The organism is Sphingomonas sp. Ag1 (genome assembly GCF_000980895.1).
Taxonomy (GTDB): Bacteria; Pseudomonadota; Alphaproteobacteria; order Sphingomonadales; family Sphingomonadaceae; genus Sphingomonas; species Sphingomonas panaciterrae.
On sequence record NZ_LAZX01000083.1, the window covers coordinates 1 to 87508 of the forward strand.

77 protein-coding genes, 1 tRNA gene and 2 pseudogenes are annotated in these 87508 nt (G+C 66.1%); 51 read left to right on the forward strand and 29 right to left on the reverse strand.

The features are described from left to right. A partial coding sequence (locus XM50_RS20410) for a hypothetical protein (RefSeq protein WP_046407906.1) occupies positions 1-219 on the forward strand: 219 nt, incomplete at its 5' end. Between the two features lie 537 nt (positions 220-756). On the opposite strand, the gene XM50_RS05040 is transcribed toward XM50_RS20410, so the two are convergent. Then, positions 757-2328 carry a hypothetical protein gene (locus XM50_RS05040; RefSeq protein WP_046407909.1) on the reverse strand — a complete coding sequence of 524 codons (1572 nt, stop codon included), beginning with the start codon at positions 2326-2328 and terminating at the stop codon, positions 757-759. Positions 2329-3191: 863 nt separating this feature from the next. Between XM50_RS05040 and XM50_RS05045 the strand changes: the two genes are divergently transcribed. Then, complete coding sequence (locus XM50_RS05045; protein ID WP_046407912.1) at positions 3192-3902, forward strand: hypothetical protein; 711 nt, start codon at positions 3192-3194, stop codon at positions 3900-3902. Positions 3903-4004: 102 nt separating this feature from the next. On the opposite strand, the gene XM50_RS05050 is transcribed toward XM50_RS05045, so the two are convergent. After that, positions 4005-4421, reverse strand: coding sequence for a D-Ala-D-Ala carboxypeptidase family metallohydrolase (locus tag XM50_RS05050; protein WP_046407913.1), 417 nt, complete (start codon positions 4419-4421; stop codon positions 4005-4007). 129 nt (positions 4422-4550) lie between these two features. Here XM50_RS05050 and XM50_RS05055 point away from each other — a divergent pair, with 129 nt between their 5' ends. The 7 genes from XM50_RS05055 (at position 4551) to XM50_RS05085 (ending at position 10271) form a co-directional block, all read left to right on the forward strand. After that, the gene (locus XM50_RS05055) at positions 4551-5297 is read left to right on the forward strand and encodes a hypothetical protein (protein WP_046407915.1); all 747 of its coding nucleotides are present in this window, start codon (positions 4551-4553) and stop codon (positions 5295-5297) included. A 75-nt stretch (positions 5298-5372) separates the two neighbouring features. Continuing rightward, complete coding sequence (locus XM50_RS20955; RefSeq protein WP_269430560.1) at positions 5373-5504, forward strand: hypothetical protein; 132 nt, start codon at positions 5373-5375, stop codon at positions 5502-5504. Positions 5505-6025: 521 nt separating this feature from the next. After that, positions 6026-6487 carry a GNAT family N-acetyltransferase gene (locus tag XM50_RS05065; protein WP_046408009.1) on the forward strand — a complete coding sequence of 154 codons (462 nt, stop codon included), beginning with the start codon at positions 6026-6028 and terminating at the stop codon, positions 6485-6487. 64 nt (positions 6488-6551) lie between these two features. Next, positions 6552-7604 carry a class I SAM-dependent methyltransferase gene (locus XM50_RS05070; protein ID WP_046408011.1) on the forward strand — a complete coding sequence of 351 codons (1053 nt, stop codon included), beginning with the start codon at positions 6552-6554 and terminating at the stop codon, positions 7602-7604. After that, the gene (locus XM50_RS05075) at positions 7601-8116 is read left to right on the forward strand and encodes a GNAT family N-acetyltransferase (protein WP_046407918.1); all 516 of its coding nucleotides are present in this window, start codon (positions 7601-7603) and stop codon (positions 8114-8116) included. The genes XM50_RS05070 and XM50_RS05075 overlap by 4 nt, the downstream gene beginning before the upstream one ends. An 11-nt stretch (positions 8117-8127) precedes the next feature. Beyond that, complete coding sequence (gene pgeF / locus XM50_RS05080; RefSeq protein ID WP_046407920.1) at positions 8128-8919, forward strand: peptidoglycan editing factor PgeF; 792 nt, start codon at positions 8128-8130, stop codon at positions 8917-8919. Between the two features lie 137 nt (positions 8920-9056). Further along, complete coding sequence (locus XM50_RS05085) at positions 9057-10271, forward strand: UbiH/UbiF/VisC/COQ6 family ubiquinone biosynthesis hydroxylase (RefSeq protein WP_046407922.1); 1215 nt, start codon at positions 9057-9059, stop codon at positions 10269-10271. A gap of 29 nt (positions 10272-10300) precedes the next feature. Here XM50_RS05085 and XM50_RS05090 read toward each other — a convergent pair whose 3' ends face one another. Next, a complete protein-coding gene (locus XM50_RS05090) occupies positions 10301-11134 on the reverse strand; it encodes a TauD/TfdA dioxygenase family protein (protein ID WP_046407923.1) in 834 nt (277 codons plus the stop codon). A 78-nt stretch (positions 11135-11212) separates the two neighbouring features. On the opposite strand from XM50_RS05090, the gene XM50_RS05095 reads away from it, so the two are divergent. After that, entirely contained in the window at positions 11213-11869 is a 657-nt protein-coding gene (locus XM50_RS05095; protein ID WP_052742439.1) for a Crp/Fnr family transcriptional regulator, read from the forward strand. A gap of 161 nt (positions 11870-12030) precedes the next feature. Here XM50_RS05095 and XM50_RS05100 read toward each other — a convergent pair. Beyond that, positions 12031-12117: transfer RNA gene (locus XM50_RS05100), tRNA-Leu, on the reverse strand. Between the two features lie 100 nt (positions 12118-12217). On the opposite strand from XM50_RS05100, the gene XM50_RS05105 reads away from it, so the two are divergent. The 4 genes from XM50_RS05105 to gltB all read left to right on the forward strand — a co-directional run bounded on the left by XM50_RS05105 (position 12218) and on the right by gltB (position 20108). After that, positions 12218-13144, forward strand: a complete 927-nt coding sequence (locus XM50_RS05105; RefSeq protein WP_046407925.1) for a complex I NDUFA9 subunit family protein — start codon at positions 12218-12220, stop codon at positions 13142-13144. Between the two features lie 67 nt (positions 13145-13211). Then, positions 13212-14012, forward strand: coding sequence for an undecaprenyl-diphosphate phosphatase (locus XM50_RS05110; protein ID WP_046407926.1), 801 nt, complete (start codon positions 13212-13214; stop codon positions 14010-14012). A 133-nt stretch (positions 14013-14145) separates the two neighbouring features. Beyond that, positions 14146-15594: an NAD(P)-dependent oxidoreductase gene (locus XM50_RS05115; RefSeq protein ID WP_046407928.1), complete on the forward strand. Its 1449-nt coding sequence runs from the start codon at positions 14146-14148 to the stop codon at positions 15592-15594. Continuing rightward, positions 15594-20108 (forward strand): glutamate synthase large subunit, encoded by a 4515-nt coding sequence (gltB, locus tag XM50_RS05120; protein ID WP_046407930.1) that lies wholly within the window; start codon positions 15594-15596, stop codon positions 20106-20108. The genes XM50_RS05115 and gltB overlap by 1 nt, the downstream gene beginning before the upstream one ends. A gap of 43 nt (positions 20109-20151) precedes the next feature. Here gltB and XM50_RS05125 read toward each other — a convergent pair whose 3' ends face one another. After that, positions 20152-22260, reverse strand: a complete 2109-nt coding sequence (locus tag XM50_RS05125; protein ID WP_231621859.1) for a transglycosylase domain-containing protein — start codon at positions 22258-22260, stop codon at positions 20152-20154. A gap of 101 nt (positions 22261-22361) precedes the next feature. Between XM50_RS05125 and XM50_RS05130 the strand changes: the two genes are divergently transcribed. The 12 genes from XM50_RS05130 to XM50_RS05185 all read left to right on the forward strand — a co-directional run bounded on the left by XM50_RS05130 (position 22362) and on the right by XM50_RS05185 (position 35861). Continuing rightward, the gene (locus XM50_RS05130; RefSeq protein ID WP_046407933.1) at positions 22362-22961 is read left to right on the forward strand and encodes an NADPH-dependent FMN reductase; all 600 of its coding nucleotides are present in this window, start codon (positions 22362-22364) and stop codon (positions 22959-22961) included. Between the two features lie 212 nt (positions 22962-23173). Then, complete coding sequence (locus tag XM50_RS05135; protein ID WP_046407935.1) at positions 23174-24286, forward strand: hypothetical protein; 1113 nt, start codon at positions 23174-23176, stop codon at positions 24284-24286. Further along, positions 24283-25692 (forward strand): phosphotransferase family protein, encoded by a 1410-nt coding sequence (locus tag XM50_RS05140; RefSeq protein ID WP_125945403.1) that lies wholly within the window; start codon positions 24283-24285, stop codon positions 25690-25692. Before XM50_RS05135 ends, XM50_RS05140 begins: the two co-directional genes overlap by 4 nt. Next, positions 25689-27956 carry a CaiB/BaiF CoA-transferase family protein gene (locus tag XM50_RS05145; protein ID WP_046407937.1) on the forward strand — a complete coding sequence of 756 codons (2268 nt, stop codon included), beginning with the start codon at positions 25689-25691 and terminating at the stop codon, positions 27954-27956. The genes XM50_RS05140 and XM50_RS05145 overlap by 4 nt, the downstream gene beginning before the upstream one ends. Positions 27957-27967: 11 nt before the next feature. After that, entirely contained in the window at positions 27968-28771 is an 804-nt protein-coding gene (locus tag XM50_RS05150) for a crotonase/enoyl-CoA hydratase family protein (protein WP_046408016.1), read from the forward strand. A 2-nt stretch (positions 28772-28773) separates the two neighbouring features. Then, positions 28774-30282 carry an acetyl-CoA acetyltransferase gene (locus tag XM50_RS05155; protein ID WP_046408017.1) on the forward strand — a complete coding sequence of 503 codons (1509 nt, stop codon included), beginning with the start codon at positions 28774-28776 and terminating at the stop codon, positions 30280-30282. A 127-nt stretch (positions 30283-30409) separates the two neighbouring features. Beyond that, the gene (locus XM50_RS05160; protein WP_046407938.1) at positions 30410-32452 is read left to right on the forward strand and encodes a malate synthase G; all 2043 of its coding nucleotides are present in this window, start codon (positions 30410-30412) and stop codon (positions 32450-32452) included. Positions 32453-32588: 136 nt separating this feature from the next. Then, the gene (gene rpiB, locus XM50_RS05165) at positions 32589-33041 is read left to right on the forward strand and encodes a ribose 5-phosphate isomerase B (RefSeq protein WP_046407939.1); all 453 of its coding nucleotides are present in this window, start codon (positions 32589-32591) and stop codon (positions 33039-33041) included. Next, positions 33038-34360 (forward strand): serine hydroxymethyltransferase, encoded by a 1323-nt coding sequence (glyA, locus tag XM50_RS05170; protein ID WP_046407940.1) that lies wholly within the window; start codon positions 33038-33040, stop codon positions 34358-34360. Before rpiB ends, glyA begins: the two co-directional genes overlap by 4 nt. A gap of 7 nt (positions 34361-34367) precedes the next feature. After that, the gene (locus tag XM50_RS20415; protein ID WP_164518900.1) at positions 34368-34544 is read left to right on the forward strand and encodes a hypothetical protein; all 177 of its coding nucleotides are present in this window, start codon (positions 34368-34370) and stop codon (positions 34542-34544) included. Between the two features lie 62 nt (positions 34545-34606). Next, the gene (nrdR, locus tag XM50_RS05180) at positions 34607-35068 is read left to right on the forward strand and encodes a transcriptional regulator NrdR (RefSeq protein WP_046407942.1); all 462 of its coding nucleotides are present in this window, start codon (positions 34607-34609) and stop codon (positions 35066-35068) included. A gap of 61 nt (positions 35069-35129) precedes the next feature. Continuing rightward, the gene (locus tag XM50_RS05185; protein WP_046407943.1) at positions 35130-35861 is read left to right on the forward strand and encodes an RNA methyltransferase; all 732 of its coding nucleotides are present in this window, start codon (positions 35130-35132) and stop codon (positions 35859-35861) included. 22 nt (positions 35862-35883) lie between these two features. Here the strand turns inward: XM50_RS05185 and XM50_RS05190 are convergent, their stop codons facing one another. Then, positions 35884-36576 (reverse strand): DUF2490 domain-containing protein, encoded by a 693-nt coding sequence (locus XM50_RS05190; RefSeq protein WP_046407944.1) that lies wholly within the window; start codon positions 36574-36576, stop codon positions 35884-35886. A gap of 78 nt (positions 36577-36654) precedes the next feature. On the opposite strand from XM50_RS05190, the gene XM50_RS05195 reads away from it, so the two are divergent. From XM50_RS05195 to XM50_RS19140, 3 genes are read left to right on the forward strand one after another with little or no spacing between them, the layout of a single operon-like run. After that, the gene (locus XM50_RS05195; protein WP_046407945.1) at positions 36655-37617 is read left to right on the forward strand and encodes an alpha/beta fold hydrolase; all 963 of its coding nucleotides are present in this window, start codon (positions 36655-36657) and stop codon (positions 37615-37617) included. A 45-nt stretch (positions 37618-37662) separates the two neighbouring features. Further along, a complete protein-coding gene (locus XM50_RS05200) occupies positions 37663-38964 on the forward strand; it encodes a hypothetical protein (RefSeq protein ID WP_052742440.1) in 1302 nt (433 codons plus the stop codon). Next, a complete protein-coding gene (locus tag XM50_RS19140) occupies positions 38957-39985 on the forward strand; it encodes a glycosyltransferase family 4 protein (protein WP_052742441.1) in 1029 nt (342 codons plus the stop codon). The genes XM50_RS05200 and XM50_RS19140 overlap by 8 nt, the downstream gene beginning before the upstream one ends. Here XM50_RS19140 and XM50_RS05210 read toward each other — a convergent pair. After that, complete coding sequence (locus XM50_RS05210; RefSeq protein WP_046407946.1) at positions 39934-41433, reverse strand: hypothetical protein; 1500 nt, start codon at positions 41431-41433, stop codon at positions 39934-39936. The two genes, XM50_RS19140 and XM50_RS05210, sit on opposite strands and share 52 nt — an antisense overlap. A 159-nt stretch (positions 41434-41592) precedes the next feature. On the opposite strand from XM50_RS05210, the gene XM50_RS05215 reads away from it, so the two are divergent. The 4 genes from XM50_RS05215 (at position 41593) to XM50_RS05230 (ending at position 45251) form a co-directional block, all read left to right on the forward strand. Continuing rightward, on the forward strand, positions 41593-42171 hold the full coding sequence (locus XM50_RS05215) for an acetyltransferase (protein WP_046407947.1): 579 nt from the start codon (positions 41593-41595) through the stop codon (positions 42169-42171). Further along, the gene (locus XM50_RS05220; RefSeq protein WP_046407948.1) at positions 42168-43340 is read left to right on the forward strand and encodes a glycosyltransferase; all 1173 of its coding nucleotides are present in this window, start codon (positions 42168-42170) and stop codon (positions 43338-43340) included. The genes XM50_RS05215 and XM50_RS05220 overlap by 4 nt, the downstream gene beginning before the upstream one ends. Positions 43341-43404: 64 nt before the next feature. Further along, positions 43405-43833 (forward strand): hypothetical protein, encoded by a 429-nt coding sequence (locus XM50_RS05225; RefSeq protein WP_046407949.1) that lies wholly within the window; start codon positions 43405-43407, stop codon positions 43831-43833. Further along, positions 43830-45251: an SGNH/GDSL hydrolase family protein gene (locus XM50_RS05230; protein WP_046407951.1), complete on the forward strand. Its 1422-nt coding sequence runs from the start codon at positions 43830-43832 to the stop codon at positions 45249-45251. Before XM50_RS05225 ends, XM50_RS05230 begins: the two co-directional genes overlap by 4 nt. Before the next feature lie 30 nt (positions 45252-45281). Here the strand turns inward: XM50_RS05230 and XM50_RS05235 are convergent, their stop codons facing one another. Next, positions 45282-45815 (reverse strand): hypothetical protein, encoded by a 534-nt coding sequence (locus XM50_RS05235; RefSeq protein ID WP_052742442.1) that lies wholly within the window; start codon positions 45813-45815, stop codon positions 45282-45284. 239 nt (positions 45816-46054) lie between these two features. Between XM50_RS05235 and XM50_RS05240 the strand changes: the two genes are divergently transcribed. The 3 genes from XM50_RS05240 to XM50_RS05250 all read left to right on the forward strand — a co-directional run bounded on the left by XM50_RS05240 (position 46055) and on the right by XM50_RS05250 (position 50135). Continuing rightward, positions 46055-49198, forward strand: a complete 3144-nt coding sequence (locus XM50_RS05240) for a TonB-dependent receptor domain-containing protein (RefSeq protein ID WP_052742443.1) — start codon at positions 46055-46057, stop codon at positions 49196-49198. A gap of 373 nt (positions 49199-49571) precedes the next feature. After that, entirely contained in the window at positions 49572-49829 is a 258-nt protein-coding gene (locus tag XM50_RS05245) for a hypothetical protein (RefSeq protein WP_125945418.1), read from the forward strand. Positions 49830-49877: 48 nt separating this feature from the next. Further along, a complete protein-coding gene (locus XM50_RS05250) occupies positions 49878-50135 on the forward strand; it encodes a hypothetical protein (protein WP_046407955.1) in 258 nt (85 codons plus the stop codon). A gap of 97 nt (positions 50136-50232) precedes the next feature. On the opposite strand, the gene XM50_RS05255 is transcribed toward XM50_RS05250, so the two are convergent. Continuing rightward, positions 50233-51276: a hypothetical protein gene (locus XM50_RS05255; RefSeq protein WP_046407956.1), complete on the reverse strand. Its 1044-nt coding sequence runs from the start codon at positions 51274-51276 to the stop codon at positions 50233-50235. A 106-nt stretch (positions 51277-51382) separates the two neighbouring features. Here XM50_RS05255 and XM50_RS05260 point away from each other — a divergent pair, with 106 nt between their 5' ends. Continuing rightward, the gene (locus XM50_RS05260) at positions 51383-52636 is read left to right on the forward strand and encodes an aspartyl/asparaginyl beta-hydroxylase domain-containing protein (RefSeq protein WP_231621861.1); all 1254 of its coding nucleotides are present in this window, start codon (positions 51383-51385) and stop codon (positions 52634-52636) included. Positions 52637-52672: 36 nt separating this feature from the next. On the opposite strand, the gene XM50_RS05265 is transcribed toward XM50_RS05260, so the two are convergent. Then, entirely contained in the window at positions 52673-54808 is a 2136-nt protein-coding gene (locus XM50_RS05265; protein ID WP_082102738.1) for an AsmA family protein, read from the reverse strand. Between the two features lie 156 nt (positions 54809-54964). On the opposite strand from XM50_RS05265, the gene rpmI reads away from it, so the two are divergent. From rpmI to XM50_RS05310, 9 genes and pseudogenes are all read left to right on the forward strand, one after another. Beyond that, on the forward strand, positions 54965-55168 hold the full coding sequence (gene rpmI, locus XM50_RS05270) for a 50S ribosomal protein L35 (RefSeq protein ID WP_046407959.1): 204 nt from the start codon (positions 54965-54967) through the stop codon (positions 55166-55168). A gap of 17 nt (positions 55169-55185) precedes the next feature. Continuing rightward, positions 55186-55551, forward strand: a complete 366-nt coding sequence (rplT, locus tag XM50_RS05275) for a 50S ribosomal protein L20 (protein ID WP_046407961.1) — start codon at positions 55186-55188, stop codon at positions 55549-55551. Positions 55552-55690: 139 nt separating this feature from the next. Further along, a pseudogene (locus tag XM50_RS05280) lies at positions 55691-55981 on the forward strand (GIY-YIG nuclease family protein); the annotation flags it as partial. A gap of 85 nt (positions 55982-56066) precedes the next feature. Next, a complete protein-coding gene (gene pheS / locus XM50_RS05285) occupies positions 56067-57173 on the forward strand; it encodes a phenylalanine--tRNA ligase subunit alpha (RefSeq protein WP_046407964.1) in 1107 nt (368 codons plus the stop codon). A gap of 13 nt (positions 57174-57186) precedes the next feature. After that, on the forward strand, positions 57187-59550 hold the full coding sequence (gene pheT, locus XM50_RS05290) for a phenylalanine--tRNA ligase subunit beta (protein WP_046407965.1): 2364 nt from the start codon (positions 57187-57189) through the stop codon (positions 59548-59550). A 52-nt stretch (positions 59551-59602) separates the two neighbouring features. Next, positions 59603-60478, forward strand: coding sequence for an aldose 1-epimerase family protein (locus tag XM50_RS05295; RefSeq protein ID WP_046407967.1), 876 nt, complete (start codon positions 59603-59605; stop codon positions 60476-60478). After that, complete coding sequence (locus tag XM50_RS05300; protein ID WP_046407968.1) at positions 60475-61359, forward strand: class I SAM-dependent methyltransferase; 885 nt, start codon at positions 60475-60477, stop codon at positions 61357-61359. The genes XM50_RS05295 and XM50_RS05300 overlap by 4 nt, the downstream gene beginning before the upstream one ends. Before the next feature lie 58 nt (positions 61360-61417). After that, on the forward strand, positions 61418-61813 hold the full coding sequence (msrB, locus tag XM50_RS05305; protein ID WP_046407970.1) for a peptide-methionine (R)-S-oxide reductase MsrB: 396 nt from the start codon (positions 61418-61420) through the stop codon (positions 61811-61813). A 143-nt stretch (positions 61814-61956) separates the two neighbouring features. Further along, entirely contained in the window at positions 61957-64086 is a 2130-nt protein-coding gene (locus tag XM50_RS05310; RefSeq protein WP_082102728.1) for a transglycosylase domain-containing protein, read from the forward strand. On the opposite strand, the gene XM50_RS05315 is transcribed toward XM50_RS05310, so the two are convergent. The 3 genes from XM50_RS05315 to XM50_RS05325 are packed head-to-tail and all read right to left on the reverse strand — an operon-like array spanning position 64044 to position 65817. Next, positions 64044-64763: a M48 family metallopeptidase gene (locus XM50_RS05315; RefSeq protein WP_046407972.1), complete on the reverse strand. Its 720-nt coding sequence runs from the start codon at positions 64761-64763 to the stop codon at positions 64044-64046. The two genes, XM50_RS05310 and XM50_RS05315, sit on opposite strands and share 43 nt — an antisense overlap. 44 nt (positions 64764-64807) lie before the next feature. Continuing rightward, positions 64808-65239: a YcgN family cysteine cluster protein gene (locus XM50_RS05320; protein ID WP_046407974.1), complete on the reverse strand. Its 432-nt coding sequence runs from the start codon at positions 65237-65239 to the stop codon at positions 64808-64810. After that, positions 65236-65817 carry an SCO family protein gene (locus tag XM50_RS05325; protein ID WP_046407977.1) on the reverse strand — a complete coding sequence of 194 codons (582 nt, stop codon included), beginning with the start codon at positions 65815-65817 and terminating at the stop codon, positions 65236-65238. Before XM50_RS05325 ends, XM50_RS05320 begins: the two co-directional genes overlap by 4 nt. A 46-nt stretch (positions 65818-65863) precedes the next feature. Here XM50_RS05325 and XM50_RS05330 point away from each other — a divergent pair, with 46 nt between their 5' ends. Both XM50_RS05330 and XM50_RS19500 read left to right on the forward strand, forming a co-directional pair. Continuing rightward, positions 65864-66475 carry an ankyrin repeat domain-containing protein gene (locus XM50_RS05330; protein ID WP_046407978.1) on the forward strand — a complete coding sequence of 204 codons (612 nt, stop codon included), beginning with the start codon at positions 65864-65866 and terminating at the stop codon, positions 66473-66475. A 192-nt stretch (positions 66476-66667) separates the two neighbouring features. Further along, positions 66668-67993: a WcaI family glycosyltransferase gene (locus XM50_RS19500; RefSeq protein ID WP_082102731.1), complete on the forward strand. Its 1326-nt coding sequence runs from the start codon at positions 66668-66670 to the stop codon at positions 67991-67993. Here XM50_RS19500 and XM50_RS05340 read toward each other — a convergent pair. The 14 genes and pseudogenes from XM50_RS05340 to XM50_RS05405 form a co-directional block, all read right to left on the reverse strand. Then, positions 67877-68857 carry an acyltransferase family protein gene (locus XM50_RS05340; RefSeq protein WP_186313880.1) on the reverse strand — a complete coding sequence of 327 codons (981 nt, stop codon included), beginning with the start codon at positions 68855-68857 and terminating at the stop codon, positions 67877-67879. The two genes, XM50_RS19500 and XM50_RS05340, sit on opposite strands and share 117 nt — an antisense overlap. Before the next feature lie 833 nt (positions 68858-69690). Next, complete coding sequence (gene topA / locus XM50_RS05345; protein ID WP_046407983.1) at positions 69691-72288, reverse strand: type I DNA topoisomerase; 2598 nt, start codon at positions 72286-72288, stop codon at positions 69691-69693. A gap of 83 nt (positions 72289-72371) precedes the next feature. Then, positions 72372-72752, reverse strand: a complete 381-nt coding sequence (locus XM50_RS05350; protein ID WP_046407984.1) for a hypothetical protein — start codon at positions 72750-72752, stop codon at positions 72372-72374. Continuing rightward, complete coding sequence (locus XM50_RS05355; RefSeq protein ID WP_046407985.1) at positions 72752-74107, reverse strand: cytochrome P450; 1356 nt, start codon at positions 74105-74107, stop codon at positions 72752-72754. Before XM50_RS05355 ends, XM50_RS05350 begins: the two co-directional genes overlap by 1 nt. Before the next feature lie 31 nt (positions 74108-74138). Continuing rightward, the gene (locus tag XM50_RS05360) at positions 74139-74933 is read right to left on the reverse strand and encodes a glutathione S-transferase family protein (protein ID WP_046407986.1); all 795 of its coding nucleotides are present in this window, start codon (positions 74931-74933) and stop codon (positions 74139-74141) included. A 79-nt stretch (positions 74934-75012) separates the two neighbouring features. Continuing rightward, complete coding sequence (locus XM50_RS05365) at positions 75013-75426, reverse strand: cytochrome c-type biogenesis protein (RefSeq protein WP_231621862.1); 414 nt, start codon at positions 75424-75426, stop codon at positions 75013-75015. A 17-nt stretch (positions 75427-75443) separates the two neighbouring features. Continuing rightward, entirely contained in the window at positions 75444-75971 is a 528-nt protein-coding gene (locus XM50_RS05370) for a DsbE family thiol:disulfide interchange protein (protein WP_046407989.1), read from the reverse strand. After that, entirely contained in the window at positions 75968-77911 is a 1944-nt protein-coding gene (locus tag XM50_RS05375; RefSeq protein ID WP_046407991.1) for a heme lyase CcmF/NrfE family subunit, read from the reverse strand. The genes XM50_RS05370 and XM50_RS05375 overlap by 4 nt, the downstream gene beginning before the upstream one ends. Before the next feature lie 88 nt (positions 77912-77999). Beyond that, positions 78000-79292 carry an amidohydrolase family protein gene (locus XM50_RS20420; protein ID WP_046407993.1) on the reverse strand — a complete coding sequence of 431 codons (1293 nt, stop codon included), beginning with the start codon at positions 79290-79292 and terminating at the stop codon, positions 78000-78002. Beyond that, positions 79289-80710 carry an amidohydrolase gene (locus XM50_RS05385; protein WP_046407994.1) on the reverse strand — a complete coding sequence of 474 codons (1422 nt, stop codon included), beginning with the start codon at positions 80708-80710 and terminating at the stop codon, positions 79289-79291. The genes XM50_RS20420 and XM50_RS05385 overlap by 4 nt, the downstream gene beginning before the upstream one ends. 99 nt (positions 80711-80809) lie before the next feature. Further along, positions 80810-81355: an ATP-dependent protease subunit HslV gene (hslV, locus tag XM50_RS05390; protein ID WP_082102736.1), complete on the reverse strand. Its 546-nt coding sequence runs from the start codon at positions 81353-81355 to the stop codon at positions 80810-80812. A 132-nt stretch (positions 81356-81487) separates the two neighbouring features. Beyond that, positions 81488-81679 (reverse strand): annotated as a pseudogene (locus tag XM50_RS19970) (3TM-type holin); the annotation flags it as partial. A 334-nt stretch (positions 81680-82013) separates the two neighbouring features. Further along, positions 82014-82202 (reverse strand): DUF6771 family protein, encoded by a 189-nt coding sequence (locus XM50_RS05400; protein WP_046407997.1) that lies wholly within the window; start codon positions 82200-82202, stop codon positions 82014-82016. A 105-nt stretch (positions 82203-82307) separates the two neighbouring features. Next, entirely contained in the window at positions 82308-83054 is a 747-nt protein-coding gene (locus XM50_RS05405; protein WP_046407999.1) for a hypothetical protein, read from the reverse strand. A 129-nt stretch (positions 83055-83183) separates the two neighbouring features. On the opposite strand from XM50_RS05405, the gene XM50_RS05410 reads away from it, so the two are divergent. Then, positions 83184-83600: a D-Ala-D-Ala carboxypeptidase family metallohydrolase gene (locus tag XM50_RS05410; RefSeq protein ID WP_046408000.1), complete on the forward strand. Its 417-nt coding sequence runs from the start codon at positions 83184-83186 to the stop codon at positions 83598-83600. 103 nt (positions 83601-83703) lie between these two features. Here the strand turns inward: XM50_RS05410 and XM50_RS05415 are convergent, their stop codons facing one another. Continuing rightward, positions 83704-84414, reverse strand: coding sequence for a hypothetical protein (locus XM50_RS05415; protein WP_046408002.1), 711 nt, complete (start codon positions 84412-84414; stop codon positions 83704-83706). A gap of 654 nt (positions 84415-85068) precedes the next feature. Here XM50_RS05415 and XM50_RS05420 point away from each other — a divergent pair. Together XM50_RS05420 and XM50_RS05425 are read left to right on the forward strand one after the other, a co-directional pair. Next, positions 85069-86640, forward strand: a complete 1572-nt coding sequence (locus XM50_RS05420) for a hypothetical protein (protein WP_046408004.1) — start codon at positions 85069-85071, stop codon at positions 86638-86640. Positions 86641-86776: 136 nt separating this feature from the next. After that, positions 86777-87058 (forward strand): hypothetical protein, encoded by a 282-nt coding sequence (locus XM50_RS05425; protein ID WP_046408005.1) that lies wholly within the window; start codon positions 86777-86779, stop codon positions 87056-87058. Positions 87059-87289: 231 nt separating this feature from the next. On the opposite strand, the gene XM50_RS20425 is transcribed toward XM50_RS05425, so the two are convergent. Continuing rightward, the coding region (locus XM50_RS20425) for a hypothetical protein (protein ID WP_046408007.1) at positions 87290-87508 on the reverse strand (219 nt) is incomplete at its 5' end.

Sequence of the window (87508 nt, forward strand, 5' to 3'; positions counted from 1 at the left end):
GAGGCCGTTGAAAAGACGGTCCACGGGCACGAGAACCGCTTTCAGCAACTTGAGGGCGCAACTAAGGGAGGTGGCATCGTCCACAAGTTGTGGACAGCGGCGCTGGGAGCGGGTGCGATGTTGCTGGCTGTGATGGGTTGGCAGATCAGCGTGGAACCCAAAGCACAGGCCAAGGTCAGCACAACGGTGGAGCAAACGACCACCCTTCCAACGAAGTGACCTAATCGCTAGGGCCACCTGCATGGCTAAACGACGTCCAGTGAACAAGGGGCAAGACCTCGATCGTCCGCTACGCGGCTTGCCGCGCCAGGGCACCATGAACGTCAGCGTCAAGCTCGACAAAGACGAGCTGAGCCAGATCGACGCCTTCATAGCATCGTCTGGCCCTCCATATGTGTCTCGTCCCGAAGCGATCCGACGCTTGATCCAATCGTCACTTAGAGTGACCAACTAGCCGTCACTTCACACCATACGTCTGCTGGAACAGGGTTGCACAATCCCTGTCAGTGGTTTCGAATCGGACCACGAAACGAAAACTCGTTCCCTCTCGCTCCATCTTGGCGCGCGTACAGGTAAGGTCGGCATCTACAGTCGAGTGCTGTTCAAGCCAGCCATGGTACAAGTGCTTGAAATAGTTCATCTGGCAGAAATCGCTAGTTACAAGCCATCCCATCGAAGTGACTGCCTCAAGGAGATGACTGACGAAGCCGCTGTAGTCGCGGTGATCGACGGTCGCTGTCACCTTGATCCCGCCCCTCACGCGACACCTGTCTTCTTGATTGCGTACATACGAGCAAATGTCTCAGCCTTCTTCATGCGTTCGTGATGCTCGGCCTGCTCGCGGGCGGCATCATCAATGGCGCGCTTGTACGAAGCCTCTGCCCACTCCCGAACCTCGTCGCAGTCCAGACGCATGTAATCGCGCAAGCCCCACTCAGCATAAACATCGTCAAGCACGCGATCGGGCAGCTTCTCGCGAACAATGAACGCGTCGTGGATACGAGCAACCGGCTCAATGCCGTAACGCTTCATCACACCCACAGCGATGTCCATGATGAACGTCTCGTAGTGCTGATACATATATGCCAGCTTGCCAGCGCGAGTGACACGCCCGTTCACCTCGTTCGAAGCGCGGATCGCCTCCACCATTTCATCGAAGCCGTCGAGGGTTTCGGCGTGAGTAAGGATCGTGTCTTCAATCTCAATCTGCTCTGCCGCGAACGCCTTCACCCAAGCGTCCTGCTCGAACGTGACGCGCACCGCTGGTGACTTCAGGATATCGGCAAGCGCGGTGCCCTCAAGACCGTTCTTGCCCATCCAAGTGCGACCCTGCATTCGTGCGCCAAAGCCGATTGCAGTCAGGGCATCCTTGATCGCCTTGACCTTGCTGTCCCACGGCAGGTTCACGCCTTCGAAGCAGTGCTTCGCAAGCCGGTTCCTGATCTGGTTCTTTTCCGCGAGATACTGGCGTGTGTAAGTGCCATCGAGCGAACCGACGAGCGCGTTATCACCACCCTTTGCAACACCGTAGAGGTACAGCTTCGTAGCGAAGACCGCCGCGTTCATATCGTACTGATAATGGTGGCCGATTACCGCAGAGCGCACCTGCTTGGACACATTCTGGATATTCAGCCCCTTGTAATATGTGCGACCAAACGCGCTCGGGCTTTCAATCATCGGCAGAATAGCCGCGCCGAACTTCTTCTCGGTGACGATCCCGACCTTCTGTATCAGCTGGGCCTGCCACAAGTTGCTGTTCAGCTTTGAGCGGAGCTTCGTTGCCTCTGCCGGCGCCTTTTCCAGCTCGTATTGCGTACAGCCGATGAACCGAGCCAAATTGTCCATGTCGATGTGGACAGCAGCGGTCGCAGCATTCTCGTCAGCAGCCGTGAACAGCTGGTCATAAACCTCTTGCGGGGACTTCTCAGCGAAAAGCATTTCAAGCATTCTCTCGTTCACGACCTTCACCCTTGTGTTCTTTTCATTATAGTTTGTTTTCGAGTTTAGATTGCTGCCCAGCTTCACCACCACCATAAAGGGGTATATCTCTTTGAACGCGTTCCAAATGCTGTAGCGGACCTTGTTATAGTTGAACGTACCGCACGCATTGAATAGCTTCTCAAAGCTGACGTTGGTTTCGCCGTCTGACGTGAATGCAAGGCGGATTACGAAAACTCGGAAAACCGCGCTCACGTAGGTTGCGAAATACTTCTCAGCTCTTTCACGCTTCATATCGGGGAACTTGTCGAGAAAGGCTTGGGGCACCTCAATCGTGCCAAGCTCCCTATTGAGTTTTTGCTGTCTCTTGATTGTGATCGGATCGTACATCGTTAAACCTCGGAATAGAAAAACCCGCTGAGAGCGGGCTTGCATTGCTCTCAGCGGGTCTTGGCTTTTCTATTCTGAAGTGAATAGGACTCCGCTGTCGAAGTGGACAGCGTTGCAAGCCCTGCTTCACTTCGTATCGTATTTATCGCAAAAAGCGTTTATCTTGCTCAAACAGTAGCAAAACGAGCGTTTTGCGTCATTATTCAAAATCACAGTGCGCTAAACTCGATAAAAAGCCAGAGTTACAGTGCTATAATAGAGGAGAGAGAAGAGGACCGGAAAGCGATGGGCGGGCGGGGTCGGGATCGGTTATGCCTGCTTGTGACGTGCGAAGCCTACGCGAGCACGGCTTAACGAAAAGTCACAGTGCGCTAGAACCGAACTTACAGTGCGCTAGAAACCGCGCATTTCTGCGGCTTTCCGGCTCTTGCAGTGCGGTAACATCAGAAGTTACAGTGCTATAATAGAGGAGAGAGGGAAAGATGGAGCGACACCTGGACGAGCACGACGCCGGGGTTGGGCTGGGTTCCTCTTGTGTCGCAATGCCTGCCCCTGATCCGCTCGCGTTAACCGCTCATTGACGGTCGGCCGGATATCGCCAGCCCGTTGGGTTTAGGCTCAGCCGCTCTTTGAAGACGTCATGCTTGTATCTGCCTTCGCGGGATCATCAGTCGTTCACTCCAAGTGACCGGCAATGTCTGGGATCATCGATCCTTTGCAGTCCAGCGCAGCGGTTGGTCTGAGACCTACGGGCCGTGCCCGAGGCCGACGAGGCTTGTCCTCACCATACGCTGAAGGTCGGGAGTTGTGTCAGTAATGGCACTCTAAGCTGCCCGCCATTCTGTAAGGAAAGGCAAGCGTAAATGGCAAATCAAGAATTCAAACAGGAAGTTCAGGCAATCATCGACGCCGCGGAGAAGTTCAACGACGACTTCAAGGCTTTGTTGGTTGCCGAACAGGAGAACGTAAAGCGGGCTGCAAGCGAGCGAGACGCGCAAGCGTACAAGTTCGCAGCCGGTCTGCTTGATCTCGCTTTGTCGCTTGATCCCGAAGTGGTCACTACCCCGCTTGTGGAATTCTACCGCAAGCGTGGGCAGCGGGTCGCGAAGGAAGGTGACAATCCGTACGCGCCGTTCGTCAAGGCCGTTTGCGCGGTCAAAGAAGACGGCAAGTGGAAGTTCAACCCCAAGCAGGCGTCTTTTGCCAAGTACGCGAACATCGTTCGCCAGTTGGTCGAGGACAAGCGCGCGGGGCGGATTAGCGGGAGCGTCGTTGCTCACATCGAAAGCTACAAGTGGAACGGGCGCTCCAAGCTGGGCGCTCTGGAAGCTCGCGATCGTTTTGAGCGACCGAATGCATCTTCGGTAAAGCGTGTTGAGGATGCGCGCGAGAAGGGTCGCAAGGCTCGTCCCGTTGCGATTCTCGATACGGACCTTGGGTGCGACGATGACGACGTTGTATTTCTGTGGGGTGTCGTGAAGGACGGCAAGCTGGAAGTGATGAAGAGCCAAGTCAGCAATGACGACGCTCCGACTCTTTACTATCAGCTTGGCAAGGAACTGAGCGCAGCCTGAATTAGAGCAAAAAGCCCCAGTAGGAGTAATCCCGCTGGGGCTTTTCTGTGTCTTGACTGCTTGAGCGAGCAGCCCCGTGAATGTCCTAATGGGACAGAGTATTTACGGCCTCAAGCCAGCGGAATACTTGCCGTTTCGCATGGTGAGAACCTGACCACGCATAGCCGGTGCGAAGCTGATATGGGTCCAAGTACCCTCTTCGATTAGCTGGTCGAACTTGATCCCAGCTGCGACGAGCGCACGGCAGATTTCCAGTGGCGTCATGCCCTTCACACGGAAGTCCACGGCATAGCCCTGACAATGCGCGCTGGTCGGCACACCACCGACTTTGCGGTTCACTGCGGCGCTCCGATAGGCACTGTTGACGAGAATGGGTTTGCCCAGCGCAGCGCGGACTTTCTCCATGCCGGCGGCTGCGACCTTCAGGTTAGCGAGGTGAGCAGGGGTTGGCTGATTGTTGAGACCCGTCGAGGTGACGGTCATCTCACTCAGTGTGAAATGGGGAGATAGATTGGTCATCACTTAGTTAGCACGAGAGCGAAAATCCGTTTTGACGCGTTTTGATGCTATACGAAGCAGGTTTTCCGGCCCTTCGATTAAATATCAGGACAGCAACAACGCTGTTGTTTTATTGACTCGGAGAACAACATGGAAACCATCACGCTTACGCGCTTCGAAAAGAGCACCCGCGCATTCACTGCTATCGACAGCTACAAGGCATGTCTCTGCAACGAGAACGATAACTGCCACCCGATCGGCACTTACATGGACGGCCTGATTAGGCAGCTACGCAACCATGCAGACGAACCAACGGGCTGGTCATTTGCTGATTGGCGCAAGGGAACGAACATCGCATCCAACCTGATCGGCGCAAACGCGATCATGCTTGAATATGCCCGCACGCGCGATGATGCGGAGATCGTCACCCGATTGCACGACAAGGCCAAGGCACTCGGCTGGTCGTTCTTCCTCATTGAGACCGAGACCAAGGGCGGCAACACCATCACGGTTGTTTGGCCCATGACGAGCACGATCAATCAGGCGCAGTATGCTCGCCTAGCTTCCATCCTCGCTGAAGAAATGGACGAGTACGGCATGGAGCATGGCTGTCTCGCCGCTACCCATATCATTCAGGTGCATCGCTCTACATTGACCGTTGTGGTTGCAGGCAAAACGATGAACCCCGAAGCCGAAATCAAGCGCACCGCGAAGCTCTACCAGCGCCTGAACGCTCGAAAGTACGAGGGCACTCGCCCGGTGACGAAGATCGCGCAGGCCGATGATGCTCCGATGGCGATCGAAGATGGGCTGTTCTGCTGGTTCGAGACCAAGGAAGAGAAGACCCAGCGTGAAGCCCTTGAGGTGATGACGCGCTTTGGCTTCGCACCCAACTGAAACGAGCGCAGCGTCGGGCAACCGGCGCTGTTGCCATGAGTGGACGACTCGCCTGAGCCAGCATAGCTTGCTCGCATGACTGACGATCCCAGCACGCTCAGCGACAAAGACCTGCTCGCAGCATATCAGCGCACGACAGGCGAACCCGGCGATCCCGAAGCCGATGCTCTGCTGGCGGAGATAGAACGCCGAAACCTCGACATATAGGGTTGATGTTCTCTTTCTGTTCCAAGTACCTGCGTGGGCATGAGCGCGAACACGAAGATCGAGAATCTCAGCGATTACCTCAGAGTGGCGCGCAATCTGGAGGTGCGATGCTCGTGCGGGCATCGGAGCGTCGTTGACGGCGAGAAGCTAGCCCGGTGGTTCTTCATTCATATGTGGGACACCCGGAAACACATGATCCGGGACCATCTGCGATGCACTCGCTGCGGTGGCCGCCCCAACGATATTCGACCAGCCAGTAACGCACCAACGGCTTCCGACAGGTTCCCCAAAGATGAGAGCGCGTGGAAGCGCGCGGTGGCCAAGCTGCGGGGCTAAGTTATTGATCGCTAATGCAAAACGGCACGCGAGACGTTATGTGCTGGTGTGCTACGCAGGATCAACGGCGCCAAGGTGCGCGCGCCGCATGGGGCAATGGCGATGATCGATCGGCTGGCGACCTGAACGGCAAGGGGGATCCCATTGCCATCAATCTTCCGGCTAAACCCATTCGCGCGGATATCATGCCCAGTCAGCCCATCATCATCCGCCCTTTCGCCGGAGCAGCCGACACGACGACATTGTCGCAGGTCTGGCTCGACGCCTGCCTGATCGCCCATTCCTTCATCGGGGAGCAGCGCCTGATCGAGCAGCGTTCGCTGATCGAGGACCAGTACCTTCCGCATTCCGAGACATGGGTGGCGACGATCGAGGGCGCCCCCGTCGGGTTCATCAGCCTGCTCGATTCCTTTGTCGGTGGGCTCTTCGTGGCGCCGCAGATGCAGGGGCGGGGGATCGGCCGCCGGTTGATCGCCCATGCGATGGGGCTGCGGGGCGAGTTGGAACTGGACGTCTATGTCCTGAACGCGGCAGCGATGCGTTTCTATCGGCGGATCGGCTTTCAGGAGGTGTCGCGGCGGGTGTTGGACGACGAGGGCATGCCGTTCGAGAATGCACGCCTGCGCCTGGCTGGTGCGGCCGCCTGAGCAATGCCTGCCCGTATGCGCCCGGGTTGCGGCGCGCGGCGGCGGCGGGCATGTCGCCGGGCTGATGAGTGACCCCGCCGTTCCCGCTTCGCCCGACCCGATGGAGGGCAACCTTCCCGAACGCCTCGCCCGCGCGATCGCGCTGGGCGGGCCGATCCCGGTCAGCCAGTTCATGGCCGCCGCCAACGCGCATTATTATGCGACGCGTGACCCGCTGGGCGCGGAGGGCGACTTCACCACCGCGCCCGAGATCAGCCAGATGTTCGGCGAGCTGATCGGCCTGTGGGCCGCCGACCTGTGGGATCGCGCAGGACGGCCCGAGGTGCGCTGGGTGGAATTGGGCCCGGGGCGCGGCACGTTGACCGCCGATGCGTTGCGCGCCGCTGCAAAGGCCGGCTTCACCCCGCCGGTCCATTTCGTCGAGACCAGCCCGACGCTGCGCACGCGGCAGGCGGCGGCGGTGCCGCAGGCGGTGTGGCATGACGATGTCGAGGACCTGCCGACCGATCGCCCGCTGATCATCATCGCCAATGAATTCTTCGACGCGTTGCCGATCCGCCAGCTGGTGCGCGGGCCGGCGGGATGGCGCGAGCGGCTGGTCGCCTGCCAGGACACGTTGTTCCTGCCGATCGGCGGCGCGACCGTTCCGGACAGCATCATCCCCGAGCATCTGCGCGATTCGCCGGTTGGTGCGATCATCGAGACCTCGCCCGCCAGCGTCGGCATCATGCGTGTGCTCGCCGCGCGGATCGTGGCGCAGGGCGGCGCGCTGCTCGCAATCGATTATGGCTATGAGGGCCCGGCGGTAGGCGAGACGCTGCAAGCGGTGCGCGGCCACGATTTTGCCAATCCGTTCGAGGAGCCGGGCGAGCGCGATCTGACCGCGCATGTCGATTTCGCGACGCTGGGCATGGTCGGCACGGCGAGCGGCGCGATCGTCTCCGGGCCCGTGGGACAGGGCGATTTCCTGACGCGGCTGGGCATCGATGCGCGCGCCGCGGCGCTGGGGCCCAGGGTGGCGCCGGATCGCGAGCGGCTGGTCGTCGCCATGGGCACCTTGTTCAAGGTGTTGGCGATGCGCCATCCCGACTGGCCCGAGCCGGCCGGTTTCGCATGATCGACTATCGCCCGGCGACGCCCGCCGACGCCGAGCCGCTCGACACGATGGCACGCGCGGTGTGGCTGGCGACCTTTGGCCATTCGGCGCCCGCAGACGACATCGCGGCCTATGTGGCGCAGCATTATGGCGCGGCGGGAACGCTGCGCCGCCAGTTGCTCGACCCCGCGTTCGACTTCCAGCTGGCGGTCGATGGGGCGGCGGTGGTCGGTTATTGCAAGCTGGAGCCGACCTTCTTTGCGGGCGAGGTGCCGACCGACGACGCGCTTCATCTCCATCAATTGTACGTCGATCCCGCGCGGCATGGCAGCGGCGTGGCCGCCCGGCTGCTCGACTGGGCTTATGACGTCGCGCGCAGCCGCGAAAAGAGCGCGGTCCTGCTGACCGTCTGGGAAGAAAATGGCCGAGCGCGCGCCTTTTACGCCAAGCACGGCTTCGTCCATGTCGGCGATTATGCGTTCCAGACCGGGTCGCAGATCGACCGCGACCTCATCATGCGGCGCGAATTGTGAGCGGAGTTGATATGGATAGCGGCGTAGGTTTGAGCGGCGGCGACGGGAACGGTGTGGAACTGATCCGGGCGCGCAGTCTGGGCGACGTGGCGCATGGATTCCTCGGTCGGCGCGGCGGGGTGTCGCAGGGGCTGCATGGCGGGCTCAACGTCGGGCTTGGCTCCGACGATGATCGTGCCGCGGTCGATGAAAACCGCCGACGCGCGGTGGCGGCGGTGTTGGGGGGCGCGCCGCTCGTCACCTGTTTCCAGGTGCATTCGGCCGATTGCGTGACGATCACGCAGGACGTGGCCGAACGCCCGCGTGCCGATGCGATGGCCACTGACCGGCCGGGCCTCGCGCTCGGCATCCTGACCGCCGATTGCGCGCCCGTGCTGCTGGCCGACCGGGAGGCGGGCGTCGTCGGCGCCGCCCATGCGGGGTGGAAAGGCGCGATCGGCGGGGTCACCGACACGACGATTGCCGCGATGGAGGCGCTCGGCGCGCGGCGCGATCGGATCGCCGCCGCGATCGGCCCGTGCATCGCGCGCGCCAGCTATGAGGTGGACGAGGCGTTCCGCCGCCGCTTCGAGGAGGAGGATCCCGCCAATGAGCTGTTCTTCGTCGATGCCCGCGCGGGCCACGCCAAGTTCGACCTTGAGGCCTATGTCACGCATCGGCTGGCGAGCGCGGGGGTGCAGCGGATCGAGGCGCTGGGGCTGGATACCTATGCCGATGAGGACCGCTTCTTCAGCTATCGCCGCGCCACGCACAGGGGCGAGCCCGATTACGGCCGGCAGATCGCGATCATCGGCCTGCGCTGAGCGCCGCGCCGGCCCCGGCTCTGCTTTCGCTGGGCCTGTGCTTTCGCCGGGGCGATGCAACCGCTAGAGCCCTGGGTGACTTGTCATAAGCGGCGGCGACAGGCTGGCGGCGGAAAAGAGCGTATCGAATGACTCACATGCAACACGCGGACGTCCTGATCCTGGGTGGCGGGCTGGTCGGCGCGACGCTGGCGCTGGCGCTCGATCGCCATGGCATCTCCACCATCGTCGTCGATCCGGCGGACCCGGCGGTCACGCTGTCGGCCGGGTTCGACGGGCGCGCCTCCGCGATCGCCAGCGCGAGCCACCGGATGCTGGAGGCGATCGGCGTCGCCGACCGGCTACGCGGGCAGGGGTGCGCGATCCGGCAGATCCGCGTCAGCGACGGGCTGGAGCCGGGTGCGCTCGATTTCATTCCCGATGCCGATGATGGCGCGCTGGGCACGATGTACGAGAATCGCGCGCTGCGCCGCGCGCTGGCCGACAGCATGAGCGAGAGCAATGTCGACTTCCGCCCGCTGACCCGTGCGGTCGAGGTCGATCGCTCTGCCAGTGGCGTGCGCGCGACGCTGAGCGACGGCAGCATGGTCACCGCGTCGCTGCTGGTCGCTGCCGAGGGGCGCAACTCGCCCACCCGCGCCGCGGCGGGCATCACCACCGCCAATTGGCGCTACGATCATGCCGCGATCATCGGTGCGTTCCACCATGAGCGGCCGCATGAAAGCATCGCGTTCGAGATCTTCTATCCCACCGGCCCCTTCGCGCTGCTGCCGCTGGTCGACGACGATGACGGGCATCGCTGCGCCATCGTCTGGTCGGTGAAGCAGGCGCAGGGCCCGGCGGTGCTGAAACTGTCCGACCGCGCCTTCCTCGCGGAGGCGGAGAAGCGGATGGGCGGGTTCCTTGGCACCCTCTACAAGGCGAGCCCGCGCGCGAGCTATCCGCTGGGCTTTCACCATGCCGCCACGATCACCGCCGAGCGGCTGGCGCTGGTCGGCGACGCCGCCCATGGTATTCACCCGATCGCGGGCCAGGGGCTGAACCTTGGCTTCCGCGATGTCGCGGCGCTGGCCGAAGTGCTGGTCGAGGGACGACGCCTCGGGCTGGAGGCGGGCAACGCGCAATTGCTCGACCGCTATCGCCGCTGGCGCAGCCTCGACACGATGATGGTCGCGGGCGCGACCGACGTGCTGACCCGCCTGTTTGGCATTCCGGGGCGAACGGCGAGCACGGTGCGTCGCTTCGGCATCTCTGCGGTCAACGCCATTCCGCCGCTGAAGGACCGCTTCATGGCGGAGGCGCGCGGCGAGAGCGGCGCGCTGCCGCGGCTGCTGCAGGGCATGACCATCTGATCCAGCCGCGGGCGGGCGCCGCGGGGCGATCAGTGCAGCGGCTCGCCCGAGATCGTGATGCGGTGCATCAGCCGCCGGTGCCCGTGATAATCGTTCATGGCGAGATGCCAGGTTGAGCGATTGTCCCAGATGGCCAGCGACCCCGGTGCCCAGCTGACGCGGCAGTGGAACCGGTCCTGCATCGCCACCTGATAGAGGTAGGTCAGCAGCGGCATGCTCTCCTCCCGCGTCCAGCCTTCGAAATGGAGCGTGAAGGCGGGATTGACGTACAGGATCTCGCGCCCGGTCTGCGGGTGCCGGATGATCACGGGGTGGACGGCGCGGGTACGCTCGTCATGGCCCTTCAGATCGGCGGCCTGATCGGTCTTCGCGTAGATGCCGTCGGCGCTGTAGATGTGATCGGCCGAATGGACCGCGCGCAGGCCGCGCAGCGTCGTTTTCAGGCCGTCGGACAGGCTGTCGAGGGCCGCGCCGAGGCTGGCGAACAGCGTGTCCCCGCCGGCCGGCGGGGTTTCGCGCGCCAGCAGGATCGAACCCATGGCGGGCACCTGGTCATAACTGTGATCGGTATGCCAGCCGCCGCCGATATTGGTCTGCTGATTCTCCGCCTTTCGCACCTCGGCGATTTCGGGATGGCCGCCGTTCGCCGGGAAGTATTTGTTGACGTCGATCGGCCCCCAGCGCCGGGCGAAGGCGATATGCTGTTCGGGCGTCAGGGTCTGGTCGCGGACGAACAGGACGCCGTGGTCCGCCACCGCCCGCCGCAGCGCGTCGAACCCCGCGTCGTCGATCGTGTTCAGGTCGACGCCGTGCGCCTCTACGCCGACGTGCTCCGCCAGAGGGTGCATTTCGGGTATCGCCATTGATCCTCTCCTTGTTGGTTGCTGCTGACCGTACCGCCGCGGCTGGCCTGAAAATGTCCCGCCGGTTACATTCGATGCATGCTGCTGGAGGAGCTTCGGGTCAGTCGCTGGTTTGCTCGCCAGCCGGGTACGCTGCGGGACCGCCTTGCCGCGGCTGGCCGCTTGCGGGCGCTTGGGGCGGGGCAATGGGTCTATGGCGAGGGGGATGATGCGACGGGGCTGGTGATGGTGCTCAGCGGCATGCTGCGGCTGGAGGCGATGGTCGATGATCGCACCATCCTGGTCGGCGTGGCGCAGGCCGGCGGCGCCTTTGGCCAGTCACAGCGGCATGGCGGCGGCCCACGGATCGTGACCGCGCGCGCCGGGCCGCCGAGCCGCGTGTTCACGGTCAGCGATGCCGCGCTGGCGCGCGTCGGTGCCGAGGAGCCGCTGTTGTGGCAGTCGGTCAGCACGCTCGTCTATGCGCAGCTGGACGCGAGCGTTCATTCGCTGGCGCAGATGCTGGCGCTGCCGCCCCGCGCGCGGATCGCGCGGCGGCTGCTGCCGTTTGCCGCGGCGGGGGAGGCGGCGCTGTCGCAATCGGATCTAGCCGAGCTGTGCGGCCTCTCTCGAAAAGCGGTGAATGCGCATCTCGCGGCGCTGGAGCGGGCAGGGGCGATCGGCAGGGGCTACGGCCATGTCCGGGTGATCGACGCGGCACTGCTGGAGCGGGCGGGGGCTGGCGGCGAAATGTGAGGCGCCGACGCCGCGCCATGCCAGGTGCAAAAAAACCGTCGGTTCACCGCCGCTGGCGCTGGAGCGGTGGTTATTCCGGATAGACGATCGGAGGAAGAAAGGCGAAGCTCGCCGTGATTTTCCGTCAGCGAGGGCGCATCGCCCATCCCTGACCGGAAAAGTGGTGCCCAGAAGAGGACTCGAACCTCCACGACCTTGCGATCGCCAGCACCTGAAGCTGGTGCGTCTACCAATTCCGCCATCTGGGCACGGGGTAGGCCGGCGCCTCTAGGGCCCAGGTGGCAGCCTTGTCAACAGGTACATCGCACGGCTAGGGGCAAAGCGAATTTTTCCTCGGCGGAGCGTTACATGAAGGACAAACTGGTCACGCTGATCGGCGGTGGCGGTTTTCTCGGTCGGTACGTCGCGCAGACCCTGCTTGCCGCTGGCGCCCGCGTGCGCATCGCGCAGCGTGATCCGCGCGAGGCCTGGTTTCTGAAGCCGCTTGGCGGCCTGGGGCAGACCCAGTTCGTGGCGGCGGATATCACCCGCCCCGATACGTTGGCGCGCGCCGTCGCGGGATCGGACGCGGTGGTGAATCTGGTCGGCAGCTTCACCGGCGACCTGTTGCGCATCCATGTCGATGGCCCGCAAGCGCTGGCCAGCGCGGCGCGCGAGGCGGGCGTCCAGGCGCTGGTGCACGTTTCGGCGATCGGGGCGAATGCCGATGGCGATTCCTATTACGCCCGCACCAAGGGCGAAGGCGAGGCGGCCGTGCGCGAGGCGTTCCCGGCCGCGACGATCCTGCGCCCGTCCACCGTGTTCGGGCGGGAGGACAAGTTCATCAACATGTTTGCCGGCATGATCGCGCGGCTGCCCGTGGTGCCGGTGCTGAAGCCCGACACCCGTTTCCAGCCGGTGTTCGCTGGCGACGTGGGTGACGCGGTGGTCGCCGCGCTCTCCGATCCGGCGACTTACGGTGGGCGCACCTTCGAGCTCGGCGGACCGGACGTGTTCACCATGATGGAGCTGAATCAGTGGATTGCGCGCGCCATCGGCCGCCGTCCGTCGTTCGTCCGGGTGCCCGACGCGCTGGGCGGAGTGCTGGCGGCGGTGCCGTTCATCCCGGTCTCGCCCGATCAGTGGAAGCTGCTGCAGAAGGACACGGTGGTGATGCCGGGTGCCGAGGGGCTGACCGCGCTGGGCATCACCGCAACGCCGCTGGCGAGCGTCGCGCCGGGCTGGCTGGTGCGCTACCAGCGCAACGGCCGCTTTGCCCGTCCCACCGCCGCCTGAGCATCGTTTCGCGCGCGTTTTTTCGCGCGCGCCCGGACCTGGGCGGCGCGTGACCTGAAAGGCACCCATGTCCGATCTGCTGACCGCCATCCTCCTCGGTATTGTCGAGGGCGTGACCGAATTCCTGCCGGTATCCTCCACCGGCCATCTCGTCCTCGCCACCGAGTTGCTGGGCTATGATCCGCAGCGCTGGGCGGTGTTCAACATCGCCATCCAGCCAGGCGCGATCCTGGCGATCGTGGTGCTGTACTGGCGCACGTTCATGGCGGTGCTGTCCGGCCTGATGAAGGGCGAGAAACACTCGATCGCCTTCGTCCGTAACCTGTTGATCGCGTTCATCCCTGCGGTTGCGCTGGGCCTCGCCTTCAACGACCAGATCGAGGCGCTGCTGGAAAATGCCGTCGTCGTCGCCTGGGCGCTGATCATAGGCGGGGTCGCGATCCTGATCGTCGAGCGACTGGCGAAAACCCGCGACGTCGGGGGCATCTCGGGCGTTTCGGTGTCGCAATCGGTGAAGATCGGCCTGGTCCAGTGCATGGCGATGATCCCGGGCGTGAGCCGGTCGGGCGCGACGATCATGGGTGCGATGGCGTTCGGCATTGATCGCCGCACGGCTGCGGAATTCTCCTTCTTCCTGGCGCTGCCGACGCTGACCGGCGCCACGGTGCTTCAGATGTACAAGCATCGTGATGCGATCACCGCCAATGACCTGCAGCTGATCGGCGTCGGCGCGCTGGTGTCGTTCGTCGTCGCGCTGGTGGTGGTGAAAGCGTTCATGGCTGTGGTGACGAAGCACGGTTTCGCTCCGTTCGCCTGGTACCGAATCGTCGCCGGGAGCGTTGCTCTGCTGGTGCTCGCAGCAAAGTAGGTCCGGAACAGCACTATTATCTCCGGAAAAATACGTGCGGGCTGACGATCTAACGGGGCAGGCTGGAAAATAGGACAGCAATGCTGACTTGATGGCATCCGGCCGATGTGAGAACCACGTCGGCGGAGGGCTTATGGCTGCTGATTCCATGCTTCGTTTCGTCGTCACCCCGCAATCCTACCCGGACAAGCGGGCGCCGGACGCGCGCGCGGAGGACTTTCGCGAGATTGCGGATCGCTATGCGGTGCCGCGCGCCGAGGAGCAGGCGGGGCGGTGTTCGCAATGTGGCGTGCCTTACTGCACGGTGCATTGCCCGCTTCACAATCACATCCCCGACTGGTTGCGGCTGACCGCGGAAGGGCGGCTGCGCGAAGCCTATGAGCTGTCCAACGCGACCTCCACCATGCCGGAAATTTGTGGACGGATCTGTCCGCAGGACCGCCTGTGCGAAGGCAATTGCGTCATCGAATTCTCCGGCCATGGCGCGGTGACGATCGGCTCGGTCGAGAAGTTCATCACCGACACCGCCTGGAAAGAAGGTTGGGTCGAGCCGCTGGTGCCGGGCCCCGCGCGCGGCCAGTCGGTCGGCGTGATCGGGGCCGGTCCGGCCGGGCTGACCGCAGCGGAATATCTGCGCGCCAATGGTTATGAGGTGCATGTCTATGACCGGCACGATCGCGCCGGCGGGCTGCTGACCTATGGGATCCCGGGCTTCAAGCTGGAGAAGCCGGTGGTGATGCGCCGGGTCGACCGGCTGAAGGCGGGGGGGATCGTCTTTCACGAGGGCTTTACAGTCGGCGATGATGCCTCGCTTGCGGACCTGCGCGCGCGGCATGATGCGCTGCTGATCGCGACCGGTGTCTATAAGGCGCGGGCGATTGACGTGCCGGGCAACGATGCCGCCGGCGTGATCGCCGCGCTCGACTATCTCACCGCTTCCAACCGCAAGAGCTTCGGCGATTCGGTGCCCGCCTTCGACAATGGCGGGCTGGATGCCGCGGGCAAGAATGTGGTCGTGATCGGTGGCGGCGATACCGCGATGGATTGCGTGCGCACCGCTATTCGCCAGGGCGCGAAGAGCGTGAAATGCCTCTATCGCCGCGACCGCGCCAACATGCCGGGATCGCAGCGCGAAGTGGCCAATGCGGAAGAGGAAGGCGCCGAATTCGTCTGGCTGTCCGCGCCGCATTCCTTTGTGGGAGACGAGAAGGTCACGGCGGTGCGCGCCAATCGCATGCGGCTGGGCGCGCCCGATGCAAGTGGCCGCCGCGCGCCGGAGGTGGACCCGGGCGGGCCGATCGACATGCCGGCGGACATGGTGATCAAGGCACTGGGCTTCGATGCCGAGGAACTGCCGCATCTGTGGGATGCGCCTGAGCTGGGCGTCACCCGCTGGGGCACGGTGCTGGTCGATTCGAGGACGTTGATGACCAGCCTCGACGGGGTGTTCGCGGCGGGCGACATCGTGCGCGGCGCCAGCCTGGTGGTGTGGGCGATCCGTGATGGGCGCGACGTGGCCGCATCGATGCACCAATATCTGAAGAGCAAGGCCGCGGCATCGACCGCGAAGGAGGCCGCGTGATGGATCAGCGCGAATATCTCGCCACCCATGGCATGTATCGTCCCGAGTTCGAAGGCGACGCCTGCGGCGTTGGCCTGGTCGCGGCGACTGATGGCAAGCCGTCGCGCCGCGTCGTCCAGTCCGCGATCGATGCGCTGAAGGCGGTATGGCATCGCGGTGCGGTCGACGCCGATGGCAAGACCGGCGACGGCGCCGGCCTGCATGTCGACCTGCCCGTGCGGTTCTTCGACGATGCGATCGCGATGGGCGGGCACAAGGTGCTGCCCAATCGGCTCGCCGTCGGCATGGTGTTCCTGCCGCGCACCGATCTCGCCGCGCAGGAGACGTGCCGCACCATCGTCGAGAGCGCGATCATCGAGGCGGGCTACACCATCTATGGCTGGCGCCAGGTTCCGGTCGACGTCAGCGTCATCGGCCTGAAGGCGCAGGCTACGCGGCCGGAGATCGAGCAGATCATGATCGCCGGCCCGCTGCCCGAGGCGGTCGACGAGGCCGAGTTCGAGAAGAACCTGTATCTGGTCCGCCGCCGCATCGAGAAGCGGGTGATCGCGGCGCAGATCCAGGGATTTTACATCTGTTCGCTGAGCTGCCGGTCGATCATCTACAAGGGGCTGTTCCTGGCCGAGAGCCTGTCGGTGTTCTACCCCGACCTGACCGACAAGCGCTTCGAAAGCCGGGTCGCGATCTTCCACCAGCGTTATTCCACCAACACCTTCCCGCAATGGTGGCTCGCCCAGCCGTTCCGGTGCCTGGCGCATAACGGCGAGATCAACACGATCCGCGGCAACAAGAACTGGATGCTCAGCCACGAGATCCGCATGGCGTCGATCGCGTTCGGCGAGCATTCGGAGGACATCAAGCCGGTGATCCCGGCGGGCGCATCCGACACGGCGGCGCTCGACGCGACCTTCGAGGCGATCTGTCGTTCGGGCCGCGATGCGCCGACCGCGAAGCTGATGCTGGTACCCGAGGCATGGCAGGGCGACGTCAGCGGTGACATGCCGCCCGCGCATGCCGCGATGTATCAATATCTCGCCTCGGTGATGGAGCCGTGGGACGGCCCGGCCGCGCTGGCGATGACCGATGGCCGCTGGGCGGTGGCGGGGATGGACCGCAACGCACTTCGCCCGCTGCGCTACACCCAGACCGCCGACGGCCTGCTGATCGTCGGCTCCGAAAGCGGCATGGTGGTCGTTCCCGAATCGACGATCGTCGCCAAGGGCCGGCTGGGGCCGGGGCAGATGATCGCGGTCGATCTGGCCGAGGGGCGGCTGTATCATGATCGCGAGGTCAAGGACCGGATCGCCGGCGAGGCCGATTATGCCGGGATGATCGGCAATTTCGCGACGATCGAGGATCTGCCGCCGCCGCCCGCCGCCGGGGTGCCGCGTTATGACCGTGCCGAACTCGCGCGGCGCCAGGTCGCCGCTGGCCAGACGCTGGAGGACATGGAGCTGATCCTGGCGCCGATGGTGGAAACGGCAAAGGAAGCGATCGGATCGATGGGCGATGATACGCCACTCGCCGTCATTTCCGACAAGCCGCGGCTGATCAGTCAGTTCTTCCGGCAGAATTTCAGCCAGGTGACGAACCCGCCGATCGATTCGCTGCGCGAACGCCATGTGATGAGCCTCAAGACGCGGTTCGGCAATCTCGCCAACATCCTCGACACCGAGGATCGGCGCGAGCGCGTGCTGGTGCTCGATTCGCCTGTGCTGACGTCGACGGACTGGGCACGGCTGAAGACCTATTTCAACAACGCCGCGGCCGAGATCGATGCCACGTTCGAGGCGGACGGTGGGCCGGAAAAGCTGCGCGCCGCGATCCAGCGCATCCGCAACGAGGCGGAACAGGCGGTGCGCCAGGGCAAGAGCGAGATCTTCATCACCGACGAACATGTCGGGCCGGCGCGGATCGCGATCCCCGGCGTGCTGGCGGCCGCGGCCGTGCACACGCATCTCGTGCGGCGGGGCCTGCGCTCCTACGCCTCAATCAACGTGCGCACCTCCGAATGTCTCGACACGCATTATTATGCGGTGCTGGTGGGCGTGGGCGCGACCACGGTGAACGCCTATCTGGCGGAAGCAGCGATCGCCGATCGTCAGTCACGCGGGCTGTTCGGTAACCTCAGCCTGGAGGAATGCCTGAAGCGGCATCGCAAGGCGATCGAGGAAGGGCTGCTGAAGATCATGTCGAAGATGGGGATCGCGGTGATCTCCAGCTATCGTGGCGGCTATAATTTCGAGGCGGTGGGCCTGTCCCGCGCGCTGGTGAACGATTTCTTCCCGGGGATGCCCGCGAAGATCTCGGGCGAGGGCTATGCCTCGCTCCACGTCAACGCGAAGGGGCGGCACGATGCCGCTTATGACGACGCGGTGGTGAACCTGCCGATCGGCGGCTTCTATCGCCAGCGGCATACCGGGGAGGCGCATGCCTATTCGGCGCAGCTGATGCACCTGCTGCAAACCTCCGTCAGCACCGACAGCTATTCGACCTATCTGCAATTTTCGCGCGGGGTGGCGGATCTGCCGCCGGTGTATCTGCGCGACCTGTTGCAGTTCAACTTCCCGGCCGAGGGCGTGCCGGTCGATCAGGTCGAGCCGATCACCGAGATCCGCAAACGCTTCATCACGCCGGGCATGAGCCTGGGCGCGCTGTCGCCGGAGGCGCACGAGACGCTGGCGATTGCGATGAACCGCATCGGCGCCAAGGCCGTGTCGGGCGAGGGCGGCGAGGACAAGAGCCGGTATCAGCCGTATGAGAATGGCGACAACGCCAATTCGGTGATCAAGCAGATCGCGTCGGGGCGCTTCGGCGTGACGGCGGAATATCTGAACGCCTGCGATGAGATCGAGATCAAGGTCGCGCAGGGTGCCAAGCCTGGCGAGGGCGGGCAGCTGCCGGGTTTCAAGGTGACCGAGTTCATCGCCAAGCTGCGCCATGCGACGCCGGGCGTGACGCTGATTTCCCCGCCGCCCCACCACGACATCTATTCGATCGAGGATCTGGCGCAGCTGATCTACGATCTGAAGCAGATTAATCCGCGGGCGCGGGTGTGCGTGAAGCTCGTCTCCTCCGCCGGCATCGGCACGGTGGCGGCGGGCGTCGCGAAGGCGCATGCCGACGTGATCCTGGTATCCGGCCATGTCGGCGGCACCGGCGCCTCCCCGCAGACCAGCATCAAATATGCGGGCACGCCGTGGGAAATGGGCCTTTCCGAGGTCAACCAGGTGCTGACGCTGAACGGCCTGCGCGGCCGGATCAAGCTGCGCACCGACGGCGGCCTTCGCGTTGGGCGCGACATCGTGATCGCCGCAATCCTGGGCGCGGAGGAATTCGGCATTGGGACGCTGAGCCTCGTTGCGATGGGCTGCATCATGGTGCGCCAGTGCCATTCGAATACCTGCCCGGTCGGCGTGTGCACGCAGGACCCGCGGCTGCGCGAGAAGTTCGTCGGCACGCCCGAAAAGGTCATCAACCTGATGACCTTCATCGCCGAGGAAGTGCGCGACATCCTGGCGCGGCTGGGCGTGCGCAGCCTCGACGAAGTGATCGGGCGTACCGAGCTGCTGCGGCAGGTGAGCCGCGGTGCGGAGCATCTCGACGACCTCGATCTCAACCCGATCCTCGCCAAGGTGGATGCCACGGATGCGGAGCGGCGCTTCTCGCTCAGCACCTTCCGCAACGAGGTGCCTGACAGCCTGGACGCGCAGATCATCAAGGATGCCGCCGCCGTCTTCTCGCGCCGCGAGAAGATGCAGCTGACCTATTCGGTGCGCAACACGCACCGCGCGGTCGGCACGCGGCTGTCGAGCGAGATCACGCGCACCTTCGGGATGAGCGCGCTCAACGACCATCACGTGACGATCCGCCTGCGCGGCTCGGCCGGGCAGAGCCTGGGCGCCTTCCTGTGCAAGGGCATCACGCTGGAGGTGTTCGGCGACGCCAATGATTATGTCGGCAAGGGCCTGTCCGGCGGCATCATCGTGGTGCGCCCGGCGGTGTCGTCACCGCTGCGCAGCCAGGAAAATACGATCGTCGGCAACACCGTCCTCTATGGTGCGACCTCCGGCGCGTTGTTCGCGGCCGGACAGGCGGGCGAGCGGTTCGCGGTCCGCAACTCGGGCGCGACGGTGGTGGTCGAGGGCTGCGGCGCGAACGGCTGCGAATATATGACCGGCGGCACGGCTGTGGTGCTGGGCGCCGTCGGCCAGAATTTCGGCGCTGGCATGACCGGTGGCATGGCGTTCGTCTATGACCATGACGACAGCTTCGCCCGGCGCGCCAATCCGGAAAGCATTACCTGGCAGCGGCTGTCCTCAGCGCATTGGACGCAGGTGCTGCACGATCTGATCGCGCGTCATGCAAAGGCGACCGATTCCAAATGGTCGCGCGGCATCCTGGAGGATTGGGACCGCAGCGTCGGCCGGTTCTGGCAGGTGGTTCCGCGCGAGATGCTGGACCGGCTGTCGCACCCGCTGGACGACAGCCTCGTGATGGAAGCGGCCGAATGAGGGACGCGCCCGCCGCTCGTGACCCGAGCGGCGAGCGGCGCGACTAGTAGAAGCCTGGCGGTCCGTCCTCGAAGACCGGTTCGCGTTCCTCGCGCCGGCGCGGCGGGGGCGGGCCCTCGGGACGGGCGATGCTGACCGAGCCATCCGGCCCGATCTGAAGATCCATCCCCAACCCCTCGATCGGCGCGGTGATCGGCGCGATTTCGTTTTCGACGTCGGCGATCAGCCCGGCGTCGGGATCGATATCCTCGACCACCGGCGCCTTCACGACCGGCGCGAGATCGAGCGCGCTGACCATGAAATTGCGCCAGATCTGCGCCGGGATGCCGCCGCCGTGGAGCCCGGGATTGGGCGTATTGTCGTCGTTGCCGACCCACACGCCGACCACCAGATCGCCGGCAAAGCCGATGAACCAGGCGTCGCGGCCCGATTGCGACGTGCCCGTCTTGCCATAGGCATCGACCGACAATGCCGCCGCGCGGCCCGTACCGCGCACCGAGGCGGCAAGCAGGGTCAGCATGTCGTCATGGATGCGGCGCGGCATCGTGCGTTGGCCATCGGTCAGCGCCTGGTACCAGCTCTTGTCCGCGACGTTGCGCAGGCCGTGCGGCTGCACCGGATAGCGCCCCTCGGACACGCCGGCGAAGGCGGCGGTCAGTTCCAGTAGCGATACTTCCGACGTGCCCAGGCCAATCGTCGCCTCATTGGCGATCGGGGTGGTGATGCCGAGGTCGCGCGCGGCGCGGATCACGTTGCGCACGCCGACCTCCTGCGTCAGCCGCGCGGCGACGACGTTGGAGGATCGCTGGAAGGCGCGCCGAAGCGTGATGTCGCCGAGATAGCGGCCGTCGTCGTTCTTTGGCTTCCACCCGGCAATCTCGACCGGCGAATCGTCCACGATCGTGTCGGGCGACATGCCGGCGCGCAGCGCGGCGAGATAGACGAACAGCTTGAACGTCGATCCCGGCTGGCGCCGCGCCTGGGTGGCGCGGTTGAACGGGCTTTTCTTGTAATCGCGCCCGCCGACCATCGCGACGACTTCGCCATTGCGCTTCATCGCCACCAGCGCGGCCTGCGCCTGGCGAAATCCGGCCTGGCGGATGACGCGTTCGGCGTTGCGCTGCAGATCGCGGTCCAGCGTGGTGCGCACGGTGGCCTCGGTCTGCACCTCGCCGGCCTGGTCGCGCGCATCGGGCAGTACCCAGTCGGCGAAATAGGTGCCGGTGGGCAATTGCTGTGCGCGGCGCGCCTTGACGCGCTGCGGCTGCACGTCGGCGGCCTCGCTCTTGGTCAGGAAACCGGCGTCGACCATCGCCGCGACGACCACCTTCTGCCGATCGCGCGCGCCCTTCAGGTTGCTGGTCGGGGCGAGCCGCGACGGCGCCTTGACGAGGCCGGCCAGCATCGCCGCCTGGCCGATGTTCATCTTCTCTGGCTCACGCCCGAAATAATGGTTCGACGCGGCGCGCAGGCCATAGACGTTGTCGCCGAAATAGACGTTCGACAGATAGCGGGAGAGGATCTCGTCCTTGCTCAGCCACGCCTCCAGCCAGAAGGCGATGAACACCTCTCGGATCTTGCGCGCGGCGGTACGATCGGAATCGAGAAAGGCGTTCTTGGCCAGCTGCTGCGTGATCGTGCTGCCACCCTGACGCACCCCGCCGGAGCCGAAATTCGCCCAGGCGGCACGCGCAATGCCGCGCGGATCGATGCCCCAGTGCGAATAGAAGCGCCGGTCCTCGATCGCCATGAACGCTTCGCGGACATGCGCGGGCAGCTTCGCAGCATCGACCGGCTGGGCGATGATTGCGCCGCGCCGCGCGATCGGCGTGCCGTCGGACGCCGTGAGCGTGATCGACGGGGGCGTCGGCGGTTTCAGCGATTGCGACAAGGGCGCGGTGATCGCCAGCCAGATGATCGCCAGCACCAGCAGGATGACGGCTGCCCCGAGCCCGCGCATGATCCAGCGCATCGACACCCGTGGCAGGCGGAAGCGCGTTGCGCGGCGTGTCGCCGCTCCGTCCTCGCCCGGCAGGTCGCCGTCGCGCCACGCCGCGAAATCGGGCATGGGATCACGCGCCTCGCCGGGGGCATGGTGATAGCGGATGCGGCCACCGTCGTGCTGGCTGGGATCGAAGGGGTCAGGGCGCATGGAGCTCGGGCGCATGGAATCATCTCGGCGGTCAGCCATCGGGCGTATTACTTCAGTATGACAGTTGCCGCAAGGGTGCGCACCGTGCGAGGGATAGGCGCATGAGCGGCGAAGAGAAAGCATTTCAATTGGACGACAGACCGTTGGTCGTGGGCATTGGCGGCACCATTGGTGGCATATCCTCCACCGAACGCGCGCTTCGGATCGCGCTGGACGCGGCGGGCGAGCAGGGTTTCCGCACGCGCCTGTTCGGTGGTGCCGACATGGCGAAATTCCCGCTCTATGACCCCAAGGCGCCCGGCCGCACCGCCGAGGAGCAGGAATTCGTCGACGCGGTGCGCGGCGCGTCGGCGCTGATCATCGCCTCGCCCGGCTATCACGGCAGCATTTCGGGCGTGGTGAAGAACGCGCTCGACCTGCTGGAGGAAACCGCGCGCGATGCCGAGCGGACCTATCTTGCCGACATGCCGGTGGGGCTGATCGCGACTGCTTATGGCTGGCAGGCGACGGGATCGACGATCGCCGCGCTGCGATCGATCGTCCATGCGCTGCGCGGCTGGCCGACGCCTTTCGCCGCCGCGATCAACAGCGCGATCACCAAGTTCGATGCCGAGGGCGGGGCGAACGACCCGGCGGTGGTCGAGCAATTGCGCATGGTGGGCAAGCAGGTCGCCCGCTTCGCACCGCTCGCGCGCGGCTGAGCCAGACCGGAGGCGCACGGGTGGCGGCTTTGCCCCGCCCGTGTCGCCGGGTGGTTGGGCCAGTGTCTGCTTGGTTGACGCACCCGCCCGCACCAGCGCGTCATCGTAACGTAACTTCTGTTATCTTGGCGTTGACAGGGCCGCCGCCGCTGGTCCACCTCCGCCCTTGAGCCGACGACAGATCGGCCAAGGATGTGATGGAGAGAGCGGGCATGGTGCTGACCAAGGGCGACGAATATCCGATCCACCAGACCGCCGAGCCGGTCGCTTATGCGGGGACGGACCGCAATTTCTACGATCGCTTCTTCTTCAACGGCTATGCCCCCGGCGCGGACGAAGACGGCTTTTTCGCCGCCGCGATGGGCGTCTATCCGCATATCAACATCATCGACGCGAGCTTCTGCTGGCTGAAGGACGGCAAGCAGGTGAATCTGCACGCCAGCCGCGGCCTCAACATGGAGCGGATGGACACGCAGGTCGGCGGGATCGCGGTCGAGGTGCTTGAGCCGTTGCAGTCGGTGAAGCTCACGGTCAATTCGCCCGAGCACAAGATCCGCGCCGAGCTGACCTTCACCGGCCGCGCCTTCCCGCTGGAGGAGCCGCGCTTCACCCGCCGCAACGGCCCGCGCGTGCTGATGGACGTGACGCGGATGACGCAGAACGGCAGCTATCAGGGCTGGATCGAGGTCGATGGCGATCGCACTGAGGTGAACGGCTGGCTGGGCACGCGCGACCGCTCCTGGGGTGTGCGCCCGATCGGTGCGCCCGATGCGCAGCCCGCCAGCCCGCCGATTGCACCGCAATTCTTCTGGCTGTGGAGCCCGACCGCGATGGAGGACGGCGACTTCTATTTTCACACCAACGACGACGAGCATGGCCGCTTCTGGAATCGCCGCGCGGCGTGGAAGCCGCTGGGCGGCGGGATCGAGGACGAAACGCATTTCGAATCCGACTATCAGGTGCAGTGGAAGCAGGGATCACGCCACGCCCAGGCTGCAAGCGTCACGCTGAAGGACGAAGAGGGTCAGGAAACGAAGGTCGAGTTCGACCTGGGCCAGCAGTTCATGATGCTTGGCCTTGGCTATACCCACCCCAAGTGGAGCCACGGCCGGCACCAGGGCGACGGGCTGACGGTGGAGCGCGAGGATTTCGTACCCGCGGAGATGGACCCGATGCAGCCGCACCATCTGCACGTCCAGGCGCTGGCCACCGTCACCATGACGGGACCTGACGGCAAGGTGCGGCGCGGCAAGGGGGTGCTCGAACAGCTCGTGATGGGGCCGCACGCGCCGTCGGGCTTCAAGGGCGTGCTCGACCCGGCATGACCACGCTGACCGCAACCGAGATCGAGGCCTATCTCTCGCGTGTCTGGGAACAGCCGGTGCGGGTGGCGGATCTGACCCGGATTCCCGGCGGCGCGAGCCGCGAGACCTATCGCTTCGATGCCCATGCCGGGGCGGACATCCACCGGCTGATCCTGCGGCGCGAGCCGGCGAAGGGCCTGATCGACACCGAAAGCGCGACCGAGTTTCGCGCTTATCAAAGTGCAGCAGGGGTCGTTCCCGTGCCGCGTGCGGTGGCGCTGGAGCCCGATGGCGCCGAGCTTGGCCGGCCGTTCTTCATCATGGAGCGGATCGAGGGCGGCGAAGTCGCGAGCAGCTTCGCGCGCGATCCGTTCGGCGTGCATGGCGCGGCGCTGGGCGAGGCGTTCTTTGGTGCGCTGGGCCGGCTGGCGGCGCATGATCCGGCCGGCACGCCGCTCGCCGACCATGTACCGATGCCCGAGCCCGACCAATGCTGGCGGATCGCGCTCGATTATTGGGAAGGGGTGATCGAGGAGGACGCGCTGCAGCCGCAGCCGATCGCGCGCGCCGCGATCCGCTGGCTGCGCGCCAATCCGCCGCCGCCGGCGCAGCGTGTTGCGATCGTTCATGGCGATTACCGCTCCGGCAACGTCATGCACGACGGCGCGGGCGGGATGCGCGCCATGTTTGACTGGGAAATGGCGCATCTCGGCGATCCGCTGGAGGATCTGGGCTGGGCGCTGGACCCGATCTGGGATCATTTCATCCCCGGCGCGGCCAGCGGCATGCTGCCGCGGCCGGACGCGATCGCGATCTGGGAGCGCGCCAGCGGGCTGACGGTCGATCCCGCGGCAATGCGCTGGTGGTCGTTGTTCGCATCGGTGAAGGGAATGGCGATCTGGATCTCCGCCTTTCGCGAGTTCGTCGACGGCGGGCGGCAGGATCCGGTGCTGGCGGTCTCGGGCTGGTACACCGCGCGGCGGCAGGAGGCGATCATCGCCGCGCAGCTTGGCGGATCGGTGTTCGATCCGGTGCCGGTCCTCCCCACCAGCGATCTGGCGCAGGTGTTGATCGGTGCTGGCATCGCGGCGGCCGGGGCGGGGGAGAAGGTGGGTGCGAGCGATGCCTTCGCCGGATCGACGCTGACGGTGGCGGCGCTGCTCGCGCTGCTCGGCGCGCAGGAGGCGGAAAAGGCCGCCGCCTGGCGCCGCGCCGATATTGCCGACATGCGCCGGCTGCTCGGCGACGATGCTCCGGTCACCAATGAGGGCGAGACGCTGGACGCGCTGGACGGCGCCTGGGCGACGCTGGCCGAGGCGCTGATCGCGCATCATGACGAGGTCGCGCGGACGCGCGGCGACGAGCGGCCGCTGCTCGATTTCTACCGCGAAAGCGCCGCCCGGCGGGAACTCGCCTGGCCGCTATGACCGACCTGCCGCTCACCGGGATACGCGTATTGGATGCCGTTCCCGGCGTGCTCGGATCGGCGGGGCGGCTGTTGGCGGAACTGGGCGCCGAGGTCATCCGCATCGAGCCCCGCGGCGGGGGCACGGATCGGCGGAACGGTGCGATGGCCGGCGACATCAGCCTCGACTTTGTTGCGGCGAACCTTGGAAAGCGCGCCGTCACGATCGACCTGCCGCGCGATCAGGATCGCTTCCTGGCGCTGGCGGCGGGGGCGGACATCCTGCTCGAGGAGCAGCTCCCCGGGCTCGATCACGCGGCGATACGCCATGCGGCGCCGCAGATCATTCATGTCACGCTGAGCGTTTTCGGCACCGTCGGCCCGTGGAAGGACTGGCGTGCGAGCGACGCGGTGCTGCACGCGCTGACCGGCAGCCTGTCGCGCTCCGGCCTGCCGGACCGGCCACCGCTGCTGCCGCCGGGCCGCCTGACGCTGGAAACCGCAGCGACGCAAATGGTGGTCGCGACGCTCGGCGCGCTGATCCGCCGCTTGCGCACCGGCGAGGGCGATCACCTCGACATGACGCTGCTCGAGGCGGCGATGCAGGCGCTTGATCCGGGCTTCGGCCTGAACGGCAGCGCGCAATCGGGGGTGCCAAGCTGGAAGCAGCCGCGCGGTCGCACCGACGAACGCTATCGCTATCCGATCCTGCCCTGCGCTGATGGCTTCGTGCGGCTGTGCGTCCTCGCGCCCCGCCAGTGGCGCAGCATGTTCGTGTGGCTGGGGGAGCCGGACGAGTTTGCCGGGCCGGAGTGGGAGAAGCTGATGACCCGCTTCCGCTCCACCACCTTGCTGCCGGCGATCACGCGCTTCTTTGCCGACAAGACCCGCGCCGAGATCGAGGAAGAGGCGGCGGGACGCGGAATCCCGGCCGCCGGACTGCTCACCGTCGAGGAAGCGATCGCGACGGCGCAGATGACGGCGCGCGAGGCCTTCGTGCCGGTGGAAATAGCGCCCGGCATCACCTTGTCCTTCCCCAACGGCACGATCGAGATCGACGGCGAGCGCGCCGGGGTGTCGCCTGCCGCTCGCGACCCTCTGGCGGGCGAGAATACGGCGTTCGCGACGGCGCGGCCGCGCTTCGATCCTCCGCCAGCGGCCGATTACCCGCTCGCCGGCCTGCGCGTGCTCGACATGGGGATCATCGTCGTCGGGGGAGAGGCCGGGCGGCTGCTCGCCGACTTTGGCGCCGACGTGGTGAAGGTGGAAAATGCCGCTTTCCCCGACGGGCAGCGCCAGTCGCGCGACGACGATCCGGTGAGCCTCACCTTTGCGGCCGGCCACCGCAACAAACGCGGGCTGTCGATCGATCTCAAGGCGCCGGAGGGGCGTGCGCTGTTCCTCGATCTGGTGCGGCAGGCCGATGTGCTGCTGTCGAACTTCAAGCCCGGCACGCTCGATGCGCTGGGGCTGGATGCCGCGACCTTGGTCGAGGCCAATCCGCGGCTGGTCAGCGTCGACAGTTCCGCCTTCGGGCCGACCGGGCCCTGGTCGCGCCGGCTGGGCTATGGCCCGCTGGTGCGCGCCTCCGCCGGGCTCAGCACGCAATGGACCTATCCGGGCGAGCCCGACAGCTTCTCCGACACAGTCACCGTTTATCCCGATCACGTCGCTGGCCGGATCAGCGCGATCGGCGCGCTGGCGCTGCTGATCCGGCGGATGCGCACCGGCACCGGCGGGACGGCGAGCGTCAGCCAGGCGGAAGTGATGCTGGGGCACAAGGCAGTGGAGATCGCCGCGGCCGCCGCCCGCGCGGAGGGGCTGACGGTCAGCGGCGATCCGGCGGAGGATCGTCTTCTTCCGTGCGCTGGCGAGGACGAATGGTGCGCCGTGACGCTGCGCGACGCGACGGATCGCCGGGCCCTGCACGCGATCGCCGGCGACGAGCCCGAACAATGGTCGCGCACCCAGCCGGCTCACGACGTGATGGCGCAGCTTCAGTCGGTGGGGCTGGCGGCGGGCATGATGGTCCGCGTGGTGGACCTTCCCGACCTTCCCGTGTTTCGCGCCCTCGGCACGTTTCGCACCGCGCATCACCCGCTGCTGCCCGACCCGTTCATCGTAGAGGGCGCGCTCACCCGCTTCGACCGCGTACCGCCGCCGGACCAGCGGCCCGCGCCCCGCATCGGCGAACACAGCGCCACCGTCATCAAGGATTGGCTGGGGTGGAGCGACGATCGCGTCGCTTCGCTGCTGGCCGGGAAGATCATCGAACAAGCAGCATGAAAGGGATCAATATGGCCGACCTTGGCAATGAAGCCGTCACCGTCGAAACGCGCGGCAATGTGATGCTCATCACGATCAACCGCCCGGAAGCGCGCAACGCGGTCAACCGCTTCGTTCATGAGGGCGTGGGCGATGCGCTGGAGGCGGCGGACAAGGATCCCGAGATCCGCGTCGTCATCGTGACCGGGGCTGGCGACAAGTCGTTCTGCGCCGGCGCTGACCTCGTCGCGCTGTCGCGTGGCGAGAGCCTGGCGCCGGATGACAAGACCAAGGCCGCATGGGGCTTTGCCGGCATCGTCAGCCATGCCATTTCCAAGCCAGTGATCGCCGCGGTGAACGGCATGGCGCTGGGCGGCGGGCTGGAAATCACGCTGGCCTGCGACCTTGCCGTCGCAGTGGATGAGGCGAAGTTCGGCCTGCCCGAGCCCAAGCGCGGCCTGTTTGCGGCCGCTGGCGGCGTGTTCCGGCTCCCGGAGCAATTGCCCAAGAAGATCGCGATGGAAATGATCCTGACCGGCGACCCGATCGACGCCAATCGCGCGCTGGAACTGGGGCTGATCAACGCCGTCGCCCCGCGTGAGCAGCTGCTCGACACCGCCTTCGCGCTGGCCGAGCGGATTGCGGTCAACGCGCCGCTGTCGGTGCAGGCGTCGAAGCGGATGGCGCAGGGCATTTCGAACGGCCGGGTCGAGCGCGAGGAAGCGGCCTGGGCGCAGAACCGCGAGGAAACCAAGATCGTCTTCACCAGCGAGGACTCGCGCGAAGGGCCGAAGGCATTTGCCGAGAAGCGCGCCCCGGTGTGGAAGGCGCGCTGAACATGGCGGCTGATCCGGAGAAGGTCGCCGTCATCGTCGGGGTCGGGCAGGTCAATGACCGCCCGGCCGATCCGATGGCGGGCAAGGATGCGCTGGGCCTGATGATCGCCGCGCTGGAGGAGGCCGACAAGGACGCGGGCGGCGGCTGGCTGGCGGATGTCGATTCCGTCGCGGTCGTGCAGCAGATCAGCTTCCGCAAGGACAATCCGCTGGCGCAGAAGGTGGCGGACGGGATCGGATCGACGGCGGCGATCGTCTATGAATCGGTCGGTCCCAATGGTGACAGCCCGATCCTGCTGCTGAACGAGGCGGCGAACCGGATCGCGCGCGGCGAGATCAAAATCGCGGCGGTGACTGGCGGCGAGGCGCTGCGCACCGCCAGCCAGCGTGCGGCGATCGCGGCGAAGACGAGCGTGGCGGACCAGAACCCGCTGCGCACCCTCAGCAAGGGCGCGAAGCCCGGTTATCGCCAGATCTATGGCCTGGCGACGCCGGTCGACGTCTATCCGCTCTACGAGAATGCCGCGCGTGCGGCTTATGGCCAGACGCTGGACGAAGGGCAGCGTGAGTCAGGCGAGATCTGGTCACGCTTTTCCGAGATCGCGGCGCAGACGCCGGCGGCGTGGATCCATGCGCCCAAGTCACCGCAGGAGATCGTCGAGCCGACCGCGGACAATCGCCCGATCGCCTTCCCCTACACCAAGCTGATGGTGGCCAATTCGAGCGTCAATCAGGGCGCCGGCTTCATCGTCACCAGCCTTGCCGAAGCACGACGGCGCGGCGTGCCGGAGGAGCGGATCATCTATGTCGGGCGCGGCGCCAGCGCGCATGAGGCGGACGATTTTCTCGCTCGTGACCGCTACGACACGTCGCCCAGCATGGAAGTGTGCCTCCGCCGCACGCTCGAGTTCAACGAGGTGACGGCGGACGATCTCGACCTGGTCGAGCTTTATTCCTGCTTCCCCTGCGTGCCCAAGATGGCGCGGCGGGTGATCGGCTGGCCGGTGGAGAAGCCCGCGACGGTGTTCGGTGGCCTCACCTTCGGCGGCGGGCCGATCGGCAATTACATGGCGCATGCCGTGGCCGAGATGGTCGACGCCCTGCGCGCCGGCGAGGGCGAGAAGGGGCTGCTGTTCGCCAATGGCGGCTTTGCCACGCACAATCACGCGATCGTGCTCGGCACAAAGCCGCTGCCGGGCGCGGGGGAGGCGCATGCGTTCGACCTGCAGGCGGAGGCGGATGCTGCGCGCGGCGCGGTGCCGGAACTGGTGAAGGACTATAGCGGACCGGCTGAGGTCGAGACCTACACCGTGTTCTACAACCGTGACGGTTCGGCAAAGGCCGGGGTGGTCGTGGCGAAGCTGCCGGATGGGAAGCGCACGCTGGCGCAGGTGCCGGCGAGCGACGCGGCGACGATCGCTTTCCTCAGCGATGGCAGTTCCGAACCGGTCGGAACGGCCGGCCAAGTGGTTGCCGAGGGCGAACTGATGGTGTGGAAACGCGCCTCCTGATCCGGCCCGATCAATCCTCCCCGGGCGGACCTCGGGGCGGAATTGGGCGTTGCACTCCCACCGCGGCATCGACTAATCGCGGCGGTGCCCTCCCCAGGCGCTGTTGGTAACGTCAGGAGGAATCCCCATGCAGACCCGCGCCGGCCTTTCGGTCGATGATCGCCTCGCCGCCTTTGTCGAGGAGGAGGCGCTTGCCGGCACCGGCATCTCGGCTAACGCCTTCTGGCAGGGGGCGGCGGCGATATTCGATCTTTTCACGCCGGAGAACAAGGCGCTGCTTGCCCGGCGCGAGGAGCTGCAGGCGGCGATCGACGCGCGCTATATGGCCGGAGAACCGGTCGACGAGGCGTTCCTGACGCAGATCGGCTATCTCGTGCCAGAGCCGGCGCCGTTCACCATCGGCACCGAGAACGTCGATCCCGAAATCGCCACCATGGCCGGGCCGCAGCTGGTGGTGCCGAGCCTCAACGCGCGCTTCGTGCTGAACGCCGCCAATGCGCGCTGGGGCAGCCTTTACGACGCATTCTACGGCACCGATGCGCTGCCGGGGAAGGCGAAGCCGGGCGGCTATGATGCCGATCGCGGCGCGCAGGTGATCGCGCGGGCGCGGGCGTTCCTCGATGAAACGCTGCCGGGCTGGGAAGCGGCGCTGACGGGCGGTGACTGCCCGCATCGCTTCGCGCGCTTCGATAAGGGCGTGATGTTCGTCCATAACGGGCTGCACATCGAGATCGTGGTCGATCGCGAGTCCCCGATCGGCAAGACCGATCCGTTCGGCATCGCCGACGTGATCCTCGAATCGGCGCTGACGACGATCGTTGACCTCGAGGATTCGGTCGCCGCGGTCGACGCGGAGGACAAGGTCGCGGCGTACCGCAACTGGCTGGGCCTGATGCGCGGCGATCTTGTCGAGACGTTCGAGAAGAACGGCGCGACGCTGACCCGCAAGCTGGCCGGCGATCGGACCTATCAATCGCCGAGCGGCTCCAGCTTCACGCTGCCGGGCCGTTCGCTGCTGTTCGTGCGCAACGTCGGCCATCTGATGACGACGCCCGCGCTGCGCCTCGAAGATGGCAGCGACGCGCCGGAGGGGATCCTCGACGCGATCGTCACCTCGCTGATCGGGCTGCATGATCTGAAGCGGCTCGGCACGCTGCAGAACAGCCGCACCGGATCGATCTATATCGTGAAGCCCAAGATGCATGGGCCGGACGAAGCGGCGTTCACCAACCGGCTGTTCGATGCGGTGGAGGATCTGCTCGGCCTCGACCGCCACACGATCAAGGTCGGCGTGATGGACGAGGAGCGCCGCACCTCGGCCAATCTTGCCGCCTGCATCCATGCGGTGCGCGACCGGATCGCCTTCATCAATACCGGCTTCCTCGATCGCACCGGCGACGAGATCCACACCGCGATGCGCGGCGGCGCGGTGATCCGCAAGGCGGAGATGAAGGGCGCGGAGTGGATCAAGGCCTATGAGGATCGCAACGTGCGCATCGGCCTTGCCTGTGGCCTCAGTGGCAAGGCGCAGATCGGCAAGGGCATGTGGGCCGCGCCCGACATGATGGCCGACATGCTGGAGCAGAAGATCGCGCACCCCAAGAGCGGCGCGAATACGGCCTGGGTGCCGTCGCCCACCGCCGCGACGCTTCACGCGCTTCACTATCATCAGGTGGACGTGTTCGCGCGGCAGAAGGAGATTGCGGGGGAGGAACCGCCGCCGCTCGCAAAGCTGCTGACGGTGCCGTTCGCGGCGGCTGGGCGGAACTGGACGCCGGAGGAGGTCCGCGAGGAACTCGACAATAATTGCCAGGGCATCCTTGGCTATGTCGTGCGCTGGATCGACCAGGGCGTCGGCTGTTCCAAGGTGCCGGACATCCATGACGTGGGGCTGATGGAGGATCGCGCGACCTTGCGCATTTCCTCGCAGCATCTCGCCAACTGGCTGCTTCACGGCGTGTGCACCGAGGCGGAGGTGGACGCGGCGCTCGACCGTATGGCGGAGAAGGTCGACGCGCAGAATGCCGGCGACCCGCTGTACCGCCCGCTCGACTGGGACGGTCATGCCTTCCGCGCTGCCCGCGCGCTGATCTTTGAAGGGGTGGAGCAGCCGTCGGGGTACACCGAGCCGCTGCTCCATCGTTTCCGCCAGGCAGCCAAGGCCGCCTGATCCGCGCCCTGTCCCCCGCGCCCGGCCATGTCCCGGCGCGGGGGAGGCGAGCATGGCGATCGCGACGGTGGCATTATCGTGACACCGCGGCTAAAGGGCCGCGCATCCACCACTGCCGAGAGCATCGCTGAACCTCATGCGAGTCGCCGTCGCTTCCGATCACGCCGCCGTGTCGCTGAAGGCGACGCTTGTCGCTTGGCTGCGCGAGGCCGGGCATGATGTGCTGGACCTCGGGCCCGACACCGACGCGCGGGTCGATTATCCCGATTACGGATACAAATTGGCCGAAGCGGTCGCCGCGGGTAAGGCCGAGCGCGGGATCGCGCTGTGCGGTTCGGGCATCGGCATTTCGATCGCGGTGAACCGCAATCCCGCGCTGCGCTGTGCGCTCGTGTCCGATCCGCTCGCCGCCGCTTTGTCGCGCGAGCATAATGACGCCAATGCCATCGCGCTTGGTGCCCGCCTGATCGGCGAGGACATGGCCAAGGCCTGCGTCACCGCCTTCCTCGACACCGCCTTTGCCGGCGGCCGCCACGCCCCCCGCGTCGACAAGCTCGGCGCGCCTGATTTCCAGAAGGAGCCAGCATGAGCACCAACCCAACCACGCTGAACGAGGTTCAGACGCCTTATGCTGTCGAGGGCGGCTTCTTCACCCGCGGTCTCGCCGATGCTGATCCCGCGGTGTTCGCCGGTGTCGAGCATGAGCTGGACCGTGAGCAGACTCAGATCGAGCTGATCGCGTCCGAGAACATCGTCTCTAAGGCGGTGCTGGAGGCGCAGGGCTCGGTCTTCACCAACAAGTACGCCGAGGGCTATCCCGGCAAGCGTTACTATCAGGGCTGCCACCCGTCCGATGAGGTGGAGCAGCTCGCGATCGATCGCGCGAAGCAGCTGTTCAACTGCGGCTTTGCGAATGTGCAGCCGCACTCGGGCGCGCAGGCGAATGGCGCGGTGATGCTGGCGCTGGTGAAGCCGGGCGACACGATCATGGGCCTCAGCCTCGATTCGGGCGGGCACCTGACGCACGGCGCGCGCGCGGCGATGAGCGGCAAGTGGTTCAACGCCGTGCAATATGGCGTCACGCCGGACACGCACCTGATCGATTATGACGCGGTCGAGCGTCAGGCGATCGAGACACAGCCCAAGCTGATCATCACCGGCGGTTCGGCCTATCCCCGTCACATCGATTTCGCCCGCTTCCGCGCGATCGCTGACAAGGTCGGCGCGTTCTTCATGGTCGACATGGCGCATTTCGCGGGCCTCGTCGCTGGCGGCGTCCACCCAACCCCGTTCGGTCATGCCCATGTCGTCACCACCACGACGCACAAGACGCTGCGCGGCCCCCGTGGCGGCATGATCCTGACCGATGACGAAGCGATCGCGAAGAAGATCAACTCGGCGGTGTTCCCGGGGCTCCAGGGTGGCCCGCTGATGCATGTCATCGCCGCCAAGGCAGTGGCGTTCGGCGAGGCGCTGCAGCCGGAGTTCAAGAGCTATGCCGCCGCGGTGGTGGAGAATGCCAAGGTGCTGGCGGCAACGCTGAAGGAGCGCGGCGCGGCGATCGTGTCCGGCGGCACCGACACGCATCTGGCGCTGGTCGATCTCACCCCGCTCGGCGTCACCGGCAAGGATGCGGACGAGGCGCTGGAGCGTGCCGGCATCACCTGCAACAAGAACGGCATCCCCAACGATCCGCTGCCGCCGGTGAAGACCAGCGGCATCCGCGTCGGCACCCCGGCGGGCACGACCCGCGGTTTCGGCACGGCCGAGTTCCGCGAGATCGGCAACATGGTCGCCGACGTGCTCGACGGTCTGGCCAAGAAGGGCGAGAAGGGCGATGCCGAGGTCGAGGCGGCCGTGCGGGAACGAGTTCGCGCGCTGTGCGCTCGTTTCCCCATCTACAAGTGAGGTGAACGTGTCCAAGATCGAGGAAGTCCAGACCACCGTCCAGAACACGCCGGGGCTCGGCAAGAAGATGGCCAAGTACGGCGCGATCGGCGCGGTCATCGCCATTCCGGTGCCGTTCGTCGGCCCGGTGCTGGGCGCGCTTGTCGGTGCCGGCGTCGCTTATGCCCGGCGGGACAAGATCTGATCCTGTCATCCTGCGTCCCTGTCGCGGCTGCGGCGGGGGCGTCCAACCAGAAGAGTTGAACGATGCGCTGCCCCTTCTGCGGCCATGATGCGAGCCAGGTGAAGGACAGCCGCCCGACCGACGATGGCGCCGCGATCCGCCGCCGTCGTCAGTGCGAGGGCTGCGCCGCACGCTTCACCACCTTTGAACGGATCCAGCTGCGTGAGCTGACCGTGATGAAGTCGGAGGATCGGCGCGAGCCGTTCGATCGCGAGAAGCTGCTGCGATCGATCGGGATCGCGGCGCGCAAGCGGCCGCTCGACGGCCTCGCCATCGAGCGGCTGGTCAGCGGCATCCAGCGCCAGCTGGAAACCAGCGGCGAGGCCGAGGTCACGTCCAAGCGGATCGGCGAAATGGTGATGGAGGCGCTGAAGGGCCTCGATTCGGTCGCCTATATCCGCTTCGCCAGCGTCTATCGCGATTTCAGCGAGGCGCGCGATTTCGAGGAGTTCGCCGGCACCGTGGAGGAAGCGGCGCGCGGCTGAGGCGCCCGAGCGCCGCTGCGATACTTGTCGAACGCGACCCTTGGCGGATAGGCGCAGCACCATGGCTTCTTCCCAACCCCCCGTCATCGTTCTCGTCCGTCCGCAACTGGGCGAGAATATCGGCAAGGCGGCGCGCGCGATGCTCAATTTCGGGCTGACCGAAATGCGCTTGGTGTCGCCGCGCGACGGCTGGCCCAATCCCGCCGCGGGCCCCGCCGCCTCGGGCGCGGACATCGTGCTGGCACAGGCCAGGGTGTTCGACAGCGTGGCGGAGGCGGTGGCCGACTGCCCCAACGTCTATGCGACGACGGTGCGAAAGCGCGGGATCACCAAGCCGGTGGTAACGCCCGAACAGGCGGCGACCGACATGCGCGGCGCGGCGGGGCGCAGCGCGATCCTGTTCGGGCCGGAACGATCGGGGCTGGAAACCGACGACGTCGCGCTCGCCCGCACGATCCTGACGGTGCCGATCAATCCCGAATTCGGCAGCCTCAACCTCGCCCAGGCGGTGATCCTGGTCGCCTATGAATGGTCAAAGGGCGAGGCGCTCGCGTCACCGCCGGAAGTGACGCTCGATCCGCCCGCCCCGCAGGAGGAGCTGGAGGGGCTGATCGGCCAGCTAGATACGATGCTGGAACAGGCGAATTTCTTCTTTCCGCCCGATCGCACGCCTGCGACACGCCGCACGCTGCGGACGTTGCTGACCAAGCCGGCATGGACCAGCCAGGAAGTGCGCACCATGCGCGGCGTGCTGTCGGCGCTGGCGGGGGCGAAGGCGAAGCGCAGCAGCTGAGCTTCCGCGCCCTTCGTTCAGGTCAAAGGCGAACGAACAGCGTCAGTGAAGCGACGTGCGCCATGTCGACGCGGCGCCCGGACGCGTCGCGGGTCTGGTTGAGATATCCCGCCTCCAGCGTCGACGTGCCCGGCAGCGGGATTTCCAGCCCCACAAAGGTGCGCACCTGATCGAACCCGGTGACGCCGCCCCAATCGGCTGACTTCAGGCCGACAAAGCCCTCGACCGATCCCAGCGCCGCGACTCGTCTGGTGCCCGGCGCGAGCGGATATTCGAACCGCATCATCTGCCGCGCGCGCAGCGACATGCCGTCACCGTCGGAGCGCCAGCGCTGTTCCAGCCGGGTGCGCGATTGCACCTCCAGCTGGCCGATCTTGCCGACATTCCACGTCACTTGCTGGAACAACCGGTCCTCGCTGCGGTCGGGCCTGTTTTCCAGCGGCTCGATGACATGGGCATAGCCCTGATACACCGTCACCGCCGGCGAGATCTGATAGCCGATCGCCGGGCGCAGCAGCACCTGCGACAGCCGCGATACACCGTCCGTCACGCGCGGCTGCACTTCGGCGAAATATACCAGCGGTCCGGAAATGCGGCCCATCACCGTGGCATTGACCCACAGCGCCTCGTCGTGATTGGTCTGTGCCGCGACCGGCGCGGCGGCGATGGTGGTCAACAGGGCAAGGGCGGGGGTCGGGACAAGGATACGCGACATGGCGCGGTCTCTAGCCTCGCCCTCCGCAACTTGTCATGGTTCAACGCGCAACAGCAATAAAACGTCAGGAGAGAGTGGATGCCCGAATTTCGCATGATCGATACGGGCCGCGTACGGCTGCGTGTCGCGGTGGAAGGCGCGGGTCCATTGGTCCTGATGGTGCATGGCTTTCCCGAAAGCTGGTATTCGTGGCGGCATCAGCTGGGCCCCGTCGCGGCGGCCGGCTTCACCGCGGCGGCGATCGACGTGCGCGGCTATGGCCAGTCCGACCGGCCGGGGCTGGTCGAGGATTATGCCATGGAGCATCTGGTTTCCGACATAGCGGCCGTGGCCGACGCCTTTCAGCCTGACCCCGCCATCCTCGTCGGGCACGACTGGGGCGCGCCGCAGGTGTGGAATTCGGCACTGACCCGGCCGGAGCGTTTTCGCGCGGTGGCCGCGCTGTCGGTGCCTTATGCCGGCGTGCCGGCGCGGCCGTTCACCGAGGTGTTCCGGCAGGCCTTCACCAACAAGGGGCGCTTTTTCTATCAGGAATGGTTCCAGGAAGTGGGCCCGGCCGAGGAGGAGGCGCAGCGCGATGTGCGCGATTTCCTGCGCAAATTCTATTACGGCATTTCCGGCGACGCGCCCGATGGCACCTGGCCCAACAAGCCGGCCGGCTCGACGCTGCTCGATGGCATGGTCGATCCCGATCCTTTCCCGGCGTGGCTGACGCCGGCGGACCTCGATTATTATGTCGGTGAGTTCGTCCGCTCGGGTTTCTTCGGGCCGATCAGCCGTTACCGCAACCACGAGCGCGATTTCGCCTGGCTGCAGCCGTACAAGGATCGCCGGATCGAGCAGCCCGCGCTGTTCATCGGCGGCACCCGCGACCCCGCGACCACCTTGTTCGGGGCGGTGCCCGATCCGATCGCGCTGATGCGCCCGCATGTGCCGGGCGTCGAGGGCCATTTGCTCGAGGGCTGCGGCCATTGGACGCAGCAGGAGCGCCCCGATGTGGTCAATCGCCTGCTGGTGGAGTGGCTCGGCCGCCTCGGGTGACGCGGCGGATGGGGGGCGCGGGCGCGGCGGATCGGGGCGGGCGCGGTGCTGCGCGCGCTTGACCGGTCGATCACGCGCCGCCTGGGGCGCACGCTGTCTGCGCAGGGCTATGCCCAACTGGTCACGCTGGCGGTTCAGCTGGCGCTGGTCCCGGTGCTGCTTCGCGCCTGGGGAACGTCGCTGTACGGCGCGTGGCTGGTGCTGTCGGCCGTGCCCTTCTACCTCAGCTTCAGCGACTTCGGCCTGACGTTCGTCGCCAAGAACGCGATGGTCATGGCCGTCGCGGGCGGGCGGCGGGATGAGGCGCTGCGCATCTTCCACACGGTCTTTGCGCTGCTGTGTGCTTTGTTGCCGCCGCTGCTGATGGGGAGCGCTGCGCTGATCCTGTTGTTCGACCCTGACATGCTGCCAGGGCTGGCGGGGGTGGCGCCCGGCACCGCGCGAGCGGCGCTGCTGCTGCTGGCGCTGAGCATGGCCGCCTACCAGCTGTTCCTGCTGGTCTGCGCCGGGATCAGGGCCGAGAATCGTCCGGCGAGCGAAGTAACCTGGGCGGCAACGGCACGGCTGGGGGAGGGCGCGGCGATTGCCGGCGCCGCACTGGCCGGTGGCGGGCTGGTGGCGGCGGCAGCCGCCATGGTCGCGATCAGGCTGCTGTTCCTCTTCGCCGCCTATCGCTGGCTGCGCGGCACCGCGGGCTGGCTGGCGCTGGGCTGGCGGGCGGCCGATCGCGCCACGGCGTCCGCGCTCTGGCGACCCGCGCTGGCGTATATGGCGATGCCGGTCGGCCACGCCCTGCTGCTGCAAGGGCCCGTGCTCGTGGCCGGCAGCCTGCTGGGTGCCGGCGCGACGGTGGCCTTTGCCACGACCCGCACGGTCGTGCGGCTCGGGACGGCCGCGATCAACATGATCAACAACAGCGTGGTCAGCGAATATGCCGCGCTTCACGGCAAGGGCGCGCGGGCGGCGGCATCCGTGCTGTTCCGCTGGCATGTTGGCGCAACGCTCGTCGCGACCTTTTGCTATGCCGCCGCCATCATCCTGCTCGCCCCCGCGGCGGTCGCGCTGCTGACGCATGATGCCGTCCGCGTCGCCGCGCCGTTCCTCCTGTGGCTGGTGCTGGCGGTGGTCGCCGAGATGATCTGGTCGGCGCTGTTCAGCCCCAGCGCGGCGATCAACCGCCACGCGCGGCTGGCGATCGGCTTCGCGGCACTCGCGCTGGCGGGCGTGGGTGCCGCCTGGCTGCTCGCGCCGCGCTACGGGCTGAGCGGGGTCGCCGGGGCGCTGGCGGCCGCGCATCTCGCAATGGTCGCGCTTTGCCTGTTCACGGGTCGGCGGCGGCATGGGTAACCCGCCGGGCCAAGGCCGCGCGCTGTTTGTCGGCATTGCCGCGCATGGCCATGGCGGGATCCAGGCGTTCAACCGTCGCGTCGCCGCGGCATTGGCCAGCCTTGCGGTGCCTGCCGACGTGGTGATGCGGGCGGACGAGGGCGACTGGCGCTTCGCCCGCAGGGCGCTTCGCCTGCTCCCCGCCTCCGACCTGCTGCTGATCGGCCATGTCAATCTGCTGCCGCTGGCTGCGCTTCACCGGCTGGTCCGCCCGCGCGGCCGGCGCATCCTGTTCGCGCACGGGATCGAGGTGTGGGGCGACCCCACCTATCGCGCGGTGCGTCGCTGGGAACCGGCGCTGTTGTCCCGCACGATCAGCCAGGTGGCGGTGGTGAGCGGCTATTCGCGCGATCGCATGGCCGCGGCGTTCGGGTTGCCCCATGCACGTTTCACGATCTTCCCCAACGCCGTGGATCTGCCACCGGATGCCCCGCCAGCAACGGGCAAGCGCGAGCGGCTGGTGCTGGCGGTCAGCCGACTGGGTGCGGCGGAGGGGGCGAAGAACCTCGATGCGCTGATCCGCGCCTTGCCGCTCATCCCCGACGCCCGGTTGATGATCGTGGGGGAGGGGCCGCTGCGCGATTCTCTGCGGCGGCTGGCCGAGATGCTGGGCGTCGCCGGGCGTGTCGACCTGCACGGTGCGCTCGATCCTGCCGCGCTGGCCCATGCCTTTGCCGTCGCCAGCGTCTTTGCTCTTCCCTCGTCAAAGGAGGGATTCGGCATCGTCTATCTGGAGGCGTGGGCCGCTGGCTTGCCGGTTGTCGGATCGTGCCACGGCGCGGCGGGGGAGGTGATCCGCGATGGCATCGATGGTTTCACGATCGATCCGGCGGACATAGCGGCGCTTGCCGAGCGGCTGCATCGCCTGCTCGACGATCCCGGGCTCGCCCAGGCAATGGCCGCCGCCGGGCGCGCCCGCGTCGCGCAGCATTATTCCGCGCCCGCGTTTGTCGCCAATCTCCGCGCGCTGATCGGCGCATAGTCCCGCCCATCGCCCGCCGCCGCCGCCCGTCGCGGCCGCCGTGCGACCAGCAGCAGCGCCCCGCCGACGATCAGGATGAAGGGAAAGCTGCGGCAGAAGAAGGCCAGCATGGTGCTCGCCTCGCGCTCTGCGAGGAAGGCAGTGGCAGCGAGCAGGAACACCGCCCAGACGTTGCCGGAGAGGCGCCCGCCCACGAGGTCGAGCAGGGTGAAGCTGATCGCGGCGATGGCGCCCGGCAGCAGCAGCACGCCGGCCAGCCCGAACGCCGCCAGGCTGCTGGCGATCAGCCCGACGACCGGCCGCGCGATCGACCCCTTGGCGCGGAAGCCGTAATGCCAGGCGATCCGGTCTGGCGCGGTCACCAGCGATTTCCTGATCAGAAAGCCGGGCAGCAGCGCTTCCGCGGGATCGCGCCACAGGTCAGCGCTGCCCATCGTGCCGTGTTCCGCCAGCCCGCGCGCGACCTGGTCGATCGGCTGGATCATGGTGAAACGCTCGCTGTTCCAGGTCAGCGGGTGGACGTAGCTATCGATCCAGGCAAAGCGATAGCCGGTGGCGACCCGCGCCTGTGCTGCACTGAGCCGCGATGCGCTGAAACCATTCGCGCGTAGCACGTCCCACGTCGCCGCGATCCGCGCCGTGCCACGCACGTCCGGATCGGTGCGCACGATCTGAATCGCGGGAAGGAGCAGGGCGAATATACAGGCGGCGGCGACACTGCCCGGCCCCACCCAACGCCAGCGGACACGCCCGTTCAGCGCCACGAAGGCAAGCGCGACGACGAACAGGAAATCGAACAAGGTCCGCTTGGTGTTGTCGGCCAGCGTCAGCGCAAGGATCGTCGCCGCCATCGCCGCGAGGACCAGCCCGTGGCGTCGCTGGTCAGGGCGCCGGATGACGAGCGCCGCCTGCATTGCCGCGCCCAGCATCAGCAGCGGGTAGAAGGTGCCAAAGCCGCCAAATCCCCCAGCGGTGAAGCCGCCCGACACGGCGATCGCGCGAAACTGTGTCTGGAGGAGCAGGAACATCGCACCCAGCGCGAAGATCGGTACCGCGAACCGGCGCAGATTGGGTTCGTGCCCGGTCACGCGGCGCAGCGCGCGGGCGAAGCGGAGCGGCCGGCGCACCCCCTGGCTCAGCCCGTAGCCGATGGTGATCGAGCCGAAGCCGGCCAGAAGATAGGCGGCGGACAGATCCGGCACATGCAGGTTGGATTGCACCGGCTGCCCCGCCAGCGTCTTCACCACCAGGGCGCCGCTGCCGAAATAGACGGTCATGATCGCGTACATGCCGTCGGACACCCGCCATCCGCCGCGCGTCAGCGGCAATAGCGCCGCGGCCGCGATCAGCAGCAGGATCGCCAGCAGCCAGACGTCGGCGCGCAGGGCGAGCTGCACGCCGCCAAGCCCAGCGAGCGCCAGCAGATATAGCCAGCCGAGCCCCCTCACGACCGTGCCCTCTCCTCCCTGTCTGTGCCCAGCCTAGGCAGCGCGCGGTCGCCCGTCGAGAGCATGATGAGCAAGCGCGGAACATGGTTAACCTGAATGATTGCGCGCGCTTCGCGCAGCCCCTAGCGTTCGTGTCGGGGAGCAGGGGGAACAGGGGCGATGACTCAGTCGCACGACGCGCGTGGCGCGCCGATGTGGGAGGGGGGCGCCAGCTTTCCGCTCCGCAACCGGCTGTATCGTGCCGGCTGGATCGTCGCTTGGCTGCTCTTGGTCAGATGGACCCCGCCGCCGCTGCGCGCATGGCGCCGGCTGGTGCTGCGGGCATTCGGCGCGCAGGTCGCACCGACCGCCAATGTCTATGGCAGCGCGCGCATCTGGTCGCCGGCCAATCTGGCGATCGGCGATCATGCGACGATCGGGCCGGGCGCGCACATCTATTCGATGGGAAAGGTGACGATCGGGCGGTTCGCCATCGTCTCGCAACGCGCGCATCTGTGCGCCGGCACGCACGATAGCGAAGATCCCGCCTTCACGCTGCACACACGGCCGATCGTCGTGGGGGCGCGCGCCTGGGTGGCGGCCGAGGCGTTCGTCGGCCCCGGCGTTACCGTCGGCGAGGGTGCGGTGCTCGGCGCGCGGGGCTGTGCCTTCGTCGATCTGGCGCCCTGGACCGTTTATCGCGGCAATCCTGCGGCCGCGATCCGAGCGCGCACGATCCGCTTCGTGGAGGCTGCATGACCCGCGTGCTGCGGATCATCACGAGCGCCGACCCGCGCGCCGGCGGCCCCATCGAGGGCGCGCGCCGGCTGGGCGAAGTGTGGGCGCGGCAGGGACATCGGCAGGACCTGCTGACGCTCGATCCGCCGGACGAATTTCACTTGCCGGATTACCCAGGCGCAATCGTGCCGCTCGGCCCGCCGCGCGGCCGCAATCCGCGGCAGCTGTATCGCTATTCGCCCGCGATGGTCCCCTGGCTGCAGCGCCATGCGCGGGACTATGACGCGGTGATCGTCTCGGGCCTGTGGCGCTATGGCGCGCGCGGCGCGGCGCAGGCGCTGGCCGGCGGGCCCGTGCCCTATTTTGTCTTTCCGCATGGCATGCTCGACCCATGGTTTCGCCGGACGATGCCGCTCAAGCATGTCGGCAAACAGCTGAGCTGGTGGTGGGCGGAAGGTCCGCTGCTGGCCGGCGCGCGTGCTGTGCTGTTCACCACGGAGGAGGAACGACGGCGGGCGGAGGGCGGGTTCCGGCCGTGGCGCATGAATGCGGTGATCACGCCTTATGGCACGGCGGACCTGGCGGGGGATCCGGCCACGCAGATCCAAGCGTTTCGCCAGCAGATCCCAGCGCTGGGCCAGCGCCCCTTTCTGCTGTTTCTTGGCCGCATCCACCGCAAGAAGGGGTGCGACCTGCTGGTGGAGGCGTTCGCCACGATCGCGCGGCATGACCCCGGCATCGACCTGGTGATCGCCGGCCCCGACGAGGCGGCGCTGGTCGCCGGGCTTCGCGACCGCGTTGCCCGGCTGGGAATCCGCGACCGCGTCCATTTCCCGGGCATGCTCTCGGGCGCCGCAAAGGCGGGCGCCCTGCGCGCAGCGGCGGCGTTCGTGCTGCCGTCACATCAGGAGAATTTCGGGATCGCCGTGGCGGAGGCGCTGGCCGCCGGCACGCCAGTGCTGGTGAGCGATCAGGTCGCGATCTGGCGCGAGATCCTGGCCGATGGCGCCGGGATGGTGGCCCCGGCCACTGCCGCCGATACGGCGACGATGCTGTCCCGATTTTGCGCGCTTCCTGTCCGCCAGCGAAGCGTGATGGGGCGGCGCGCGCGCCACTGCTTCGCCACCCGCTTTCGTATCGAGGCGGCGGCCGATCACCTCCTGCAGCTGATCGATCAGCACCGCGCCTGACGCACGCCTGTCCTACATCCGCCTGCCCGCTGTAGAACATAGCACGAACAGCAGGAGGCGTGCGATGGTCGCGGAAGTGGAAGTACCAGCGGGGTTCGTCCCGCAATATGCGGTGGCGTTCGGTGCCGTCGATGGGCCCGCGGTGGCGGTGCAGGCGGACAATCCGTTGCCGGTGCGCGCGGTGCCCCGCCCGGCGCAGTCTGCGCCGCTCGCCGGCACGATCGTGAGCAGCGCCATCGTGGGGCCATTCGTGCCGGAGCTGGATCGGCCCATCTGGCTGAGCCTGTCCGGCCAATGGCATGGGCAGGTCGACTTCCTCCGCTCGGCCGATGGCGGGGCAACCATGCTGCCGCTGACGATCGCCGGTGAGCGCTGGGGGCGGTTTGTCGGCAGCACCAACGAGGCGGTGGCGGACGAGAGCGAGGCGGGCGCGACCTATTATCTTGCCGTCACGCTGCTGGGTGGCGCGCTGACCTATCGGGTGGCGCAATGAGCGGCCCGGACCTGATCGCGCGCGGCCTGGCGGTGCAGGCGCGGGCGACTCAGCGCGCCGCCGCGCGGCATGCGCGATTGCTTCGTGCGGCGGACAGCGCGCAGGGGCGCAATCCTGCAACCGCGCCGCCCTGGCTCGCGCCGCCAGCCTATGCGCCGGGCAGCGCCTATGCGCCGGGGCAGGTCGTCGCGCATGCGGGCGCCTGGTACATGTGCGGGATCGGCGGGGTGGCCCCCGCGACTGGCCCCGGGCCGACCGGGCGGCACCATGGGCAATATCTCCCCGACGGAACGGGCGGCCTCTACTGGACCTGCCTTGGCGGGGCGCGGCATCCCGATGCGGCCGATGGCGCCCCGGTGGTCACGCTGCTGACCAGCAATCCCGCGCTCGGCGCCAACTGGCTGCCCGCGCTCGTCCCCGGCGCCTACGCTGTGCGCGGCGCGCGCCCGGTGCCGCTGCGCACCAGTTTCTGGTCGCTGGAAACGCTGGAAGCGAAGCCGGATATGATGACGTGCGCGGGGGCCTCGGTCGCCTTTGACAGCGATGCCGATCGACTGGCGCTCTTCCTTCCCGCCAATTCGGCGCAACTGCGCGTGCTGGTGGAGGAGCGGTATCTCCATCCCGGCAGCATCGTGATCGGAGGCCAGGATCAGTGGCTGATGATCGACTGGACGATGAGCAGCGGCCGCCGGATGCGCCGGTATGAGCTCGAAACCGGCAAGAGCGCGGCGCAGTTCGGCTGCGCACAGACCGGCAGCTCGGCGATGGTCACTGCGGCGCCGGCATCGGACCCGCGCCTGGTGGTGATCGGCGACAGCTATAATGCCGGCTCGTCCTACGGCCCGTGGCTGGCCGGCGGGTCGATCGCGCAGCTGCTGGGCAAGCGGCTCGGCTGGCGTGACACCTGGAACCTGTCGGTCGGCGGGACTGGTTATTGCAACACGGGTGCGGGCCTGCGCACCTTTGTCGATCGCGTCCCGCAGGCGCTGGCGCTTCGGCCGGATGCGGTGCTGGTGATGGGATCGACCAATGACGTTGGCTATTCACCCGCGACGGTGGAGGCGGCGGCAGTGGCCATGCTGCGCGCATTGCGTGGCGGCACGCCCGCGCCGATCGTTGTCGCGGGCGTGCCGTCGATCAATCTGCCTGGCGCGCGTGCGACGGAGCAGGCACTCGCCGCCGCCGTCGCCGCTATGGCCGACCCGCTGACGTTCTTCGTCCCGGTCACCACCGCCACGCCGCCCTGGGTGCTCGGCGGCTGGAACAATGCCCTCGGGGTGCCACCCGGCACCGCCAATGCCGCGCTCTACATCGCCGGGGATGACGTCCATCCGCCGGAAATCGGCTATGATTATTATGCGCAGCGGATCGAACAGGCGATCCGCGCGCAGGTGCTACCGGCCCTGGCCGCCGGATAGCCGGCCGACGCGTGCGCCGGCCGCTCCCGGTCAGCGCACGCGCATGCCGCGATAGGTCTTGCCGTCCACGGCGAGGAAGTAATTGCCCATCACGCCCTTGCGGATGCGGATCGCCTCGCCCTGCTTGGGCGGGAAGGGCATCGGATCGGTGGTCACCCACACGGCTCCCGATTCATCGCCCAGCCGGATCTCGACGCGATTGTTCGCCAGCGATCGCGTGCTCGCCACGGTGGTATTCACCTCAGCGAAGTCCTCCTTCTGATCCTTTTCATCGGGCTCACCGAACAGGTCGATGCGCGGCAGCGTGAACCCGAACAGCGAGCGGCGTGCCTTTCGCACGTCGGTCCGGTCGACGATCCGCACGTCTTTCGCCTTCACCGCCTGCTCCAGCGCCGCTGCGGCGGAATCGAAACAGGCGAGCCGCTGCGCAGGGTCGGCCTGCGTCCGGCATTGCGCGAAGGATTGTAGCACGCGCTCCCCCGCAGCATCCTGCCCGGCCGCGCTTGCAGTTCCTGCAATCATCATGGCGCCTGCGCCCGCCACCACAATGCCCCACCGTGCCATTTTGCATCTCCCAAACCCTGGTTGGGGATAGAGTGTGTCGCGAAAACGGACAAGGCAGACACTAAACTGTTGCCTTCCTGTTACACATGCGCCGCAATGTTGCAGTTGCGCAGAGCAAACATTGCGGCACGATGAATAGCGTTCTAGCCCCCTGACCTATGTGGGTCGATCTTGGTCGATTGCACATTGGGAATGCCGCAAAACCGGGTTGGACCGGGGCAACAAAAAGGGAAAAATGCATGCGCACAAATCTTCGTTCGCGCCTGTTGACGACGACGCTGTTCGTCGGCGCCGTGATGGCGTCGGGCACCGCGTTCGCGCAGGACGCCGATCCCGCCAATCAGCCGAAGACTGGTATCCAGAGCAACGATCCTGCTGCGCCTGCCGCCGGCATTTCGAGCCAGGACGCTGCTCCCCCGGCTTCTGAAAACACCACCGGCGACATCGTCGTCACCGGCACCCTGATCCGCAACCCCAACCTTGTGGCATCCAGCCCGATTACCGTCGTCGGCCAGGAAGAGCTGAGCCTGCGTCAGACCAACACCGCCGAGCAGGTCCTGCGCGACCTTCCGGGCAACGTTGCGTCGATCGGTTCGGCCGTGAACAACGGCAACGGCGGTTCGTCCTACGCCGACCTTCGTGGTCTCGGCTCGTTCCGTAACGTCGTCCTGCTCGACGGCAGCCGCATCGCCCCCTCGGGCCTCGTCGGCCGCGTCGACCTCAACAACATCCCGCTCGCCCTCGTCGAGCGCGTTGACTCGCTGATCGGCGGCGCCGCCACCACCTACGGCGCCGACGCCGTGTCGGGCGTCATCAACTTCATCACCCGCTCCGACTTCTCGGGCATCGAGGCGAACGTCTCGAACCAGATCACCGAGCGTGGCGATGGCGCCTACTTCCGTGCCGACCTGACCATCGGTGCCAACATGGACGACGGCCGCGGCAACGTGGTTCTGTCGGTTGGCTACCAGCAGGCCGACCCCGTCTATCAGGGCGATCGCGACTTCTCGATCCTCGCGCTGAACTCCTTCACGCCGAACAATCTGGCCCTCGCCGGCTCGGGCACCGCGGTCCCCTCGTCGATCTCCGGCACGCGCCCGATCGACCCGGCAACCGGTCTGCCCAGCACGGATCCGGCTGTCGCCAACGGCGGCCTGCGCCAGATCGATCCGACCACGGGCCGCGCAGTGACGGCGTACGCGCCGTACAACTTCAGCCCGTTCAACATCTTCCAGACGCCGTTTGAGCGCTACAACATCTACGGTGCTGGCCGCTACGAACTGGCGGACAACATCGAAGTGTACAGCCGCGGCCTGTTCTCGAAGAACACCGTTGAGACGATCATCGCACCGTCGGGCGCGTTCGGCGTGCCTGTCGCTGTGCCGCTGTCCAACCCGTACCTGCCGACCGCGCTGCGCAACCAGCTTTGCGCCTTCAACGCTGCGCCGGTCGTCAATGGTGTCGTGACCGGCTACGTCCCGCGCTTCACGGCCGCCGAGTGCGCCGCTGCCGCGGTTGCGACCGACCCGAACGATCCGAACTTCCGCACCGCGAACATCAACGTGTCGCGTCGTACCCCGGAAGTCGGTCCGCGTGTCGGCCGCTACACCACGACGATCTTCGACTATAAGGCGGGCATCCGTCTCGGCATCACCGACTCGATCAACCTCGACGTGTCGGGCGCCTATGGTGAGTCGGAGCTCGACAACACCTCGCAGAACTACACGCTGAACTCGCGCTTCGCGGCTGCGGCCTATGCGACCAGCACGACGGCCTGCCTTGCCTCGGGTCCGGGGCGTCCGGCGACCGCGGCATCGATCGGCGCAGGCTCGGGCTGCGTTCCGGTCAATCTCTTCGGTCCGGAAGGCTCGATCACGCCGGATCAGACGCGTTACCTGACGGCGGAAAGCACCACCACGATCCGCACTACGTTGACGCAGGCGCGCGCGCTTCTGTCGGGCGATCTCGGCTTCTCCAGCCCCTGGGCGGCTGAGCCGATCGGCTTCGCGGCAGGCGCGGAATATCGTGAGTACCAGGCCTCGCAGCGCGCCGATTCGCTCGCCCAGGCGAACGACCTCGGCGGTGCCGGCGGCGCCTCGCCGAACATCGACGGCGGTTACAAGGTGTATGAGGGCTACGGCGAAATCATCGCGCCGCTCGTCGCCGACGTCCCGGGCTTCCGCAGCCTGACCCTCGAAGCTGGCATCCGTTACTCCAGCTACGAGATCAAGACGCCGACCGCGCCGAAGTTCGACACCACGACCTGGAAGGCCGGCGGTAGCTGGGAGCCGTTCGACGGCCTCAAGATCCGCGGTAACTACCAGCGCGCGGTTCGTGCGCCGAACATCAGCGAGCTGTTCTCGCCGCTGAACACCGTGCTGACCAACCTGGGCACCGATCCGTGCGCAGGCTCGGCACCGGTGACCAACGCCGCGCTGCGCGCCGTCTGCCTTGCGCAGGGTGCACCCGCCGGCACGATCGGTTCGATCCAGGATCCGACCTCGGGTCAGGCCAATATCACCACCGGTGGTAACCTGAACCTGCGTCCGGAAACGTCGAACTCGTACACCATCGGCGCCGTGATCCAGCCGAACCAGATCCCTGGTTTCTCGGTCTCGTTCGACTATTACAACATCAAGGTTGACGGCGCGATCACCACGCCGACCGTGGGCGACCTCATCAGCGCCTGCTTCGACAGCCTGAGCCCGACCAACCCGGCCTGCACCAGCATCCGCCGTAACTCGGTCACCGGCGGCCTCGACGGTCTCCCGGCGCTCGCACCGGGTCTGTTCGGCGTGCTGTCGAACCTGGGTGTCCTGAAGACCGACGGCATCGACCTCAACGTCAACTACCGTCGTGACCTGGGCTTTGCGAAGCTGAACCTCAGCTTCCAGGGCAACTGGACCAACCGGTCGCAGTTCCAGGCGACGCCGACCTCGATCAATCGTGAGTGCGTCGGCTTCTACTCGGTCAACTGCTCGTACACCGGTTCGCTGCAGCCGGAGTTCTCGTGGAACACCCGCGCGACCTTCGGCTTCGAGAACGTCGACTTCTCGGTGTTGTGGCGTCACATCGACGGCTTCCGTCAGGAGCCGCTGGACGCGCAGGAGCGTGCCTTCTGGACGGGTCCGGTCCCGAGCCTGGGTGGCGGTACTTACGACTTCACGCGCATCAAGTCGGCGGACTATATCGATCTCGCCACCCGCGTGGGCGTGACCGACAACTTCGACTTCACGCTGACCGTCACCAACCTGTTCGACAAGGACCCGCCGATCGTCGGATCGAGCGCCGGTTCCACGTCGTTCAACAGCGGCAACACCTATCCGTCGACCTTCGACGCGCTGGGCCGCCGCTATGCGATCGGTGCACGTCTGAAGTTCTGATCCCCGCGATCAGACCGAAACAAGGGAAGGGGCGGGCCGAAAGGCCGGCCCCTTTTCTTTTGTCAGCGCGACGCGGGCGGCAGCGCCAAGAATGAGGGCCATCGATCAAGCTCAGCCCATAATCGCCGGTGAGGGTCCCCTGGGAAAAGATTACGTAAAAGAAGTGCTTGCGCTCAATTGACAGTCTTCGTGAAACCGGTTCTACTTCGCTCAACGGTACATGATCCTGTCCGCTGTACTATTCGCCGCTATCGCGAAGGTGTTTCGCCCGGCCCCGTCCTTCGGACCGCGGCTAGCATGACAGGCTCCCGTGCTGACAACCGCCGGAACGGTGCGGCCGCCCGGCACGCATCCTTGCGAAAGGAATGGTTCGTTGCTGACCCTCTTGCTTACCCTCCTCGTCGCCGCTCCCGGCCAAGTGCCTGACAAGCCAAGCAAGCGCGAAGTGGCGGAACGCTCTGCCGATCCCGCGGACAAGGTGATCTGCAAGCGGTTCCAGCGGATCGGCACGCTCGTTGGCACGGAGCGCGTGTGCAAGACGAAGCGTGATTGGGATCGTGAGCGCGACGCCCTTCGCCAGCAAGGCAATGGGGGGGCGTGCGGCGTCTCGGGTGCCCCGGGCGGTTGCTGACACCCAGCTGCCCCATCCTGCAGCGGCCAGAAGCGAAGGGAATGATCGATGCTGACCCTCTTGCTTACCCTCCTCGTCGCCGCTCCCGGCCAGGTGCCTGACAAGCCAAGCAAGCGCGAAGTGGCGGAGCGCTCTGCCGATCCCGCGGACAAGATGATCTGCAAGCGGTTCCAGCGGATCGGCTCGCTGGTCGGGACCAACCGTGTCTGCAAGACGAAGCGGGATTGGGATGTCGAGCGCGAGGCTCTTAATCAGTGGAGCCCAGCGATCTCGTGCCGGCCCTCGGATGTGACCGGACGCTGCTGAACGCCGCCGCGTGCGGCTCGCGCCGGCGGGGCCGCGCTGGTCCTAGCCCACCCAACCTCAACCGTGATCGCGGTCGGGCGCCCGCGCCGGGTGACGGTCAGCCGATTAGCGGCGCCGGTGCGTCCAGCGTGATCCCCGCGGATTGTGCGACCGCCGCCGCCCATTCGGCGACCTTGTGGATCTCGTCGGCATGGACCGCGGCGGCATCACGATGTTCCGCATCGCGCTCCGCTGTCCCGAATGCCTCGCCCGACTTGGAATGCCGCGTGAAGGCCGGCCCACGTGCCACCGCCTGCGCCTCCTCGGCGCTCAGCGACCGGCGGAACAGCGTGCCCAGCTGCGCCATTGCGGCAGCGGGATCGGCCAGCAATCGGCTGCTGTCGAGCGTCCGCACCCGCGCCGCGCCATAGCGGTCGACCATCCCGGCATACAGCTGCTGCTGCGCCAGCCAGCCGAGCGCCGCCACCTGCAGGTCGGTCTGCTCGAGATAGTCGCGCGTCGAAAAGCCCAGCTGGACCATATTGTCGTCCAGCATCCCGGTCAGCAGCGTGCGAACCCAGCGCCGCCCATCGATCCCCTTCTTGGCGATCGAGGCGAGATAGGTACGCAGCGGCGCATACATCATGATGGCGCAGGCATTGGGCCGTAGCGCCAGGATCGCTGGCGCAAGCGCGTTGATGACGGTCGACGGCTTCACCACCACCGTCTCGCCCGGCGCGAAGGGGCGTGCGAGTAGCGTCAAGACGTTGTCCAGCACGCTCGCCATGTCGGGGCCTTGTCCACCACGGCGGCGCCAGCCCACCATGTCGTTCAGGATCATCGGCTCCTTCAGCCCCATGGCCCAGCCGGGTCGATCGACCGCGCGCGACAGCAACGTCGAACAGCAATAGCCGGAGTGGAACAGGAAGTGGATCGGCGCCGCCTGTGGCCCGGTCGCCATCACATGATCCCGCCGCAGCACCACCGGGTTCAGCCCGGCGGGCAAATGATCGTCGATGAGGAAGGTGGTCGCACGATGCATGTCGCGGGGAACAGGAATGAAATGGATGGCATCGTGACCGGGATCATAGCGATGCGGGAGCCATTGCGGGTCGCGCGCGATCCCGATGAAGTCTGTCGAAGAAGCAAGTGCAGCCGTCATGATCCGGCTGATGTGGGCTGAAACAAGGTTAGTTGTCTAGCACGGGCCCTGTGATTATGCGTTGGTCGTGCAACAGGCAGCAATACAACAAATGATCAGCCGCGCGATGGCTGCCCAACAGGCAGGTCGGCAGGGCGAGGCGGTGGCGTTGTTTCACGAACTGCTGGATCGCGCGGGCGAACAGCCGCTTGCCCTGAACGCACTCGGCATGGATGCGCTCGGTCGCCGGGACTTTGCGTCAGCCGCCGCCTTCTTCGATCGGGCCATTGCCGCGGACCCGCGCGCGCCGGAATTGCAGATGAACCTTGCCAAGGCCTATCGCGAGGCGGGCGATGTCGCGGGAGAGGAACGGGCGCTGCTCGGCGCACTGGCGGTCGACCAGACGCACTTCATGGCTTTGGTCCGGCTGGCCGAACTGCACGAGCGCACGGGCGATCTGCGGCGCGCGGCGGAACGCTGGTCCAACGTGCTGGCGGTTGCCGCAGGCATTGCGGAACGCTCGCCGGCGCTGGAGATGATGCTGGAACATGCACGCGAGGTCGTGGCGCGGCAGCATGCAAGCTTCGCCGACGCGCTCGACAGCGGGCTCGCTGCGGCGCGCGCGGCGGCCGGTCCGTCGGGCCGGCGGCGCTTCGACGCCTGTGTCGATCATGTGCTGGGCCGCCGGCGGATTTACGCCAATGAATGTCACGGCCTGCACTTTCCCTTTCTGCCCGCCGACGAGTTCTTTGACCGCGCGCATTTCCCGTGGCTGGGGGAGATCGAGGCTGAGACCGACGTGATCCGTGCCGAGCTCGAAGCCGTGCTGGCCGAGGATGCGGCGCCGATCCGCCCCTATGTGGCGATGGAGCCGGGCACACCGCAGAACAAATGGTCGGCGCTTGATCGATCGCTCGCCTGGGGCGCGATGCACCTGTGGAAGGACGGCAAGCGCGACGATGCCGTCTGCGCCCGCTTCCCGCGCACTGCCGCGGCGGTCGAGCGGCTGCCGCTCAGCGACCTGCCGGGACGCACACCGACGGTGTTCTTCTCCCTGCTCAAGCCCGGCACGCATCTCCCCGCGCATACCGGCGTCAGCAACGTGCGCACGATCATCCATCTGCCGTTGATCGTGCCCCAGGGGTGCGAATTCCGCGTCGGTGGCGAAACGCGCCGCTGGGAAGAGGGCAAGGCCTGGGCGTTCGACGACACGATCGATCACGAGGCGTGGAATCGCTCGGATCAGATGCGCGCGATCCTGATCTTCGATGTGTGGAACCCGTACATCACGGCGGAGGAGCGCGACTTGCTGCGCGCCTTCTACGCGCTTGCCGATGAGTCGGATACGGCACCGACGGCGGCGATGCAGATCGGCGACTGATCAGCCGCGCGCGTGGCGCACCTGCGCATCGCGCGATCAGAAGATGCCGAGGAACTTCTTGCGCTGTTCCTTGCCCGGCTTCTCCTTGCCCTTTTCGTCCTTTGCCGTCGTGCCGCGGCCCACGTCGTCGCGCTTCTCGCCCTTGGTCGTGCGCTGCGCCGCTGCGGTTGCGCCGGCGAGCACCGGTCCGCACGCGGCCGACTTCGCGTCGCCGATGTCGACAAACGCCAGCACTCCGGCGAGCGGTGCGGCCGCTACGGCAAGGCCGAGCCCGGCGCCTGCGCGGGCGAGCAGGTCCGGGCTGATCACGCTCAGCGCCGGCGCGGAGAAATAGCCACCCAGGCCGACCGGCGACTGGCCGGAAAACAGGCTGAACTTCTTGGCATCGGCGCGGACCGCCAGGTCGACCGCCTCGGTGCGGAAGCTGAACCCGCCCCGACCCAGGATCACGTTCTTGCGCGTATCGATCAGGATCGGGTCAGCCGCCGCGATGCCGTTGCGCACGCTGAACGCCACCAGCCCGCAGTTGATGCTGACCGGCTCCTTCAGCTTGCCGGCGAACATCTTCTGCACGAACGTGCCGATGTCGAGCTCCGCCAGCTGCACGTTGCGCGTCCACAAGGCGCCCTGCGGCATGATGAAGGCGATCCGGCCGCTCGACGTCGCCAGCGAATCGGCGATCGAATCACCGCGCCCGTTCAGCTGGACACGGCCCTTGATCGTCCCCGTGGTGCCCGCTTCGGACACGCCCCAGCCAGCGAACAGCCGCCCCATCGGCGTCGGCGCGAGGCGGAAGTCGTATTTCACCGCGCTCGGCCGTTGGCGCGTGTCGAACACGATGTCGCTCGACACATTGCCGCGCGACATTGAGAAGCTGAACGGCGACAGCGCCAGCCGCCCGCGATCGAGATCGAGCGTCAGTTCCATGTTGGAAATCGGCACCTTTCGCGACTTCACCTGATCGACCGTCCAGACGAGGTCGGCGTCGAACGTCCGCATCTTCTCGACCGGCATGTCATCGTCCGGCAGCAGCTTGCGCGGGCCGGAGCCGGTGGCGGCCGCTGCGGCAACCGCGCCCTTGGTCTCCACGATGTCGGGATTGTAGCCGACCAGAACCGACGCATCGACGATATCGAGGCTGCGCGTGCGGATCACCGAATCGAGGTGCAGCCGCTCGCCATTCGTTACCGTCAGCTTGCCCGCAACGTCGCTCTCGCCAACGGTGCCGGCGATATTGGTGAAGCGATAGACCTCGCCATCCTTCACCATCCGGCCCTTCAGCGCATAGCGCCGCGTTTCCGGCAGGACGACGCCGATGATGCCGAGCAGTTCGGACAGGTCACGCCCGCGCGCCCGCGTCTCCAGCGGCACCTTCTCGATCTCGGCGAGCGAGGGAAGTGTGCCCGACACGTCGACTACATTGTTCGCCGCCCAGGCGCGCGCGGTCAGCTTGTTCTCGCCGCGGTTCACCGTTGCGTCGGGCGACAGCAATTGCGCGGTGACTCGGAACGGCGTGTCGCGGATCCGCCCGGTGCCACCGACCCGCACCGACTTGCCGATCTGCGCATCTTCCGAGCGGATATCCTCGATCCCGAGGTCCGCGAGCAGCCGCATGCGGGGATCGAGATAGCGCACGCTCGTGCCGCGCACCGTCGCCACGTCGATGCGCGGGAACTCCAGCGGCTTGCCGCCCTTTTTCTCGCTGAAGGTCCAGGTGTTCGTCGTGTGCCCGGCGTTCCACTCCAGGTCCGCTGCGCCATTCTCCAGGTCGAGCCAATAGAGCCGCCGCTTGCCGAACAGCAGCGACAAGGGCGCGATGCGCGTGTCGATCCGGTCGGCGCGGAACAGATAGGGCCGCGTTGCCCAGGCCGGATTGGCGATGGTGAAGCGCTCGGCGTAGAATTTGATCCTGAGCGGCGCGAAATACAGCTGGAAATCGCCGCCGACGCGGACCTCGCGGTTGGTCATCCGCCCGACGATCGTTTCGAACGGCCCCTTCAGGAACCGGCCCTTGGTGATGAACAGCACCAGCCAGATGAGCGCGGGTACGGCGAGGATGGCGATGATCGTGTTGCGCAGGATATGGCGCCGCCGCCGCGGGTCGCGCCAGCCGGTGTCGGGCGGGGTCTTCGCCGTGGACAGCGCGGGCTGCCCATCACGCTTCGTCGCCATGTCCATGAAAGCGGGAATCGCATGGCGCACGCGTTGGTTGCATTTCGCCGGTCCGCCCGCTATGCGCCCCGCTTCTTCCCAGCGAGGTGAAAAGAATCGCCCGGCCATCAGGGCTGCCGCGGCGGTTCCAGTCTCGCTCGATTTGAAAGGACCAAAATGCCCAAGCTCAAGACCAAGAGCGGCGTCAAGAAGCGCTTCAAGCTCACCGCATCCGGCCTGCTCAAGCACGGCGTCGCTGGCAAGCGTCACCGCCTGATCAGCCACAACAGCAAGTACATCCGCCAGAACCGCGGCACCAAGGTGCTGTCGAAGGCCGACACCGCGACGGTGAAGGCCTGGGCCCCGTACGGCCTGCGTTGAGCGAGAGGAACTAGCACATGGCACGCATCAAGCGGGGCGTAACCACTCGCGCCAAGCACAAGAACATTCTGGAACAGGCCAAGGGTTACCGCGGCCGTCGCAAGAACACGATCCGCATCGCGCGGCAGGCCGTCGAAAAGGCTGGCCAGTATGCGTATCGCGACCGCAAGGTTAAGAAGCGGACCTTCCGTGGCCTGTGGATCCAGCGCATCAACGCCGGTGTCCGCGCCGAGGGTCTGACCTACAGCCAGTTCATGCACGGCCTGAAGCTCGCCAACATCGACCTCGACCGCAAGGTCCTGGCCGACATTGCGATGCACGAAGGTGAAGCATTTAGCGCGCTGATCGCTCAGGTGAAGAAGGCGCTGCCGGCCGAGGCTTGAGCCTCTTCTTCCAGAGCGACACAAAGGGCGTGGGTGGCAACACCCGCGCCCTTTGCGTGTCGGTCATATAACAAGATTTCCGTCATTCCCGCGAAGGCGGGAATCCATATTCTCCGAACGCTCGCGAGCGGAGAACCCGATGTCCCGACAACCCTGCGTCTATATCCTCGCCAGCGGCAGGCATGGCACGCTCTACATCGGCGTGACCTCGAACCTCGTCGCCCGCCTCCACCAGCACCGCGAAGGATTGATCGAAGGGTTCACCACCCGCTACGGGATCCATCGTCTGGTCTGGTTCGACATGGCAGACACGATGGAAGCGGCGATCACCCGCGAGAAGCAGCTCAAGAAGTGGAATCGCGACTGGAAGCTGCGGCTGATCGAGGAGGGCAATCCCGAATGGCGCGATCTGGCGATCGACCTCGGTTTCGCTCGAGTAGAGAAGACAATGCGTATGGATTCCCGCCTCCGCGGGAATGACGATGTGGCGGGGTGGAATGACGGAACGGGAAAGCATGACCGAGATTGACGACCTGAAGACGCACCTGCTGACCGCGATCGATGCCGCGGCCGGGCTCGAGGCGCTGGAAACCGTGCGCGTCGACGCGCTGGGCAAGCAGGGCCGGGTCACCGCGCTGCTGAAGTCGATGGGCGGCCTCAGCCCCGAGGAACGCCAGGTGAAGGGTCCCGCGATCCACGGCCTGCGCGAGGCCGTCACCAACGCGATTGCCAACCGCAAGGCCACGCTGGAGGCCGCCGCGCTGGAGGCGAAGCTCGCCGCCGAGCGGATCGACATGACGTTGCCGGTGGATGCGCCGCTCGCCGGCACGATCCACCCGGTCAGCCAGGTGATGGACGAACTGGCGGAAATCTTCGCCGATCTCGGCTTCGCGGTCGCCACCGGCCCGGAGATGGAGACCGACTGGCACAATTTCACCGCGCTCAACATTCCGGAAACCCATCCGGCGCGCGCGATGCACGACACGTTTTACCTTGCTGGCGATCATGTGCCCGAGGACCGCGAGCGGCCCCGCCTGCTGCGCACCCACACGTCGCCAGTGCAGATCCGCACCATGCTGGCGAACAAGCCGCCGATCCGAATCATCGCGCCCGGCCGCACCTATCGCAGCGACAGCGACGCGACCCACACGCCGATGTTCCACCAGGTCGAAGGGCTGGTGATCGACAAGGGCATCACCATGGGTCACCTGAAATGGACGCTGGAGACGTTCCTCAAGGCGTTCTTCGAGCGTGACGACATCGTTTTGCGGCTGCGCCCCAGCTATTTCCCCTTCACCGAACCCTCGGCGGAGGTCGACGTCGGCTACACGCTGCAAAAGGGCAAGCGCGTGATCGGCGGCGGCGGTGACGTGCCCAACGGCGGCTGGATGGAAGTGCTGGGCAGCGGCATGGTCCACCCCAAGGTGATCGCCGCCTGCGGGCTCGATCCCGACGAATGGCAGGGCTTCGCCTTTGGCTGCGGCATCGATCGCCTCGCCATGCTGAAATACGGCATGGACGATCTACGCGCCTTCTTCGACGGCGATATCCGCTGGCTCAAGCATTATGGCTTCTCCGCCCTCGACGTCCCGACCCTGTCGGGCGGCGTCGGCGCGGCGTGATCGGACGATAGAGATGAAATTCACGCTTTCCTGGCTCAAGGATCACCTCGAAACCTCGGCCTCGCTGGACGAGATCGTCGTCGGCCTCACCCGCATCGGCCTTGAGGTCGAAGGGGTCGAGAACCCGGGCGAAAAGCTCGCCGCCTTCCGCATCGCCAAGGTGCTGACCGCCGAACGCCATCCGCAGGCGGACAAGCTTCAGGTGCTGTCGGTCGACGCGGGTGACGGCCCGTTGCAGGTCGTGTGCGGCGCGCCCAACGCCCGCGCCGGCCTCGTCGGCGTGTTCGGTTCGCCCGGCGCGACCGTGCCGGCGAACGGCATGGTGCTGAAGGTCGCGGCGATCCGCGGCGTCGAATCGAACGGCATGATGTGCTCCACGCGCGAGCTGGAGCTGGGCGACGATCACGACGGGATCATCGAACTGGCCGCCGACGCGCCGGTCGGCGAAGTCTATGCCGAATGGGCGGGCCTCAACGATCCGGTCATCGATGTGTCGATCACGCCCAACCGGCAGGATTGCATGGGCGTGCGCGGCATCGCGCGCGATCTCGCCGCCGCCGGCTTCGGCACGCTGAAGCCGCTGAGCGTTGCGCCGGTTGCCGGCGAAGGTGCTGGCCCCGACGTGCGCACCGATGACCCCGCCGGCTGCCCGGCCTTCTTCGCGCAAGGCGTGAACGGCGTCAGCAACGGCGCCTCGCCCGAATGGCTGGCGAAGCGGCTGCGCGCGATCGGTCAGAAGCCGATCTCGGCATTGGTCGACGTCACCAATTACGTCACCGTCGATCTCGGCCGCCCGCTGCACGTCTATGACAAGGCGAAGCTCTCCGGCGGCCTCGTCGCGCGCAAGGCAAAGGCCGGCGAGACGGTCCTTGCCCTCAACGGCAAGACCTACACGCTTGATGAGACGATGACGGTCATCGCCGATGATGCCCATGTCCATGACATTGGCGGCATCATGGGCGGCGAGGAATCGGGCGTGTCGGACACGACCACCGACGTCATCATCGAATGCGCCTTTTTCGATCCCGAGCATATCGCCCGCACCGGCCAGAAGCTGATGCTGACCAGCGATGCGCGCCAGCGGTTCGAACGCGGCGTCGACCCGGCCTTCCTCGACGATGGCCTCGCGATCGCCACCCGCCTCGTGCTCGACCTGTGCGGTGGCCAGCCGACCGGCATCACCCGCGCGGGCGAGGCACCGCTCGGCACACGCAGCTACACCTATGATCCCGCCCGCGCCGAAACGCTCGGCGGCCTGGCCGTCGCGCCGGAGCGGCAGCGCGCGATCCTTCAGTCGCTCGGCTTCACCGTCAGCGACGATTGGCAGGTCACCCCGCCGACCTGGCGAAGAGATGTGGACGGCCCGGCCGATCTGGTCGAGGAAGTGATCCGCATCGAGGGCATCGACAACGTCCCCTCCGTGCCGCTGCCGCGCGCGCCGGGTGTCGCGACGCCGACCGCCACGCCGGAGCAGAAGCTGGAGCGCCGCGTCCGCCGCGCCGCTGCCGCACGCGGCCTCGACGAAGCGGTGACGTGGAGCTTCATTTCGGAAGCCGAGGCTGCGCCCTTCGGTGGCGGCGCCTTCACGCTCGCCAATCCGATCAGCGAGGACCTGAAGGTCATGCGCCCGTCGCTGCTGCCCGGCCTGCTGTCGGCTGCCGCGCGCAACGTGCGGCGCGGGGCCGGCACGATCCGCCTGTTCGAGATCGGCCGCCGCTATCTCGCCGACAAGGAGCGCCCGACGCTCAGCCTGATCCTCGCCGGCGACCGCCGCGCGCGGCACTGGCAGACGGGCAAGGCGCAGGGCTTCGATGCCTTCGACGCCAAGACGGAGGCGCTGGCACTGCTCGCCGCCGCCGGCGCACCGGTCGACAATTTGCAGGTGTTCGGTGAAGCCGGTGACGCCTGGCATCCCGGCCAGTCCGGCACGCTGCGGCTTGGGCCAAAGACGGTGCTTGCCGCCTTCGGCATCCTCCACCCCAATGTCGCCCGCGCGTTCGATCTCGACGCCGGCGTCGCCGCGGTGGAGCTGTATCTCGATGCGATCCCGGCCAAGCGCGAGCCGAAGGGCGGGGGCGGCTTCATGCGCCCGGCCTATACGCCGCCTGCGCTCCAGGCCGTCCGCCGTGACTTCGCCTTCCTGGTCCCCGATGGCGTCGCCGCCGACGCATTGGCGCGTGCGGTAAAGGGCGCGGACAAGGCCGCGATCGTCTCCGCCCGCGTGTTCGACGTCTTCACCAAGGACGGCGAAACCTCGATGGCGGTCGAGGTCGTGCTGCAACCGGGCGACAAGGCGTTCGTCGAGGCCGAGCTGAAGGCGATCGCCGACAAGGTCGTCGCCGCCGCCGCCAAACTGGGCGCCTCGCTCCGGGGCTGATACATGTCCGTCATCCCTGCTCCGGGGAGACGGGATTGTGAGGGAGGCGAGCATGGCCGACTGGATCACCATCGCGAACGACCATCTGTCGGCTGCGATCAACCCGCTCGGCGCGGAGCTGTCCTCGCTCAAGGACGCCGCCCGCCGCGAGCTGATGACCGACGCCGATCCTGCTTTCTGGACCGGGCGTGCGCCCTTGCTCTTCCCCGTCGTCGGCAAGCCAGCGGGCGAGGTGATCCGCATCCAGGGCCGCGACTATCCGATGAAGCAGCACGGCTTCGCCCGCCGCCTGCCCTTCGCGCTGATCGATCGCGGCCCGACGCACGCGACCTTCCGCCTGGCAGAAAGCGACGAGACGCGCGACCATTACCCCTTCGCCTTTACGCTCGACGCGACCTACCGCCTCGACGGCGCGACGCTGCACACCGACATCGTCATCAGCAATCCGAACGCGCAGGACATGCCGGCGAGCTTCGGTTTTCACCCCGCTTTCGCCTGGCCGCTGCCGGGCGGCGGAGAACGTGGCCAGCACGTCGTCACATTCGGCCAAAATGAGCCGGATGGCGTCCGGCCCATCGCCGATGACGGCACGATCAAGGCCGGTTCGCTCCCATCCCCGCTGGACGGCCGGACGCTCCACCTCGCCGACGACCTGTTTGTGCATGACGCCCTGGTGTGGGACCAAGTCCGCTCTTCCAGCGTCACCTATGGCGCGCCCGGCGGGCCGCACCTGCGCATCGACTTTCCGGACACCCCGATGCTCGGCATCTGGACCAAGCCCGGCGCCCGCTACATCTGCGTCGAACCTTGGCACGGCATCGCCGATCCGGAGGGCTATGTCGGTGAATTCGCCGACAAACCCGGCATTTTCCTGGTCCCGCCTGGCGGTTCCAAGCACATCAGCATGGCGGTAACTTTTCTCCCATGAAACTCGACACGCTCATCGGTGAACCCTGGGGCGACTATGGCCTCGTCGATTGCGGCCATGGTCGCAAGCTGGAGCGCTACGGCGACTATCGCTTCATCCGCCCCGAACCGCAGGCGCTCTGGGCCCCGGCCAGTAACGACTGGAAATCGCACGGGGAATTCATTCCCGGCAGCGACGAGGAGGGTGGCGGTCAGTGGCATTATACCCGTCCTGTCCCGCGAGACGGCTGGCCGCTCGCCTGGGGCGTCGGCCCCGGTACCGTGCGCTTCACCGCGCAGAACACACCCTTCCGTCACCTCGGCTTCTTCCCCGACATGGCGCCGGTCTGGTCCTGGCTACGTGAGCAGCTGGACGGCGTGGCTGAGCCTGAGGCATTGAATTTGTTCGGTTATACCGGCGTCGGCACGCTCGCGCTCTCCGCCGCGGGCGCGAAGATGGTCCATGTCGATGCGTCCAAAAAATCGGTCGATGCCGCGCGCGCCAACGCCAAGTTGTCGGGCATGACCGACCGCCCGGTGCGCTGGATCGTCGACGACGCTGCGAAGTTCGTCGCTCGCGAGGTCCGCCGTGGCCGCCGCTATGACGCGATCCTGCTCGATCCGCCCAAATATGGCCGCGGACCGGACGGTGAGATCTGGCGGCTGGAGGAGCATCTCCCGGCCCTGATCGCCGACTGCCGCCAGTTGCTCGACGCGAATTCGCGCGCCCTGTTCCTCACGGCCTATGCCGTGCGCATGTCCGCGCTGGCGATCGGCGAGATGCTTCGCCAGGCCTTCGCCGACCTGCCCGGCACCGTCGAATGCGGCGAGCTTGGCGTGCGCGAGGAAGCACGCGGCCTGGTGCTGCCAACCGCGATCTGGGCGCGCTGGTCGAACGACTGACTTGTACCCTGCATCTGGCGATCCCAGATTCAGGATCAATCACGGAGACGAATGGCCCATGGATCAGTTGAACCTGTCGGAAGCCGAATGGAAAGCGCGGCTGACCCCCGAACAATATCATGTGTTGCGCGAAGCGGGCACCGAACGGGCGTTTGCCGGCAAGTACAATGATTACAAGGCGGACGGCATCTACCATTGCGCCGCCTGCGCGCTGGAATTGTTCGACAGTGCCGACAAATATGATTCGGGATCGGGCTGGCCCAGCTTTACCCAGCCGATTGCGCCCGATGCAGTGACTGATCACCGGGATACCAGCCATGGCATGGTGCGGATCGAATCGCGTTGTGCGCGCTGCGACAGCCATCTTGGGCATGTCTTTCCCGACGGTCCGCCGCCGACCGGCCTTCGCTATTGCATGAATTCCGTCAGCCTGGATTTCCGTCCCGGCAAGTAATCGCCGGCACACGGCGGCGCATGTTTTCCGCCGTGTGACCGTTCCGCCAGCGAAATATTTGGCGCCAGCCTGTTCTTTCGCTGCGGTGGACGCCTTCATCTTGTTAAGCCCAGCCTAAGCTACTATCCGCCAGATCGCATCCGATGGCCCGTCGCCCCGTTCCCCGCTCGCCCTGGCGTCGACGCCTGTCGATCGCGATCAAGATCCTGATCGCGCTGGCCGTCGTTGCCTTTGGTGCGCTGCTCACCGCCGTTTACATCGCGCGGACGCAGCTGCCCTCCTTCGATGAGCTGAAATCCTCGCCCAATGGCCAGATGATCCGGGTCCATGCCGCCGACGGCACTGTGCTGGTGTCGATCGGGCCGAGCTATGGCGAATGGCTGCCGTTCGATCGCATCCCGCGGATCATGCGCGATGCGACGATCGCGGTGGAGGACAAGCGCTTCTACAGCCATCTCGGCGTCGACCCGATCGGAGTCGCGCGATCGGTGAAGGTGCGCTTTGATCGCGGTCGCTGGGTGCAGGGCGGGTCGACGATCACGCAGCAGCTCGCCCGCAACGTCTTCCTTAACAATCAGAAGAAGTTCGGCCGCAAGTTCCGCGAGTGGATTCTGGCGCTCGCGATGGAGCGCAAGTTCACCAAGGAACAAGTGCTCGAACTGTACCTGAACAAGGTCTATTATGGCGGCGGCGCCTATGGCATCGACGCTGCGTCGCGCAAGTTCTTCGGCCATGGCGCCAATCGCCTGACGCTGAGCGAGGCGGCGATCATCGCGGGGCTGGTCAAGGCACCGTCGAACTATTCGCCGACCGCTGACGCGCAGGCCGCGGTGGACCGCGCACAGGTCGTGCTGAATGTCATGGCCGAGAATGGCGTGATCAGCGCCGCGGAGGCGGCCGAGGCCGATCCGCAGGCGGTCAAGCTCGCGCCCGAGCCCAAGCAGAACAGCGTGCGCTATTTCACCGACTGGGCGTTGCCTCAGCTCGAGCTGCTGATCGACGAGACGGAAAAGCCGCTCGAGGTGTGGACCACGCTCGATCTCAACATGCAGCGCGCGGCGGATGCCGCGGTGCGCGCCAATGCGCCGGGCGGCGCGCAGGGCGCGCTGGTCTCGCTCGATCGCGATGGCGCGGTGCGCGCGATGGTGGGCGGCAAGGATTATGTGTCGTCGATCTACAATCGCGCGACTCAGGCGCAGCGGCAGCCGGGCTCAGCCTTCAAGCTGTTCGTCTATCTTGCCGCGCTCGAGGCTGGGATGACGCCGGAGACGACGGTGGTGGATGAACCCATCACGATCGACGGATGGAGCCCGCGCAACAGCTCGCGCCGCTATTCGGGGCAGGTGACGCTGAGGACCGCCTTTGCTTATTCGCTCAACACCGTTGCGGCGCGGCTTGGCCAGCAGGTCGGCTTCACCACCGTCGCCGACATGGCGCGCCGCTTCGGCATCACGACCCCAGTCAACACCCAGCCGTCGATGGTGCTCGGCACGTCGGACGTGCGCCTGATCGACATGACCCGGGCGTTTGCCAGTGTCGCGAACAAGGGTGTCGCTGTGATGCCGTACGGAATCACCAAGGTGACGGCGAACAACGAGGTTATCTATCAGCATGAGGTCGATCGCAGCCGCGTCCTGGTCGCACCCTATGTGGCGGCGCAGATGACCGACCTGCTGCAGACGGCGGTGAATACCGGTACCGGCCGCGCGGCGCAGATCGGCCGCCCGGTGGCGGGCAAGACCGGTACCACCTCATCCTCCAAGGACGGCTGGTTCCTCGGCTTCTCCTCCGGCCTGACGACGGGCGTGTGGATGGGCCGGGATGACGCCAGGCCGATCGGCGGCTTGCAGGGCGGCGCCGCGCCGGCCCGCGCCTTCGCCCAGTTCATGACCAAGGCGGTGGCCAATCGTCCGATCGAGCAGTTCGAGACCGAAGTGACCCTGCCCGAATGGCAGCTCGAACCCGATGAGGAGAGCTATTTCGGGGAGCCGGACAACAGCGTCTTTGTCGACGACAATGGGGAGCCGCTGCCCAGCGACGCGGTGCCGCTGCCGGAGGACGATTATGGCCGCGGCATTGAGCGTCCGTCGCCGCGCGCCGAGCGTCCGGTGGTCGAGGATGGCGATCCGGTCCAGCCCGCGCCGCCGCAACGGCTGGATCAGGACTGGATCGACCGCGTGACCGGCAGGGACCCGCGCGCGCCCGCGCGGGAGCCCCGCGGCGAGCGTCGCTACCCGGCGCCGCCGCCCGTCGAGGAACGACCATACCAGTGAAGTGTCGCTCCATGGGTGCGCAGCCATCGGCGATGTGGCGTCGGGTCGCTGCCGTATAGCTGCTCGACCAGCGCGTGGAACGCGGGCGAATGATCCATGTGGATGCGATGCGCCACTTCATGCGCCGCGGTTGCACGGCGTACCGCCACGGGGGCGAGCGCCAGTCTCCAGCTGTAGCGGATCGCGCCCGTGCTGCTGCAACTGCCCCACCGCCCGCGAGGATCACCAATCGAAACGCGCTCCACAGCGATGCCGGCGCGATCGGCATAAAGACGCGTGTCCGCCTCCAGCAATGACAGCGCCTCGCGCTTCAACCATGTCTCCACGCGGCGCGCGATTGTTTCGGGCGGCCCCGAGAGGAGCAGCAGGTCGCCCTCGCGCCGCACGATCCGCGAGCAGCCGGGTTGCCAGGCAATGGTGAGCAGGTCGTCGTCGAACGGAAATTGACCACCATCCTCGAAGGGGCGGGCCTGGGGAAGGCGGGCGCGCTGAGCCGCGATCCAGTCGCCATAGCCCATTGCCCAGGACAGTGCCTTTGCGGCGGAGGCACGTTTCGGGATGGTCAGGCGGACGCGGCCGCTCAGCGGGTCGAAGCTCAATTTCACGCGCCGGGCGGTCGGGTGCCGAACCACCTCGATCGCGTTTCCTGGATCGGCAAGGTGGGCGTTCTGCGCCATCGATGATCCAGCGTCTCCCGGCCTACCCGGCCGAGACGATCCGCTCACAGCTTGCGATCGACCATGTGATATTCCAGTTCGCCGGCGTCATCTTCGCTGATCGTCCAGCCGCGCACGGATTCGCCCGCACGATGCACCGCCTCGCGATCACCGGACACGAGGTAATGCCATTCGGGCAGCTGCTCGCCATGCAGCCGCAGGCGATAGGCGCAGGTCGAGGGCAGCCACTCGATCGCGTCGACATTGCGCATCGAAAGTCGCACGCATTCCGACACATAGGCATGCCGGTGCTTGTAGTTCGAGCAGAAACCGGTGCGCCGGTCGAGCAGGCGGCAGGCGACGTTGGTCGGGTAAAGCTCGTTCGTTTCCTCGTCCTCAAGCTTGTGCAGGCAGCATTTGCCGCAGCCGTCGCACAATGCCTCCCATTGCGCGCGGTCAAGCTTGTGGAGCGGTGTGTCTTCCCAGAAGCGCGTCATTCGGCCCAGCGTTTGATCTCGTCGGCGACAGCCTGTGGCGGTCCCTCCTGCGGCAGCAGCGCGAGCGGCTTGCCGTCCGGGGACATCAGATAGGCCTGACGGCTGTGATCCATCAGATAGCCGCCGGACGTGCCTTTACCACGCTGGTAGAAAATCGCGTAATCCTTTGCGGTCTTGGCGATCTCTTCCGGCGTGCCGGTCAGTCCGATCATCCGCGGGTGGAAGGCGGAGACGAATTGCTTGAGCACCGCGGGCGTGTCGCGTTCCGGGTCGATGGTGATGAAGACGGGCACGATCCGTGCGGCGAGCGCGGGATCGCTCTTCTCCAGCAGCTTCAGGCCGGCGCCGATATTCTGCACGTCGACCGGGCAGACGTCGGGGCAGAAGGTGTAGCCGAAATAGACGATGCGATATTTGCCGTTCAGCGCCTGATCGCTGAACGGTTTCCCATCCTGATCGATCAAGCTCATCGGTCCACCGATCCGCGCGCCTTCCAGCGGCGGGCGCGTCGGGGTCGCGGCGGGCGAGCAGGCGAGGAGGGCGAGGGGGGCTAGGCTGATGAGAAGGCGGACGTTCATGGCATCGCCAGCCTTGATCTGTTAAGGCCGCGATCGCAACCATCGGATGGACCTTCTGCCTGTGAAGACGCTGCGCCGCCTGCTCGTTCCCCTCCTGATCACCGCCGCCGTACCGGCCGCTGCGCAGCAGCAGTCGCAGGGCTACAAGTTCCTGGAAGCGGTGCGCAAAGCCGATGGCGACACGGTGGTGAAGATGCTCGACCAGCCCGGGCAGCGGATCGTCAACTCGCGCGACATCACGACCGGCGAAGGGGCCCTCCACATCGTGGTGAAGCGCGGTGACTCGACGTACCTGCGCTTCCTGCTGCAGCGTGGCGCCGATCCCAACATGCGCGATGGCCGCGGCGACACGCCGCTGCTGCTGGCGGTTCAATATGGCCAGAACGCGATCGTCGACGTGCTGACCGCGAACAAGGCCAACCCCAACTTGGGCAATGGCGGGGGCGAGACGCCGCTGATCCGCGCGGTGCAGAAGCGTGATCTGCCGATGGTCCGCAGCCTGCTTGCCGCGGGCGCAAACCCCGACCAGACCGACAATATCGCCGGGATGTCGGCGCGTGATTACGCCCATGCGGATGCGCGGTCCCCAGCAATCGCAAAGCTGATCGATGAAAAGCCGAAGCGGGCGGTTCGGGCAGTTGCGGGCCCGAAGTTCTAGCATCACAAGGAGCAGAATTGCTCGCATTTCCTTGCCGCACGAAGATGGTTAATCCGCTCTGGACATTTGTCAGTAATCAGTGAAGCTTGCCCCTGCCGAAGCAACGGCGCCGGGGGGCAGCTTGATGGGCAATGGAGACGCGGGGGCGGCGGGGGCACGCCAGCGCCTGATCTTTGACTTTGGTCAGATCCGATGACCGAGACGCCGCTCGACATCCTTGTGCTCGGTCACAATTACGCGCCCGAACCGGTCGGCATTGCTGTTTATACCAGCGGCATGGCCGAAATGCTGGCGGATGGCCATGAAGTTCGTGTCATCTGTGGCACGCCCTGTTACCCGCATTGGTCGGTGCTGCCGGGCTACTCCCACTACAAGGTGACGCACCGGTGCGAGGGCGGGGTTGCCGTGACACGGCTGCCGCACTTCGTGCCCTCGGTCCCGCGTGGTTGGCGACGCATCCTCCATCATCTGAGCTTCGCCCTGCTAGCGACTTGGGCGATGCTGCGAGCGTGCTGGCGCCGGCGGCCCGACGTGATTGTCGCAATTGCGCCATCGATCCTGTCGACCGCGGTGGCGCGGCTCGTCGCCACATGCGTGCGGCGGCCCTTGTGGATCCATGTCCAGGATCTCGAGCTCGAGGTTGCGCTGGCGACGGGGCAGTTGCCGGGTGGCCGGCGAACCGCCGCGCTGCTGGGCGCGGTCGAGCGCTGGGCGCTGTCGGGGGACCGGGTGAGCAGCATTTCGCCGGCGATGTGCGAGCGGCTCGCGGCGAAGCTGGGGCGCGGTGCAGCCGTGTTCGAGTTCAGGAACTGGGCTGATCCGGCGGTCGTCCATCGGGCGGAGGCTGAGTCGCCCTATCGTCGCGAATGGCGCATCGGGCGGCCGCATGTGGTGCTATATTCCGGGAATATAGCGGCAAAACAAGGCGTTGAGCTCGTCGTCGAGGTGGCCCGGCTGCTTGGCTGGCGGACCGATATCCAGTTCGTGATCTGCGGCAATGGCGCCAACCGGGCAGCGCTGGAGGAGGCGGCGCGGGGGAGTGGGGTGATGATCCATGACCTGCAGCCGACCGAACTGCTGGGCGATCTTCTGGCGTTGGCGAGTGTGCATGTACTGCCGCAGATCGCGGGAGCGGCGGATCTGGTGCTGCCGTCAAAGCTGCCCAACATGCTGGCGTCGGGGCGGCCGGTGATTGCCACGGCGGACGAAGGTACGGGAATTGCTGGAGAATTGGGTGGGGCCGGGCTGCTGACGCCGCCGCATGACGCGCGCGCGCTGGCGGACGCGATCGCGTCGTTGATCGATGATCCGGTGCGGCGCGCGGCGATGGGGGCGGCGGGACGGCGGCTTGCCGCGGCGCGCTGGGACAAGCGCGAAATCCTGGAGCAGTTTGGCCGCGAATTACGCACGCTCGTGGTGGAGGCGGGGTACAACCGGCCTGTTGGCGGAGTCATTCGGCCGCGCTTTGCCCAGCATCAGCCAGCGGGTCGCATCGAACCGGTCCAGCAGCATCCATAAGGCTACCCCGAGGCCAAGGGCGAGGGGGACGAGCAGCGGCGCGCTGAGCACGTCGCGCAACGCGTAATAAAGCGTCAGGTGGACATACATGATGACGAGGCTGGCCTGACCGAGCCGTTCGATGGCGGGCGAGCGGGGAAGCCGGCGCGCGGCCAGCAGGATCAGGTGGCACAGGCCGAGCGCGGCGAGGATGCTGAAGAGCGGCGTGCCGGCGTCCGCGACCTTGAGGTCGAGCGGGCGCGACAGCGGCGCGAGGAGCGCGAGCGCGATCGCTGCGAGCGTCAGCGGCCCGCCAAGCCGGTCGGCGTGACGGTGGTGGAGGATGCCGGCGAGGAAGAAGAACAGCGCCAGCGGCACGCTGATGATCCCCCAGGGATTGGGGAGGGCGGGCATCAGCAACGCCGCGGCGAGGGCCGCAGCGGCGGTGGCGGGGAGCCAGCGCGCGGGCAGCCGCAGCACGAGGGCGGCGAGGATCTGAGTGACGAAGAGGCAGGTGACGAACCAGAAGATGCCGAACGGGGCGACGAGGAACGTGCCGCCGAGCAGCAACCGGGCGAGCGCCGCCGGGGGATGATCCCACGGCAGATAGGCCCGATGCCCGGCGACCGCCGCGATCGCCGCGTCGGACAGCGCGATCACCAGCAGCCAGGCGGCATAGGGCAGGAGCAAGGTCGCCGCGCGGCGGCGAATTAGGCGCGCGGGGGCGGGCGTGCCGAAGACGATGCCCGACAGCATGAAGAACAGCGGCATGTGGAAATGGAACATCGCCGCGCGCACCGCGGGATCGCTGGTGAAATGACCGATGACGACCGCGACGATGCCGATCGCGCGCGCCGTATCGAGCCAGCCGATCCGATCCCCCATCATCGGAGCGTAACAGCCGCGCAAGCCAGCGCAAGCGGATGCGTGCCTGTATGGCGCGCCCGGACGGGCCGCTGCGTCGACGGGCGCGGGTAGGGGGGAGCTGGCCGATAGCCACCGCGACGATCCGCTCGCGCGAGACGAACCGCGCCAGCCGATCCGTCCCTCATAAGAGGGTGACAGCCGTGGGGGCGGCCAAAGCAGATGCAGGCGGTCGGGCGCGGTGAGGCCCGGCGGGTCGCCGGTTTGGGCTGGGTTGGTCCGGGCTGGGCCGCGCGGATGAGTGGCGGCGACGGCGAGGTTGCGACCGTATGCGGCGTGACGATCCCGCGGAGCCGACCCCCTATCGCGCGACGCGTAGCTACCGCGCGGGCCCGAATGCAGATAAGAGCGGGCGTAGGTGGCGAGGGCGGGTGGGCCCGGTGTCGGGTAGCGCTGCGCGGATCGGGTGTGCGTTGTCCGATGACGACGCGTAGGACGCCAATTGCCAGCGCGGTGTCGAGCCTGCCGGCCCGATTTCCTGTCACGGGCGCGTGGCAGCAGCGCAGGGCGGCGCAAGTAGATGCAAGAGCGCGGGCGTGCCGAGGGAAGGCGGGCCGCCGGGCCGGGTCGGGCTGCGTGGATCGGGGTCGGCTGTCCGCCGACTTCGATCCTGGTCGCGAGCGCCGTAGCTCTTCAGAGGATCATGCCCGGAGCGGGGCAGCTTCGCGGGGCAGCGGACGCGGATCGGGCGTTTGCCGATCGGCGCGGCGGCGGGGTGACCTTTCTTGCATGGGAAGGGTTTTTCCCGCGCCGGAACGGCCGGCCCTGCGGGGCAGGGGCCGGCCGGCCGGTGTTTATTCCGCCGCGGCTTCCTTCTTGGCGGCCGTCTTCTTGGCGCCCGTCTTCGCGGCCGGTGCCTTCTTTGCGGCCGCGGTCTTCGGGGCGGCGGCTTTCTTGGGTGCGGCCTTTTTGGCGGGCGCCTTCTTCTTGGCCTTGCCCTTGCTCGGCATGGCGGCGCGCGCGTCGATGAGCTGCGCGGCCTCCTCCAGCGTCAGTGCATCGGGCGCGATCGTCTTGGGCAGAGTGGCGTTGGTTTCGCCGTCGGTGACATAGGGGCCGTAGCGGCCCTCCATGAGCTTCAGCTCCGCCTCGGTGCGCGGATGCTTGCCCAGCACCTTGAGCGGTTCGCGCGAGCCGCGCTGGGGGCGGCCGCCGCCGGCGGCGGCCTCCGCGAGCTTCACCACGGCAGCGTTCATGCCGGTTTCGAACACGTCGGCGGTGCTCTGCAACCGGGCGTACTTCCCGTCATGCTGCAGATAGGGGCCGTAGCGGCCGATCGAGGCGACGATGTCCTTGCCCGTTTCGGGGTGCTGGCCGATCGTGCGCGGCAGGCTGAGGAGCTTCAGCGCCATTTCCAGATCGAGCTCGCCGACATCCTTGGGAATCGAGGCGCGCTTGGCGTCCTTGCCCTCGCCGAGCTGGATATACGGGCCAAAGCGCCCCGACTTGCGCTCGACAGGAAGGCCGGTTTCCGGATCATGGCCGAGCTGCTCGGGCTCACCGCTGTCGCCGGCCTCGGCACCCGCCTGCGCGAAGCGGCGGGTGTATTTGCACTCGGGATAGTTGGAGCAGGCGATGAACGCGCCGAAGCGGCCGCCGCGCAGCGCGAGCCGGCCATTGCCGCAATTGGGGCACAGCCGTGCATCGCTGCCGTCCGCGCGATCGGGGAAGAGATAGGGCGCGAGGAAGGCGTCGAGCTGTTCGGTGACTTCGCTCGGCTTGAACTCCATCACCTCGGCGGTGCGCGGCTTGAAATCGCGCCAGAAGCTTTCGAGCACCGCCTGCCATTGCGCGCGGCCGCCCGAGACGTCGTCCAGCTCCTCCTCAAGCTCGGCGGTGTAATCATAGCCGACATAGCGTTCGAAGAAGCGTTCGAGGAACGCCGTCACGAGCCGCCCGCTCTCCTCGGCGAAGAAGCGGTTCTTCTCGACGCGGACGTAGGCGCGATCCTTCAGCGTCTTGATGATCGAGGCGTAGGTCGAGGGGCGGCCGATGCCGAGCTCTTCCATGCGCTTGACCAGCGAGGCTTCGGAGAAGCGCGGCGGCGGCTGGGTGAAATGCTGTTCGGCGTCGACCGACTTCTTGGCCGGGGAATCGCCGTCGCGCATCCGCGGCAGGCGCTTCGCATCCTCGTCCGCGCTATCGTCCTGCCCCTCTTCGTAGAGCGCGAGATAGCCGGGGAAGAGCACGACCTGGCCGGTCGCGCGCAGCACGTTGCGTCCCGTCCCGTCGGCCATGTCGACGGTGGTGCGCTCCATCCGCGCCGAGGCCATCTGGCTGGCGAGCGCGCGCTTCCAGACGAGGTCGTAGAGGCGGGCATGGTCGCCCGAGCCGACGCGATCGCGGCCGAAGTCCGTGGGGCGGATCGCCTCGTGCGCTTCCTGCGCGTTCTTGGCCTTGGTCTGATACTGCCGCGGCTTGTCGGGGACGTAGCTCGCGTCATAGCGATTGGCGATCGCGCCGCGTGCGGCATCAATGGCGCTGCCGTCCATCTGCACGCCGTCGGTACGCATGTAAGTAATCGCGCCATCCTCGTAGAGCTGCTGCGCGATCCGCATCGTGTGATCGGCGGAGAAGCCGAGCTTGCGCGCTGCCTCCTGCTGCAACGTCGAGGTGGTGAAGGGCGGCGGCGGGTTGCGCGTCGCGGGCTTGGTTTCGACCCGCTCGACGGTGAAGCGGCCGGCCTCGACCGCGGCCTTGGCCTTCAGCGCGTCGCCCTCATTGCCGATCGACAGGCGATCGAGCTTCTTGCCGTCCCATTGCACGAGGCGGGCGGTGAAGGGGGTGCCGTCCTGCTCCATGGCGGCAGTGACCGACCAATATTCCTGCGCACGAAACGCCTCGATCTCACGCTCGCGATCGACGATCAGGCGAAGCGCGACCGACTGGACGCGGCCGGCGGACTTGGCGCCGGGCAGCTTGCGCCACAGCACCGGCGAGAGCGTGAAGCCGACGAGGTAATCGAGCGCGCGGCGCGCACGATACGCATCGATCAGGTCGGTATCGAGCTCACGCGGGTTCGCCATCGCCTGAGTCACCGCGGGCTTGGTGATGGCGTTGAAGGTGACGCGGTCGACCTTCTTGGGCAGCGCCTTGCGCTTCGCCAGCACTTCCTGGACGTGCCAGCTGATCGCCTCCCCCTCTCGATCAGGGTCGGTGGCGAGGATCAGGCGGTCGGCATCCTTGGCGAGATCGGCGATCGCCTTCAGCTGCTTGGCCTTGTCGGCGTAATTTTCCCATTCCATCGCAAAGCCGGCGTCGGGATCGACCGAGCCGTCCTTCGCCGGCAGATCGCGGACATGGCCGTAGCTCGCGAGAACGCGAAAATCGGAGCCGAGGTATTTTTCGATGGTCTTCGCCTTTGCGGGCGATTCGACAATTACAAGCTGCATTGGCGCCTAACTAGTGATCCTCACACGTATGCGCGAGGGTGGAGAGCGCCGGCCCCCGCCGTCAAGCCGGCGTTCTCCCTATTTCAGGCGCGGTGGATTGGTATGGCACGCCAGGCGAGGAAGAAGCCGAGGCCGAGGAGAAGGTCGATCGCGCCGAACAGCAGCACGGGCGCCGGCACCTTGCCGTTGGCGAAGAGCAGGAGCGCGGGCACGCCGAACGCGAGCTTTTCCGCCACCGAGGGCAGCATCAGCGGGCGGTAGCGGACGGGATCGCCGGCAATCACCCAGAAGACGAGCTGGAAGGCGGCGGCGGTGCCGATGAAGCCATAGGCCACCAGCTCCGCGCCCGCCGGCTGCGGCAGGAGATATTGCGGCAGCAGCGCGACGAGGCCGAAGATTGCCGCGCCGCGGAACCACCAGGATATCCAGCGCGGTACGCCCGCCGCCGCGATGCCGCCGGCCATCAGGCGGCCTGCGCGGCGCGTTCGGGGGTGAATTCCACCTCCAACCGGCGGACGGCGTGGACGAAATTGTTGGGCGCGATGTCCATGTCGCCGGTCCAGCGGATGTCGGGGAAGCGGGCGAAGATCTGGCGGTACGCTTCCTCCAGCTGCAACTGCGCGGTCATGCGGCCGATGCAGATGTGCGGGCCGTGGCCGAAGGCGATGTTCTTTTCGGCATTGGCGCGGGTGATGTCGAAGCGGTCGGGATCGGGGAACATCTTCGGGTCACGGTTGGCCGCGCCGTAATACATGATGACCTTTTCGCCCTCGGCGATCCTCTGCCCTTCGATCTCGGTATCGCGGGTCGCGGTGCGGCGCATGTAGATGACCGGCGAGACCATGCGGGTGATCTCGTGCACGGCGTTGGTCAGCAGGCTGCCGTCGGCCTGAAGCCGCTGCTTTTCGGCCGGATTTTCGGTGAACAGCTTCATCGCGCCGGAGATTGAGTTGCGCGTCGTGTCATTGCCGGCGAACACGATCAGCAGCCACGCGCCGTCGAGATAGGGATCGGGCAGCGGATCGCCCTCCACCATGGCATTGGCGATCGCGCTCATCAGGTCCGGCTGCGGATCGGCGCGGCGCTTGGCCAGCATGTGGCGGCCGTATTCGAACATCTCGGCGATGTTCTTGTTGAACATCTCGATGAAGGCGAGGATCTGCGGGCTGAGCTCGCCCCCGCTGGCGATCTGCTGCGCCTGTTCGGTCGCGACCTGCTGCGCCATTTCGAGGAAGTGGATCCAGCCGATGAAGCGCTCGCGGTCGGCCTCCGGCACGCCGAGCATTTCGCACAGGGTGAAGATCGGCAAGCGTTGCGAGAATTTCTCGACTAGGTCGCATTTGCCGAGCGGGGCCATCGTGTCGAGCAGGCGGGTGACCTCGGCCGAGACGCGGGCGCGCAGCCCCTTCATGTAGCTGGCGGTGAAATAGGGCATGTGCTCGCGGCGCAGCTCCCGGTGGGGGCGGCCGTCGAGGTTGATCATCGAGTTGGTCGAGGCGGAGAAGAGCACCGGGTGACGCGTTTCCTGCGGGCCGAGCGCCATCAGGATGCCGCCCTTCTCGCTGCTGAACGTCTCCGGATCGCCGTTGACGCGCTTCACGCCATCATAGCTGGTCACCGCCCAGAAGCCGATGCCGTTGCCCGGCATCGGATGCCACATCACCGGCGCTTCCTCGCGCATGCGGCGGAAATCGTCCCACGGCTGGCCGGCGGTGAAGCGCTTGATGTCGATGAGGTCTGCGCCGGGGATCGTCGGATATGCCTGGTCGAAGGTCGGGCCCTGCCGGCCCTCGATGATGTGATCGCTGACGAGATGCATGGTCGGTCTTCTCTGGCTGGCGGAGGGAGGGTCAGGTGAGATCGGGGGAGAAGCGGATATTGCCGCGGGCAAGGCCCTGGGTGACGACCTCCAGCCCGCCGGACTTCACCATCCATTCGAGCCGGTGGTCGCGATATTCGCGCTTGAAGAGGCCCTGTTCGAGGAGCTTCGCGACATCGCCCATGCCGCCGGTGGAGGCGGTCGCCGCGGCATCGGCCACGGTGTCGCGCACCGACGGGCGATCATTGGCGCGGGCGAGCCAGTCGGCGAGCCTCGACCCCGGCGCCGGCGGCACGCCGTGGCCGGCGGAGCCGTTGAGGTAGGGCACGACGCTGAGGTCGCCCCAGCCGAAGCTGCCGCCGTTGAACCAGGGGCGATCGCCGAGCGCGCGTTCGAGCCAGGCGTGATAGCCGCGGATCTGCTCGGCTGCCTTGGTGGCGAGGCTTTCGCCCAGCGGACCCTCGGCGCGGCGGAACCAGCGCAATTCGCTGAGGCCCCAGTTCACCGCTTCGAGATGGGTGTCGACCACCTCCTCGATCATCCGCACGCGGGCGCGATCGGCGGGGGTGGCGGGGAGCAGCGCCGGGTCGGGCCAGTAATCCTCGATATATTCGAGGATGATGGTCGAATCGAAGATGGCGGTGCCGTCATGGAGCAGCGCGGGCACCTCCGCCCGCGGATTGGCGGCGAGGAAATCCCCTGCCGCGCCGCCGACGCCGATCCCGCCGGGCACCGCCGTTTCGAAGGGCACGCCCTTTTCGCGCAGCGCGATCTTCACCTTCTGCGCGTACGGCGACAGCGGGTGATCCCACAAAGTGACGGTCATGCCGCACCCTCCCCATAACTTTTGTTGTGGAAGAGGCTATGCGGCAGCGACGGACAAATCCAGTCCTATTTCGCTACTTTCACTTGTGTCGGCGACGGCGCCTGCGGAAGCTGGACCGCGCGATCCAGATGCCGATCGCGAGCAGGGCGATCGGGGTGAGCCAGAGCGGCAGGGTGACCGCGCTCATCGGCGGATCATAGGTCACGTAATCGCCGTAGCGGGCGACCAGCCAGTCGCGGACCTGCGTGGCATTGTCGCCGGCGGCGATCCGCTGGCGCACCAGGCTGCGCATGTCGCCGGCCATGTCGGCGTCGCTGTCGGCGATCGACTGACCCTGACAGACGAGGCAGCGCAAGGTTTCCATCAGCGCCTTCGCCTCCGCCTCCTTGGCGGGATCGCGCAGCTGGACGTTGGCGTAATCGGCCGGCGGACGCGTCTGCGCAGTCGCGGGGCTGGCGAGCGCGAGCAGGCTGGCAGCGAGGGCGGCGAGCATGCGGGGCAGAAGCGCGCTCACCGGGCGTTGCGCCATGCCTCGGCCAGCGCGGCCACGTCATCGTCGCGGATGTCGCCGACATGCTGCTTCACCACCACGCCCTTCCCGTCGATCACGAAGGTTTCCGGCACGCCGGAGGAGCCGAGCGAGAGCTGCACCTGGCTATCTCGATCATCGCCGATCCGCTGATAAGGGTCACCGTGGCGGGCGAGGAAGGTTGCGATGGCGGGGCCGGTGTCGCGGATCGCGACGGCGTCGATCGGAATGCCCATCGCCTTCAGCTTCATCAGCTGCGGCGCCTCCGCGATGCAGGGCACGCACCAGCTGGCGAAGATGTTGAGGAGGCGCGGCTGGCCGGTCCTGAGATCAGCGGGCGCGAGGCCGGGCTTGCCCGGGACGATCGGCGGCAGGGTGATGTCGGGCACGGGCTTTCCCACCATCGCCGAATAGACCGTCCGGTCGCTCGGCCGACGCAGCTCACGTACGGCGAAGCCGGCGAGGACGAGGAACACGACGAGCGGGAGCCAGAGGAGCCAGCGCTTCATGCCCAGGCGAGCGCCTCCGCCGCCTCGTCCGCGCGCTTCTTCTGCCGGCGATCGCGCAGCCAGTGGCCGAGGATCGACAGCGCGCCGCCCAGCGCGATCAGCCCGCCGCCATACCAGATCAGCGTCACCCACGGTTTCCACCACAGCCGCAGCTGCCAGCGGCCCGCGCCATCGGGCTGGCCGATGACGGTGTAGAGCTGGCCGTCCGCGTTGGTGAGGATCGCGCTTTCGTTGGTGGTCGTCGGCGGGTTGGAGAAATAGCGCGATTGCGGGGCGAGGAAGGTGACCGGGCCGTCGCCGCGCTGCACCTCAAGCCGGGCCTCCAGCGCGGTCCAATTGTCGCCGATCACCGGGCGGATACCGCGCAAGGTGACACGATAGGGGCCGACGCGCGCCGGCTCCCCGACGCCGGCGGCGACCAGCGTCTCGCGGGTATAGGCCGAGGACGCGGCCATGCCGACGAGGCTGACCGCGATGCCGAGATGGGCGACGACCATGCCATAGACGAACAGCGGCGTGCGGCGCAGGTTGCGGCCGAACAGCGGCGCGACGCTGGCCACCGCGAGCCCGGCGGCCAGCGCGATCGCGATCAGCGGCATGATGCCGATCCCGCCGCCGAACACGACCAGCGCCGCGGCGGTGAAGACGGTGGCGGCGATCGGCCAGGTCATCCGCTGCAGGAGCGCCTGCGCATCATCCTTGCGCCAGCGTAGCAGCGGCCCGACCGCCATGATCGCCACAAGGATGAGCGCGATCGGCCCGGCCGCCTTCTCGAAGAAGGGCGGGCCGACCGACAATTGCGTACCCATCGCGGCGGCGACGATCGGGTAGAAGGTGCCGATCAGGACGATGCCGAGGATGACCGAGAGGAGGAGGTTGTTGGCCACCAGGCTCCCCTCGCGGCTCAATAGCTCGAACGTATTGCCCGCGCGCACCACACCGATACGCGTCGCGAAGAGCGCCAGCGCGCCGCCGATGTAGAGCGACAGCAGGATGAGGATGAACAGGCCGCGTTCGGGATCGACGGCAAAGGCGTGGACGCTCGTCAGAATGCCCGAGCGGACCAGGAACGTGCCGAGCATCGACATGGAGAAAGCGACCACCGCGAGCATCACCGTCCAGGCGCGCAGCCCATCGCGGGTGGCGAGCACGCTAACCGAATGGAGCAGAGCGGTTGCGGCAAGCCACGGCATCAGGGAGGCGTTCTCGACCGGATCCCAGAACCACCAGCCGCCCCAGCCGAGCTCATAATAGGCCCAATAGCTGCCCGCGGTGATGCCGATCGTCAGGAACACCCAGGCGGCGAGCACCCAGGGGCGCATCGCGCGGGCGAAGGTGGGGCCGACATCGCGGGTGACGAGCGCGCCGACCGCGAAGGAGAAGGCGACCGACAGGCCGACATAGCCGGCGTAGAGGGTCGGCGGGTGAAAGGCGAGGCCGGGGTCCTGCAGCAGCGGATTGAGCCCCTGACCGTCCGCCGGCGGATTGGCGAGCCGCGCGAAGGGGTTCGAGGCGAAAAGCAGGAAGGCGTAGAAGCCGAGCGCGATCAGCGCCTGCGCGCCGAGTGTCGCCGTCAGCGTGCGTTCGGCGAGGCGGCGTTCGAGCGCGGCGACCGCCGCGCCCGCCAGGCCGAGGATGGTGACCCACAGGAGCATCGACCCCTCATGGTTCCCCCAGGCGCCGGCGAATTTGTAGAGCCACGGCTTGGCCGAATGGCTGTTCGCCACGACCAAGGCGACCGACATGTCCGATTGGAGGAACACGCCGATCAGCGCGGCCATGGCGAGCAGCGACAGCCCGCCCTGGACGATCGCGACGGGGCGCACCGCCCTGGCGAGCGTATCGTCGCCGCGCTTCACCGCCAGCGCGGCGAGCAGCAATTGCATCGCCGCGAGCGCGGCGGCGAACCACAGGGCGGCGAGGCCGACTTCCGCCATCATGCGGGCATGCCCGCTTCGCGTGTGGGGGCGCCCGCCGCGCGCGCGGGCGGGGCCACGATCATGTCAGCCACCGCCGCTCACCTGCTGCTCAGCGCTCATAGGCCTTGGGCAATGCGCCTTCGGTCGGCACCAGATAGCGATCGCGCAGCTGCGACTGGCGCGAGCGCATCGGCTGGGGCTGGCCGTCGATCCACACTGCGGTCGGCGCGGAGGCAATCTCCAGCGGGTCGCCGTCCCACAGCACGACGTCGGCGCGGCGGCCGGCGCGCAGCGAGCCGAGTTCATTGTCCATGCCGAGCGCGGCCGCCGGGCCGGAGGTGATCGCGGCGAGCGCCTCGCCCCAGGTCAGGCCGGTGTGGCCGGGCACGCGGGTGATGGCGACGAGATTGCCGGCGTACTGGCGCAGGTTATGCTCTCCGCCATTGTTGCCGGTCGAAGCGAGCGCGACCTGGACGCCGGCGGCGCGCATGCGGCCGACGTTGGATTCGGTCGCGCCGAGCGATTCGAACTGCGCCGGCAGATCGGCGAGCGCGGCGGCGATGACGGGGACGCGGGCGGCGGCGATCTCACGCGCGACCATCCACCCCTCGGTGACGCCGGTCAGCACCAGCTTCAGCTTGGGATACTCACGCGGGAGTGCCAGCACCGTCAGGATGTCGCTCGCACGTTCGACATGGACGACGAGCGGCACGCTGCCGTCGAGCACGCGCAGCAGCGCCTGCGCGTCGCCGCGCTTGACCATCGAATCCTTTTCGCGGCCACCGAAGGCGGCGGGGTTGCGGCGATAGTCCTCCGCCTGCGCCAGCGCATCGCGCAGCGCAGCATAGGCTGCCGGGCGGCTGCCGCCGGCGAGACGCCCGCCGGCTTCGCCAAGCTCGACGAACTGGAAGGCGCGCGGGCGGGTGACGGCATTGGGATCATTGCCGAGATCGATCACCGCGCCCTGGCCGGCGAAGATCGAGTTGGATGCCTCCGGCGCGACCAGTGCGCGGGTGACGCCGCCCAATCGCTCGTTGGCGATCTTCACCTCGGCCGGGTTGATCGAGGTGGAGACATCGATCGCGGCGTTGAACGGTGCGGTGCGTGCGCCCGTGTCATTGCTTTCGCGCACGCCGCCGGCATCGCTGATGCCGAGATCGCTGAAGCCGGCGATGAAGCCCGGCGCGACCCATTTGCCGCTGCCGTCGATCACCTGTGCGCCGGCAGGCACGGCCACGCCGCTGCCCGCGGCGACGATGCGGCCGTTCTGGAACACGACCGTGCCGTTTTCGACCGGTGCGCTGCCATCACCGACGGCGATCGTCGCATTGGTGATCGCCACGGTCTGCGCCGCGACCGGGCTCGCCAGCATCGTGGCGAGGAGGAGGAAAGCGCGCTTCACTTGACGTCTCCCGAACCGGGCTGGCCAAGCTCGAAGTCGCTTACCGGGCGACGCTTGGGATCATTGGCATCATAAAGGAGCGCGCCGTCGATCCACACCTTTTCCGGGCGGGTATAGACGCTGTACGGATCGCCATTCCACAGCACGACATCGGCCATCTTGCCGGGGACGAGGCTGCCGGTCTGGTCGGCGATGCCCATCGCCTTTGCGGGGCCGAGCGACAGCCACTTCCACGCCACTTCCGGCGCGATGTTGATGCCGACGCGGCGACCGCTGGCGAGCACCTTCGCGACTTCCTGGTTCAGCCGCTGAATGCCGTTTTCGTCATCCGAGTGGATCATCGCGCAGGCGCCGGCATTTTCGAGGATGGCGAGGTTTTCGCCGATCCCGTCATAGCTTTCCATCTTGAAGCCGTACCAATCGGCCCAGACCGCGGCGCAGGTGCCGTTCGCCTTCAAGAGGTCAGCGATCTTGTACGCCTCGACCGCGTGGTGGAAGGCGGTGACCTTGTAGCCGAACTCCTTCGCCATATCCTCGACGATCGCCATTTCGTCGGCGCGGTAGCAGTGGTTCTGGATCAGGATCTCGCCCGCCAGCACGCCGCGCAGCGTGTCCATCGCGATATCGCGCGCGGGGGGCTCACCGCCGTCGGCCTCATACTTGTCCCACTTGCGGCGATAATCCTGCGCCTTGGCCCAGGTCGCGCGGTCGACCGCGATATTGCCCATGCGGGTGGAGGGCTGGCGGTTCTTCGAGCCGTAGACGCGCTTCGGGTTTTCGCCGCAGGCCATCTTCAGGCCGTAGGGCGCGCCGGGGAATTTCATGCCCTGCATGGTGCGCGAATAGACGTTCTTGAGCGTGACCGAGCGACCGCCCATGAGGTTCGCCGAGCCGGGCAGGATCTGCAGCGTGGTGACGCCGCCGTTGGCCAGCGCGCGGCTGAAGCCCGGGTCCTGCGGCCAGACGCTGTGTTCGGCCCAGACATCGGCGGTGATCGGGCTGGTCGCCTCGTTACCGTCGCTGTGCGCCTGGACGCTGGGGGTCGGATAGTCGCCGAGGTGGCTGTGAATGTCGATGATCCCGGGGGTCACCCACTTGCCGGTGCCGTCGATCACCTGTGCATCCGCCGGCGCATTCACGCTGGCGCCCACCGCGACGATCTTTCCATCGGCGAAGAGCACCTGGCCATTGTCGATCCGGCCGCCCTCGCCATCGTAGATCGTGACGTTGCGCACCACCGTCGGCACGCCCGGATAGGCGCGGTAGGTGGAGGGGTAGGGATCGCGCGAATAGGGCTTGGCCGGCGCCTTGGACGAGGCGGTCTTGGGGCGGGCATCGCCCTGCGAGCAGGCGACGAGCGACAGCGCGGCGACGCCGGTCGCGAGCAAGCGCCCGGCGGTAAGGGTGCGGAGGGTCATGGACGCCGTGATTGGACGGACGCGGGGCGGAAGACAAGCGCTTAGCCGCCGCCCCGGAACAATCCGCCGCAATCCGTCGCAATCAGCCGGCGCGGCCCGTCAGGTCGCGCTGTCGAGCGTTTCCACGACGAGGCGATCGTTGGTGTAGACGCAGACCTCCGCCGCGATCGCCATCGCCTTGCGGCAGATCGTCTCGGCGTCCTTTTCATAATCGACCAATGCGCGGGCGGCGGCGAGTGCGAAATTGCCGCCCGAGCCGATCGCCGCAATGCCCGCCTCCGGTTCCAGCACGTCGCCGTTGCCGGTCAGGATCAGCGTCACGTCCTTGTCGGCGACGATCATCATCGCCTCCAGGTTGCGCAGATATTTGTCGGTGCGCCAGTCCTTGGCCAGCTCCACCGCGGCGCGCATCAGATGGCCCTGATGGCGTTCGAGCTTCGCCTCGAGCCGTTCGAACAGGGTGAAGGCGTCGGCGGTCGCGCCCGCGAAGCCGCCGATCACCTTGCCCTCGGGGCCGAGCGTGCGGACCTTGCGCGCGTTCGGCTTCATCACCGTCTGGCCCATCGATACCTGGCCGTCGCCCGCGACGACCACTTTCCCGCCGCGACGCACCGACAGGATCGTGGTGCCGTGCCAGACGGGCATGCTGCTTTGTTCACTCATGGCGCGCGATGTAGGGTGGATGGGGGGCGTGGAACAGACCCCCGGACGCCGGCACGGCAGGGTTTTGCGGGGGCCAAACTTCCCGAACCTTGCGCACAGGAGGGAGAGAAGAGGTCACCGCGCCTTTGCCTTCCCCCATTCGCGCGCGACGGTGTAGCCGAGATAGCCGGTGGCGAAGAGCGCGTAGAGCGGCTCCGGAATGCCGGAGAGATAGGCGTTCATGCCGCTGGCGATGACCCGTGCGGTCGACGGGCTGACGGCGGCGATGATCCCCATCGGGATCGACCAGAGCAGCAAGTAGTGCAGGGTTATACACCACAGCTAAGTCGCTGTTTTTATGCTCTATCCGCGTAGTTTGGCTACAGCGCGCTTCCAAGCGGCTTCGTCTTTGGGCCAGCAGTTGGGGGCAGTCGGAGCATTCGAGGCTGGGCGTATGCCGATCGGGCGCGAGCCGCAGTTAGAGCAGCGGAAGCGATCCCTGAGCATGTGAACCCGCGTGTCGAACCTGTTTATGAACATCCATCGCGCGAAGTTCTCACCATCAACGACGCTCCGATGCCCGCACTGGCATCGCACTTCCAGATTGCGGGCCACCCTCGCCATATCGCTGAGGGTTTCAGTCTTGTGGTTGGCCGACACATCAAAGCGGCAGTGCCAGTTGGTTCGTGTCGGTATTCACGGGCTGATACAGCGCGTCATAGACATGCTGGGCCAGTGTCGCGCATCCATCGGCGCGCAAGTTCTCATTGGGCATGGTGAGGGCCACTTTTGCCCATGCGGGTGCCTCTGCGATCAGTTCGCCGATCAGCTCAGGGGTGATGTACGCCATAACGATTCCTCCGTTCGCCCGATTAGAACAGAACAAGAACGATTGGCAATCGGTTGCATCAGCCACTCATGGCAACAGCGCCGGTTGCCCGACGCTGCGGTCGTGTCAGTTGGGGGCGAAGCCGAATCGCGCCATCACCTCAAGGGCTTCACGTTGGGCTTTCTCTTCCTTCGTCTCAAACCAAACAAAAATACCGTCTTCGATTGCCAGCGGCGCATCGTCTGCCTGCGTGATCTTCGTCACCGGGCGAGTGCCTTCGTACTTTCGGGCATTTAGGCGCTGGTACAGGTTCGCAGTGCGCTTGATTTCGGCTTCGGGGTTCAGCGTCTTGCCGGCCACCACAACGCAGAGCGAAGAGCGATGGACCTGAACGATATGGGTAGCCGCGAGACAGCCATGCTCCATGCCGTACTCGTCCATTTCTTCAGCGAGGATGGAAGCTAGGCGAGCATACTGCGCCTGATTGATCGTGCTCGTCATGGGCCAAACGACCGTGATGGTGTTGCCGCTTTTCGTCTCTGTCTCGATGAGGAAGAACGACCAGCCGAGTTCCTTGGCCTTGTCGTGCAATCGGGTGACGATCTCCGCATCATCGCGCGTGCGGGCATATTCGAGCATGATCGCGTTTGCGCCGATCAGGTTGGATGCGATGTTCGTACCCTTGCGCCACTCAGCGAATGACCAGCCCGTTGGTTCGTCTGCGTGGTTGCGAAGCTGCCTAATCAGGCCATCCATATAAGTGCCGATCGGGTGGCAGTTGTCATTCTCGTTGCAGAGACATGCCTTGTAGCTGTCGATGGCAGTGAATGCGCGGGTGCTCTTCTCAAAGCGCGTAAGCGTGATGGTTTCCATGTTCTTCTCCGTGTCAATAATACAACAGCGTTGTTGCTGTCGTGATATTTAATCGAAGGGCCGGAAAACCTGCTTCATATAGCATCAAAACACGTCAAAACGGGTTCCCCATCTCACGCTAACTACGAGATGACCAATCTATCTCCGCACTTCACCCTGAATGAGATGACCGTCACTTCGACGGGTCTCAACAATCAGCCAACCCCCGCGCACCTCGCGAACTTGAAGGTCGCTGCCGCCGGCATGGAGAAAGTCCGCGCTGCGCTGGGGAAACCCATTCTCGTCAACAGTGCCTATCGAAGCGCAGCGGTGAACCGTCGCGTCGGTGGTGTGCCAACCAGCGCGCATTGTCAGGGCTATGCCGTGGACTTCCGTGTATCGGGAATGACGCCGCTGGAAATCTGCCGTGCGCTCGTCAAAGCAGGCATCAAGTTCGACCAGCTAATCGAAGAAGGGACATGGACCCATATCAGCTTCGATCCCCGTATGAGGGGTCAGGTTCTCACCATGCGAAACGGCAAGTACTTCGCTGGCTTGAGGTCGTAAATAATCTGTCCTTTGAGGACATTCACGGGGGCTGCTCGCTCAAGCAGTCAAGACACAGAAAAGCCCCAGCGGGATTACTCCTACTGGGGCTTTTTGCTCTAATTCAGGCTGCGCTCAGTTCCTTGCCAAGCTGATAGTAGAGACTCGGAGCGTCGTCATTGCTGACTTGGCTCTTCATCACTTCCAGCTTGCCGTCCTTCACGACACCCCACAGAAATACAACGTCGTCATCGTCGCACCCAAGGTCCGTATCGAGAATCGCAACGGGACGAGCCTTGCGACCCTTCTCGCGCGCATCCTCAACACGCTTTACCGAAGATGCATTCGGTCGCTCAAAACGATCGCGAGCTTCCAGAGCGCCCAGCTTGGAGCGCCCGTTCCACTTGTAGCTTTCGATGTGAGCAACGACGCTCCCGCTAATCCGCCCCGCGCGCTTGTCCTCGACCAACTGGCGAACGATATTCGCGTACTTGGCAAAAGACGCCTGCTTGGGGTTGAACTTCCACTTGCCGTCCTCCTTAACCGCGCAAACGGCCTTGACGAACGGCGCGTACGGATTGTCACCTTCCTTTGCGACCCGCTGCCCACGCTTCCGGTAGAACTCCACAAGCGGGGTAGTGACCGTTTCGGGATCAAGCAACAAAGCGAGATCCAGCAGACCGGCTGCGAACTTGTACGCTTGTGCGTCTCGCTCGCTTGCAGCCCGCTTTACGTTCTCCTGTTCGGCAACCAACAGTGCCTTGAAGTCGTCGTTGAACTTCTCCGCGGCGTCGATGATTGCCTGAACTTCCTGATTGAATTCCTGATTTGCCATTTACGCTTGCCTTTCCTTGCAGAATGGCGGGCAGCTTAGAGTGCCATTACTGACACAACTCCCGACCTTCAGCGTATGGTGAGGACAAGCCTCGTCGGCCTCGGGCACGGCCCGTAGGTCTCAGACCAACCGCTGCGCTGGACTGCAAAGGATCGATGATCCCAGACATTGCCGGTCACTTGGAGTGAACGACTGATGATCCCGCGAAGGCAGATACAAGCATGACGTCTTCAAAGAGCGGCTGAGCCTAAACCCAACGGGCTGGCGATATCCGGCCGACCGTCAATGAGCGGTTAACGCGAGCGGATCAGGGGCAGGCATTGCGACACAAGAGGAACCCAACCCAACCCGGCGTCGTGCTCGTCCAGGTGTCGTTCCATCTTTCCCTCTCTCCTCTATTATAGCACTGTAACTCTGGCTTTTTATCGAGTTTAGCGCACTGTGATTTTGAATAATGACGCAAAACGCTCGTTTTGCTACTGTTTGAGCAAGATAAACGCTTTTTGCGATAAATACGATACGAAGTGAAGCAGGGCTTGCAACGCTGTCCACTTCGACAGCGGAGTCCTATTCACTTCAGAATAGAAAAGCCAAGACCCGCTGAGAGCAATGCAAGCCCGCTCTCAGCGGGTTTTTCTATTCCGAGGTTTAACGATGTACGATCCGATCACAATCAAGAGACAGCAAAAACTCAATAGGGAGCTTGGCACGATTGAGGTGCCCCAAGCCTTTCTCGACAAGTTCCCCGATATGAAGCGGGAAAGGGCTGAGAAGTATTTCGCAACCTACGTGAGCGCGGTTTTCCGAGTTTTCGTAATCCGCCTTGCATTCACGTCAGACGGCGAAACCAACGTCAGCTTTGAGAAGCTATTCAATGCGTGCGGTACGTTCAACTATAACAAGGTCCGCTACAGCATTTGGAACGCGTTCAAAGAGATATACCCCTTTATGGTGGTGGTGAAGCTGGGCAGCAATCTAAACTCGAAAACAAACTATAATGAAAAGAACACAAGGGTGAAGGTCGTGAACGAGAGAATGCTTGAAATGCTTTTGGCTGAGAAGTCCCCGCAAGAGGTTTATGACCAGCTGTTCACGGCTGCTGACGAGAATGCTGCGACCGCTGCTGTCCACATCGACATGGACAATTTGGCTCGGTTCATCGGCTGTACGCAATACGAGCTGGAAAAGGCGCCGGCAGAGGCAACGAAGCTCCGCTCAAAGCTGAACAGCAACTTGTGGCAGGCCCAGCTGATACAGAAGGTCGGGATCGTCACCGAGAAGAAGTTCGGCGCGGCTATTCTGCCGATGATTGAAAGCCCGAGCGCGTTTGGTCGCACCTATTACAAGGGGCTGAATATCCAGAATGTGTCCAAGCAGGTGCGCTCTGCGGTAATCGGCCACCATTATCAGTACGATATGAACGCGGCGGTCTTCGCTACGAAGCTGTACCTCTACGGTGTTGCAAAGGGTGGTGATAACGCGCTCGTCGGTTCGCTCGATGGCACTTACACACGCCAGTATCTCGCGGAAAAGAACCAGATCAGGAACCGGCTTGCGAAGCACTGCTTCGAAGGCGTGAACCTGCCGTGGGACAGCAAGGTCAAGGCGATCAAGGATGCCCTGACTGCAATCGGCTTTGGCGCACGAATGCAGGGTCGCACTTGGATGGGCAAGAACGGTCTAGAGGGCACCGCGCTTGCCGATATCCTGAAGTCACCAGCGGTGCGCGTCACGTTCGAGCAGGACGCTTGGGTGAAGGCGTTCGCGGCAGAGCAGATTGAGATTGAAGACACGATCCTTACTCACGCCGAAACCCTCGACGGCTTCGATGAAATGGTGGAGGCGATCCGCGCTTCGAACGAGGTGAACGGGCGTGTCACTCGCGCTGGCAAGCTGGCCTATATGTATCAGCACTACGAGACGTTCATCATGGACATCGCTGTGGGTGTGATGAAGCGTTACGGCATTGAGCCGGTTGCTCGTATCCACGACGCGTTCATTGTTCGCGAGAAGCTGCCCGATCGCGTGCTTGACGATGTTTATGCTGAGTGGGGCTTGCGCGATTACATGCGTCTGGACTGCGACGAGGTTCGGGAGTGGGCAGAGGCTTCGTACAAGCGCGCCATTGATGATGCCGCCCGCGAGCAGGCCGAGCATCACGAACGCATGAAGAAGGCTGAGACATTTGCTCGTATGTACGCAATCAAGAAGACAGGTGTCGCGTGATCACCTTTGTAGGCTTCGACTATCTCTGCCTTCTATTCAAGCTCACCTTTGGTAGTGACGCAGCATAGCCCAGCAATAATGACTACCGATCCGCACGGTTGTACGATGTTGTGGTACAACGAGGATTGAAAACACAATGAACATCACATTCGACCTGCGGCCATATAGCGAGGACTACGCATTCGCGTGGTTTCGTATCAGCGATGATCTACTGCCCGAGTTCCGTGCTTGGTGCGATGAACACGGTTGCACGATTGAAGATCAGGACGGCTTTGCGGGCTGGCAGTATATTGTGAACATACCCGGTAAGGGCGGCGCGGCCATGTTCAAGCTACGCTGGGGCGGCATGGACAGCGACGAAGAGAGGCAAAACGCTGTACTCAAGCGCGACTTCCTCGCTAAGCTGCTGGCTAGTTAATCAGTCACTCTGAGTGACGATTGGATGAGGCGACGGATCGCTTCAGGACGAGACACATAGGGAGGGCCAGACGATGCTATGAAGGCGTCGATCTGGCTCAGCTCGTCTTTGTCGAGCTTGACGCTGACGTTCATGGTGCCCTGGCGCGGCAAGCCGCGTAGCGGACGATCGAGGTCTTGCCCCTTGTTCACTGGACGTCGTTTAGCCATGCAGGTGGCCCTAGCGATTAGGTCACTTCGTTGGAAGGGTGGTCGTTTGCTCCACCGTTGTGCTGACCTTGGCCTGTGCTTTGGGTTCCACGCTGATCTGCCAACCCATCACAGCCAGCAACATCGCACCCGCTCCCAGCGCCGCTGTCCACAACTTGTGGACGATGCCACCTCCCTTAGTTGCGCCCTCAAGTTGCTGAAAGCGGTTCTCGTGCCCGTTGACCGTCTTTTCAACGGCCTC

Excerpts from the sequence above, each read along its gene's own strand:
- XM50_RS05040 (WP_046407909.1), bottom strand. The coding sequence starts at position 2,328 with ATGTACGATCCGATCACAATCAAGAGACAGCAAAAACTCAATAGGGAG.
- XM50_RS05045 (WP_046407912.1), top strand. The coding sequence starts at position 3,192 with ATGGCAAATCAAGAATTCAAACAGGAAGTTCAGGCAATCATCGACGCC.
- XM50_RS05050 (WP_046407913.1), bottom strand. The coding sequence starts at position 4,421 with ATGACCAATCTATCTCCCCATTTCACACTGAGTGAGATGACCGTCACC.
- XM50_RS05055 (WP_046407915.1), top strand. The coding sequence starts at position 4,551 with ATGGAAACCATCACGCTTACGCGCTTCGAAAAGAGCACCCGCGCATTC.
- XM50_RS20955 (WP_269430560.1), top strand. The coding sequence starts at position 5,373 with ATGACTGACGATCCCAGCACGCTCAGCGACAAAGACCTGCTCGCAGCA.
- XM50_RS05065 (WP_046408009.1), top strand. The coding sequence starts at position 6,026 with ATGCCCAGTCAGCCCATCATCATCCGCCCTTTCGCCGGAGCAGCCGAC.
- XM50_RS05070 (WP_046408011.1), top strand. The coding sequence starts at position 6,552 with ATGAGTGACCCCGCCGTTCCCGCTTCGCCCGACCCGATGGAGGGCAAC.
- XM50_RS05075 (WP_046407918.1), top strand. The coding sequence starts at position 7,601 with ATGATCGACTATCGCCCGGCGACGCCCGCCGACGCCGAGCCGCTCGAC.
- pgeF (WP_046407920.1), top strand. The coding sequence starts at position 8,128 with ATGGATAGCGGCGTAGGTTTGAGCGGCGGCGACGGGAACGGTGTGGAA.
- XM50_RS05085 (WP_046407922.1), top strand. The coding sequence starts at position 9,057 with ATGCAACACGCGGACGTCCTGATCCTGGGTGGCGGGCTGGTCGGCGCG.
- XM50_RS05090 (WP_046407923.1), bottom strand. The coding sequence starts at position 11,134 with ATGGCGATACCCGAAATGCACCCTCTGGCGGAGCACGTCGGCGTAGAG.
- XM50_RS05095 (WP_052742439.1), top strand. The coding sequence starts at position 11,213 with ATGCTGCTGGAGGAGCTTCGGGTCAGTCGCTGGTTTGCTCGCCAGCCG.
- XM50_RS05105 (WP_046407925.1), top strand. The coding sequence starts at position 12,218 with ATGAAGGACAAACTGGTCACGCTGATCGGCGGTGGCGGTTTTCTCGGT.
- XM50_RS05110 (WP_046407926.1), top strand. The coding sequence starts at position 13,212 with ATGTCCGATCTGCTGACCGCCATCCTCCTCGGTATTGTCGAGGGCGTG.
- XM50_RS05115 (WP_046407928.1), top strand. The coding sequence starts at position 14,146 with ATGGCTGCTGATTCCATGCTTCGTTTCGTCGTCACCCCGCAATCCTAC.
- gltB (WP_046407930.1), top strand. The coding sequence starts at position 15,594 with ATGGATCAGCGCGAATATCTCGCCACCCATGGCATGTATCGTCCCGAG.
- XM50_RS05125 (WP_231621859.1), bottom strand. The coding sequence starts at position 22,260 with ATGCGCCCTGACCCCTTCGATCCCAGCCAGCACGACGGTGGCCGCATC.
- XM50_RS05130 (WP_046407933.1), top strand. The coding sequence starts at position 22,362 with ATGAGCGGCGAAGAGAAAGCATTTCAATTGGACGACAGACCGTTGGTC.
- XM50_RS05135 (WP_046407935.1), top strand. The coding sequence starts at position 23,174 with ATGGTGCTGACCAAGGGCGACGAATATCCGATCCACCAGACCGCCGAG.
- XM50_RS05140 (WP_125945403.1), top strand. The coding sequence starts at position 24,283 with ATGACCACGCTGACCGCAACCGAGATCGAGGCCTATCTCTCGCGTGTC.
- XM50_RS05145 (WP_046407937.1), top strand. The coding sequence starts at position 25,689 with ATGACCGACCTGCCGCTCACCGGGATACGCGTATTGGATGCCGTTCCC.
- XM50_RS05150 (WP_046408016.1), top strand. The coding sequence starts at position 27,968 with ATGGCCGACCTTGGCAATGAAGCCGTCACCGTCGAAACGCGCGGCAAT.
- XM50_RS05155 (WP_046408017.1), top strand. The coding sequence starts at position 28,774 with ATGGCGGCTGATCCGGAGAAGGTCGCCGTCATCGTCGGGGTCGGGCAG.
- XM50_RS05160 (WP_046407938.1), top strand. The coding sequence starts at position 30,410 with ATGCAGACCCGCGCCGGCCTTTCGGTCGATGATCGCCTCGCCGCCTTT.
- rpiB (WP_046407939.1), top strand. The coding sequence starts at position 32,589 with ATGCGAGTCGCCGTCGCTTCCGATCACGCCGCCGTGTCGCTGAAGGCG.
- glyA (WP_046407940.1), top strand. The coding sequence starts at position 33,038 with ATGAGCACCAACCCAACCACGCTGAACGAGGTTCAGACGCCTTATGCT.
- nrdR (WP_046407942.1), top strand. The coding sequence starts at position 34,607 with ATGCGCTGCCCCTTCTGCGGCCATGATGCGAGCCAGGTGAAGGACAGC.
- XM50_RS05185 (WP_046407943.1), top strand. The coding sequence starts at position 35,130 with ATGGCTTCTTCCCAACCCCCCGTCATCGTTCTCGTCCGTCCGCAACTG.
- XM50_RS05190 (WP_046407944.1), bottom strand. The coding sequence starts at position 36,576 with ATGTCGCGTATCCTTGTCCCGACCCCCGCCCTTGCCCTGTTGACCACC.
- XM50_RS05195 (WP_046407945.1), top strand. The coding sequence starts at position 36,655 with ATGCCCGAATTTCGCATGATCGATACGGGCCGCGTACGGCTGCGTGTC.
- XM50_RS19140 (WP_052742441.1), top strand. The coding sequence starts at position 38,957 with ATGGGTAACCCGCCGGGCCAAGGCCGCGCGCTGTTTGTCGGCATTGCC.
- XM50_RS05215 (WP_046407947.1), top strand. The coding sequence starts at position 41,593 with ATGACTCAGTCGCACGACGCGCGTGGCGCGCCGATGTGGGAGGGGGGC.
- XM50_RS05220 (WP_046407948.1), top strand. The coding sequence starts at position 42,168 with ATGACCCGCGTGCTGCGGATCATCACGAGCGCCGACCCGCGCGCCGGC.
- XM50_RS05225 (WP_046407949.1), top strand. The coding sequence starts at position 43,405 with ATGGTCGCGGAAGTGGAAGTACCAGCGGGGTTCGTCCCGCAATATGCG.
- XM50_RS05230 (WP_046407951.1), top strand. The coding sequence starts at position 43,830 with ATGAGCGGCCCGGACCTGATCGCGCGCGGCCTGGCGGTGCAGGCGCGG.
- XM50_RS05235 (WP_052742442.1), bottom strand. The coding sequence starts at position 45,815 with ATGGCACGGTGGGGCATTGTGGTGGCGGGCGCAGGCGCCATGATGATT.
- XM50_RS05240 (WP_052742443.1), top strand. The coding sequence starts at position 46,055 with ATGCGCACAAATCTTCGTTCGCGCCTGTTGACGACGACGCTGTTCGTC.
- XM50_RS05250 (WP_046407955.1), top strand. The coding sequence starts at position 49,878 with ATGCTGACCCTCTTGCTTACCCTCCTCGTCGCCGCTCCCGGCCAGGTG.
- XM50_RS05255 (WP_046407956.1), bottom strand. The coding sequence starts at position 51,276 with ATGACGGCTGCACTTGCTTCTTCGACAGACTTCATCGGGATCGCGCGC.
- XM50_RS05260 (WP_231621861.1), top strand. The coding sequence starts at position 51,383 with ATGGCTGCCCAACAGGCAGGTCGGCAGGGCGAGGCGGTGGCGTTGTTT.
- XM50_RS05265 (WP_082102738.1), bottom strand. The coding sequence starts at position 54,808 with ATGGCGACGAAGCGTGATGGGCAGCCCGCGCTGTCCACGGCGAAGACC.
- rpmI (WP_046407959.1), top strand. The coding sequence starts at position 54,965 with ATGCCCAAGCTCAAGACCAAGAGCGGCGTCAAGAAGCGCTTCAAGCTC.
- rplT (WP_046407961.1), top strand. The coding sequence starts at position 55,186 with ATGGCACGCATCAAGCGGGGCGTAACCACTCGCGCCAAGCACAAGAAC.
- pheS (WP_046407964.1), top strand. The coding sequence starts at position 56,067 with ATGACCGAGATTGACGACCTGAAGACGCACCTGCTGACCGCGATCGAT.
- pheT (WP_046407965.1), top strand. The coding sequence starts at position 57,187 with ATGAAATTCACGCTTTCCTGGCTCAAGGATCACCTCGAAACCTCGGCC.
- XM50_RS05295 (WP_046407967.1), top strand. The coding sequence starts at position 59,603 with ATGGCCGACTGGATCACCATCGCGAACGACCATCTGTCGGCTGCGATC.
- XM50_RS05300 (WP_046407968.1), top strand. The coding sequence starts at position 60,475 with ATGAAACTCGACACGCTCATCGGTGAACCCTGGGGCGACTATGGCCTC.
- msrB (WP_046407970.1), top strand. The coding sequence starts at position 61,418 with ATGGATCAGTTGAACCTGTCGGAAGCCGAATGGAAAGCGCGGCTGACC.
- XM50_RS05310 (WP_082102728.1), top strand. The coding sequence starts at position 61,957 with ATGGCCCGTCGCCCCGTTCCCCGCTCGCCCTGGCGTCGACGCCTGTCG.
- XM50_RS05315 (WP_046407972.1), bottom strand. The coding sequence starts at position 64,763 with ATGGCGCAGAACGCCCACCTTGCCGATCCAGGAAACGCGATCGAGGTG.
- XM50_RS05320 (WP_046407974.1), bottom strand. The coding sequence starts at position 65,239 with ATGACGCGCTTCTGGGAAGACACACCGCTCCACAAGCTTGACCGCGCG.
- XM50_RS05325 (WP_046407977.1), bottom strand. The coding sequence starts at position 65,817 with ATGAACGTCCGCCTTCTCATCAGCCTAGCCCCCCTCGCCCTCCTCGCC.
- XM50_RS05330 (WP_046407978.1), top strand. The coding sequence starts at position 65,864 with ATGGACCTTCTGCCTGTGAAGACGCTGCGCCGCCTGCTCGTTCCCCTC.
- XM50_RS19500 (WP_082102731.1), top strand. The coding sequence starts at position 66,668 with ATGACCGAGACGCCGCTCGACATCCTTGTGCTCGGTCACAATTACGCG.
- XM50_RS05340 (WP_186313880.1), bottom strand. The coding sequence starts at position 68,857 with ATGGGGGATCGGATCGGCTGGCTCGATACGGCGCGCGCGATCGGCATC.
- topA (WP_046407983.1), bottom strand. The coding sequence starts at position 72,288 with ATGCAGCTTGTAATTGTCGAATCGCCCGCAAAGGCGAAGACCATCGAA.
- XM50_RS05350 (WP_046407984.1), bottom strand. The coding sequence starts at position 72,752 with ATGGCCGGCGGCATCGCGGCGGCGGGCGTACCGCGCTGGATATCCTGG.
- XM50_RS05355 (WP_046407985.1), bottom strand. The coding sequence starts at position 74,107 with ATGCATCTCGTCAGCGATCACATCATCGAGGGCCGGCAGGGCCCGACC.
- XM50_RS05360 (WP_046407986.1), bottom strand. The coding sequence starts at position 74,933 with ATGACCGTCACTTTGTGGGATCACCCGCTGTCGCCGTACGCGCAGAAG.
- XM50_RS05365 (WP_231621862.1), bottom strand. The coding sequence starts at position 75,426 with ATGCTCGCCGCCCTCGCTGCCAGCCTGCTCGCGCTCGCCAGCCCCGCG.
- XM50_RS05370 (WP_046407989.1), bottom strand. The coding sequence starts at position 75,971 with ATGAAGCGCTGGCTCCTCTGGCTCCCGCTCGTCGTGTTCCTCGTCCTC.
- XM50_RS05375 (WP_046407991.1), bottom strand. The coding sequence starts at position 77,911 with ATGATGGCGGAAGTCGGCCTCGCCGCCCTGTGGTTCGCCGCCGCGCTC.
- XM50_RS05385 (WP_046407994.1), bottom strand. The coding sequence starts at position 80,710 with ATGACCCTCCGCACCCTTACCGCCGGGCGCTTGCTCGCGACCGGCGTC.
- hslV (WP_082102736.1), bottom strand. The coding sequence starts at position 81,355 with ATGCCCGTCTGGCACGGCACCACGATCCTGTCGGTGCGTCGCGGCGGG.
- XM50_RS05400 (WP_046407997.1), bottom strand. The coding sequence starts at position 82,202 with ATGGCGTACATCACCCCTGAGCTGATCGGCGAACTGATCGCAGAGGCA.
- XM50_RS05405 (WP_046407999.1), bottom strand. The coding sequence starts at position 83,054 with ATGGAAACCATCACGCTTACGCGCTTTGAGAAGAGCACCCGCGCATTC.
- XM50_RS05410 (WP_046408000.1), top strand. The coding sequence starts at position 83,184 with ATGACCAATCTATCTCCGCACTTCACCCTGAATGAGATGACCGTCACT.
- XM50_RS05415 (WP_046408002.1), bottom strand. The coding sequence starts at position 84,414 with ATGGCAAATCAGGAATTCAATCAGGAAGTTCAGGCAATCATCGACGCC.
- XM50_RS05420 (WP_046408004.1), top strand. The coding sequence starts at position 85,069 with ATGTACGATCCGATCACAATCAAGAGACAGCAAAAACTCAATAGGGAG.
- XM50_RS05425 (WP_046408005.1), top strand. The coding sequence starts at position 86,777 with ATGAACATCACATTCGACCTGCGGCCATATAGCGAGGACTACGCATTC.